This window comes from Kitasatospora sp. NPDC032150 (assembly GCF_055579945.1).
Genome location: NZ_JBVIMH010000008.1, coordinates 83,731 through 197,756 on the forward strand (window position 1 = coordinate 83,731; position 114,026 = coordinate 197,756).

Sequence of the window (114,026 nt, forward strand, 5' to 3'; positions counted from 1 at the left end):
CCCCGGGGGGGACCGCCGGGGTGGGGGGGGGGTGTTTTCTACTCTTCTTTTCCTCTCTCTGCCTGCTTGGTTCGTCTGCCAGCGGGGGGCGGTTCCCCCCCCCCCCCCCCCCCCCCCCCCCCCGGCAGCGCGGGGACCTCGGCTACATCCGCTCGGGCGCGGAAACGCCCAGCAGGGCCAGGCCGTTGGCCACCACCGTGCGCGTGGCGTCGGCCAGCCAGAGGCGGGCGCGCGTGAGGTCGGTGACCTCCTCGTCGCCCTTGGGCAGGATCTGGCAGTGGTCGTAGAACCGGTGGTACTTCCGGGCCACGTCCTCCTCCAGGTAGCGCGCGACGTGGTGCGGCTCGCGCAGCTCGCCGGCCTTGGCCAGGACGCGCGGGAAGTCGGCCAGGGCGCCCAGCAGTTCGGACTCCCACTCGGTGCTCAGCAGCTCCGGCTTGAAGTCCTCGGCCGAGCCCTTGGTGATGCCCATGCTCTCGGCCTTGCGCTGCACACCGCACATCCGGGTGTGCGCGTACTGGATGTAGAAGACCGGGTTCTCGCTGGTCTGGCTGGTCAGCAGGTTGATGTCGAGGGTGATGGTGGAGTCGGTGGAGGAGCGCGCCAGCGTGTAGCGGGCGGCGTCCACGCCGATCCAGTCGACCACGTCGTCGATCGTGATGATGTTGCCGGCCCGCTTGGACATCCGGACCTCTTCGCCGTCGCGAAGCATCTTCACGAACTGGCCGATCTTCACCTCGATGTTGCGGTTCATGTCGTCGCCCGCGCAGGCCGCGATGGCCTTGAGGCGGTTGACGTAACCGTGGTGGTCGGCGCCGAGCATGTAGACCGAGACCTCGCTGCCCCGGTCCCGCTTGCTCAGGTAGTAGGCGGCGTCGGCGGCGAAGTAGGTGGTGTCGCCGTCGGCCTTGATCAGGACGCGGTCCTTGTCGTCGCCGAAGTCCGTGGTGCGCAGCCAGATCGCGTCGTCCTGGTCGAAGACGTGGCCCTGCTCGCGCAGCCGCTCGATCGACTTGCCGACCGCGCCGGAGTCGTGCAGCGACTTCTCCGAGAACCAGACGTCGAAGTGGGTGCCGAACTCCTCCATCGAACGCTTGATCTCGGCGACCATGAGCGCCAGACCCTGCTCGCGGAAGACCTTCAACTGCTCGTCCTCGGGCAGGTCGAGCAGGCCGGGCGCGCCGTCGGTGATCGCCTTGGCGATGTCACCGATGTACTCGCCGACGTAGCCGTCGGCCGGGACGGGCCGGCCGTTGGCGGCGGCCTGCAGCGAGGCGGCGAACTTGGAGATCTGCACGCCCGCGTCGTTGAGGTAGTACTCGGTGGTGACGTCGGCGCCGGTGGCCCGGAGGATGCGCGCGAGGGAGTCGCCGACGGCCGCCCAGCGGACGCCGCCGATGTGGATCGGGCCGGTCGGGTTGGCGGAGACGAACTCTAGGTTGATCTTCAGACCCTTGAGCGCCTCGTTGCGGCCGTAGGCCTCGCCCGCCGCGACGATGGTGCGGGCCAGCTCGCCGGCGGAGGCGGCGTCCAGGGTGATGTTCAGGAAGCCCGGGCCGGCGATGTCGACCTTCGCGATGCCGGTGACCTCTCGCAGTCGGGCGGCCACCAGCTCGGCCACGGCTCGCGGCGGCTTGCCGGCCGGCTTCGCGAGCTGGAGGGCCACGTTGGTCGCGTAGTCGCCGTGGTCCCTGTTCTTGGGCCGCTCGACCGTCACGTGCTCGGGCACGGAGACGGTCAGCTCGCCGGCCTCGACGGCGGCGCTCACTGCGGCCTGGACTGCCTGGGAAAGCTCTGCGGGGGTCACGACGCCAAGCCTAGGCGAGAGGGGCGGCGCGCCCGCACCCGGTTTACCGGTTGGGACACCCGTGCCGCGCCCATCGGGCGCCCGTCCTTCACTCAGGGGAGGTCTGTTCGCTGAGGGCGGAATCCGGCGGAACCCTCGCCGAAGCCGTACGCGAAGCGGCGCCGACCCCCCGACCCGCCGGTGTCACGCAGCGCCATCAGCCGTCGCACCAGCGCCACCAAGTCCGCCGGGTCGAACGGCTTGCCGAGGTAGCCGTCCACCCCCACCGACTCCCCCCTGGCCAGATCGGCCGGGGTGCAGGCGCTGACGATCGCGATCGGCAGCCGGCTGGTCGCGGTGGACGCCCGCAGCCTGGCCGCCGTACGCAGACCGTCCAGCCGGGGCATGACCACATCCAGCGTCACCACGTCCGGCCGCACCCGGCGGACCACCTCCAGGCATTCGGCCCCGTCGGCGGCGGTCACCACCTGAAAGCCCTCGAGCTCCAGATTGACTCTGATCAGCTGGCGGATCACCTCGCTGTCATCCACCACGAGGACCCGCCCGGACGTCCCGGACACCACCTCACCGAGGGTAGCCGCGCCCGTACCCGCCCGTCCGCGCTTTTCCCGACTTGCTCCACCCCTCGGCCGCCCACACGCCACCCGCTCACGGGCCGTTCGCCACCCGCGTCGCCACCTCGAACCGAAACCCGTGCACAGAGCACTCCTTGAGCCTGGTAATGTTCTCCACGTCGCAGCGTGCAGGACGCGACACCGAGCAAGCCCCCGTAGCTCAGGGGATAGAGCACCGCCCTCCGGAGGCGGGTGCGTAGGTTCGAATCCTACCGGGGGCACTTCGCGAGAAGTGCGGCAAGGCCCAGGTGGCGGAGTTACTCCGCAGACCTGGGCCTTCGTCTTTCCCTCATCCGAACCCCGGGCGCCGAAGGCGAGTTGGAGCCGCTCCAGAGGGTTTCCCGTTGACCGTGCGGACGGGAAACGGTCAACCCGTGTGAGTGCGCAGCGCCATGGCCAGACCTGGAGCACCGGGCATCGGCGAGATCCGCCGCCGGGAACCAGGAAGGAAGCTCCCATGCGCTCTCCCGTCCGCAGGACCGTCACCGCACTCGCCGTCACCGCCGCCCTGGCCGGCCCCGGACTCACCGACGCCGTCGCGGCCCCCGCCCACCGGGCCGTCCCGATTGCCGTGCGGGCCGCCGCCGGGCCGGCCGACACCGAGCCCGCACCGAGCTGCAACGACAACAACAACACCGTCCCGTGCTGGGAGTACCAGACCTGGTACTGGACGTACGAGAACTGCAACAACGCCGGCCCCGGCCGGGTGAACTCCAGTGGCGGCCGCTACGACCACTGGGTCTGCGTGCTGACCCGCAACGGCGTCGGGGTCGGGCTCTGGCTGCACAAGGTCCGCGACTGAGCGCGGCGGCAACGCGGCGGCTCCACCGGGAGGTCCACCCCGGAGTGGAGTCGCTCCACCCGGGCCCGGTGGGACCTTCGAGGCAGCCCGCGCACGCGGGTGCGGGCAGCTCCTGGAAGGGGTTCGGCCATGGCGGACTGGGTGCGTACGGCCTTCGACGGCACGATGTGGGTCTGGCTGGGCGCGGAGGGGGTGCTGCAGATCCGGCAGCTGCTGCGGAGCGGGCGGACCAGGCAGCACGAGTGGCGGAGCCTGCTGGTGTTCGCCGGGCTGTCCGTCGCGGGTTTCGGGCTCGCCGTACCGCTCGGACGGGCGCTGCCCGCGCTGTCGTACCCGGTGGGCCCGGCCACCTCGACGGTGCTACTGGTGCTCACCTGGGCCGGGACGGGGCTGCGGCTGTGGTCGATCCACACGCTCGGCCGGTACTTCCGGGGCACCGTGCACATCCAGGAGGGCCACCGGGTGGTCGACCGGGGGCCGTACCGCCGGCTGCGGCACCCCGCCTACACCGGCGCCCTGCTGGCCTCGGCGGCGCTCACGGCCTCCTTCGGCAACGTGGCGTCCTGGCTGCTGGTGACGGTCTGCCTCGGGTCGGCCGTCGGGTACCGGATCCGGGTGGAGGAGCGGGTGCTGACCGCCGCGCTGGGCGAGGCCTACGCCTCGTACGCGGCCCGGACGAAGCGGTTGGTCCCCGGCGTCTGGTGACACCGGGGACCGACCGGCGGGGCCGTCAGGCGTTGTCGGCGGCGGCCTGGTTGTAGAGGTCCCCTATGACCTTCTCGAAGGTGGCGCTGTAGGAGATGTCGTCGGTGTCGCCGCCCTGCTGGTAGCCGCCGATGACGCCGATCACCTTGTCGGTGTCGGTGTCGATCCACGGGCCGCCGCTGGTGCCGCCCGGGAACGACGGGCAGTCGATCCGGCGCTGGTGGTCGCTCTGCTTGGTGGTGTCGTTGGTGCAGAGGATGGGCTCCTCGGTGTTGGCGGGGTAGCCGTAGAGGCGGACCCGGGCACCGAAGTCCACGTTGAGGGCGAGGTTGTTCGCCCCGACCACGTCCTCGATGGAGCGGCCGTTGTTCTGGGCGACCTGGAGGATGGCGAAGTCCTCGTCCTGGCTGCCGTTCTGGGTCCAGCCGGTGGTCTGGTAGAGCTTGGTGACCCGCCAGGTGCCGAACGGGCTCTGGCCGTTGCGGTAGCCCGGGGCGAAGTAGAGGTTGTCGGTGTTGGACGCGCAGTGCGCGGCGGTGAGCAGCAGGTTCTTGCTGCCGCTGTGCACCACGCTGGCGGTGCAGAAGTGGTTGCCGCTGGGCGCCGAGCCGCTGTAGAGCGCGCCCACCCGGGAGGACTCGTCGCTGACCGGGGCGACGCCGGTCGTCCCGGGGGCGGGGCGCAGGGACGGCAGGTCGGAAGGGTCCTTGCTGGGCGACGGCCCCGCGGCGGCGGACTCGTCGGGTGCGACCTGCACGCTCGGCGCACCGGCCGCGGAGGCGGAGGGTGTGGTGTGACCGGCGGCGACGTGGTTCGAGGCCGTGAGGTGGTGGCCGAAGGCGGTGGTCTCGGTGGTGATGGTGGTGGCGCCCGCTATGGCAGCGGCCGTACCGAGGATGAGGAGGGTGGTCAGCGCCCAGGGGCGACGGTTCATGCGCCGGCCTGTCCTTCGATGACGGCTCATCAGGTTGGTCACTCCTGCCCAGCATACGGTTCGCCACACGCTCGGATCTCAGTGCGTACCTTCGACTATGCGGTGATCAACTGGAAATCGCGTGATCCTATGCTGGGAAAGCCGTGAGAATCGGGGCCCGGCGCCGCCCGCCACAGGGGCCCGGCGGCCCGACCGGGCTCCTTTCGAAAAGATTTTTGACGTTACATCAGTCGGGTGCCGGGGCGGCCGGTCGCACCGCGCCCCGGCGGTCCTCCTCCGGGCGCGGGGAGCCGCGCGAGCGCCCCCGCGAAGGTGTCGGGGCCGGTCGCGCGGGTCCTCACGCCCGCGGGTCAGAGCGCGCTGAGCTCGGCGACCAGGTCGTCCAGGCCGAGCGAGCCCTGGGAGAGCGCCGCCATGTGCCACGCCTTGAGGTCGAACTCCTCGCCGCGCGCCTCGGCCCTGGCCTTGGCCTCGGCGCGGCCCCGCAGCCAGGCGCGCTCGCCGAGCTTGTAGCCGATCGCCTGCCCGGGCATGCCGAGGTAGCGGACCAGCTCGCTGTCCAGGAAGTCGGTGGAGAGCCCGCAGTAGCGGCCGAAGAACTCCCGGGCGTCGTCCGGCAGCATCCGCTCGCCCGGCTTGTACGGCGAGTCGGCCGGGAAGTCCAGGTCCGCGTGCATGCCGATGTCCACGATCACCCGCAGCGCGCGCATCATCTGTGCGTTCAGGTAGCCGAGGCGGTGGCCGGGGTCGGTGAGGTAGCCGAGCTCGTCCATCAGGCGCTCGGCGTACAGCGCCCAGCCCTCCAGGTTGGCGCTGACGCCGCCCAGGGTGACCTGGTAGGTGGAGAGCCGGTCGGCGACGTACGTCCACTGCGCGAGTTGCAGGTGGTGGCCGGGGACGCCCTCGTGGTACCAGGTGGAGACCAGGTCCCAGACCGGGAAGCTGTCCTTGCCCAGGGTGGGTAGCCAGGTGCGGCCCGGGCGGGAGAAGTCCAGCGAGGGCGCGGTGTAGTACGGCGCGGCGGCGCTCCCGGGCGGGGCGATCTTCGACTCGACCTTGAGCAGCGGGTCGGCCAGGTCGAAGTGCTTGCCCTGCAGGTCGTTGATCGCCTGGTCCATCAGGCCCTGGAGGTAGGCGCGGGCCTCCTCCTCGCCCTTGATCGCCGGGCCGTCGGTCTCCAGCCACTTCATGGCCTGCATCGGGGTGGCGCCCGGCAGCACCTTCTCCGCCTCCGCGCGCATCTGCGCGTCCAGGTCGTGGAACTGGCCCCAGGCCCAGGTGTACGCCTCGTCCAGGTCGAGCTCGGCGCCCGTCCAGTACCGCACCCAACGGCGGTAGCGCTCACGGCCGACGGTGTCCGGGGTCTCGGCGGCGGCCGGACCGTAGACGTCGCGCAGCCAGTCGGCCAGCTCGGTGATGGCCCCGGTCGCCGCCACGGCGGTGGCGCCCAGGGCCTCGCGCTGCGCCTCGGGGGCGCCCTGGACGAAGGCGCCGAACCAGCCGCCGGGCACCTCGCCCTCCGCCCACTCGGCGATCTGCCCGATCACCGTGGTGACCTGGCGCGGGCCGGACAGCAGACCGCGCTCGATGCCCTCGGCGAGCAGTTCGCGGTACTGCCGGACGGCCAGCGGCACCCGGGCCAGCCGGCGGCCGATGATCTCCCACTGCTCGTCGGTGTCGGTGGCCATCAGGGTGAAGGCCTCGCGCACGTTGTGCAGCGGCGAGCCGAGGTTGCGCACCGCGCGGAAGTTCTCGCCCGCGTCGTGGACGGCGAGGTCGGCGGTGAGCCGCTCGCGCAGCAGCCGGGCGCAGCGCCGCTCGGCCTCGTCCAGCTCGCCGGCGGCGCCCTCGGCCTCGTCCAGCTGAGCGAGGGTGCGGCGGGCGAGGTCCGCCAGTTCCTCCTGGCCGGCCGGGGAGAGGTCGGGCAGCCGGTCGTCCTCGGGGTTGAGCCCGAGGTACACCGCGGTCACCGGGTCGAGGTCGGCGAGCGCGTGCACATAGGCGTCGGCGATACGGCGAGGGGTGGTGCCGTCCGCGGGAGAGTTGATCAGTTCTTCAACCATTCAGCCATCTTTTCGCAGCTGGGCCGGTTTTCAAGGGTCTTTCGGAGGATGATTGACCGCTGGGGTGGAGGATGTCCGACCGCTGAAGCCTTGGAGGCAGCATCGCCTGTCGGATGGTCAGACCGGCGGCCGCGCGGAGGAGGCGACCGCGCACCGGAGCCGAACGGCGGGTGGGCCACTACGCTGGCGCGCATGGCAACCAGCTCAGCGATCACCCCCGACCCCGTGCCCGAGGCCGCCTCCCCGGCCTTCGGCACCGCGACGTCCGCGGCGGGCGAGCCCAGGGCGCGGCGCTCCGGCTACCGGAGGCTGCCGGTGCAGCAGCGGCGCGAGCAACTGATCGCGGTGGCACTGGAGTTGTTCGGCAACCGGCCGCCGGAGGAGGTCAGCCTGGACGACGTGGCGGAGGCCGCCGGGGCGTCCCGGCCGCTGGTCTACCGCTACTTCGCGGGCGGCAAGCAGCAGTTGTACGAGGCCGCGCTGCGCACCGCGGCCGAGGAGCTGACCAGCAGGCTCTCGGTGCCCGCCGAGGGCACCCCCACCGAGCGGCTGGCCGCCGTGCTGAACCGGTACTTCGGCTTCGTCGCCGAGCACCACACCGGATATGCCGCACTACTGCGCGGCGGTTCGGTGGTGGAGACGGCGCGCACCTCGGCGACCGTGGACGAGGTACGGCGCGCGGCGCTCCGGCAGACGCTGCGCTACCTCGGCGTCCGGGAGGCCGGCCCCCGGCTGACGCTGCTGGTGCGGGCGTGGATCTCGGTGGTGGAGGCGTCCGCGCTGAGCTGGCTCGACGAGGGGCGGCAGATCCCGCAGGAGTCGCTCTGCGCCTGGCTGGTGGACGAGTTCGTGGCGATGGCCGTGGCGGCGGCGGGACACGACGGGCAGACCGCCCAGGCACTGGCGGCCCTGCTGGCGCTGGAGCCGGCGGACGGCTCCGCGGCGGCCCTGGTGGCGCAGCTGGCGCAGTTGGCGCGGCCGGCGCAGTTGGCGCAGCCGGCGCGGCCGGCCGGGGCGGGCCCTCGGGCGGAGGGGTAGCCGAGGCGGTCGGTTGCGGTTCCCGACCCCCGTGCCGAGGGCGGGCGCGCCGGACGGGTCGGCTGCCGACCCTCGGGATGCGGGCGTTCGTTCGGGACTACGCGCTGCCGAGCACCTGGTGCCGGCGGCCCAGGCCCTCCACTTCGAGCTCGACCACGTCGTCCGGGCACCGGCCCGTGAGCAGCTTGACCGCGACCGCGCGCTCCAACTGCCGGTCGTACGCCCGGAAGATCGCCCCGAAGCCGCCCGGGCCGAGTTCGCCGATCAGCTCGTACCGGCCGTCCAGCACGTCCCCGGCCTTCATCGCGCCCCACCCCGACGCCCAAGTGTCGCCGAATCGAACGAAGTTCAGATCAAAGTTCGGATCGACGTTCGGATTGGCGGCGACACCCGGGCCGCAAGGCGGGCGTGATCGAATTGTTCGGACCTCGCTCCTCCAGGAGTCCGGCAGAGCGCCGTGCCGTTTGCCGTCCAGGGCTACTTCCGGCTCTCCAGCAGGTCCTTGAACTTCTCCAGGTCGGTCCGGACCGCCTCCTCGATCGCATGGACCTGGGCGAACCCCTTCGGGCCGCCGAAGGCCGTCCGCACGGCCTCCGCGTCGTACTCCAGCCGGACCTGGAGCTGGGTGTGCTCCTCGTCCAGCGGGTTCACGGCGAAGGCGCACTTCAGCTCCGGCTTGTCCACCGTCCAGTCCATGACCTTCTGGCCGCCGCGGTCGGCCAGCCTGGTCTCGAATGCCTGCTCGCCGTCACCGATCCGGACGTCGAGATGGGCTCGGCTGCTGCCGTGCGCGGCGGCGCTCTTCACACCCTCCACGAACTTCGGATACTCGTCGATGCGGTGCAGTTGTGCCCAGACCTCCTGCGCCGGGACATCGATGTTGATCTGCTCTTCCAGCCTGCTCATCGGAAGCCTCGCCTCCCGGCCCGGCCACCCGGGCCATCGGTACCTTCCAGCCTGCGCTGCCGCCCGCCGCCCGGCAACCACCAGCCCGTCGGACACCGGCCGCACCCCGGGCGGGTCGGTCCCAGGCGGGCCCGGGCGGGTCGCTCCCGGGCGGGCCCGGGCGGGTCGGTTCGGCTGCCGCCGGTCGTTCTCCCGGGCCGCCTCCCGCCTCGGCGGGGCCTCGTGCTCGTCTCCGGGCCCCTCCCCTCTCCCCGGCGGGGTACCGCAGGTGAAAGGATTGCCGCCGGCCCCTGCAAGGACGCGTGGGCCCTGGTGAGTCAGGAGGTGGGCACTAATGGCCAAGCAGGCCCCGCAGAGCGACCCGGTGCAGGACGCGCCCCGGGTGTCGCCACCCCACCGCGCCGCCGCCGGACTGCCCGCCATCGCCCACACCCTCCGCATGGCCGGTGCCCAGATGAGCCCGGCCCGCACCCTCGCCACCCTCACCAAGGTGAACCAGCCGAAGGGCTTCGACTGCCCGGGCTGCGCCTGGCCCGAGCCGGGCAAGACCCACACCGCCGAGTTCTGTGAGAACGGCGCCAAGGCCGTGGCCGAGGAGGCCACCGAACGCCGGATCACCGCCGACTTCTTCGCCGCCCATCCGGTCGCCGACCTGGCCACTCGCTCCGGCTACTGGCTCGGCCAGCAGGGCCGCCTGACCCAGCCGATGCTGCTGGACGAGGGCGCCACCCACTACGTCCCGGTGTCCTGGGACCGCGCCTTCGCCATCGTCGCCGAGGAGCTCGGGCAGCTCGACACCCCGGACGGCGCCGCCTTCTACACCTCCGGCCGGACCAGCAACGAGGCCGCCTTCGCGTACCAGCTGTTCGCCCGGCAACTGGGCACCAACAACCTGCCCGACTGCTCCAACATGTGCCACGAGTCGTCCGGTTCGGCCCTCACCGAGACCCTGGGCGTGGGCAAGGGCAGCGTCCACCTCAAGGACCTCTACCAGGCCGACCTGATCATCGTGGCCGGCCAGAACCCGGGCACCAACCACCCCCGGATGCTCTCCGCCCTGGAGCGCGCCAAGCGCGCCGGCGCGAAGGTCGTCAGCGTCAACCCGCTCCCCGAGGCCGGCCTGGAGCGGTTCAAGAACCCGCAGAACGCCCGCGGCCTGATCGGCGGGGGCACCAAGCTGACCGACCTCTTCCTGCAGATCCGCCTCGGCGGCGACCTGGCGCTCTTCCGCGCCCTCAACCGGATCCTGCTCACCACCGAGGGCGCCGTCGACCACGGCTTCGTCGCCGAACACACCCTGGGATTCGAGGAGTTCGCGGCCGAGGCGAAGAGCACCGACCGCGCCGAGGTGGAGGCGGCCACCGGTCTGCCGTACGAGCAGATCGAGGAGCTGTCCCGGCTGGTCCTGGCCTCGGAGAAGATCATCGTCTGCTGGGCGATGGGCCTGACCCAGCACAAGCACGCGGTGCCGACCATCCGCGAGGTGGTCAACTTCCTGCTGCTGCGCGGCAACGTCGGCCGCCCGGGCGCCGGGGTCTGCCCGGTGCGCGGGCACAGCAACGTGCAGGGCGACCGCACCATGGGCATCTTCGAACGGCCCGCCCAGGCCTTCCTGGACGCCCTCGGCAAGGAGTTCGGCTTCGAGCCGCCGCGCCACCACGGCCTGGACTCGGTGGACACCATCAGGGCTATGCGCGACGGCCGGGTGAAGGTCTTCTTCGCGATGGGCGGCAACTTCGTCGCCGCCACGCCCGACACCGAGGTGACCGAGGCGGCGATGCGCCGCTGCCGGCTGACCGTGCACGTCTCCACCAAGCTCAACCGCTCGCACGTGGTCACCGGCGCCCGCGCGCTGATCCTGCCCACCCTCGGCCGCACCGACAAGGACCGCACCGCCGGGGGCGACCAGTTCGTCAGCGTCGAGGACTCGATGGGCATGGTGCACTCCTCGCGCGGCGGACTGCGCCCGCCGAGCCCCGAGCTGCTCTCCGAGGTGGCGATCGTCTGCCGGCTGGCCCGCGCCGCCCTCGGACCGCAGAACCCGGTCCCCTGGGAGGAGTTCGCCGCCGACTACGACACCGTCCGGGAGCGGATCGCCCGGGTCGTGCCGGGCTTCGAGGACTTCAACACCAGGGTGCGCCGCCCCGGCGGCTTCGCCCTCCCGCACGGCCCGCGGGACAGCCGCACCTTCCCGACCTCCACCGGCAAGGCCAACTTCACCGTCAACCCGATGACCGCCCCCGAGGTCCCGGCGGGCCGGCTGCTGCTGCAGACCCTGCGCTCGCACGACCAGTACAACACCACCGTCTACGGTCTGGACGACCGCTACCGGGGCATCACCGGCGGCCGCCGGGTGGTCCTGGTGAACCCCGCCGACGCCGCCGAGCTGGGGCTGACCGAGGGCGGCTACGTCGACCTGGTGAGCGAGTGGCAGGACGGCGTGGAGCGCCGGGCCCCGCACTTCAAGGTGGTGCACTACCCGGTGGCCCGGGGCGGAGCGGCGGCGTACTACCCGGAGACCAACGTGCTGGTCCCGCTGGACTCGACGGCGGACATCAGCAACACGCCCACCTCCAAGGCCGTGGTGATCCGCTTCGAGGCCGACACCGCCCCCGACGGGGCGGCGCTGCCCGTCTGAAGGCCGGGACCGGCCGGGACCTCGCCGGCGGCGAGGTCCCGGCCGCCGTCTCAGCTCCGGTTCGAGGGGGACGGGGAGGGCGAGGCGGACCCGGATGCCGAGGGCGAGGCGGACCCCGACGCCGTGGCCGACGGCGTACCCGAAGTACCGGCCGACGGCGTGGCCGACGGACTGCCGGACGGCGTACCGCCGGGCTTCGGGGTGTCGCTCGGGGCCGGCTTCGGCAGCGTGGACGGCTTCGCGGGCTTGATCGGCGTGACCTGGTCCGCCGACGCCGCGACGTCCGGCACCTTCCAGGCCCCGCCCTGATCATCCGCCGCCGCCCCCGGGTCGGGCCGGACCGCACCGAGGATCGGCATCATCGCGACCGGCGAGATCTTCACCACCGAACCGGTGTGCGGAGCCTGCACCACCAGACCGCCGCCGATGTACATCGCGACATGGGTCGCATCGGCGTGATAGATCACCAGGTCACCGGGGCGCAGCTGGTTCAGCGGCACGTGCTGCAGCTCCGCCCACTGCTCCTGGCTGGTCCGCGGGATCGGACGGCCCGCGTGCAGCCACGCCTGCGAGGTCAGCCCGGAGCAGTCGAAGACCTCCGGCCCCTCCCCGCCCCACTTGTAGTCCTTGCCGAGCTGCGCCAGCGCGAACGCCACCGCCTCGCGCCCGGAGGCCGACGGGGTGCGCTCGCCCTTGCCGAGCACACCGGAGGCGAGGAGGGCCAGTTGCGCCTCGTCGGCCTGTTCCTTCTCCAGCTGCGCCAGCTCGTCGCGCTGCGCGCCGGTGAGCGAGCCGACCATGGCCTCGACGTCCTGCAGCCGCTTGGCCGCCTCGTTCTTGGCCTTCTCCTGCTGGGCGGCGAGCGCCTGCGCCTGCGCCTGGGCGGCCTGGGCCTGCTGCTGAAGCACGGTCAGCTCAGCCCGGTCAGCCTTCAGCTTGTCCAGGAACACCGCCTGCGAACGTCCGGCCGCCTGGAGCAGTTCGGCGATCACGACCGCCTCGTACGGGTCCTTGGCCAGCAGCAGATCGGCGAACTGGGAGACGTTGCCGTTGCGGTACTGCGCGCCCGCCAGCTGGGCGGCGAGGTCGGTGCCGGCGTCCACGGCGGCCTGCTGCCTGGTCAGCCGGACACCCAGGTCCGCGACCGCGGCCTGCTGCTTCCGGAGCCGGTCGACGCCGGTGTTGTAGGTCTCGGTGGCGGCCTCGGCCTCGGTGTACAGCTGGTGCAGCCGCTGCAGCAGCGGCAGCAGGGTGGCCTTGGCGTTCGCCAGCGGATCGGCGCCGGGCGCGACGGTGGCCGTGGGCCCGGGGTCCGGGGCCGCGTAGGCCGTCCCGGCCATCGGCAGTGCGAGCGCGGCCGCCACCAAAGCCGCCCCGCAGCGCAGCGCGGCGCGCACCCACGGCTTGGCGCCGGTCGTCCCGCTGCCGGTCGTCCCGCTGCCGGTTGCCTCGACCCGTTGCGCAGCACCCATCGGCCGGCCCTCCCCTGCCCGGCGGTGCCGGACCTCTGTTACCCACGAGTTACCGGCTGATCCTGCCATGCCCCGACGACGACAGACAGGGGCCGTGCGCGCGGTGCTGATGAATTTTCAGATTCAGTGTGAGCCCCGTCTCACCGAGACACCTCCAAATCGTCTGATCATCGACAAATGCCCACGTCAACGGCCCGTCCGTCACGCTGCGTCTGCTTTCACGCAACCCTCACGCCATTATTGGAACCACGATTCCCGACCCAGTTCACCTTCCGTTCACCAACCGTCCCTACGGTCGCCGGTGACAGCTCTGTCAGGTCGACTCCTACGACGATTGTTTGGGTATGGAACACATCACGTTCCTGGTGGCCGTTGTGATCATCACGGCGCTCGCCTTCGACTTCACCAACGGCTTCCACGACACTGCCAACGCGATGGCCACGTCCATCGCCACGGGAGCACTCAAGCCCAAGGTCGCCGTCGCCATCGCGGCCGTCCTCAACTTCGCCGGTGCGTTCCTCTCCGTGAAGGTCGCCACCACCATCTCCGGCGGCATCGTCAACGAGAAGACGGGCCTCCAGCCGTCGATCATCTTCGCGGCGCTGGTGGGCGCAATCCTCTGGAACCTGCTGACCTGGCTGAAGGGCCTGCCCTCCAGCTCCTCCCACGCGCTGTACGGCGGTCTGATCGGTGCCACCGTGGTCGGCGCCGGCATCAACGGCGTGAACTTCGCGACCGTGCTGTCCAAGATCGTCATCCCGGCCGTCGCCTCCCCGATCGTGGCCGGCCTGGCCGCCTGGGGCGCCACCAGGCTGGCGTACCTGCTGACCCGGGGCACTGACGAGAAGACCAGCGACAAGGGCTTCCGCAAGGGCCAGATGTTCTCGGCCTCGCTGATCTCGCTCGCCCACGGCACCAACGACGCCCAGAAGACCATGGGCATCATCACCCTGACCCTGGTCTCCGCCGGCGCCCTGCACAAGGGTGCGACGCCGCCGGTCTGGGTGATCGCCTGCGCCGGTGCGGCGATCGCGCTCGGCACCTACATGGGTGGCTGGCGGATCATCCGCAGCATGGGCTCGGGCCTGGCCGACATCCGTCCGCCGCAGGGCCTGTCCTCCGAGAGCGCCGCCGCCACGGTCATCCTGACCTCGTCCGCCATGGGCTACGGCCTGTCCACCACCCAGGTCTGCTCCGGCGGCATCATGGGCGCCGGTCTCGGCGGCCGCAACCCCCGGCTGAACTGGGCGATGGCCCGCCGCATGGTCTATACCTGGGGCCTGACCCTGCCCGCCGCCGCCGTCGTCTCCGGCCTCGCGGCCGTGGTCGTGGACCAGGGCACCTGGGGCATCGTCCTGATCGGCGCGGCCCTGGTGCTCGGCTCCGGCTCGATGTACCTCATCTCCCGCCGCCAGCCGGTGCACGCGGGCAACGTCAACGACGTGACCCCGGTCGGTGCCACCGAGACCGTCGAGGTCACCCCCGCCGGCCCCGTCACCACCCCGACAGCCGCCTCGACCACCGTCGCGGCCTGAGACCGGAAGGCAGTCACTCATGAGCGTCAGCATCAAGTGGGCCGCCCTGGCCCAGACCGCGGGCGTCAGCTTCGCCATCACCGTCGCCGTGGTCACGGTCTTCTCGGTCGGCGTCCTCGCCCTCTGCCGCCGCGAGGCGGCCCTGGAGACCGCCGGCACCGGCGGCGCCACCGCGGGCAAGGGCAGCCTGGCACTCGCCTCGGTCTGCTTCACCGCCTGCGCGGGCGCCGTCCTCTACGGCCTCAGCCTCATCGCCGGCTGAGCCGCGACAGCCGCGCCGAGGCGGACGGGACGGCAGCCACGCCGCACTGAGCCGGAAGCGCAAGCCGCACCTGAGTGCTGTCGGGCCGCCCGGGCGCCGTCCCGCAGAAGGGGTGCCCACACGGCCCCCGCACCGGACAGGACCGCCCGGCGCGCCAGTCCCGCCATGGCCCTCAGAGCGCGCTCACGCAGCCCCACGCCCGGCGTGCGCCGGCCACTACCTGCCCCCGCCTCAGCGGCTCAGGCCCGCCCGCACACCCCCGAAGCCCGGCGGCTTCTCAGTCCGGGCATAGGAACGGCCCGGGGCGCTGTCCGTGGCGCCCCGGGCCGTCCCTATGCCCGGCTCCGGTTCTCAGTCCTCGACGAGTTGCAGGTCCGCCCGGCGCGCGGGCGCCTCCTCCTGGCGGGTCCGCAGCGGCACCTCGCGGATCAGCAGCACCACCAGGAAGGCCACCAGCGCGAACGGCGCGGCCACCAGGAAGGCCTCCGCCACCCCGTGCCCGAAGGCGTCGGTGACCAGCGGCACCACCGGCTTGGGCAGCTTGTGCAGATCGGGGATCTCCCCGCCGCCGGCCGCGGCCGCGGGGTTGATGTGCGCGGCGATCAGGTTCTCGGTCAGGTAGTGGGTGACCCGGTTGGAGAGCAGGGCGCCGAGCGCGGTGACACCCATCGCACCGCCCATGGTCCGGAAGAAGGTGACCGCCGAGCTGGCCGCGCCGAGCTCCTGGCGCGGGACGGTGTTCTGCACCGCCAGGACCAGGTTCTGCATGGTCAGACCGAGGCCGACCCCGGTCAGCGCCATGAAGAGGGCGAGCATCGGGTAGGCGGTGTTGTCCCGGATGGTGCCCAGCAGCCCGAAGCCGGCCGCGAGCAGGAAGGTCCCGGAGACCAAGTACGCCTTCCACTTGCCGTACCTGGTGATCAGCCGCCCGGCCACGGTGGAGGAGACGGCCAGGCCGAGGATCATCGGCAGGGTCATGATCCCGGCCGCGGTCGGCGACTTCTCCCGGGCCAGCTGGAAGTACTGGCTCAGGAAGGTGGTGGCGCCGTACATCCCGATTCCGACCAGGGCGCTGGCGATCGCCGCCAGCGAGACGGTCCGGTAGCGGAACAGGCCGAGCGGGATGATCGGCTCGGCAGCCCGGCTCTCGACCAGGACGAAGAGCGCGGCCAGCGCCAGGCCGCCCGGCACCATGACGGCGGTCTGCCAGGAGATCCAGGCGTAGTTCTGGCCGGCCAGGCTGATCCAGATCATCAGCAGGCTGACGGCGCCGGCGATCAGCAGCGAGCCCAGGTAGTCGATCTTCACCTTGCGCTTGGCGACCGGCAGCTTCAGCGTCCGCTGCAGCACCAGGATGGCGATCAGCGAGAACGGGATGCCGACGTAGAAGCACCAGCGCCAGCCGAGCCAGCTGGTGTCCACGATGACACCGCCGATCAGCGGGCCGCCGATGGTGGCCAACGCGAAGACGGCGCCGAAGTAGCCGCTGTAGCGGCCGCGCTCACGCGGCGGAACCATCGCGGCCAGGCAGATCTGGCCGAGTGCCGTGACACCGCCCGCTCCGATGCCCTGCAGGACCCGGCAGGCGACCAGCTCGCCGGTGTTCTGGGAGAGGCCGGCCAGGGCGGACGACACGATGTAGATCACCAGCGCGACCTGGACCAGCAGCTTCTTGCTCACCAGGTCGGAGAGCTTGCCCCAGATCGGGGTGGAGGCGGTGAGCGAGAGCAGCGCGGCGGTGATCACCCAGGTGTACGCCGCCTGGCCGCCGTGCAGGTCGTTGAGGATCCGGGGCAGGGCGTTCGACACCACGGTCGAGGAGAGGACCGCGACGAACAGACCGAGGAGCAGACCCGACAGGGCTTCCAGGACTTGACGATGGTTCATGGATTCGGTCGGGGAAGCGCTCATCGGGATCCTCCACTGATATTCGTTGCCTTAGGCAACCATAATCCGAGATGGTTGAATTTGGCAACCTTCTTTGGGGCAAAGCAAAGCCCGCCGATCACGGCGGGCCGGATGCGAACGGAGCCGGAGCCTCAGGTTTCGAGCGGCTCGGCGGTCAGGGCGTTGAAGCGCTGCAACAGCTCGCCGAACTGCCGCACGTCGGCCGTCTCCCAGGTCCCCAGCATCGCCCGGAACTCGGCCATCCGCCGCCCCTTGGCCCGCAGGAAGCGCTCGGAACCGTCCTCGGTGAGCGAGACCAGCGAGGACCGCCGGTCCAGCGGATCGACCTCGCGCGCGACCAGGCCAAGCGCCTCGAGCACCTTGACCTGGCGACTGATGGTGGCCTTGCCCACCCCGAAGTGCACGCCGATGTCGGTCATCCGCACCCGCCCGGCGGCCTCGATGAAGGCCATCATGCTGTAGGCGACGCCCTCCAGCTGCGGATGCACCAGCCGGGACATGTCCGCCGCGCGGGCCCGACCGCGCCGGAACAGCAGCGCGACCTCGCGCTCGACCGCCTGGAACGCCTCTTCGGCGGCCGCCTCGTCACTCATGGCGACCAGTATCCCGCAGACCGCCCGAGATCCCCCCGGCCAGAGAACTGCTTCACGACATGAAGTATCATCCTCATGAAGTATCCGTTTTGACCGCGTTCTCGATCAGTAAGGGGAGAGAGTCGATGGCCGGCCCGGACCAAGGGTTCCTCACAGAACTGAAGGACGCGGTGAAGCCCCGCGCCGCGCTCATGGTGATCGCCGTACTGCTGCTCCAGCTCGGCTTCATCACCTCGTACGTCGGTGCCCTGCACCACCCGACCCCGCACCAGCTGTCGATCTCCGTCGTCGCGCCGCCGCAGGTCGGCCCCAAGCTGGTCGCCGGTCTCGAGTCGGTACCGGACGACGCGGTCAAGGCGGGCACGGTGGATAGTCCGCAGGCGGCGACCGACCTGCTCAAGGACCAGAAGATCTACGCGGCCCTGGTGTTCAACCCGAAGGGCACCGAGGACACCCTGCTGGTCGCCAGTGCCCGCAGCGCGTCCGTCGCCACCGCTGCCGAGCAGATCGTCACCGGCCTGGAGAAGACCCAGAACCGTACCGTGAAGGTCCAGGACGTGGCCCCGCTGGCGGCGGGCGACGGCCGGGGACTCTCCTCCTTCTACCTGGTCGTCGGCTGGTGCGTCGGCGGCTACCTGGTCGCCTCGATCCTCGGCATCAGCGCGGGCGCCCGGCCCGCCAACCGCCACCGGGCGCTGATCCGCCTCGGCGCCCTCGCGCTCTACTCGGTCGCGGCCGGGATCGGTGGCACGATCCTCGTCGGCTCGGTCCTGGGCGCCCTGCCGGGCTCCAGCGCGGAGCTGATCGGCCTCGGCAGCCTGGTGGTCTTCGCGACCGGGGCGATCACCATGGCCCTGCAGTCGCTGTTCGACGTCATCGGCATCGGCCTGGCAGTACTGATCTTCGTGGTGCTCGGCAACCCGAGCGCGGGCGGCGTCTACGCTCCGCCGCTGCTGCCCCCGTTCTGGCGGGCCATCGGCTCCTGGATCCCCAACGGCGCGGGCACGGACGCGACCCGTTCGATCGCCTACTTCGACAGCACCAACATCGCCGCTCCGCTGCTGGTGCTCGCCGCCTGGGCCGTGCTCGGCATCGCCGTCACGATGCTCGCGGTGCTCCGCGGTCCCCGTGGCGGCCGCGAACTGGCCAACTGACGGGCCGTAGGTCCAACGGGTCTGAGGCCCCCTCCCCCTGCACACCGCGCCGGGGGAGGGGGCCTCAGACGCGCTCGTGCTTCTGCTGCGGCCTGCGCCGTTCCCCGGCGGCCGGCGGCGACTCGGGCAGGAACACCCAGCGCTTCATCGCCCAGTACCGGAAGGCCATCGCCAGCAGCGTGCCGAGGATCATTCCACTGACGAAGTCGGCCACCTCCTGGGTGAAGGCGCTGACGTCCGGTTCGCGCAGGTCCAGCACATAGCGGGAGACGGCCAGCGGGGCGTCGTTCACCAGGATCGCCACCCCGCTGACCACGAAGAAGAGCAGGGCCTCGCGCTGCCGGCCGTTGGTCCGGAAGGACCACTGCCGGTTGAGGACGTAGGAGACGACGGTCGCGATCACGGTCGCGACGGTGAGCGCGGCCACCGGCTTGGCATGCAGCACCGTGAGCTTCAGCGCGAAGTTGACGGCCATGGTGAGCAGGAAGCAGGTGCCGCCCACCACCAGGAACTTCACCAGCTCGCGGTGCCGCACCAGGAAGGGGCGCAGCCGGGCCGGAACCAGGGCCAGGGCCCGCTGAGTAGGTGACGGCATTTCGGCAGTGTCGCACGCTGTGGTTTCGTGCCGGTACCCCGCAGACCCGCCCGGGGCATTACCGCCTGGTTGCCCTTGCGCCCGCCGGACGGGCCCGCTAACCAGCAGCCGGGCGCGATCCGCAACACCCCGGTCTCCGGGTCCGTCTCGGCACAGTAATAGGGGTACGGAGTCGACTCGCCCTGCGGACGCCCGGAGCGGACAGGCAGTCAGCATGTTTCGCCCTCACGCCGCGGCGACCAGGACCTCCGCCGGCTCCAGGGCCAGCTTGAGCACCTCGCGGACGTCGCCCACCGGGTGGACGGTGAGGCGGTCCAGCACCTCGGCCGGGACGTCGTCCAGATCGGGCTCGTTGCGCCTGGGGATGATCACCGTGGTGATACCGGCCCGGTCGGCGGCGAGCAGCTTCTGCTTCACCCCGCCGATCGGCAGCACACGGCCGGTCAGCGAGACCTCGCCCGTCATCGCCACGTCCGTCCGGACCTTGCGGCCGGAGAGCAGCGAGGCCAGTGCGGTGGTCATGGTGATCCCCGCACTGGGCCCGTCCTTGGGGATGGCTCCGGCCGGGATGTGCAGGTGGACGCCCCGGTCGCGCAGGTCGGTGACCGGCAGCTCCAGCTCGGCGCCGCGCGAGCGCAGGAAGGAGAGTGCGATGTGCGCGGACTCCTTCATCACGTCGCCCAGCTGGCCGGTCAGGGTGAGGCCGGTGCCGCCCGTCTCGGCGTCGGCCAGTGACGCCTCGATGTAGAGGACGTCGCCGCCTGCGCCCGTCACCGCGAGGCCGGTGGCCACGCCGGGGACGGCGGTACGCCGCTCGGCGGGCTCCTGGGCGGACTCGGGGATGTGGTGCGGCCGCCCGATCAGCGCCCGCAGGTCGTCAGCGCCGATGGCGGCGGGCAGCTCGCGCTCGCCCAGCTCGCTCTGCGCGGCGACCTTCCGCAGGATGCGGGCGATCGCGCGCTCCAGGTTCCGTACGCCGGCCTCCCGGGTGTACTCGCCGGCCAGCCGGCGCAGGGCGGCCTCGCCCACCGAGACCTCCTCACCGGTCAGCCCGGCCTTCTCCAGCTGCCGGGGCAGCAGGTGGTCGCGGGCGATGACGACCTTCTCGTCCTCGGTGTAGCCGTCCAGGCGGACCAGCTCCATCCGGTCCAGTAGCGGCTCGGGGATGGCCTCCAGCACGTTGGCGGTGGCCAGGAAGACCACGTCGGAGAGGTCCAGCTCCACCTCCAGGTAGTGGTCGCGGAAGGTGTGGTTCTGCGCCGGGTCGAGGACTTCGAGCAGCGCGGCCGCCGGGTCGCCCCGGTAGTCCGAGCCGACCTTGTCGATCTCGTCCAGCAGGACCACCGGGTTCATCGCCCCGGCCTCCTTGATGGCGCGCACGATACGGCCGGGGAGTGCGCCCACGTAGGTTCGCCGGTGGCCTCGGATCTCCGCCTCGTCCCGGACGCCGCCGAGTGCCACCCGGACGAACTTCCGGCCCATCGCACGGGCGACCGACTCACCGAGCGAGGTCTTTCCCACCCCGGGCGGGCCGACCAGCGCCAGCACCGCACCCCCACGGCGGCCGCCGACCAGGCCGAGCCCGTGGTCGGCCCGGCGCTTGCGCACGGCCAGGTACTCGACGATCCGGTCCTTCACGTCGGCCAGGCCCGCGTGGTCGGCGTCCAGCACCGCACGGGCGCCCGCGATGTCGTAGGAGTCCTCGCTGCGCTCGTTCCAGGGAAGTTCGAGGACGGTGTCCAGCCAGGTGCGGATCCAGGAGCCCTCGGGTGACTGGTCGCTGGCGCGCTCCAGCTTGTCCACCTCCTTGAGGGCGGCCTCGCGGACCTTCTCGGGAAGGTCGGCGGCCTCCACCCGGGCCCGGTAGTCGCCCTCCTCGTCGACCGCCTCCCCGTTCAGCTCGGCCAGCTCCTTGCGGACCGCCTCCAGCTGCCGGCGGAGCAGGAACTCCTTCTGCTGCTTGGCCACGCCCTCCTCGACGTCCTTGCGGATGGTGTCGTTGACCTCCTCCTCGGCGAGGTGGTCGCGCAGCAGCGTCAGCGCGTACTCCAGCCGGGCCAGCTGGTCCGCCTCCAGCAGCACCTTGAGCTTCTGCTCGGCGGTGGCGAAGGGCGCGTACCCGATGTTGTCGGCGAGCTCGCCCACGTCCTCCGTCTGGGCCACCCGGTCGACGATCTGCCAGGCCCCGCGCTTGCGCAGCCACTTCGTGGAGAGCGACTTGTACTCCTTGAGCAGCTCGGCGGCCCGGCCGGCCACCGGCAGCCCCGGGTCGGACTCGCGGAACGGGCTGGTCTCCACCCAGAGCGCGGCACCCGGGCCGGTCGTACCGGCACCGATCCGTACCCGGCGGACGGCGCGGACCAGGGCTGCCGGGTCGCCGTCGGCGAGCCGGCCGACCTGCTCGACGGTGGCCAGGGTGCCGACCGCCGCGTACGAGCCGTCCAGCCTGGGCACCAGCAGGACCTGCGGCTTCGCACCGCCCGCCGCACCCGCCCTGGCCGCCTCCACGGCGGCGCGCACCTCGGTGGCGGACAGGTCCAGCGGGACCACCATGCCCGGCAGCACCACTTCGTCGTCGAGCGGCAGTACGGGCAGGGTGAGCGAAGCGGACGTGGATGCCATGATCTCTCCCCAGTCAGCGAACTTGAGTTGACCTGACTAAGGATTGGCGGCACCGGGATGTTCCCGGCACCACGTTCGCCCTGAGCGAACGACTCGACTGCGCGGAAGCCCTCACAGCGGGACGCACCGAGCCGCACCGCTCAGAACACAGAGGAAACGGCCACCCCGCGACGGCACACGGCCCCGGTCGCGGCTCGTCGCACCGCCACGGCGCCGCCCGGCCGGCCAGGCCGGCCACGCACCCGCCCGACCGGGGACCTACGCCCGCGCCACCGCGGGTTGCTCGCACAGCTCCTCGCGCCCCTGGAACGCTTCGCTGCGCGGGCCGCCGCGCCGCAGCCATCGCCAGAGCGAGACACCGACCAGCAGGGCCGCCGGATGGCCGACGCCGGTGACCAGGTCCTGGTCGGCGAGGATGCCGTGCCCGATCACGGCGGCCGCCCCGGTCAGCGCCGCGAGCCGCCAGGGCGTCCGGAGCAGTCCGGCGAGCGCGCCGAGACTGGCCAGCACGCCGTAGCTGACGCCGATGTCGAGGCTGTCCAGCGCGTCGGAGCCGAGCCGGCCCAAGGCCACGGCGACCGCGACGACCAGCTGCGAAAGCAGGGTGGCCAGGATGTGCCCGGCGGCGAAGACGCCCGCCGCCCGCCACCCGCCGACCCGCCGTTCCAGCGGCGCCACGGTGACGGCGAAGGCCCATAGGTACGGCATCCAGACCGGTCCGGCCACCCACAGTGCGCTGAGGAAGAGGGGCAGCACCGTCCGGTGCAGCAGGTTGTGCCCGTCGGTGCTGGAGAACGCCTGGAGCCGGTACACCAGGGCCGGATCGGCGACATGGGAGAAGAGGGCGATGCCGAGCAGCACCAGCAGGTAGCCGAACGCGAAGGGATTGCGCCGGGGGGTGGGCACCAGCCATCGCACCAGGGCCGGCAGGTCGCTGACCGCCGGCCGTCCGAACCGCCGCTCACCTGCCACGCCAGCTCCCCGCCCGCACCCGACAGCACGCCCGCGCCCCCGCGGCGGCCAACGGCCCACCGGCCGGGCCGCCTGCGGCACCGCCCAGCGGCTCCGGCATCCCGCCTCCGCTCCAGGTCGTGTGGGCCGAGTGGCATTGTCGTGCCCACGTTACGTCGAGCTCCTGAGAGCCTGCTGGGAGGGACCTGTGAAGATCGCGTCAAACCGGGCCGGACACCCTCCCCACCTTGGTCCGTACCAGCCCTTTGTTTACGGACAAGTAGTCACTTCGCAATGAAGTGTGCCATCCGATCGAGGGCATACGCACCGTTACGGTCGATATTTTTGCCGGGTAAGGTATCGCCCCGTACCCAATCCCGGGCAGGTCTCCGGCCCCGGCCGACAGGCCGGTTGTATCCGGTTCACCTGCCGGGATGCTCGCAGTGTCCGTACGCTGCGATGAGAGCGGAGGGCTCGCAGACCCACACCTGCGGGCCTTTCCTTCCGGTGCCGACGGCGGACGGCATTTCGGGTGGACCGCGGGCCCGAACACGGCCCATGACGGAACAAGACGACTACGAGCGGAGCCCGCTGTCCCCACAGGCAGTCGGCCCGCAGCCCTGGGGGCGGTGGCGTGACCGTGACAGAAATTCAGCAGGAGAGCACCGGCACTGGCAGTCCGGTGACCACACAGCGACGGGTGCTCGTCGTCGAGGACGAGCCGACGATCGCCGAGTCGATCGCGGCCCGGCTCGGCGCCGAGGGCTTCAAGGTCGCCGTGGCCCACGACGGCCCCGGCGCGGTGGACGGCTTCCATACCTGGCAGCCGGACCTGGTGGTCCTCGACGTGATGCTGCCCGGCTTCGACGGCCTTGAGGTGTGCCGCCGGATCCAGGCCCAGCGCCCGGTGCCGGTCCTGATGCTGACCGCGCGGGACGACGAGACGGACCTGCTGGTCGGCCTCGGCGTCGGCGCGGACGACTACATGACCAAGCCGTTCTCGATGCGGGAACTGGCGGCCCGGGTCAACGTGCTGCTGCGCCGCGTGGAGCGGGCCCAGCAGGCGGCCAGGACGCCCGCGCTCGGCTCCCTGCGCTTCGGCGAGCTGGAGATCGACCACGTCCAGCGCCGGGTGCGACTGGGCAGCGGCGACGTCCACCTGACGCCGACCGAGTTCGACCTGCTCGCCTGCCTGGCCGCCCAGCCGCGCGCCGTGCTCACCCGCGAGCAGCTGCTGGCCGAGGTCTGGGACTGGACCGACGCCTCCGGCACCCGCACCGTCGACAGCCACGTGAAGGCACTGCGCCGCAAGATCGGCGCCAGCTGGATCCGCACGGTACACGGGGTCGGGTACGCCCTGGAGGCACCGCTCTCCTAGCCGAACCGGCGCTTGGGCCACCGGGGGGCCCAGGTCCGGCAGGTCGGGGGACGACGCAGGGACGACATGACCTTTCCACAGCAACGCAACGGGGCGACCCAGGCGCGGCACAACGAGGCGGACACCGCCGCACGGCCGCGCCGTGGTCTGGTGGCGCGCGCCGCCAGCCGCATCTGGACGGACATCCGCCCGCTCGACCCGGTCCGCTCCATCAAGGGCAAGCTGGCCCTGCTGGTGAGCGTGTCGGTCTTCCTGGCCACCGGTATGGCGGTGGTCGCGATCCGGTCGGAGACCCAGATCCGGATCATCATGATCTTCTCGATGATCGCCTCGCTGCTCTTCATGCAGTTCCTGGCGCACGGGCTGACCGCGCCGCTGCGCGCCATGACCGCCGCCGCCCGGGCCATGGCGAGCGGTGACTACAGCGCCCGGGTGGAGGTCTCCTCCCGGGACGAGGTCGGCGAGCTGGCCGCCACCTTCAACCGGATGGCCGCCGACCTGGAGGCCGCCGACCGGCACCGCCGCGAGCTGGTCGCCAACGTCTCGCACGAGCTGCGCACACCGATCGCCGCGCTGCGCGCCGTGCTGGAGAACGTGGTGGACGGGGTCGTCCAGCCCAATCCGAAGACCCTGGGCGCCGCCCTGGAGCAGACCGAACGCCTCGGTCGGCTGGTCACCCACCTGCTGGACCTCTCCAAGCTGGACGACGGCGTGGTGCCGCTGGACGCCCGCCCCTTCGAGGTGCGGCCCTTTCTGGACGGCGTGCTGCGCGGCGTCACCGTGGACGGAGCCACCGCCGGCGGTGCGTACGCCAGGCGCGACGACGTGACCCTGCGCCTGGACGTCAGCCCGGCCGACCTGACCGGTGTCGCCGACACCGAGCGGCTGCACCAGGTGGTCGCCAACCTGGTGGACAACGCCTGCAAGCACTCCCCCACCGGGGGCGCCGTGACGGTCCGGGCCAGGGCCGGGGAGCAGCCGGGGGCGCTGCTGCTGGAGGTCGAGGACCAGGGTCCGGGCATCCCGGTGCAGGACCGCAGCCACGTCTTCGAGCGGTTCGGCCGCAGCGGCACCGCGACCGCCCAGGGGCCGGGCAGCGACGGCGGAACCGGCCTGGGGCTGGCGATCGCCCGCTGGGCGGTGGACCTGCACGGTGGCCGGATCCAGGTGGCCGAGACGGCCGAGGGCTGCCGGATCGAGGTCGCCCTGCCCGGCACCGGAGCGGCCGAGGAGTCGGACGAACCCGCTGTGAGCTGATCGCCCCGATCTGTCACAGAACTGGGACACTAGGCGTCCGGCCGTGCGCTGCCCCGTGTGTCATCGGACAACGACCTACGGTATTGTCCGATTTTGTGGGGGTTTCAGCCCAGCGAGAAGTCGTCCGTCTACCCGCTGGCCGAGAGTTCTAACGCAGGTTTTCAGCCAAATTGCAGGTTGGTACTGTGATCTGGACGACGCCTCCCGGCTGGGGACTGCGCGATCACTGTTCGGAGGCGTAGCCTTAATCCCCGCTGTCCACCATCCCAAAAGGAAGCGGAAGAGGGCGGTTGCCCCGTGTCGCCACACCCTGAAACCCCCGTCAGCTCGGCAAGCTCCACTGGCTTCGGCCCCAACGAGTGGCTCGTCGACGAGATCTACCAGCAGTACCTCCAGGATCCCAACTCGGTCGACCGAGCCTGGTGGGACTTTTTCGCCGACTACAAGCCCGGTACCGAGGTGACTCCAGTGACCCAGGCCGCAACCCCGGCCGGCTCCGCGCCGACCATCGTTGCTGCTCCCGCCGCCCCCGCTGCCGCCGCTACGGCGCCCGCCCCCGCTGCACCGGCCGCGCCGGTCCAGCCGGCGCCCGCGCCGCTCGCCGCAGCCCCCGCCGCGCCGCCCGCGCCCAAGGCCGCCGCCCCGGCCGCGCCCGCGCCGGCCGCGGAGGGTCCCGAGCTGATCCAGCTGCGTGGCCCGGCCAAGGCCGTCGCCAGCAACATGGACGCCTCGCTGGAGGTGCCGACCGCGACCTCGGTGCGTGCGGTCCCGGCCAAGCTGCTGATCGACAACCGCATCGTCATCAACAACCACCTGCAGCGCGCTCGTGGCGGCAAGGTCTCCTTCACCCACCTGATCGGCTACGCCCTGGTCCAGGCCGTCAAGGCCAACCCGGGCATGAACTACAGCTACCAGGTGAAGGACGGCAAGGCCTACCTGGTCAAGCCCGAGCACGTGAACCTGGGCCTGGCCATCGACCTGGTCAAGCCGAACGGTGATCGCCAGCTGGTCGTCGCGGCCATCAAGAAGGCCGAGACCCTGGACTTCTTCGGCTTCTGGCAGGCCTACGAGGACATCGTCCGCCGCGCCCGCGCCAACAAGCTGACCATGGACGACTTCACCGGCGTCACGGTCTCGCTGACCAACCCCGGCGGCATCGGCACCGTCCACTCGGTCCCGCGCCTGATGCAGAACCAGGGCACCATCGTCGGTGTCGGCGCCATGGAGTACCCGGCCGAGTTCCAGGGCTCCTCCCCGGAGACGCTGGCCCGCCTGGGCGTCTCCAAGATCATGACGCTCACCTCGACCTACGACCACCGGGTCATCCAGGGTGCCGCCTCCGGTGAGTTCCTGCGCTCGATCCACCAACTGCTGCTGGGCGAGCACAACTTCTACGACGAGGTCTTCGAGTCCCTGCGGATCCCGTACGAGCCGGTCCGCTGGGCGACCGACGTCGCCGCCACCCACGAGGACGAGGTCAACAAGACCGCCCGCGTGATGGAGCTGATCCACGCCTACCGCGTGCGCGGCCACCTGATGGCGGACACCGACCCGCTGGAGTACAAGCAGCGCCGGCACCCGGACCTGGACGTGGTCTCGCACGGCCTGACCCTGTGGGACCTGGAGCGCGAGTTCGCGGTCGGCGGCTTCGGCGGCCAGAAGATGATGAAGCTCCGCGACATCCTCGGCCTGCTGCGCAACACCTACTGCCGCACCGTCGGCATCGAGTACATGCACATCCAGGACCCGAAGCAGCGCAAGTGGCTGCAGGAGCGCCTGGAGAAGCCCTACACCAAGCCCGAGCGCGAGGAGCAGCTGCGCATCCTGCGCCGGCTGAACTCGGCCGAGGCCTTCGAGACCTTCCTGCAGACCAAGTACGTCGGGCAGAAGCGTTTCTCGCTGGAGGGCGGCGAGTCGCTCATCCCGCTGCTGGACGCCACCATCGACGCCGCCGCCGAGCACCGCCTGGACGAGGCCGTCATCGGCATGGCCCACCGCGGCCGCCTGAACGTGCTGGCCAACATCGTCGGCAAGCCGTACGGCAAGATCTTCGGCGAGTTCGAGGGCAACCTCGACCCGAAGTCGATGCACGGTTCCGGCGACGTGAAGTACCACCTGGGCGCCGAGGGCACCTTCACCGGCCTGGACGGCGAGACCATCAAGGTCTCGCTCGCCGCGAACCCCTCCCACCTGGAGGCCGTGGACCCGGTCGTCGAGGGCATCGCCCGCGCCAAGCAGGACATCCTGGACCAGGGCGGCACCACCTTCCCGGTGCTGCCGATCCAGATCCACGGTGACGCGGCCTTCGCCGGCCAGGGCGTCGTCGCGGAGACCCTGAACATGTCGCAGCTGCGCGGCTACCGCACCGGCGGCACCGTGCACGTCGTGGTGAACAACCAGGTCGGCTTCACCGCCGCCCCGGCGTCCAGCCGCTCCTCGATGTACTGCACCGACGTGGCCCGCATGATCGAGGCCCCGATCTTCCACGTGAACGGCGACGACCCGGAGGCCGTGGTCCGCGTCGCGCGACTCGCCTTCGAGTTCCGCCAGGCGTTCCACAAGGACGTCGTGATCGACCTCATCTGCTACCGCCGCCGCGGTCACAACGAGGCCGACAACCCGTCGTTCACCCAGCCGCTGATGTACGACCTGATCGACAAGAAGCGCTCGGTGCGCAAGCTGTACACCGAGGGCCTGATCGGCCGTGGCGACATCACCATGGAAGAGGCGGAGCAGGCGCTCCAGGACTTCCAGGGCCAGCTGGAGAAGGTCTTCTCCGAGGTCCGCGCGGCCGCCACCGCCCCGGCTCCGGCCGCCAACGGCAAGCCGGTCGCCGACTTCCCGGTCTCCATCCAGACCGCCATCTCCGAGGAGATGGTGAAGCGGATCGCCGCCTCGCAGGTCAACCTGCCGGACTGGCTGACCGTCCACCCACGTCTGCTGCCGCAGCTGCAGCGCCGCGCCGCCTCGGTCGAGGACAACACCATCGACTGGGCGATGGGCGAGACGCTCGCCATCGGCTCGCTGCTTATGGAGGGCCACCCGGTCCGCCTGGCCGGCCAGGACAGCCGCCGCGGCACCTTCGGCCAGCGCCACGCGGTCCTGATCGACCGCAACACCGGCGAGGACTACACCCCGCTGCTGTACCTGACCGAGGACCAGGCCCGCTACACCGTCTACGACAGCCTGCTGTCGGAGTACGCCGCGATGGGCTTCGAGTACGGCTACTCGCTGACCCGGCCGAACGCGCTGGTCATGTGGGAGGCGCAGTTCGGTGACTTCGTCAACGGCGCGCAGACCATGGTGGACGAGTACATCGCCTCCGCCGAGCAGAAGTGGGGCCAGCACTCCGGCGTCACCCTGCTGCTGCCGCACGGCTACGAGGGCCAGGGCCCGGACCACTCGTCCGCCCGCCCGGAGCGCTTCCTCCAGCTGTGCGCGCAGAACAACATGACGGTCGCGATGCCGACGCTGCCGTCGAACTACTTCCACCTGCTGCGCTGGCAGGCGCACAACCCGCACCACAAGCCGCTGGTCGTCTTCACCCCGAAGTCGATGCTGCGCCTGAAGGCGGCGGCGTCGGCCACCTCGGAGTTCCTCTCCGGCTCGTTCCGCCCGGTGATCGGCGACACCACCGTGAACCCGGGACACGTGCGCAAGGTGGTCATCACCTCCGGCAAGTTCTACTACGACCTGGAGGCGGCCCGCGCCGAGCGCGGCGTCACCGACACCGCGATCGTCCGGATGGAGCGGCTCTACCCGCTGCCGGTGGCCGAGCTCCAGGAGGAGCTGGCCCGCTACGGCGACAACGTCCAGTTCATCTGGGCGCAGGAGGAGCCGGCCAACCAGGGTGCCTGGCCGTTCATCGCGATGAACCTGGTCGACCACCTGCAGGTCGTCATCGGCCGCAGCGCGGGCGGTGGCGCCCGCCTGCTCCGCGTCGCCCGCCCGGCCTCCTCGGCCCCCGCGGTCGGCTCGGCCAAGCGGCACGCCGCCGAGCAGCAGGCCCTCCTGGACGAGGTCTTCAGCCTCTGAGTCGACGGCCTCGCAAGGCACTGACGGGCCCGGTCCCCGCTCCGGCGGGGGCCGGGCCCGCGGCTATCCTGACAGCCGATCCCCATCCGGGGCGGCCATCCCCATCGGAGCGGAGCGCAGAACCGTGTACTTCACCGACCGAGGCATCGAGGAACTGGAGAACCGGCGCGGCGAGGAGGAGGTCACCTTCGAGTGGCTGGCCGCGCGGCTGCAGGAGTTCGTCGACCTCAACCCCGACTTCGAGATCCCGGTCGAGCGGCTGGCCACCTGGCTGGCCCGGCTGGACGACGAGGACGAGGACTGATCCACGCGGCATCGAGGGCCCGGAGGCAACCGCCTGCCGGGCCCTCGGCGTGTGTGCGGTCGGGGCTGCCCCTACGGGAGCGACCGCCGCCCCTACGGGAGAGACCAGGGTCGGGGCGACCTTGACTTGGCCGTTACGCGATATATCGTCTTAGACAGGTAGACGCGATACATCGCGAAACGCTCAACGGGAGGCGACAGCACCATGAACCAGTGGACGGTCAGCGAGCCGCAGCGGATCGGCTTCGACGGACAGCAGGTCGACACCCTGCACGTGCGTACCATCGGCGGCGCGGTCAACGTCGTCGCCACCGAGGGCCCGGCCCGCCTGGAGGTCACCGAGCTGGAGGGCGAACCGCTGCTGGTCAGCCTGGAGAACGGCGTCCTCACCGTGACCTACAAGGACCTCAGCTGGACCGAGTTCGGCGAGGCCGTGAAGTCGGTGCAGTCGGTCAAGTACTTCTTCGCCTCGCTGCGCCGCAAGCGTCGGGCCGTGGTCTCGCTGGCCGTCCCGGCCGGCGCCGAGGTCAAGGTCGGCACCGTCTCGGCCGACGCCACCGTCTCCGGGTTCACCGGCAAGGTCTCGGTGAACGGCGCCAGCGGTGAGACCACCCTGGTCGGCCTCACCGGCCGGACCGACGCCAACACCGTCTCCGGTGACGTGGACGCCCAGTCGGTGGCCGGCGAGTTGCGGGTCAACACCGTCTCCGGTCGGGTCACACTGGTCGCCGGCGAGGCCGAGAAGGTCCAGGCCAATTCCGTCAGCGGCGACGTCACCCTCGACCTGGACGTCGAGACCGCCGCCGACATCCGCGTCACCACCGTCAGCGGCGCGGTCGGCGTCCGGCTCCCCTCGCTCGCCGACACCCAGGTCGAGGCCGGCACCACCAGCGGCGACCTGACCAGCACCTTCGACGAACTCAAGCTCGGCGGCACCTGGGGCGCCAAGAAGCTCTCCGGCCAGCTCGGCAGCGGCAGCGGCAGGCTCCAGGTCACCACCGTCTCCGGCGCGGTGACGGTGCTCCGCCGCCCCGAGCCGGACGACCGCCCCAACCTGGTGAAGGAACTCCCCTCCGCCGGCGATCAGGAGGCATGACATGACCCCCGTCTTCGGCCACGGCCGACTCCGGCTGTACCTGCTGAAGCTCCTGGACGAGACCCCCCGCCACGGCTACGAGGTGATCCGCCTGCTGGAGGAGCGCTTCCAGGGGCTGTACGCCCCCTCGGCGGGCACCGTGTACCCCCGGCTGGCGAAGCTGGAGAAGGAGGGCCTGGTCACCCACAGCACCGAGGGCGGCCGGAAGGTCTTCCGCCTCACCGACGCCGGGCGCGCCGAACTGAGCCTGCGCCAGGACGAATTGGCCGAGCTGGAGGTGGAGATCCGGGAGTCGGTGGCCCAGCTGGCCGGAGCGATCCGCGAGGACGTCCGGGACAGTGCCAAGGACCTGCGCGAGGAGCTCTGGGGTGCTGCCCGCCAGGCACCCAGGCCGCAGGCCGAGGGCGGGGGACCATGGGACGGCGCGTGGGGCGACAAGGAGTCCTGGCAGCGGGCCAAGGAGGAGTTCGCCCAGTTCAAGGCGCAGGCCAAGGAACAGGCCAAGCGGGCCAAGGAGCAGGAGCGGGCCGCCAAGGCGAAGGCCAAGGCGGCCGAGGAGGAGGCCCGCAGGCTGCGCGAACAGGCCAGAGCGGCCAGGTCCGCCGCACAGCAGGAGGCCCTGCGGATCAAGCGCCGGGTGGAGCAGCAGGTCCGCGAGGCCACCGCCCGCGGCGACTGGTCCACCGGGCTGGCCGAGGGGCTCTCCGAACTGACCCGCAGCCTGGCCGGGTTGGCGGACGCCGCCAAGTGGGGCCATCCCGCGGCGTCCGAGGAGGAGATCCGGATCACCCGGATCGACCTGGACGAGGAGAGCGCCGGCGACGAGACCCCCGCGGACCTTCCACCGTGGACCGTGACCGACCCTTCGGCCGACCCCGCCCGGGAGTTGGAGCGCCTGCTCGACCGCTTCCGCGACCAGGTCAGGGACACCGCCCGCGACACCGGCGTGACCGCGGCCCAACTCGCCGAATCCCGGGTCGTACTGGCGGCGGCGGCACAGCGCCTGCGCGACCTGCTCCACTGAGCGCCTTCCCAGGGGCGCGGTTTCCCCGCGCCCCTGCGGAACTGCCGCGTCCCCTCGGCGGGTTACGGCGTCAGGACCAGCTTGCCGAAGACGTCGCCCTTGGCGAGGCGGGCGAAGGCGTCCCGGGCCTCGGTGAGCGGGAACACGCTGTCGATCACCGGCCGGATGCCGGTGTTGACGCAGAGCGAGAGCAACCCGGCGAGTTCGTCCTTGGTGCCCATGGTGGAGCCCGCCACGTTGAGCTCCAGGAAGAAGATCCGGTTCAGCTCGGTCGCCGGCGGGTTGTAGCCGGAGGTGGCACCGGAGATGACGATGGTGCCGCCGGGCTTGAGGGCCTTGACCGAGTGCGCCCAGGTGGCGGCGCCGACGGTCTCCATCACCGCGTCCACCCGCTCCGGCAGCCGGGCCCCGCTCTCGAACGCGGCGTCCGCGCCGAGCTCGACCGCCCGGGCCCGCTTGACCTCGTCCCGTCCGGTCACCCAGACCCTCAGCCCGGCCGCCTTGGCGAGGACCACCAGAGCGGTGGCCACCCCGCCGCCCGCGCCCTGGACCAGCACGGTGTCACCGGGCTTGACGCCCGCTTTGGTGAAGAGCATCCGGTAGGCCGTCAGCCAGGCGGTGGGCAGGCAGGCGGCCTGCTCGAAGGTGAGTTCGGCCGGCTTGGGCAGCAGGTTCCAGGTCGGTACGGCGACCCGCTGGGCGAAGGTGCCCTGGTAGCGCTCGGTCAGCAGGGAGCGCGGTTCGTCGGGGCCGACCCCGTGGCCGCTCTGACCGATCACGGAGTGGATGACCACCTCGTTGCCGTGCTCGTCCACCCCGGCGGCATCGCAGCCGAGGATCATCGGCAGCCGCTCCGCGGGCAGTCCCACGCCACGCAGTGACCACAGGTCGTGGTGGTTGAGGGTGGCGGCCTTCACCGTCACCACACTCCAGCCGGGTCGGGCCTGCGGTTCGGGGAGGTCCCCCAACTCCAGTGCGCTGAGCGGATCGTCGGGGTCGATACGTGCGGCATAGGCAGCGAACATGCCCCGGACGATAGCCGCGCCGGCCGAGGGCCGGAACCACGCGGAGGTGTGACCTCTACCGCGTGTCCCGGCCCGGCCGACCAGCCGGGGCGCTCCCACAGGCTCCGGGCCGCCGCCGCGGGCGCTACCGCCGGGCGACGCCCTCGGTGCGGGCGGCCTCGGCCACGGCCTTGGCGACCGCCGGGGCGACCCGCTCGTCGAACGGCGAGGGGATGACCTTCTGCGGCGTCAGCTCGTCGGCGACGACGGCGGCCAGCGCCTTGGCGGCGGCCAGCTTCATGCCCTCGGTGATCCGGCGGGCCCGGACCTGGAGGGCGCCGGCGAAGATGCCGGGGAAGGCCAGCACGTTGTTGATCTGGTTCGGGAAGTCGCTGCGCCCGGTGGCCACCACGGCCGCGTACTTGTGCGCGACCTCGGGGCGGATCTCCGGGTCGGGGTTGGCCATCGCGAAGACGAAGCAGCCATCGGCCATGGTGGCGACGACCTCCTCGGGCACCGTGCCGCCGGAGACCCCGATGAAGACGTCCGCGCCCGCGAGCGCCTCGGCCAGCGAGCCCTTGAGCCCGGCCTTGTTGGTCCGTGCGGCGATCTCGGCCTTGACGTCGGTGAGGTCCTCCCGGCCCTGGTGCACCACACCGCGCCGGTCGCAGACCGCCACGTCGCCGATGCCGGCCGCGACCAGCATCTTGGCGATCGCGATACCGGCCGCGCCCGCACCGGAGATGACGGCCCGCAGGTCACCGATCCGGCGGCCGGTCACCTCGGCGGCGTTCCACAGCGCGGCGGTGGTGACGATCGCGGTGCCGTGCTGGTCATCGTGGAAGACCGGGATGTCGAGGGCGTCCTGGAGCCGGCGCTCGATCTCGAAGCAGCGCGGGGCGGAGATGTCCTCCAGGTTGACGCCGCCGAAGGACGGGGCGAGCCGGACCACGGTCTCCACGATCTCGTCGACCTCGGTGCAGGCCAGCGCGATCGGGACCGCGTCCACGCCGCCGAACTGCTTGAAGAGGATCGCCTTCCCCTCCATCACCGGCAGCGAGGCCTCCGGCCCGATGTCGCCGAGGCCGAGCACCGCGGTGCCGTCGGTGACCACCGCGACCACGTTGGACTTCCAGGTGTAGTCGTCCACCAGCTCGGGCTGCTCGGCGATGGCCGTGCAGACCCGGGCCACGCCGGGGGTGTAGGCGAGGGACAGATCGTCCGCGTCACGCACCGGCACCGTGGCGCGCACCTCCATCTTGCCGCCGCGGTGCAGTGCGAAGACCGCGTCCACGGGGTCGTCGCCCGCGGCGGAGCCGCTGGTCGGACGGGCCTGGGTGTTCGGGTGGATGATCTCCGCTGCCACTATGACCTCTTCGTCATGATCGGCGAGGGCGCCCGGCCGGCGGCCGGCCGGCCCGGTACGCGTCCCGGAGTCCGGGAGAAGCGGAAACCGGGTACGCGAGGCGCACCCGGAACCGGGTCGGAGCGCGGCCGTCGGGCGCGCCCTCTGGTAAGGGTTGGTTTTCTGCGCTGTGCTTCCGCTCTGCCAGAGCGTCATCCGGCCGGGGCCGGACCCTTGAGCCTAAGTCGGACAAAGGCGTCCTACCTATGCCTTTCTGTCCTCTTCACGCACTGGTCATCACTTGATCACCACTTGACGACCGGAGGTTTCTGAAGTACCGGACGGCCGGCGGCGACACGGCGACCGAGCGCGCGCACTCGCAGGGGTGAACCCGGGCACGAAGGAAAGTCGGCGCTTGGGATCCAGAGTCGGCGTCGTCGACTTCCGGTCCTGCGCACCCCGGGCCTTCCCCCGCCCTATCGACGGAGACGGCCCGGCGGTCCGAGTTCTGTTCGGGGGTCACCCGCTAGCAGATTCTGGCACACCCCCCGTGCGTCGGGCAGGTGGGGATGGCAGGATCCCCGTTTTGAGCCACCGGTCGTCCCGGGGCTGCGGGTCGTCAGGACGCCGCAGGGCCGGGTCGATCGGCGTACCCGGGTGCCCCCGGCGGCCCAGCACTCTTTGCCCAACCGGAGGAGCCACACATGCATCGAACGTCGCCACTGACCGCGAGCCGCGCCGGGGTGACCCTGGTGGCCGGCGCCCTGCTGCTCACCGCCTGCAGCGGCGGCTCGTCCCCCAAGAACGCGGACAGCGAGGACCTGCACGGCAAGCTGCCCGCGGCGGTGAAGTCCGCCGGGGTGCTGAAGATCGGCTCGGATCTCAACTACGCCCCGGTGGAGTTCAAGGGCCAGAACGGCGACGCGACCGGGCTCGACCCGGACATCGCCGAGGCGATCGGCAAGGAGCTCGGACTGAAGGTCCAGTTCGTGGACACCGGGTTCGACAAACTGCTGCCCGCACTGCAGGCCAAGGACATCGATGCCGCGATGTCCGCGCTGAGCGACACCCGCCAGCGCCGGGACGGCACCGACGACAGCGGCAAGCGGACCGGCCCCGGGGTGGACTTCGTCGACTACTTCATCGCCGGAACGTCGATCCTGGTGCAGAAGGGCAATCCGAAGGCCATCAGGAACCTGGACGACCTGTGCGGCCACACCGTCGCACTCCAGCGCGGCACCACCCAGGCCGCGATAGCCGAGCGACAGATCAACTCCTGCGACAAGTCGAAGAAGCCGCTGACCGTGCACCAGCTGGACACCGACGACGAGGCGCTGGCCGAACTCGGCTCGGGCAAGGCGGTGGCCGACGTGAACGACTTCCCGGTCGCCGCCCACGTCTCGGCGATCGACTCCGACAAGTACCAGGTCGCCAGCGCACAGCTGCAGCCCGGTCCGTACGGCATCGCGCTGCGGAAGTCCGACACCGTGCTGCGGGACCTGATGGTCAAGGCGCTGGACCGAGTGATCCGCGGCGGCGAGTACGACAAGATCCTCGCCAAGTGGAACGTTTCGGCGGGCGCCGCCCAGAACGCGGTGATCAACGGGGGCTTCTGACGCTACGTCAGAAATTCGGGGATCCCCTCATGATGCCGGGCAGGACTGCATATCTATGCACTGGAAAACATGTGTATAGTATTTGTTCGGATAGCGGACCTGCCGAGCCCCCGTTATCCGATTTTGATCTGAATATGGGCCCGCGCCCCGACACCGAGTGGCAGGATTCCCCCAACTCGGATCGAAAAGCGCCTCCTTCGGCCCGCCGGCCGGGTGGAGGTAGCCCCCGGTCGACGGCTGGGGGAGTGCCGTTCGTCGAGCCCGCGCGATCAGATCGTCCACCTCGGCGGAGGGTGGCGAAAAAGGACCACGGCACGACTTCCACCCGACCTCTCCCACAGAGGAGTTCCCCGATGACCGCCCGCACCTCGCGCCCCCGTCTCCTGGCGACCGGCGCCGTCCTCACCGGCGCCGCCCTCGCGCTGACCGCCTGCGGCAGCAGCGGCGGCTCCTCCGGCGGCGCGGCCAACCCGAGCGCCAGCGTCAAGGCGGTCACCGCCGACCCGGCGCTGGCCTCGCTCGTCCCCGCCGACGTCAAGGCCGCCGGCAAGCTGGTGGTCGGCGCCGACGCCTCCTACGCGCCGGACGAGTTCAAGGACGACAAGGGCAACATCGTCGGCATGGACGTCGACCTGGCCAACGCGATCGCGCAGAAGCTCGGCCTGACCGCCGAGGTCCAGAACTCCGACTTCACCTCGGTCATCCCGGGCATCGACGCGAAGAAGTACCAGCTCGGCATGAGCTCCTTCACGGACACCAAGGAGCGCGAGCAGACCGTCGACATGGTCAGCTACTTCACCTCGGGCATCGCGTTCGCGGTCAAGAAGGGCAACCCGGACAAGGTCGCCGCCGATGACCTGTGCGGCAAGAAGATCGCTGTCCAGACCGGCACCACCGAGGTCGACGACATCAAGGGCAACATCGACTCCGCCTGCACCAAGGCCGGCAAGCCGGCCGTCCCGAACGACGGCGACAAGTTCGACCTGCAGACCGATGTCACCAACGCCCTGGTTTCCGGCCGCGACCAGGTCATGAGCGCCGACTCGCAGGTCATCGACTACGCCATCAAGCAGACCAACGGCCAGCTGGAGAAGCTCGGCGAGACCCGCGACAGCGCGGCGTACGGGATCGCGCTGGCCAAGGGCTCCCCGCTGACCAAGGCGGTCCAGGGTGCCGTCCAGTCGCTGATGGACGACGGCACCTACAAGCAGATCCTGCAGAAGTGGAACGTCGGGGCCGGGGCGATCGCCAAGTCCGAGATCGACGCCGCCAAGAGCTGACCCCGCCGACACGCATCCCTGAGGCCACCAACGTGAATTCTCCCGACCAGGGGACGGCGGCACCGGAACGGCACCGGACCATCAAGCCGGTCCCCGTCCGCCACCCCGGACGCTGGGCCGGAGCCGTCGTCATCGCCGTGCTCGCGGCGATGCTGCTCCACGCCCTCATCTTCAACCCGGCGTTCCAGTGGGACGTCGTCGGCAAGTACCTGTTCGACTCCGGCATCGTGCACGGGCTCGGGGTCACCCTCGAACTGACCGCGCTCTCCATGGTCATGGGCGTGGTCGGCGGGATCGTCCTCGCGGTGATGCGACTGTCGCCGAACCCGCTGCTCGCCGGTACCGCCTGGTGCTACATCTGGGTCTTCCGCGGCACCCCCGTGCTGGTCCAGCTGGTCTTCTGGAACTTCCTCGGCGCACTCTGGCCGAAGCTGTCGATCGGTATCCCGTTCGGCCCCTCGTTCTGGTCGGAATCGACCAACTCGCTGATCCCGGTGTTCACCGCGGCGCTGCTGGGCCTCGGCCTCAACGAGGCCGCCTACATGGCCGAGATCGTCCGCGGCGGCATCCAGTCGGTGGACGAGGGCCAGAGCGAGGCCGCGCACGCGCTCGGCATGAGCCGGTTCCAGACCATGCGCCGGATCGTCCTGCCGCAGGCCATGCGGGTGATCATCCCGCCGACCGGCAATGAGACCATCTCGATGCTCAAGACCACCTCGCTGGTCAGCGTGATCGCCCTGGAGGAGCTCTTCCGGGCCGGCCAGAACATCTACTCGCGCAACTTCCAGACCATTCCGTTGCTGATCACCGTCAGCCTCTGGTACCTCTTCCTGACCTCGGTGCTGACCATCGGGCAGTACTACATCGAGCGGTACTACGCCCGCGGCACCACCCGCACCCTGCCGCCGACCCCGCTGCAGCGGATCCGCAGCTCCTTCCGCGGCAGCCCGCTGCCCCCGGCCTCGCCGACGGTCGTCCCGGGCACGCCGCACAGTGGACCGGGAGGTGGTCCGTCATGACCGACCTGGAAAAGCCCCGAACGTCCGGCCGGCCGATGGTCATGGCCGAGGGCGTGCGCAAGTCCTACGGCACCCTCGAGGTGCTCAAGGGCATCGACCTGGAGGTGAAGCAGGGCGAGGTGTTCTGCCTGATCGGGCCGTCCGGCTCCGGCAAGTCGACCTTCCTGCGGTGCATCAACCACCTGGAGAAGATCAACGGCGGTCTGCTCTCGGTCGACGGCGAGCTGGTCGGCTACCGGATGAAGGGCGGCAAGCTCCACGAGCTGAAGGACCGCGAGGTCGCCCTGCAGCGGCGCGACATCGGCATGGTCTTCCAGCGGTTCAACCTCTTCCCGCACATGACCGCGCTGGAGAACGTCATCGAGGCGCCGGTGCAGGTCAAGAAGGAGAGCCGGGCCGACGCCAAGGAGCGCGCGATGGCCCTGCTGGAGCGGGTCGGGCTGGCCGACAAGGCCGGGAACTACCCGACCCAGCTCTCCGGCGGCCAGCAGCAGCGCGTCGCCATCGCCCGGGCGCTGGCGATGAAGCCCAAGCTGATGCTCTTCGACGAGCCCACCTCCGCGCTCGACCCCGAGCTGGTCGGCGACGTCCTGGACGTCATGCGCGGCCTCGCCGAGGAGGGCATGACGATGATCGTCGTCACCCATGAGATGGGCTTCGCCCGCGAGGTCGGCGACGCGCTGGTGTTCATGGACGGCGGTGTGGTGGTGGAGTCCGGCCACCCGCGCGACGTCCTCACCGACCCGCAGCACGAACGCACCAGGGCCTTCCTCTCCAAGGTGCTCTGAACCGGGCGCCGCCCCGGCGCCCGGCGGGACCGGTTCCCGCCGGGCGCCGACGCGTTCCCGCCGCAGGTAATACCCTGGACCCAGATCGCCTGTTACGGCCCAGGGAAGGACCACCGTGGAGCTCGCCTCGTACGCCGACTACGCCGTCCGGCTGGTGAACAGTGAGGAGCCGGACCGCGGCACCGACACGCTCACCTCCGTGGACGCCGTACGCGCGCTCTTCGGCTCCCCCTCGCGGGCCTCCGCGCTCGCCGACGAGAGCGACCTGCCCCGGCTGCGGGCCGTCCGCGTCCGGCTGCGCGGGGTCTTCGAGTCCGCGGCCGAGGGCGACCAGGTCCGCGCGGTGGACCTGCTGAACAGCCTGCTGGTCGAGTACCCGGTCAGCCCGCTGATCTCCGGCCACGACGACCTGAACCCGGAGGGGCAGCCGCACTGGCACCTGCACCTGGCCGACAACGCGCCCACCGCCGCCGCCAACTTCACCGCCGTCGCCTGCATGGGCCTGGCCATCCACCTCGCCGAGCTGGGCGTCGACCGGCTCGGCATCTGCCAGGCCGCGCCCTGCCGCAACGCCTACCTGGACACCTCGACCAACCGCTCGCGCCGCTACTGCTCGGACCGCTGCGCCACCCGCGCCAACGTGGCCGCCTACCGGGCCCGCAAACGCGAGGAGGCCCAGCGGGCCGCACAGGCCGTCACAGCTCGGAACTGACCGGGCGGTGGACCCCGAGGCGGTCCGCCAGCGCGCCGAACCGGGCCAGCGGACCGTACGTCAGGGCCCGCTCCAGCATCGGGGCCGGGGCCAGCCAGGCCGGCCGCGGGCGCATCCGAAGCAGTACCCGTCCGAGCACCAGCTCGTCCGGCACCGCGCCGTACTCCCGGCTGTCGGTCAGCACCAGCGGGTTGTCCGACATCAGCCACCAGCCGCCCCGGCGCCGTCCGGCCGCGCGCTTGACCACCAGCAGGTCCTGCCGCAGCGGATGCCGGAACAGCACCACGGCGCCGGGGCGGATCCGCGCACCGTAGTGGACCAGCACCTGGTCCCCGTCCCGCAGGGTGGGGCGCATCGACGGACCGGCCACGTCGACCACCCCGAACGGCAGCGGCCCGCCGCCCCTCTCCGCCCGACTGACCGTCATCCGCCATCTCCCGCTCTCTGGTGTCCCGGTGTGCCGGGTTCAGCTTCCCCCAGCTTCGGGCGGGATTCGAAGGCCGCCCGAAATCGCCCGATTGGCCCTCCTCCTTTGGCCCTAGGCCCCCGGCCCAGCCACGAAACAGGGCGGGCGGAGCGGTAGTCTCAGGCGCGGGAAGACGATCTAAGGAAGGACTCCCATGTTCTCTCGTCTGTTTGCACCGCGCGCCACCGCGCACGCCCACTGCGACCTGCCCTGCGGCGTCTACGACCCGGCCCAGGCCCGCATCGAGGCCGAGTCGGTGAAGGCGACTCAGGAGAAGTACCAGGCCAACGAGGACCCGCAGTTCCGCACCCGTGCCCTGGTCATCAAGGAGGAGCGGGCCGAGCTGGTCAAGCACCACCTCTCGGTGCTGCACACCGACTACTTCAAGGCCCCGCACTTCGAGAAGTACCCGCAGCTGCACGACCTGTTCAACCGCGCCGGCAAGGCCGCCTCGGCCGCCAAGGCGTCCACCGACCCGGCCACCGGCCAGGCACTGCTCGACCTGATCGCCGAGATCGACGCCATCTTCTGGGAGACCAAGAAGGCAGCCTGATCACCACCGGCAGCTGTCAGGGCCCGTCCGCCGACCGCGCGGCCGGGCCCTCCGGCGTCCTGGACCGACCGGCATCGGACCGCGAAAACGGCCTCCCGGCGGCGCTGGGTCCGCGAGTACCCTCACCGTATGATCCGCACCGCCGACATCAGCGACGTCCCCGTCATCCACACCATGATCCGCGAGCTGGCCGGGTACGAGAGGGCCCTGCACGAGGCGCGGGCCACCGAGGAGCAGCTGCGCGACGCCCTGTTCGGGGAGCACCCGGCCGTCTTCGGCCTGATCGCCGAGGACGACGCCAGCGGCGAGCCGGTGGGCTTCGCGCTGTGGTTCCGCAACTTCTCCACCTGGCGCGGCACCCACGGCATCTACCTGGAGGACCTGTACGTCCGCCCGGGCGCCCGCGGCGGCGGCCACGGCAAGGCGCTGCTGACCGAGCTGGCCCGGATCTGCGTGGAACGCGGCTACTCCCGTCTGGAGTGGTCCGTGCTGGACTGGAACGAGCCCTCGATCGGGTTCTACAAGTCACTGGGCGCCGTGCCGATGGACGAGTGGACGGTCTTCCGGCTGACCGACGACGCTCTCGCGGAGCTGGGCAGCTGATCCGGGCCCGTTCGCTCGTTCCCGTGACGGCAGGCCCGGATCGCGACACCGGACCGCCTCTCGCGGTAACGTCTCGGGCGGATGCGCGGCGTTCCGGCCTCTCCCGGGTGGGTATGACCGGTACGTACCGCACCACCCCTCTGGACAGTTGGGGCGAAGCAGTTGAGCCAAGCAACAGGAAGTGCCGCGGCCGCAGCGCCGCAAGCACCGCGCGTCACCCAGGAGGTGAGGGTGTCCCAGATCGACGGCGAGCCCGGAGTGAAGGACTTCGTGGAGGTCCGGCTGCCCGCAGCGGGGGCCTACCTCTCGGTGCTGCGAACGGCCACCGCCGGACTCGCGGCCCGGCTGGACTTCACCCTGGACGAGATCGAGGATCTCCGGATCGCGGTGGACGAGGCCTGCGCCATCCTGCTCCAGCAGGCGGTGCCGGGCTCGATCCTCAGTTGCGAGTTCCGGCTGGTCGGGGACTCGCTCAGGGTCACCGTCGCCGCGCCGACCACCGATGGAAAGGCGCCCGAGCGGGACACCTTCGCCTGGACGGTGCTCTCCGCGCTGGCCGGCGAGGTGGACTCCTCGGTCGGCCCGGACAACACGGTGTCGATCAGCCTGCACAAGAAGCGCGGCGGGGCGACCGCCCCGGCGTGAGAGCGGGTCGAAGGGCGCGCCGAGCGCGCCGGCGAGCAGGAGCCGGCCGTACAGCCGTACGCGCGTTTCCCCGCGCGTACGGCTCCCCCGTACCGCAGTGCGGTACAACCAATGTGAAGTGCTCCCGGAACGGAACGGGTGATCGCCGTGAGTGATCTGGACCGCACAGGTGTGGCCGGCAGCCCGGCCGCCACCGCCGACGTGGCCGTGCCGCCCCAGGCGAGCGACGCCGCCCCGTACCTCTCCCGAGGCTCCGCGGAAGACCGAACCGCGGCAGCCGACGTGCACCCGAAGGACACCCATCGGATGAGCCAGCCGACCGGCCCGACGCCGGACCAGCAGCCGGACGCCCAGCAGCCGGGCCGCGCCCAGGACGAAGGGCTCGCCCGGGACGGGTTCGGGGCCGAGGACGACCTCGCCGAGGAGCTGACGGCCGAGGAGCTGAGGGCCGCCGCCGAGGCGGTCCGCAGCGCGGTGCCCGCCCAGGACCGGCACCGGTCCGGCGCGCCCGACCGGGAGGCTGCCCGGGCGCTCTTCATCCGGCTCGCGGCGCTGCCCGAGGGGTCGCCCGAGCGGGTCGAGCTGCGCAACCAGCTGGTCCGGATGCACATCCCGCTGGTGGAGCACCTGGCCCGGCGCTTCCGCAACCGCGGCGAGCCGCTGGACGACCTCACCCAGGTCGCCACCATCGGCCTGATCAAGTCGGTGGACCGCTTCGACCACGCGCGCGGGGTGGAGTTCTCCACCTACGCCACCCCGACCATCGTCGGCGAGATCAAGCGGCACTTCCGGGACAAGGGCTGGGCGGTGCGGGTCCCGCGCCGGCTGCAGGAGCTGCGGCTCTCGCTCACCACCGCGACCAGCGAGCTCTCCCAGCGGCACGGCCGCTCCCCCACGGTGCACGAGCTGGCCGAGCACCTCGGCATCTCCGAGGAGGACGTGCTGGAGGGCCTGGAGTCCGCCAATGCGTACTCCACGCTCTCGCTGGACGTTCCGGACAGCGACGACGAGTCGCCGGCCGTGGCGGACACCCTGGGGGCGACCGACGAGGCGCTGGAGGGCGTCGAGTACCGCGAGTCGCTCAAGCCGCTGCTCGCCCAACTCCCGCCGCGCGAACAGAAGATCCTGGTGCTGCGGTTCTTCCGGAACATGACGCAGTCTCAGATCGCCGCCGAGGTGGGCATCTCCCAGATGCACGTCTCCCGACTGCTGGCCCGGACCCTGGCGCAGCTGCGGGAGAAGCTGCTGGTCGAGGAGTGACACGGGTGTACGGCCGGAGCGATGATGCCTCCGGCCGTACGCGTGCGGCGCCGCTCAGGCGGCCTTCGGGCCGTAGAGGGCCTCGGTGGCGCGCGGGTTGAGCAGGCTGACCACACCGAACAGGCCGAGGGCCGCGATCACGACCGCCAGCGCGGGCATCACGCCGCCGCCCTGCCACATGTAGTACGCGACCGGCAGGCAGATGGTGTTGGTCAGCACGGCCGGGCTGCGGCCCCAGCGCTGGAGCCTGAACAGGGCGCGCGCGGCCGCCAGCGGCAGCAGGCCCATCACCAGCAGGATCACGCCGCCGAACTCACTGCGGCTGAGCGCCGCCGAGTCGCCGAGCAGTCCCGAGACCATGTCGTAGATGCCCCAGCCGGCCAGGACGGCCCCTTCGAGCGCGGTGATGACGGCGCCCCGGAGCAGCGGGGCCGGCCGGTCCGGGGTCGGCCCGCCCGGGGCCTGCGTAGTTTCTGCGGTCACTCCAGCAGGGTAACCGCAGCCTTGCCCGTACGGCCCCGTAGGCTGATCGACATGCGCGCACTCCTGGTCGTGAACCCCAAGGCCACCACCACCAGCGGACGCACCCGTGATGTGCTGATCCACGCGCTGCGCAGCGATCTGAAGCTGGATGTCGCGGAGACCGAGTACCGGGGCCACGCCCGGGACTTGGCCCGCCAGGCGGCCGTCGAGGACGGGGTGGACCTGGTGGTGGCGCTCGGTGGCGACGGCACCGTCAACGAAGTGGTGAACGGCCTGCTGGCGAACGGCCCGTCCGACCGGCTGCCGCGCCTGGCGGTGGTGCCCGGGGGCAGCACCAACGTCTTCGCCCGCGCGCTGGGCCTGCCGAACGACCCGGTGGAGGCGACCGGCGTCCTGCTGGACGCGGTGGAGCACGGGCGGGAACGGGCGATCGGCCTGGGCAAGGCGATGACCGAGGGCGTGCCGGACCGCTGGTTCACCTTCACCGCGGGGCTCGGCTTCGACGCCGGGGTGGTCGGCCGGGTCGAGGAGCAGCGCAGGTCGGGCCGCCGGTCCACGCACACGCTGTACGTCAACCAGGCGCTCCGGCACTACATCACTGAGCGTGAGCATCGCCGGAAAGGCCCGATCCACCTGGAGATCAATGGCCGGGAACAGGTGCCGGGGTTGGTGATGGCGATAGTGTCCAACACCTCGCCATGGACTTTTCTGGGTAATCGCCCGGTGGTCCCCTCCCCCCTCGCCTCCTTCGATACCGATCTTGATGTCTTCGGCATCACTCGAATGACGGCGTTCGGCACCGCTCGAACGGTCCGTCAGATTCTGCGCTCGCACAGTCCTGCTAATGGCTCCGCGAAGCCGGTTGGCCCACACGGAAAGCACGTTGTCTCCTACCACGACGTCAAGCACTTCACCTTGGTTTCACAGGAACCGGCCCCATTTCAGGTCGATGGGGACCACCTTGGAGACAGGAGTCGCGTCAGTTTCACAGGCGTTCGGCGGGCACTGCGTGTGATTGTGTGACCAGAAGGCGGTTTCCTCCTTCTTGTCGAACGCACAAGCCCCCTTCACCCCATAGAAGTACGGGCTGTGAGCTAGGCGACACCGAAGAATCAAAAATTCCTACCCGAAGGGGGTTGTATCCCGGCCCGAGGTTTGCGAACCTCTACATGGCGATCGGGACACGTCCCAGCGACCCCGCTGGGCGGGCGTCACAGGCGACGGCTCCCTTGATCCGCCCGAACCCCACCCCAAGCACAGACCACCCAGGCCCGGGCGGGCCCTTGGTCTCTTTAGCTGTTGTGGGATTCGTGAAAGCGTTCACATTCACAAGCCCACGAGTGTGTCGGCCGGGTCACCGCCCGCTGACCGGAGGAGTTGGACATGGACTGGCGCCACCGCGCTGTCTGCCGCGAAGAGGACCCGGAGCTCTTCTTCCCGATCGGGAACACCGGCCCCGCTCTGCTGCAGATCGAGGAAGCCAAGGCCGTGTGCCGCCGCTGCCCCGTCATGGAGCAGTGCCTGCAGTGGGCGCTCGAGACCGGCCAGGACGCCGGCGTCTGGGGCGGCATGAGCGAGGACGAGCGTCGCGCCATGAAGCGCCGTGCCGCCCGCAACCGCGCCCGCACCGCCTGACGCTCCATCAGCTCGACCTGATCAACCCATGATCAAGGGCTCCGCCGCCGCGACCGTGGTCGCGCGCTCGGCCGAGCCTTCCGAAGAACGGGCCACGCCTCGGCGAGGTCCGGACCACGCCGAGCGGCCAGGCCACTTGATACCGTTCACTTAGAGCAATACTGTGGACCTGAGACGCTCACCGTGTGCAACACGCGGGCCCGGCGTCGCACCACCAAAGAGCCCCCGTTCCGGCCGACTCCCCCCGACGGCCGGAACGGGTTGAGAGGCCCTGTCGACCCACCCCCCCGGTCGACAGGGCCTCGTTGGTGTGCGGACCCCGTCTTCCTCACTCGCCTCCGCGATCCGGGAAGCCCCTCGCGAGCCGAGGGGGCCCCGCCCGATGGCGGGCAAGGAGGGCGAGCGACGAGTGTCGGCGCTGGATCAGAGCGCCCGGAGGCGAGCGAGGAAAGCACTTCGGCTACGGAACAGGGATCTCCAGGACCACCTTGGTGCCACCGCCCGGTGCCGCGACCATGTCGAAGCTGCCGCCCAGTTCATTGGTGCACAGGGTGCGGACGATCTGCAGACCGAGGTTGCCCTCCTGCTGGGGATCGAAGCCCTCGGGCATGCCCCTGCCGTCGTCCTGCACGGTGATCAGCAGGTACTCGGCCGGCCGGCCGCCCGCGTTCCAGCTGTCCGACCAGCCCTTGCCGCTCGCCGGGGCCCGGCCGCGCAGTGCGCTGACCTCCAGGTTCCCCTCGGCCTTGGTGCCGAAGGCGTGCTCCAGCGCGTTCTGCAGCAGTTCGGTGAGCACCATCGCCAGCGGGGTGGCGACCTCGGCGGGGAGGATGCCGAAGCTGCCGGTGCGCCTGGTCACCACGCGGCCGTCCTGGGACAGCTCCTTGACCATCATCAGCACCCGGTCGGCGATCTCGTCGAAGGCCACCTTCTCGTCCAGGGCCTGGGAGAGCGTCTCGTGCACGATCGCGATCGAGCCCACCCGCCGGACGGCCTCGTCCAGCGCGGCCCGCCCGGCCTCGGAGTCCATCCGGCGGGACTGGAGGCGCAGCAGTGCGGCGACCGTCTGCAGATTGTTCTTCACCCGGTGGTGGATCTCCCGGATGGTGGCGTCCTTGGTCATCAGCTCCCGGTCGCGCCGGCGCAGTTCGGTGACGTCCCGGCAGAGCACCAGCGAGCCGGTGAGCGTGCCCTTCGGCTTGAGCGGGATGGCCCGCAGGGTGACCACTCCCCCCTGGACCTCGACCTCGGTCTGCCGGGGGGCCCAGCCACTGGCCAGCTTGACCAGCGCCTCGTGCACCGCGCTGCGCGACGGCGGCACCAACTCGGCCGTGGCGGTGCCGAGATGACTGCCGACCAGGTCGGCGGTGAGGCCGAGGCGGTGGTAAGCGGAGAGCGCGTTGGGGCTGGCGTAGGTGACGATGCCCTCGGCGTCCAGCCGGATCAGGCCGTCGCCGACCCGGGGAGCGGCATCCATGTCGGTCTGCTCGGCCGGGTAGGGAAACGTTCCTGCCGCGATCATCTGGGCCAGGTCGGAGGCGCTCTGCAGATAGGTGAGCTCCAGCCGGCTGGGGGTGCGCACGGTCAGCAGGTTGGTGTTGCGGGCGATCACCCCGAGCACCCGGCCCTCGCGCCGGACCGGGATCGACTCGACCCGTACCGGGACCTCCTCGCGCCACTCCGGGTCCCCCTCGCGGACGATCCGGCCCTCGTCGAAGGCGGCGTCCAGCAGCGGGCGGCGGCCACGCGGGACCAGGTGCCCCACCATGTCGTCCTGGTAGGAGGTCGGGCCGGTGTTGGGGCGCATCTGGGCGACCGAGACGTACCGGATGCCGTCCCAGGTGGGGATCCAGAGCACCAAGTCGGCGAAGGAGAGGTCGGAGAGCAGCTGCCACTCCGAGACCAGCATGTGGAGCCACTCCACATCGGCACCGGTCAGCGTGGTGTGGCGGCGGACGAGTTCGTTCAGCGAGGGCACAGTGCGAGCGTAACCGGAGGCGGGGGTGGCGGGCCCGTGGCCAGGTGCCGGTTTCGCCGCGCGCGGGCTGCCGACGGCTGCACGGCCAGCCGCACGGAAGCCGGTCGGGGGGCCGCTCAGGCAAGTTGTCCAGACCAATTTGCGAATCGCCCTGGACAACAGAATTGGTCTAGTCCACAATGAAGGAGCACCAAGGAGCGGCCCGCCGCGCAACTGCCCTGACCGCGCGAGGCAGCTCCTCGGTCGGTCGCCCACCGTCCAAAGGCCCCGCACAGCCATCGGCCGGTCGGGGCGCCCGACGACAGCTCCGGGCTGCGGTGCCGCACGGGTTGAGGGTCCTGTGCCGGCGCCGTGGCCCGTAGTGCTTTCCGCCTCGAACCGCGGCCCTCCGCGGACGGGGGCCGGGCCGCATCACCACCCCGCTCCGAGCCCCCCGCACAGACCCGGAAGCCCCCGGCCGTCGACGGCCGGGGGCTTCCGGGTCAGCGGATCCGCGGGTCAGTGGGTCTCGGTGACCTTGGCGAGGGCGCGGGGGGCGTCCGGGTCCTGACCGCGGGCGATGGTGACCTCGTAGGCCAGCTGCTGGAGCGGGAGGATCTCCAGGATCGGCTGGACCTCCTCGGGGACGCCGGCCGGGAGCGCGAAACCGGCGGAGGCGGCGTCCACCTGGTCCTGCTGGCCGATGACGACCAGGTCGGCGCCCCGGCCGCGCAGCCGGTCGAGGACCGGCTGCAGCGCCTCGCCGCCCTTGCCGTCCGGAACGATCGCGATCACCGGGGAGACGTTGTCCACCATCGCCAGCGGACCGTGCAGCAGGTCGGCGCCGGAGAACGGCGAGGCCGGGATGTACGTGGTCTCCATCAGCTTCAGGGCCGCCTCACGGGCGGTCGGGTAGCCGTAGCCGCGCGAGGTGATGACCAGGCGCTGGGCGAAGCGGTACCGCTCGGCCAGCTTCCTGACCTCGCTCCGGCGGGCCAGGACCTGGGCGGCCAGCTCGGGCAGCACCTTGGCCGCCGAGCCGTCGCTCCCGCGCAGGCCCTCCACCAGCAGGTACAGCGCGAGCAGCTCGGCGGTGTAGGTCTTGGTGGCCGGCAGCGCCTGCTCCGGGCCCGCCAACACGTCGATGTGGAACTCGGAGACCTCGGCCAGCGGCGACGCGGCGTTGTTGGTGACCGCCAGGGTGATGGCGCCGGCCTCCCGGGCCGCCTTGGTGGAAGCCACCAGGTCGGGCGAGCCGCCGGACTGGCTGACGGTGATCACCAGCACATCGGTGAGGTCCGGCTTGGCGCCGTAGGCCGTGGTGGTGGACATCGACGTCAGACCGGCCGGCTTGCCCAGCAGGACCTCGATCAGGTACTTCGCGTACAGCGCCGCGTTGTCGGACGTGCCGCGTGCGGTCAGCAGGACGAAGCGCGGGTTGCGGGCGGCGATCTGGGCCGCGATCTCGCGGATTCCCGGTGCGCCCTCGTCGAGGATGCGCTGCAGGACGGCCGGCTGCTCGGCCATCTCCGCCGCCATGATCCGGCCGGGGACGGAAGCGGTCTGCGGGTCGGACATCTGGATGTGCCTCCGATGAGATGGTTGAACCCCGTCGGACGGACGCCTGACGGGGACCTCTTTTCGGCGGCGAGTCCGCACACTCGCTGCGAATGATTCCTCCGACGATCCTACGGGAGGGCCCGCCCCCAGCACACTCGGTGTGCCGCCCCTCCCCCGCCGCCGGACGCTTCGGAGGGACCCTCGCCGGCGTCCTGCGGCGCCGGCGGCACTGCGGCTCGCGAGGGTCAGCGGCGGCCGCGCGGCCGGCATGGAACGGTCATGGCCCGGGCCCGCCGGCGTGCAACAGCCGGCGGGCCCCGGACCATGACCGCGGATCAGACCGCCTGCCCCGTCAACACCTCGACGGCGGCCAGCCCGCAGACCCGCGCCGCACCATGGGTGGAGATGTGCAGTGCCCCCACCGGTACGGCCTGCGGCACGCCCATCTCGACCACCAGCGCGTCCGGACGGGCCGCCACCAGCCGCTCCAGGGCCGCGGACATCCAGGCGTGGCGGTGCGCGTCCCGGACCACCAGGACCAGCCGGCGGCCGGCCGCCTCGGCGAGCACCCGGGCCGCCATCTCGTCCGGCTCGGCGTCCGGGCCGAACCGGGCGGTACGGGTGCCCGGGAAGCGGGCCGCCAGCATCCCTGCCACGCCCCACGGGGTCTCGTCGCCCACCGCGACGTTGGCCTGCGGGGAGAAGGAGGCCACGTACGGGCGCTCGGTCACCGGGGCTCCGGGCGCGCCCGGAGCCCGGACCACCCGCAGGGCCCGGCGGGCGGCCCGCAGGCCGATCGCCAGGTCGGGCTCGGCCAGTTCGCCCTGGGCCTCCGTCCGGGCCCAGCCACCCAGGCGCCGGACCCGCTCGGCCGCGTCCGCCAGGCGCTCCTCGGCCAGGCGGCCGGTGCGGACCGCCGCCACGATGGCGTCGCGCAGGTGCAGCACCGTCTCCTCGTCGGCCAGACCGCCGCCGACGCAGATCGCGTCGGCCCCGGCGGTCAGCGCGAGGACGGTGCCCTCGGCGGTGCCGTAGGTGTCGGCGATGGCGCCCATCTCGATGCCGTCGGTGACGATCAGGCCCTGGTAGCCCAGCGAGCCGCGCAGCAGGTCGCCGAGCACGGCTCGGCTGAGGGTGGCGGGCAGCTCCGGGTCCAGCGCCGGGATCATGATGTGCGCGGTCATCACGGCCTTGGCACCTGCCTCGATCGCGGCCCTGAACGGGACCAGGTCGCGTGAGCTCAACAGGTCCGCGTCCACGTCCACCACGGGCAGGCCGAGGTGGGAATCGACGGCGGTGTCGCCGTGGCCGGGGAAGTGCTTGGCGCAGGCGGCCACGCCGACCGACTGCAGGCCCTCCACCCAGGCGGCGGTGTGCCGGGCGCACAGCTTCGGGTCGGCGCCGAAGGAGCGCACCCCGATCACCGGGTTGCGCGGATTGGAGTTGACGTCGGCCGACGGCGCCCAGTTGTAGTTGACGCCGCAGGCGGCCAGCGCCCGGCCCAGTTCGCGGGCGACGTCCCGGGTTAGTGCGGGATCGTCGATCGCGCCGAGGGCCAGGTTGCCCGGCCAGGACGAGCCGGAACCGGCCTCCAGCCGGGTGACGTCGCCGCCCTCCTCGTCGATGGCGACCAGCACGTCCGGGTTCTCCGAGCGCAGCGCCGCGGTCAGCGCGGCCAGCTGCCCGGGACCGGTGACGTTCCGCCCGAAAAGGGCGACCGAGCCGAGGCCGGCCGCCAGGTGGCGGCGCAGCCAGTCGGGCGGGGCGGTGCCGACGAAACCGGGCTGCAGGACCGTCAGGGCGTCGCGGTGCAGCTGGTCGCTGTCCGCGGCGGCGGGGACGAGAACGCTCATCGTTGTGTCACCCCTTCACGGCGCCGGCCGTGAGGCCGGCGGCGATGCGGCGCTGGACCAGCAGGAAGAAGATCACCACGGGGATGGCCATCATGGTCGAACCGGCCATCATCGGCGCGTACTCGGTGCCGCGGGTGGTGGTGAAGTTGCCGAGCCAGACGGTGGCGGTGGTGTTCTGCTGGCTGAGCAGCTGAAGCGCGTACAGGTACTCGTTCCACGCCTGGATGAAGCCGTAGACGGCGGTGGCGACCAGGCCGGGGGCGAGCAGCGGGAAGACCACCCTGAGGAAGGCGCCCGTGCGGGTGCAGCCGTCCACCATCGCGGACTCCTCCAGCTCCTTGGGGATGTTCACGATGAAACCGCGCAGGGTCCAGACCGTGAAGGGGAGCACGAAGGTCAGGTAGGTCAGGATGATCCCGGTCAGCTTGTTGTACTGGCCGAGGTCGTTGAGCAGCAGGAAGACCGGGATGATCATCGCGACCAGTGGCACCATCTGCACCGTCAGGATGCCCACGATGACCACCTTGCGGCCGCGGAAGGCGAACCGCGAGATCGCCAGCGCCGCCAGCAGGCCGACCACCAGGCCGATGCCCACGGTGGAGCCCGCGATGATCAGGCTGCGGGTGACCGGGCCCCAGAAGTCGGAGATCTGCAGCGCCCGGTGGAAGTTCTCCAGCGACAGCGGGAGGGGCAGGAACTTCGGAGTCGGTGAGATGGAGTCCCTGGCCGGCTTCAGCGCGGTGCTGACCATCCAGTACACCGGGAAGCCCGTCACCGCGGCGACCAGCAGGCCGATCAGGTTGTAGAGCGTACGGCCCCTGGGGCGCGGCCGCTTGGCTTCGGTCGTCACTCGACCTCTCCGATCTTCAGCATCTGCCGCATGTACACGGCGATCACGCCGAGCAGCAGCAGCACGGTGAGCAGGGCGATGGCCGAACCCATGGAGTAGTCGTTGACCACGAAGGCCCTGTCGTACGAGTACGTGGTGAGCAGCTGGTACTCGGGCTCGGGGTGGCCCCCGCGCATCAGGAAGACCTGGGGGAAGACGCCCATGTCCCAGATGACCGAGAGGGTGGCCAGCATGACGATGATCGGCCCCAGCACCGGCAGGGTGACGTAGCGGAAGACCTTGACGGCTCCGGCGCCGTCCATCCGCGCGGCCTCCTCCAGCTCCTTGGGCACCTGGGTGAGCCCGGCGTGCAGGGTGATCGCGACGAACGGCACGGCACCCCAGACCACCAGCGCCATGATGATGACGAAGCCCTGGGTGGAGTCGACGAACCAGTTGTGGTGGTCGAAATCCAGGCCGGGGACCCGGCTCAGCAGCCAGTTGGCGACACCGTAATCGGTGTCGAACATCCACTTGAAGACGGTGACCGCGACCACGATCGGCATCGCCCAGCTCGCCACCAGCGCGATGTTGATCAGCGTCTTCACCCAGCCGGAGACCCGCATCAGCAGCATCGCCAGCGCCATGCCGAGCACCATGGTGAACACCACCGCGCCCGCGGCGAACAGGACGGTGCGCAGGACGACGTCCCAGAAGGCGCCGTCGCCGAGCACGGTGGTGAAGTTCCGGAAGCCGACCCACTCGGTGGGTCGGAAGCCCCAGAGCTGGGACTGGCCGAACTTCTGGAAGGACAGGGTGGCCAGCCGCACCAGGGGGTAGCCGAGGACCACTGCCAGCACGGCCAGGGTCGGGGCGAGCAGCAGCCAGGGCGCGGCCTGGCCCCGGAAGCGGCCGCCCCGCTTCTCCGGGCGGGCCGCTCCGGATTCGGTACTGGTTGATGAGGGCCGCTGCGGCGGCACCTTCACGGTGGATGTCTCGGCACTCATCACGTGCTCCTCAGCTACGCCCGGCGCTTGCGGATTTCTCAAGTGGCCCTCACGGCCGGGGCCCGCCGGCCCCTCGGTCCGGGAGGGGCCGGCGGGCCGGGGATCGGCTGTCAGGCGTTGTTGATCACGGCGTCGATCTGGCCGTCCATGTCCTTCGCCGCCGCCTCGACGGTCTTCTTGCCCTGGGCGATGTCCTGCAGGGCGTTCTGCAGGATGTTCGCCTTCTCCACCTGCAGCCAGCCCGGCGCGGTCGGCACGAACCAGTTGTTCTCGGCGGACTGGGCCGAGGGGCCGACCTTCGGGTCGGTCTTCAGCGGGGCCAGCTGCGTCTTGTTGTTCGGCAGGTTGCCGGCCTTGATCAGGGCCTCCTGCGCCTTGGCGTCGGTGAAGAAGTCGATCCACTCCGAGGCCGCGGTCCTGGCCTTGGACTTGACCGGGACGGCCAGGTCGGAGCCGCCGATGAAGCTGCTCAGCGACTTGCCGGACGGGCCGGGCATCACGAAGGGGACCAGGCTGTCCTTGAGCTTGCCGCCGGTCTTGTCGAACTTCGGGTCGGCGGCGGAACCGCCCTCCCAGCCGGCGCCGTAGATCATGGCGGACTGGCCCAGGCCGTAGACGATGTAGCGGTCGGCGTCGTCCTTGGTCAGGTCGCCGTGCATGTACTTGCCGAGGGCGTCCTTCCAGGCGGTCAGGCCCTTGATCGCCTCCGGGCCCTCCAGGGTGGCCTTCCACTTGCCGCCGTCCTGCTCGGCGATCGCGCCGCCGGCGTCGTAGACGAAGGACATCGCGGTGTACCAGTCGCGCGAGGGCTGGTACCAGGCGGAGAACTTGTCGCCCTGCTTGGCCTGGATCCTGTCCAGGTCGGCGGTCAGCTCGGCGTAGGTCTTCGGGGTGTCGGCCACCCCGGCGTCGGCGGCGACGTCCTTGCGCCAGGTGGCGACGCGGGCGGCCGAGTAGTACGGAACGCCGTAGGTCTTGCCGTTGTAGGTGGCGGACGCCTTGAGACCGTCCAGCCAGTCACCGCTGTTCTCGAACTTCGAGGTGTCCAGCTCGGCCAGCGCGCCCTTGATCATGTACGGCAGCATCTCGGTGTTGCCCATCTCCACCACGTCCGGCACCTGGTCGGTGGCGAGCACCGAGTCCAGCTTCGGGTTCTTGTCCTTCCACGAGTAGTACTCGTGGTTGATCTTGATGCCCGGGTACTTGGCGGCCAGTCGGTCGTCGGCGGACTTCACCAGGTCCGGCCAGTTCTGCTGGGCGTCCACGGTCAGCCACACGGTGAGGCTACTGGGGGCGGCGCTGTCGCCGCCGCCCTTCTTGGCGCCCGAACCACAGGCCGCGAGGCCGACGACCATGGCTGCGACGCCTACCGCCGCGATGAGCTGACGCTTCATTACGCCATCCTCCTGAGGGATGCCCGGGATGCCCCCACGGGGGGACGACATACCGGAGCACAACGGCAGTACTGGTGTCGCAACCCATGGGAAGGGGTGGGGAATTCTCTGAGCGGTCTGCAATGGTGTAGACCAACTGCTTGGAGCTTGGCCTAGACCAATGGGTGTGTCAACGGTGGCCGTAGCAATCGGGACCACCCGTTACCAAGCCGACACCGCCCACCGTTCATCGCGTGATGAGCTCCCCGTCAGCCGGACATACGTGCAACGATGTGTGCCGTTAACGAGGCAGCGGAGTCAGGGACGACCCCGCAAGTAGCAGGAGATACGGCCGATGACCAGCGACGGGGGCAGCACTGCCCAGGTGAACGACGCCCAGGCGAAGAGCCTGCCGACGCAAGTAGCGGCCGACCCGACCGCCCGCGTCCCGAAGTACTACGGCCTCAAGCGCCATCTGCTGCAGCTGACCGAGACCCAGCCGGCCGGCACCCCGGTCCCGCCCGAGCGGGCGCTCGCCGCCCAGTTCGACACCTCCCGCACCACCGTGCGCCAGGCCCTCCAGGAACTGGTGGTCGAGGGCCGCCTGGAGCGCATCCAGGGCAAGGGCACCTTCGTCGCCAAGCCGAAGGTCGCCCAGGCGCTGCAGCTCACCTCCTACACCGAGGACATGCGGGCCCAGGGCCTGGAGCCGACCTCCCGGCTGATCGAGATCGGCTACATCGCCGCGGACGAGCACCTCGCCCCGCTGCTGGACATCAAGCCCGGCAGCCGGGTGCTGCGGATCGAGCGCCTGCGGCTGGCCAACGGCGACCCGATGGCGATCGAGGTCGCCCACCTCTCCGCCAAGCGCTTCCCCGCGCTGCGGCGCAACCTGGCCAAGCACGACTCCCTGTACGCCGCGCTGCGCGAGGTGTACGGGGTCACGGTGGCCGAGGCCGAAGAAACCATCGAGACCACGCTGGCCACCCCGCGCGAGGCCGGGCTGCTCGGCTCCGACCTCGGCCTGCCGATGCTCCAGCTCTCCCGGCACTCCTTCGACGCCGACGGCGCTCCGGTCGAGTGGGTCCGCTCCATCTACCGGGGCGACCGGTACAAGTTCATCACCCGCCTCAAGCGCCCGGAGTAGCCCTGCGGACGGGGCGGCCGGGTGCGGGGGCGGACCTCTGGTCCGCCCCCGCACCCGTTCCCACGCCCTGAAGGCTCCCCTCCTGCGTCCGCCATCCGGGATCTTCGGTCCGGGGTAGTGACACAGGTCACTGCTGGGGCTACATTTCGCTGCCGTACTGACTGCCGATCACCGGCGGTGCCGCTCGGCGGTCGCACGGCCACGTGCGCTGCGGCGCCGACGAGGTGACCCCTCATCAGCGGGAGCCGCACATGTCGTCCGAAGTACCCGAATCCGATGCCGGCGCGCCCGAAGGCGCGCTCCCCCAGGTCACCCCGGAACGGGTGCTCGCCGGAATCAGTCTGGCCGTACCGGTCGTCGCACTGCTCTGGGTCTCGTCGTACGCGAAGCTGGCACCCGCGCTCGGCGGAATGCCGTTCTTCTACTGGTACCAGATCGCCTGGATCCCGGTCTCCGCACTGTTCACCGGGACCGCCTACCTGCTGCTGAACCGCGACGAGCAGCGGCGCAGGGCCGCCCGGGGCGGTGAGCCGCGATGAGGAGCGGAGTGAACGTCCCGGCGCTCGTGGTGTTCGTGCTCTTCTTCGCGCTGGTGACGGTGCTGGGCTTCCTGGCCGCCCGCTGGCGGAAGGCCGACAATGCGCTGCACCTGGACGAGTGGGGGCTGGGCGGCCGGTCCTTCGGAACCTGGATCACCTGGTTCCTGCTCGGCGGCGACCTGTACACCGCCTACACCTTCATCGCCGTTCCCGCCGCGGTCTACGGCGCGGGCGCGGCGGGCTTCTTCGCGGTGCCGTACACGATCATCGCGTACCCGCTGGTCTTCCTCCTCCTGCCCCGACTGTGGTCGGTGGCCCGGGTGCACGGCTATGTGACCCCGGCGGACTTCGTGCGCGGGCGGTACGGCTCCAGGGCGCTGTCGGTGGCCGTCGCGCTGACCGGAATCCTGGCCACCATGCCGTACATCGCGCTGCAACTGGTCGGCATCCAGGCCGTGTTGGACACCCTCGGGATCGGCGGCGGCACCAGCGGCAACTGGTTCATGAAGGACCTGCCGCTGTTCCTGGCCTTCGCGGTCCTGGCCGCGTACACCTACTCCTCGGGCCTGCGGGCGCCGGCGCTGATCGCCTTCGTCAAGGACGCCCTGGTGTACATCGTGATCATCGTCGCGGTGATCTACATCCCGATGCGCCTCGGCGGTTACGGCCACATCTTCGACGCGGCCGCCGCCAAGTTCGACGCGGTCAACCCGGCCACCCACAAGCCGGTCGGCTCGATGGTGAGCGGCCCGGACGCCCAGTGGACGTACGCAACCCTGGCGCTCGGCTCGTCCCTCGCGCTCTTCATGTACCCGCACACCGTCACCGGTGTGCTGGCCGCCAAGTCGCGCAACACCGTGCGCCGCAACATGGCGATCCTGCCGGCCTACTCGCTGATGCTCGGCCTGCTGGCGCTGCTCGGCTTCATGGCCATCGCGGCCGGGGTGGGCAAGGGCGTCAAGGGCTACAACGCCCAGCTGGCCGTGCCGCAGCTGTTCGACAACCTGTTCCCGAGCTGGTTCACCGGCGTGGCCTTCGCCGCGATCGGCATCGGTGCGCTGGTGCCGGCGGCGATCATGTCGATCGCGGCGGCCAACCTGTTCACCCGCAACATCTACAAGGACTTCCTCCGGCCGGACGCCACGCCCGAGCAGGAGACCAGGATCGCCAAGATCGCCTCACTGCTGGTGAAGGTGGGCGCGCTGGTCTTCGTGCTGGGCATGGACAAGCAGCTCGCGATCAACCTCCAGTTGCTCGGCGGCCTGTGGATCCTGCAGACCTTCGTCTCGATCGTCGGCGGACTGTTCACCCGTTGGTTCCACCGCTGGGCGCTGCTCGCGGGCTGGGCGGCCGGCATGGTGTACGGCACCTGGAAGGCGTACGGCATCGCCTCGCCGGCCACCAAGCACTTCGGCGGCAACTCCGCGGCGATCCCGGGGATCGGCGAGATCGGCTACATCGGGTTCACCGCCTTCGTGCTCAACCTGATCGTCGCTGTCGCGCTCACCCTCGTTCTGCGGGCCGTCAAGGCCCCCGAGGGCGCCGACGAGACCAGCCCGGCGGACTACAGCGCCGAGGCCGGGGACAAGGCTCTGGAGGACGCTCCGGTGCCCGCAGCGGCGCACTGATCCGGGCAGGCGCACTCGACGCCAAATCGTGCGCCCTGTGATCGCGCCGTCACCTCCGTCAACACTGGAGTGGCGGCGCGATCTCTTCGCGGCGCGAACCGTCCTTGGACCGGCCGGCGATGGGGAGCGTGGATCGAGGAGGGGGCACATCCCCCAGCCTGGCGGCCGGGGGACCATCCCCCGGCCGAAGGCTGGGGGATGGTCGAGAGCCGAGTCTGGGCGTGCATCGTGAGGAGAGCGCAGCGGCGCTGCGCGCGACGAGGGATGTGCGTCCGAGGGCCCCTCCTGCCCGATGGCGGGCAGGAGGGAGAGAGCCATCGGCACGCGACGCCGCGGGCCCTGTTGCCGGCCGGTCATAGGCGCGACCATGGAGTGCGCGTGGCTCGCGCCTGCTCACCGAGTCACGGACACCAACGGGGAGAACCGGCCATGGCAGAACTCACCAGCGTCATCAACGGACACCGCCTCGCAGCGTCCCGGCGGCCGCTGCCCTCCGTCCTGATCGCCACCCGGCACGGCGAGAGCACCGCCAACGTCGAGTTCGGGATCGCCGCCGAGACCGGCGCGCTGACCGTCCCGATCACCAGCCGGGACGCCGACATACCGCTCTCCCCGCACGGCCGGCGCCAGGCACGCGACCTCGGGCGCTGGTGGGCCGGCCTGCCCACCGCCGACCGCCCCCGCGCCGTCTGGTGCTCCCCCTACGTACGCACCGCCGAGACCGCCCGGATCGCGCTCGACCGGGCCTGTGGCCTCGGCGCGGTGCCGGACGCTCTCGCGGTCAGGTACGACGAGCGGCTGCGGGACAGAGAACTCGGCATCCTGGAGATGCTGACCGCCGCCGCGATCGAGAAGGAGCACCCCGTCGAGGCCGCCCGCCGCCGCAAGATGGGCGAGCTCTACTACCGGCCGCCCGGTGGCGAATCGTTCCTGGACGTGGCCCTGCGGGTGCGCAGCTTCCTGCGCGACCTCTGCGAGGAGGAGGACGGGCGGCCGGTGCTGGTGGTGGCGCACGACTGCACGGTGCTGATGCTGCGCTACGTCCTGGACCGGCTCACCGAGCCCGAGTTGCTGGACCTGCGGGCGGTGAGCAACTGCTCGACCAGCCTGTGGCGCTCCCAGGCCGGCCGGCTCCACGCCGAGCACTGGAACTCGGTCGCCCACCTGACCTGACCGCCCGGGGCCGCCGGGCAGTTGCGCACTCGGCGCCGCACCGGGCCGCCGGGCCGCTCACGCGCCTCGCCGCACCCGGGGCGTCGCCCGCCGGTCAGCCCCGGCTCCGCTCATCCGGCCAACTCCCCGCGAAGGCGCGGCGATACGCCTGCGGCGTCGTCCCGAGCCAGCGGCCGAAGTGGTGCCGGAGGGTGGCCGCGTTGCCGAAGCCGCAGCGGGCGGCGACCGCGTCCACGGGCTGACTGGTGCTCTCCAGCAGGCGCTGGGCCAGCAGCAGTCGCTGGTTGGTGATCCAGCGGTGCGGGGTGGTGCCGGTCTCCTGCTGGAAGCGGCGGGCGAAGGTGCGGGGCGACATGTGGGCGCGGACGGCCAGCTGATCCACCGTCAGGCCACAGTGCAGGTGCTGGCGCAGCCAGTCCAGCAGCCCGCCGAGCGAGTCCGCGTCGCACACCGGCATCGGCCGGTCGACGAACTGCGCCTGCCCGCCGTCGCGGTGCGGGGCGACCACCATCCGCCGGGCGATCCCCCGGGCCACCTCCGCGCCCTGCAGCTTGCGGACCAGGTGCAGGCAGGCGTCGATCCCGGCGGCCGTCCCGGCGGAGGTGATCACCGGATCGTCGTCCACGTAGAGCACGTCGGGATCGACGGTGGTGCGCGGGAAGCGCCGGGCCATCTCGTCGACGTGCTTCCAGTGCGTGGTGGAGCGGCGCCCGTCCAGCAGCCCGGCGGCGCCCAGCAGGAAACTGCCGCTGCAGATGGACAACGCGCGCGCCCCGCGCTCGACTGCCGCGCGCAGTGCTTCGACGAGCGCCTCCGGGTACTCGGCGCGCCGCCCCACCGCGGTGACCACGATCAGGTCCGCCTCGGCCAGCCGCTCCGGCCCGTACGGGACCTCCAGGCCGAAGCCGGCGTGGGTGGCATGCCGCCCGGGACGGTCGGCGGCGAGGGCGAAGTCGTACACCGGCAGCCCGTCGTCGCTGCGGTCGAGCCCGAACACCTCGGAGGCGACGCCGAGTTCGAACGGGTGGACCGGCTCCAGCACCACTGTGGTGATGTTCTTCAGCATCCGCACAGGATGCCGTACGCCCTCGTCCGCCTCCGGCCTCCCGGCCCCGCGGCGGCCCTCGGCCGCCGGGCCGTGCACACCGCTCCGCATCCCCGTGCCCCTCCCTCGTCCGTCGCCCCTCCCCTGCCCGCCGTCCGGTGCCTTCCGCCCCGTGGCTCGGCCGGGCCGCCGGCCGCCGCGGCATCGGCCCGCCCCAACCCGCGAGAGGCTGGCAGGATTTCGATGCAATCGGTCGTTCCTGCCACTCGTGGCAGCGGCCCGCGCGGACGAGGGTGGAGGACATGACTCCCGAGACCCTCGCGACCTCGCTCGGCCTGATCGGCACCATCAGCGGCTTCGGACTGCTGGGCTTCCTGATCGGCCGTGAGCTGACCGGCCGCGGCCGCGGGCCCGGCCCGGGCGGCGGCTACGGTGGTCCTGACGACGGTCACGACGACCCCAACCACCCTTCCGCCCCGGTTCTTCCCGACCGCCTGTACGGCACCATGCCGGCCGCCTCCGCCTTCCCCGCCAGCGCGCCCCCGCTCCCCGCCGGCGCCCGCCCGGCGAGCCCTCCGGCCGGCGCCACGCCCCTCGCCGGCACCCGCCCGCCCGCCACCCTGGCTGCCGTGGGCCCCCTCCCGTCGGGCACACTGTCCGGATGGGCATCCTCATCCGCCGCGCCCTCGAAGAGGACCTCGAAGCCGCAGGTGAAGTCACGGTCGAGGCGTTCGTGGGCGACGGTCACACCTCGCCGGACAGCGGCTACGTCCAGCTCCTCCGGGACACCGGGCGCCGCAACGAGGAGGCCGAACTCCTCGTCGCGCTCGACCCGCACACCCGGCAGGTCCTCGGCTGTGTGACCCTCGCGGTCGGCGGCACCGAGTGGGCCGACATCGCCGAGCCGCACGAGGGCGAGATCCGGATGCTGGCGGTCGGCGCGGCGGCCCGCGGACGCGGCGCCGGGGAGGCCCTGGTCCGCGCCGCGATGGCCCGCTGCCGGGAGCTCCGGCTGGCCGGGATGGCCTTCTCGACCCGCCCGGCGATGAAGGCGGCGCACCGGATCTACGAGCGCCTGGGCTTCGTCCGGACCCCCGACCGGGACTGGACGGCGGCTCCCGGGATCGACCTGATGGTGTACTCGATCACCTTCTGAACACCCCTCCCGCACAACCACGCGGTTGGTCCGCCTGCGACACACGGCACTACATGTGGTGCCGCATCGTCGGACCGCCACAACATGTATGCTCGCTCTCGCTGTCGAAGCAGGGGAACCCGGTGTGAATCCGGGACTGCCCCGCAGCGGTGAGCGGGCGGCTCTCCAGGCCCCCGCAAGTCCGGTTACCTGCCGACGGTGTGCCACACGGCTTCCCCGCAGATGCCTTGCAGCACCGCAGTACGTCCGGGCCTCGCGGGTGGGCCAGGGGGTAGAGAGCGCGTCGGTCCCCGGTCGTGCTGCACCTCCCTGCGCTCATGTCGGTCCGGATGACCCTCATCCGACGCCGCCGCCAGGAGAGAAGCGCCTTGACCATCGCTGCCTCAGTTGCCCTGCCTTCCCAGGGTTCCGCCGCCACCGCCCAGACCGACCCCGGTGCGGCACTGCTTCGGCTCCTCACCGACCGCAGCGTGGACCTCCCCCAGGTGGACCCCGGCCACGTCGCCGCCGCCGCGCTGCGCGGCCGCCACGCCGGCTCGGACTTCGCCGAGCTGCGCGGGCTGGCCGTGGAGGCCGCCGCGTCGATGATCGCCGAGGACCCCCAGTACTCGAAGCTGGCCGCCCGCCTGCTCGCCATGGAGATCGCCGACGAGGCGATGAGCCAGGGTGCCGTGTCGTTCTCCGCCTCGATCGCCGTCGGCCACGCCGAGGGCCTGATCGGCGACGCCACCGCCGCCCTGGTCGCCAAGCACGCCGAGGCCTTCGACGCCCTGATCGACCTGTCGGGCGACGACCGCTTCGAGTACTTCGGCCTGCGCACCGTGCAGTCCCGCTACCTGCTGCGCCACCCGATCACCCGCATGGTGATCGAGACCCCGCAGCACTTCCTGCTCCGCGTGGCGGCGGGCCTCGCGGTGGGCGACAGCGAGCAGTCGGTGGCCGAGGTGGCCGAGCTCTACCGGCTGATGAGCCGCCTGGAGTACCTGACCTCCTCCCCGACGCTCTTCAACTCCGGCACCAAGCACCCGCAGATGTCCAGCTGCTACCTGCTGGACTCGCCGCTGGACAACCTGGACTCGATCTACAACCGCTACGCGCAGATCGCCCGGCTGTCCAAGCACGCCGGCGGCATCGGCCTGTCCTACTCCCGGATCCGCTCGCGCGGCAGCCTGATCCGGGGCACCAACGGCAAGTCCAACGGCATCGTGCCGTTCCTGCGCACCCTGGACTCCTCGGTCGCCGCGGTCAACCAGGGCGGCCGCCGCAAGGGCGCGGCCTGCGTCTACCTGGAGACCTGGCACGCCGACATCGAGGAGTTCCTGGAGCTCCGCGACAACACCGGCGAGGAGGCCCGCCGGACCCACAACCTCAACCTGGCGCACTGGATCCCGGACGAGTTCATGCGCCGGGTCAACGCCAACGAGGACTGGTCGCTGTTCTCCCCGGCCGACGTCCCCGAGCTGGTCGACCTGTGGGGCGAGGAGTTCGACGAGGCGTACCGCAAGGCCGAGCAGGCCGGCAAGGCGGTCCGCACCATCCCGGCGCAGACCCTGTACGCCCGGATGATGCGCACCCTGGCGCAGACCGGCAACGGCTGGATGACCTTCAAGGACGCCTCCAACCGGGCCGCCAACCAGACCGCCCTGCCGGGCCGTACGGTGCACTCCTCCAACCTCTGCACCGAGATCCTGGAGGTCACCGACGACTCCGAGACGGCCGTCTGCAACCTCGGCTCGGTCAACCTCGGCGCGCACGTCGCCGAGGGCGCGTCCGCCGGTGACCTGCTGAACGCGATGGACTGGGAGCGGCTGGACGCCACCGTGCGCACCGCCGTGACCTTCCTGGACCGGGTCATCGACATCAACTTCTACCCGACCACCGAGGCCGGCACCTCCAACTCCCGCTGGCGGCCGGTGGGTCTGGGCGTGATGGGCCTGCAGGACGTCTTCTTCAAGCTCCGCCTGGACTTCGACACCGCCGAGGCCCAGCAGCTCTCCACGCTGATCGCCGAGCGCATCATGCTCACCGCGTACGAGCGCTCCAGCGAGCTGGCCGAGCAGTTCGGCCGGCACGAGGCGTACGGCGAGACCCGCGCCGCCCGCGGCCAGCTGCACATCGACCACTACGACGTGACCCCGCAGTGGACCGAGCGCTGGGACGCCCTGCGCGCCAAGATCGCCGAGACCGGTCTGCGCAACTCCCTGCTGCTCGCCATCGCGCCGACCGCGACCATCGCGTCCATCGCCGGTGTGTACGAGTGCATCGAGCCGCAGGTCTCGAACCTGTTCAAGCGCGAGACCCTGTCCGGTGAGTTCCTCCAGGTCAACCCGTACCTGGTGCGGGAGCTGAAGGAGCTGGGCGTCTGGGACCAGCAGACCCGGGACGCGCTGCGCGACTCCAACGGCTCGGTCCAGGAGTTCAACTGGCTGCCCGCCGAGGTCCGTTCGCTCTACCGCACCGCGTGGGAGCTGCCGCAGCGTGCGCTGATCGACCTGGCCGCGGCCCGGATGCCCTACCTGGACCAGAGCCAGTCGCTGAACCTCTTCATGGCCGCGCCCACCATCGGCAAGCTCAGCTCGATGTACGCGTACGCCTGGAAGGTCGGTCTGAAGACCACCTACTACCTGCGCTCCCGCCCGGCCACCCGGATCGCCCAGGCGGCCCCCGGCGCCGCCCGCACCGCCGTCCCGGTGCCCGCCCCGACCATGACCCAGGCCGAGCAGGACGCCATCGCCTGCTCCCTGGAGAACCCCGAGTCCTGCGAGGCCTGCCAGTGATGACCGCCCACCCGTCGCCCGACCACCGCCCCTCCTCGCCGGCACAGAGCGCCGACAGCCCGTCCGACCGCAAGATGCTGCTCGACCCCGGCTTCGAGCTGACCCTGCGCCCGATGCGCTACCCGTCGTTCTACGACCGGTACCGGGACGCCATCAAGAACACCTGGACCGTCGAGGAGGTGGACCTGCACTCCGACGTCGCCGACCTCGCCAAGCTGAGCGAGGGCGAGCGGCACCTGATCGGCCGCCTGGTCGCCTTCTTCGCGACCGGTGACTCGATCGTCGCCAACAACGTGGTGCTGAGCCTCTACAAGCACATCAACTCCCCCGAGGCCCGGCTCTACCTGTCCCGGCAGCTGTTCGAGGAGGCCGTGCACGTCCAGTTCTACCTGACGCTGCTCGACACCTACCTGCCCGACCCGGACGACCGCGCGGCGGCCTTCGCCGCGGTGGAGAACATCCCCTCCATCGCGCAGAAGGCGCGGTTCTGCTTCAAGTACATGAACGCCGTCGACCACATCGAGTCGCTGCAGACCAAGGAGGACCGCCGGGCCTTCCTGCTCAACCTGATCTGCTTCGCGGCCTGCGTCGAGGGCCTGTTCTTCTACGGCGCCTTCGCCTACGTGTACTGGTTCCGCAGCCGCGGCCTGCTGCACGGCCTGGCGACCGGCACCAACTGGGTGTTCCGCGACGAGTCCATGCACATGGACTTCGCGATGTCCGTGGTGGACACCGTCCGCGAGGAGGAGCCCGACCTCTTCGACGACACGATGGCCAAGCAGGTCACCGAGATGCTGGAGGAGGCCGTCGAGGCCGAGCTCCAGTTCGCCCAGGACCTGTGCGGTGACGGCCTGCCCGGCATGAACACCGAGTCGATGCGCGAGTACCTGCAGGCCGTGGCCGACCAGCGGCTGGCCCGCCTCGGCCTGCCGGTCCGCTACGGCTCCACCAACCCCTTCGGGTTCATGGAGCTGCAGAACGTCCAGGAGCTGACCAACTTCTTCGAGCGCCGGGTCTCCGCCTACCAGGTCGCGGTCGAGGGCACGGTCTCCTTCGACGACGACTTCTAGGAGTCGGCGCCTTCCAGGGCACCAAGCGCGAAGGCCGGTACGGGAGTTCCCGTACCGGCCTTTGCGCTGCCGTCAGTTGTTCGGCACCGTCGCGTACTTGGGGGTGCCCTCGGCCATCTGCTTCAGGGCGTCCTTGCGGTCGCGCTTGGAGAGCTTGTCGATGTACAGGAAGCCGTACAGGTGGTCGGTCTCGTGCTGCAGGCAGCGGGCGAAGAAGCCGGTGCCCTCGACCCGGACCGGGTTGCCGTCCTTGTCCTGGCCCCGCACCGCGGCGTAGGCGGGACGCGGGAGTTCGGCGTAGGCGGTGGGGACCGAGAGGCAGCCCTCGTGGCCGTCGTCCAGGACCCGGCGGCGGTCGGCCGGGAACTCCTCCAGCACCGGGTTGATGACGTGGCCGATGTGACGGACGCCGTCGTCGTCCGGGCAGTCGTACACGAAGACCTTGAGGTCGACGCCGATCTGGTTGGCCGCCAGGCCGACGCCCTCGGCCGCGTACATCGAGGCGAACATGTCGTCGATCAGCGTGGACAGTTCGGCGTCGAAGGCGGTGACCTCCTGGCACTCGCGGTGCAGGACGGGGTTGCCGACCACGGTGATCGGACGGGCCTCGGCGTTGGAGAGGTCGGGCACCTCGCCGATCACCTTGGTGGCCTCGGGCTCCTCGTGCTCATGGTCGTGCTCGTGGTTGTGCTGGTCCGCCATCGTCGCTTCCGCTTCCGTGGATCACTTGGGTTTACCGCTCAAGAGTACGGCCCCGAAACCCACCCGGGGCCTTACCGCCCTTGCCCGGCACCGTCCTTGGCTCAGCAGACCTCTTCGAGATCGCGGTAGGCCCTGGTCCCCGGCGAGGCTGCGACCCAGCGGTCGAGCAGCCTGCGGACCAGCCCGGCGGGCGCGGCGATCCCGCACTCGCGCTCGGCCAGCCAGGACATCCCGCCGCTGCCACTGAGGTGGCTGAGGTGGCCGGGGTGGTCGAAGTCGCCGTCGTCGTGCGGGTCGTGGTGATGGGTGTGGCCGTCGTCGGCGGCCATCCGGCTCTCCGAACAGGCCCGGCAGAGCAGCCGCACCGAGGAGGTCCAGTCCTCGGCGGCGTAGCCGGCGTCGGCGACCAGCCGCTCCAGCGCGTCCCGGTCACCGGCGGTGGCCGCCTGGAGCAGCACCACGAAGGTCGGCACCGGCGAGGGCGCCCAGAGCTCGATCTCGTCGAACACGGGGTACGCCACTCCGGCGGCCACCCGCTCGCCGTGCGGCGCGCCGTCGTGCAGCACCACCTCGCCCCAGCGGCGGCCGGAGGACGGCAGCGGGATGGAGAGCACCTCGATCCGGGCCGGGTCCAGGCGTCTGCCCCAGACCACCTCGGACTCGCCCTCCGGGGAGAGCCGGACGGGTGTGGTGCCGAGGTCCAGCGACACCGGGCTGTCCAGCGCGTCGCCGGCGGGCAGCCGCAGGCCGTACGCCTGCCAGGCGCGCCGGGCGAGCGGCCAGTCCTGCAGGGCGGTCGCGGTGATCCCGAGGTTCCACCAGTCGGGGGCACCCTGCTCGCGGTCGAGCAGGGCCACGGCGCGCAGGCCGGCGCTGCGCGCCTGGTCCCAGTCCCGGCGGAACTTGTGCAACAGTGCGAGGTTGAACCAGGAGTCGGAGAGCCACGGCTCCAGGTCTGCCGCCATCACCAGCAGCGCCCCCGCGTCCTCGTAGCGGCCGTCACCGATCAGGGTGAAGGCCCGATCGGTCGTCTGCCGCCAGGTGGCCGACGGCCGGTGCCGTGCGCGGTGGAAGATCCTCACGTTCCGTCCCTGCCGTTGTCGTCCGCCAGTACCGCCGGTGCCCGCCCGAGGAGCCGGGCCGCCACCGGACGGAGCCTGCGCGGAGTCCGATGTCCGCCACCGCACCGGTGGACCGGACCGGTGGCCGTAGCCGGAACGCCCCCGGGAACCGGGCGGCCCCGGATCCGGTGTTCCACGCTACGACCGCATCCAACCACGGCAGGCTTCGACTGCGCTCCCCGCAGGTCCATTCAGTCAGCTTCGCCACCCCGCTACGTCATAATCGCGGGTCCGGCACAGCGGGTTCACCGCCCCGTCACCGCCGCTCTCACGCGCCCCCGGCCCCGGTGTCACGCCCTCGGCCGGCCGTCCCCGCGGCCCAGTCCGGCGAGCGCCGCCAGCACCCTCGGGTCGTACCGGTCACCGCGCTCCAGGCGCAGCAGTTCCAACGCCTCCAGCCGCCCGGCCGACTCCGGCAGGCCCCGCTGCCGGGCGAGGGTGACCAGCTCGTCGTGCGCGTTGGCGACCCGGATGATCCGGGCGGCCAGCGGCAGGGTCGGATCGTCCGAGCCGTCGGGGCGGCGGCACGGATCGGCCAGCCGGGCAACCTGCTGGGCGACCTGCCGCGGGACCCCGGTCTGCCGGATCACCTCACTGCCCAGCCGGGCGATCCGCTGCTGCTCGTCCTGCGGCAGCCGGGCGGTGGCGCCGCAGGGCACCGGCTCGACCAACGAGAGCTGCCCGATGTCGTGCATCAGCGCGGCGTACTCCAGCAGGGCCAGGTCCCGGGTGCCGAGGCCGAGCAGGCGGCCGAGCGCGCAGGCGGTGTCGGCGACCCGGCGGGCGTGGCCCGGCGGGGTGTAGCCGGCCACCTCGGTGGCACGGGCGAGGGTCTCGATGGTCTGCCCGGTGGTCGCCCGGACCGCCGCCGCCCGCCGGAAGGACGCCTGGGCGAGCAGCAGCGGGGTGCAGAACAGCGGCAGCGCCCACAGCCCCGTCTCGGCCGCCAGCAGGCTGATCAGCATGCCGGTGGCGACGATCGCCGAACCGATGCCGAGCAGCGAGCGCAGCTCGTCCCCCAGAGCGGCGGCGAACCGCAGGCCGGTCCTGGCCCGGTGCAGCCCGGCGGCCAGCACGGCGTCGAAGAGCGCGGCGAGCAGGGCGATCCCGCTGACGAACAACCCGTACGCCGGACCGGTGCAGTCGGCCCGGTCGAGGGCGCCGCTGTCGTACAGCGGCTGGAACAGGGCGGCCGCGAAGGCGACCGTGAGCAGGCGGCGGGCGACCGCGTCCACCCTCGCCGGGCCCGGCGCCCGGAACGGCGGTACGGCGCCGCTGACCATCCCGAGACCGGCGACCGCGATCACCTGCAGCACCCCGTGCGAGGTCGGCAGCCCGCGCAGCGGGCCGAGCAGCGCGTACGCCAGTGCGGCGGCGGTACCGATCGGCGCCTGCTCGCGGTCTCCCGGCAGGGTGATCCGCACCCGCTCGCCGACCGCGATCACGGCGGCGAAGGCGGCCGCGGTGACCGGATCGGCGGGCCCGTCGTACACCAGCTCGCCGAGCCCGGCCGCCAGCAGCGCGGCGGCGGTCAGCCGGACCGCCCGTACCCAGACCGCCTCGGTGCTCACCACCCCGACCACCCCGCTCCCGGACCGGCCGCGGACCGCACCGCGGCCTCCCGTACGGCTGCGCGCGGTGCCGCCGGTCGCGGTACCGGTGCGCACCGCGCCCCCGGGCGCCGTACCGCCGTGCGCCGCGCCGCCGCGCGGCCGCCTCCGGCCCGGGCAGCCGCCCTCCGGTCACCGCCGCCCGCGCGCGCCCGCGTCACCTCGCGCCGCCCGCGCGCTCCGAGCGACCCGCACGCGCCGCGCGCCCCTGCGGGGCGAGCGCCCTGGCGGGCTCCGGCACACCGAGCGGGATGTCCGGCACCTCTCCGGCCCAGCCGCCCGGCGGCGGCAGGACTGGCTCCCACCCGTGCTCCGCGACCGCCGCGATCAGCGCCCGCACCATCGCCGGGTCGAACTGGCTGCCCGCACACCGCTCCAGCTCGGCGACCGCCTCGGCGACCGGCCGGCCGCGCCGGTAGGACCGGGTGGAGGTCATCGAGTCGAAGGCGTCCGCGACCGAGATGATCCGGGCGAACTCGGGGATCCGGTCCCCGGTCAGTCCGTCCGGGTAGCCTCGCCCGTCCAGCCGCTCGTGGTGGTGCAGGATCCCGGCCCGGCCCTCCTCGCCGAGAAAGGCGATGTCCCGGATCAGCTCGTGCCCGAAGACCGGGTGCACCTCGACCGCCCGCCGCTCCTCCTCGCTCAGCGGACCGTTTCTGCGGAGCAGCTCGGTCGCCACGCCCAGCTTTCCGACGTCGTGGAGCGTGCCGGCGAAGTGCAGGGTGCGCAACCGCTCCTCCACCATGCCGAGCTGGCCGGCGATCAGCACGGCCGCCCGGCCGACCCGTTCACTGTGCCCCCTGGTGTACGCGTCCTTGATCTCCACGGCCTGCACCAGCGCCTGGACGGCGGTCTGCTGGGCCACCCGCTCCCGGTGCCCCTGGGCGAAGACCCAGGCAGAGATGGTGAACGGCAGCAGCGCGAGCACCGCCGCGAAAGCGCCGTACGGGCCCCGCCAGAGGAGCGCCACCATCAGCCCGCCGGCCCCGTGCACCAGCGCCGGCAGCACCACCGCGAGCGGACCGCGCAGCGCTGCCCCGGGCCGGGGCCGGCCGGGCGGCCGCGGTCCGACGAGCCGTCGCATCACCGTCACCAAAGCGCTGTTGATCAGGCAGAACGCCGCCACCGAGGCCAGCGAGGGAAGCAGTGCCGCCGGGACCTCGGAGCCGAACAACAGCCGTGGGCCGTCCGTCAGGTGGAAGACCACCCCGGCGGTCCAGGCCGAGACGGCGAGCTGCGCGCCGTTCCAGAGCCGGCGCGGCGCGCGGCGCCGGTCCGGGTACCCCACGAGTGCGGCGGGGAGGGCGACCAGGGCTGCGGCGGCCGGAGGCAGCATCAGGACCCCGGCGAACAGCACCGGGAAGAACGCCGGGCTGCCGGCGGGGCTCGCCCGCACCGGACGGTCGGTCCGGCGCAGCAGCACGTTCCAGAACCGGTGGTAGGGGGTGGGCAGGCCCTGCGCCAGACCGTCCCAGCAGCAGTGCAGGAAGGCCAGCAGTGCCACCCCTGACCAGTCGACCGTGCTGCCCAGCCAGCCCAGTGGGCCGTCGGCGGGCAGTGCCAGGGTCAGCAGGCAGCCGGTCGCAGCGACCGGCACCGCCGCCAGGCAGCCGACGGTGCGCCGGCACGGACGCCGGGTGTCCCGAAGTCCGGGTGCCGCCCCGCCCGCCACGGCGGCCTCTCGGTCCTCACCAGCGATCTCCGCCTCCCCGCCATGGCCGCAGTTCCCCGCCGGACCGCACGGCTTGAGGGTCCGTCAGAGGAGGATAGGGCCCCATCGGGGCGCGCGGAGGCGCGAAGACACATTGCCATGGTCGACGCACTGTCAGCTCACCCGAAAGAGTGATTCGACCGGCCGATGGTCACGGCGCGACCGCTCCGGGGCGGTACGACCGCACCGGGCGGCCGGGGGGTGACGCCTACTCGGACGTCGCGAGGGAGCTCTGCGCGTTGCTCTGCGCGCCGTGGCCCGCCTTCTCCTCGGCCGAGACCTCGACGGTGGGCGCCGAGTCACCGGAGCGCTGCCCGGCGCGGATGCTGTCGATCCGGGCCAGCACCTTGCCGCGCAGGTCGGCAGGCGTGTCGTCACAGCCGCAGGAGCGCTTGATCAGCGCCTTGATGGCCTGTTCGAGGCCGTACTTCTCCAAGCAGGGCGAGCACTCCTCGAAGTGCACCCTCAGCTTGGCGCAGTCACCCTCGGCCATCTCGTTGTCGAGGAATTCATAGAGGTGGTCGAGGACCTCGCCACACTCGGTGTCGTGCGGATCGCCGCAGCTCATGAGCCCGCGCCCTTCGCTTCCTGCCCTGCTCCGCTACCTGCCGGAACGAGCCCGCGCTCACGGGCGTAGTCCTCCAGCATGCCGCGCAACTGGCGGCGGCCCCGGTGCAGTCGGGACATCACCGTACCGATGGGTGTACCCATGATGTCCGCGATCTCCTTGTACGCAAACCCCTCGACGTCCGCGAGGTAGACCGCGATGCGGAACTCCTCCGGAATGGCCTGGAGGGCGTCCTTCACATCACTGTCCGGCAGATGGTCGAGCGCCTGGGCCTCGGCCGAGCGCAGACCGGTCGACATGTGGGACTCGGCCCGCGCCAGCTGCCAGTCCTCGATCTCCTCGGCGGCGGTGCGCTGGGGCTCGCGCTGCTTCTTGCGGTACGAGTTGATGAACGTGTTGGTGAGGATCCGGTACAGCCACGCCTTGAGGTTGGTGCCCTCACGGAACTGGTGGAACGACGCGTACGCCTTGGCGAACGCCTCCTGCAGCAGATCCTCGGCGTCGGCAGGGTTGCGGGTCATCCGCAGCGCGGCGGAGTACATCGGGTCGAGGTAGCCCAGGGCGTCGCGCTCGAAGCGCCCCCGCCGGGCCGCCTCGGTCTCGCTCTCCGACGCCCGGAAGGTGTCCTCGCCGATCGCGTCGGCCAGTTCGTCGCCCGTGAGAACCTCGCTCACCGGCAGCACCTCGCCCGACTCGGCCTCGTCCTCGGTCCCGACGACCGGACCCACCTCCTCGGCTTTGCGGGCACGGCCCACCGCGGGCCCACCCGACAGCGAGGATATCGGGCTCACCGGCTTCTCGCTCGTGGCCAGCCACTCGGACCAGACCGGCAGCGCGGCGTCCATCGCCGCCCGCTCGTCCGGCCGCTCGGGGCACGCGATCGAACCCATGTGTGCTGCCTTTCCACGCGGCTCACCTGCTGACGGTGGTGTTAACCAGAGCGCCCCGCCCGGCATTCCCGCCCGGCCCCGCGGACTTGGACCGACCGGGAATGGGGCCCGCGGCGTCGTGCGCCGGTCGGTCCCACCGACGTGCTTCCTCCCGAAGTCCGCTCAACAGACCTCGAGGATCCAGTCGCCGACCGCCCCGGTGATCAGCTCCAGCGCCTCGTCCTGGCCGTACGGCGCCCGCTTGGGCACGGCGAAGCCGTGGCTCCCGTACGGGACGGCGACCAGGCGGTGGCCCTCGGGCAGCTCCGGGAACTCCTCCGGCGTCCCGAAGGTGTCCTTCTCCCCCTGCACCACCAGGGTCGGACGGCCGGAGCCCAGCAGCTCCTCGGCCCGGCTCTTCTGCGGCTTTCCCGGCGGATGGAGCGGGAAGGCCAGCGCCAGCACCGCGGCGGCACCGGCACCGGCGGCCGTCCGGCAGGCCACCCGGGCCCCGGCACTGCGGCCGCCGGCCACCAACGGCATTCCCTCACCGGCGAGTTGGGCCATCACCGGAAGCCAGCCCGCGTCCAGTGTCCCCGGTGCGGGGGCAACCTTCCTGCCCGCGACCCGCCAGGGCTGCTCGACCAGCGCGACCGTGATGCCGCGCGCCGGCAGTCCGGCGGCCAGCGCCTGCAGATCGACCGCCTCGACCCCGCCACCCGCGCCGTGCCCGAGCGCGAGCAGCGCCCTGGGGCGGCCGGCGGCCGGGTACCGGGTGATCCTGGCCTCGCCGACGGGGGTGGTCACGAGGGTCTGCACGGCGGCTCCTGGATTTTCGGCGGATCGGCCTCGACTGTGTCAGATGGGGCTGGCTCAGAGGATCTCGGAAGAGATCGGAAGAGCTCAGAAGAGCATCGTGCCGTCGTTGCCGTTCTCGTCGAGCGGCTCGAGCAGTTCGGGCCCGTTGTTGCGGATGCTGCCGACCGCCGGGGAGACCGGGACGGCCTGCAGCGCGCCGGGGGCGGGCGGAACGAGCAGCGGCCGCAGCTCCTCGGCGTTGTCCAGGGCCGGGTCCAGCCAGGCGTCGAACGCGGACGGGTCCAGGAAGAGCGGCATCCGCTCGTGGATCGGGGCCAGCGCCGGTTCGGCGTCCGTCGTCACGATGGTGCAGGTCACCCGCCAGGCCGCCGGATCGTCGGCCGGCACCCCGCGGTCCCGCCAGAACTCGTACAACCCGGCCAGGGCCAGCACCTGGCCGTCCACCCGGCTGACGAAGAACGGCTGCTTGCGGGGCTTGCCCCGCTCGCCGGGCATGGTCTGCCACTCGTAGTAGCCGTCGACCGGCAGCAGACAGCGCCGGGAGGCGAAGGCCTGGCGGTAGGCGGGCTTCTCGTGCACGGTGTCGGAACGGGCGTTGATCATCTTCACCGCCGTCTCGGCCGACCTCGACCAGCACGGCACCAGGCCCCAGCGCAGCACCCGCAGCTGGCGGACCGGCTCGCGCTCCCCCTTGGGAGCGCGGTCCAGCACCGCGTACACCGAGTCGGTCGGCGCCACGTTCCAGCTCGGCACGATGGTCTCGGCCGGGTCCCACTGCCTGACTCCGAAGACCTCGACCAGGTCCTCGGGCTTGGTGGTGGAGGCGAAGCGTCCGCACATGCGGCCAGCTTGCCATGCGCCCCCGCTCCGCCGTGCCCCGTCCGCGAAGAGAACCGCGAAGTACCGCCCGGCCGTCCTGCCATGGGAGGCTGCCACTCGGACCAAGAGCGGCCGGGCCGAGACCGACCACGGAGGGCAGGGCATGGACAGCGCGTACGTATGGCACCTGGTGGTCGGCTCGCAGCCCGGGCCGCCGAGCTGGGTGGCCCCGGCCACGGCGGCGGTGGCGCTGCTCGCCGTACTGCTGCGACCCCTCTGGCGGTTCAGCCGCAACGTGGTGACCATCGCGCACGAGGGCGGGCACGGCCTGGCCGCGGTGCTCACCCGGCGCCGGCTGGCCGGTATCCGGCTGCACTCGGACACCTCCGGCCTGACCATCTCCTCCGGGCCGCCCACCGGCCCCGGCATGATCCTCACCGCGGCCGCCGGGTACACCGCACCGCCACTGCTCGGGCTCGGCGGCGCCGCGCTGCTCGCCGGGCAGCACATCGCCCAGCTGCTGTGGATCGGGATCGTGTTGCTGGCGGCCGTCCTGATCATGGTGCGGAACGCCTTCGGCCTGCTCTCCGTGGTCCTCACCGGCGCGGCCTTCGTACTGATCTCCTGGTACGGCGGCGGCGAGCTGCAGGCGGTCTTCGCCTATCTGGGCGTCTGGTTCCTGCTGTTCGCCGGGGTCCGCCCGGTGGCCGAGCTCCAGGCCAAGCGCCGCCGCGGCGAGGCCCCCGACTCCGACGCCGACCAGCTCGCCCGGCTCACCGGCGTCGCCGGCATCCTCTGGGTCACCCTCTTCCTGGTGATCGCCCTGTCCTGCCTCCTCGCCGGCGGCACCTGGCTGATGTCCAGCTGACCCGACCGGAGGCGCGGACCCCGCTCGGACCGGCCGCGCACGCACGGCCGGGGGCGCCGGCGGGCTCACCACGCCTCCGGCGTGTCTTCGCAGAACGCGCGTCCGCCATTCGAATAGGAACGAAGCCCTGAATTCCCGGGCCCCTAGACTTGTCCACATGACCGAAGCCCTGTGGCCCGCCCCCGTTGCGACCGGCGCCGTCGACGCGACCGTCACCATCCCCGGCTCCAAGTCGGCGACCAACCGTGCCCTGGTGCTGGCCGCCCTCGCGGACAGCCCAGGCTGGGTGCGCCGTCCGCTGCGCAGCCGTGACTCCCAGCTGATGGCCGACGGCCTGCGGGCACTCGGCGTCACCGTCGAGGAGACGGTCAACACCGCCAGCGGCGGATTCGGCGGCGGTGAGGCCTGGCGGGTCATCCCGGCCGGCCAGCTCCGCGGCCCGGCCCAGGTGGACGTCGGCAACGCCGGCACCGTGATGCGCTTCCTGCCGCCGCTCGCGGTGCTCGCCGACGGCCCGGTGCACTTCGACGGCGACCCGCGCTGCTACGAGCGGCCGCAGCACGGCGTGATCAACGCCCTGCGCGCGCTCGGTGCCAGGATCGACGACGGCGGACGCGGTGGCTTCCCGCTCACCGTGCACGGCTCCGGTGCGCTGGACGGCGGCCCGGTCGAGCTGGACGCCTCGTCCTCCTCCCAGTTCATCAGCGCCCTGCTGCTCTCCGGCGCCCGCTACAACAACGGCGTGGAGATCCGGAACATCGGCGGCAGCGTCCCCTCGCTGCCGCACATCCGGATGACTGTGGACATGGTCCGCAAGGCCGGTGCCCAGGTGGACGCGCCCGAGGACGGCGGCGAGAAGGACGTCTGGCGGGTCACCCCGGGCGCACTGATCGGCCGCGACCTGGTGGTCGAGCCGGACCTCTCCAACGCCGCGCCGTTCTTCGGCGCCGCGCTGGTCACCGGCGGTCGGGTGACGGTCCGCGACTGGCCCAGGCACACCTACCAGCCGGGCGACCAGCTGCGCGGGATCTACACCGAGATGGGCGGCAGCTGCCGCTTCACCGACGACGGCCTGGAGTTCTCCGGCACCGGCCGGATCCGCGGCATCGAGGCCGACCTGCACGACGTCGGCGAGCTCACCCCGGTGATCGCGGCGGTGGCCGCGCTGGCCGACTCCGAGTCCCACCTGTACGGCATCGCCCACCTGCGGATGCACGAGACCGACCGCCTGGCCGCGCTGGCCAAGGAGATCAACGACCTCGGCGGCGACGTCACCGAGACCGAGGACGGCCTGCGGATCCGTCCGCGCCCGCTGCACGGCGGCGTCTTCCACACCTACGAGGACCACCGGCTGGCCACCGCCGCCGCGGTGCTCGGCCTCGCGGTCGAGGGCGTCCAGGTCGAGAACGTGGCCACCACCGCCAAGACGCTGCCCGACTTCCCGCAGATGTGGGCCGATCTCCTGGGCCAGGGCTGAGGGAGTACTGCACAATGCGCCGCTACGGCAAGGACGCCGACGAGGACGACATCCGCAACCGCCCGGCCCGCCGGGGATCCCGGCCGCGGACCCGGATCCGGCCCAAGCACGAGGACGCCGCCGAGGCGATGATCCTCACCGTGGACCGGGGGCGGCTCACCTGCCTGGTGGACGCCGGGACCAAGCACGAGCGCGAGGTCGTCGCCATGAAGGCCCGCGAACTGGGCCGCAAGGGTGTGGTCGTCGGCGACACCGTCAGCGTGGTCGGCGACCTCTCCGGTGAGCCGGACACCCTGGCCCGGATCGTCCGGGTCGAGGAGCGCACCTCGGTCCTGCGGCGCACGGCGGACGACGACGACCCGTTCGAGCGGATCGTCGTCGCCAACGCCGAGCAGCTGGCCATCGTCACCGCCCTGGCCGACCCCGAGCCCCGGCCCCGGCTGATCGACCGCTGCCTGGTGGCCGCGTACGACTCCGGCATGGAGCCGCTGTTGGTCCTCACCAAGTCCGACCTGGCCTCGCCCGAACCGCTGCTGGAGTCGTACGCGCCGCTGGGCATCCGCTACGTGGTCACCCGGCGGGACGAGCTGGCCACCACCGGCGCGGAGGCCGTCCGGGAGCACCTGCGCGGGCGGTCCACCGTGTTCATCGGACACTCCGGCGTCGGCAAGACCACCCTGGTCAACGCACTGGTCCCGGAGCACCAGCGGACCACCGGCCGCGTCAACGCGGTGACCGGGCGCGGCCGGCACACCACCGTCTCCGCGCTCGCCCTGCGACTGCCCCCGCCGCCCGGTGCCAAGCCGGGCTCCAAGAAGGCGCTCAACTGCGGCTGGGTGATCGACACTCCGGGCTTCCGCTCCTTCGGCCTCTCGCACATCGATCCGTCCCGGGTGATCCACGCCTTCCCCGACCTGGAGCCCGGTACCGTCGAGTGCCCGCGGGCCTGCAGCCACGACGAACCCGACTGCGCCCTCGACACCTGGGTCACCGACGGCCACGCCGAGCCCGCCCGGCTCTACTCCCTGCGCCGCCTGCTCGCCACCCGGGAGACCCGCGAGGGCGACTAGGGCCCGACCGGCCGGCCCGGATCAGGGCGGACCGGGGCGCGCGGGCCTCCCCGCGCCCCCGGTGCGGCTTCGGAGGTGTCGGACGGCCCAGGCGTGGCGATCATAGGAAGGTCAGTCCTCGACGCGGCAGGGAGTCAGCTCGATGGCATGGGCCTTGGTGATCATCGCCGGTCTGCTGGAGACCGGGTTCGCGGTCAACCTCAAGCTGAGCGACGGCTTCACCAAGCTCTGGCCCACCATCGGCTTCGCCTGCTTCGCCCTCGGCAGCTTCGGCCTGCTGACCCTCTCCCTCAAGTCCCTCCCGGTGGGCAGCGCCTACGCGGTCTGGACCGGCATCGGCGCGGCCGGCACCGCGGTCTACGGCATGATCTGGCTGAACGAGGCCACCACCGGGCTCAAGCTGCTCTCGATCACCATGGTCATCGCGGGCGTGGTCGGCCTCCAGCTCAGCGGCACCGGTCACTGACCGTTTCGCCCAGCGAGCCGCTCCGGCGCCACCGCCACGGCCTCGGTAGTGTTCGAGCATGGCCGACTACCACGATGACCTCCGCCTTGCCCACGTCCTCGCCGACTCGGCCGACTCCGTCACCATGGAGCGCTTCAAGGCGCTGGACCTCAAGATCGAGACCAAGCCCGACCTCACCCCGGTGAGCGACGCCGACAAGGCCGCCGAGGACCTGATCCGCGGCGTCCTCCAGCGGGCCCGGCCGCGCGACGCGGTGCTCGGCGAGGAGTTCGGCCTGCAGGGCTCGGGCCCCCGCCGCTGGGTGGTCGACCCGATCGACGGCACCAAGAACTACGTCCGCGGCGTGCCGGTCTGGGCCACCCTGATCGCACTGCTCGAGGAGGGCCCGGACGGCGAGCAGCAGCCGGTGGTCGGCCTGGTCTCCGCCCCGGCGCTGGGCCGCCGTTGGTGGGCGGCGAAGGGCCTGGGCGCCTACTCCGGACGCAGCCTGGCGAAGGCGACCCGGATCGAGGTCTCCAAGGTGTCCCGGATCGAGGACTCCTCGCTCTCCTACTCCTCCCTCACCGGCTGGGAGGACCGCGGCCGGCTGGACGCCTTCCTCGGCCTCTCCCGCTCCTGCTGGCGGACCCGCGCGTTCGGTGACTTCTGGTCGTACATGATGGTCGCCGAGGGCGCGGTGGACCTGGCGGCCGAACCGGAGCTGAGCCTGTGGGACATGGCGGCACCGTGCGTGATCGTCCAGGAGGCGGGCGGCCGGTTCACCGGCCTGGACGGGGTGGACGGCCCGAACGGCGCCGACGCGGTGGCCTCCAACGGACTGCTGCACGAGGAGACGCTGCGCCGGCTGGGCGTCTGAGGCACGGAGCGCGGATGGATGCGGGCCCTGGAACCGGTACGGAGCCGGTTCCAGGGCCCGCGGCCTGGGTGGTGGCCGGTTACTTCTGCTTGCGCAGCTCCCGCACCGCGTCCTCCAGGCGCCGGCCGTAGTCGGCGTCGGCCTTGCGGAAGTTGTCGATCGCCCGCTCGACGATGTCGTCGCGGTCGGCCGAGACCTTGGCGATGAAGCCGGCCAGGTTGGCGATCAGGCGCTGCTTCTCGTCCTCGGAGAACAGCCGGTAGAGGTTGCCGGCCTGGACGAAGTCGTTGTCCTCGGCGTGCGAGGGGGCCACGTGGTTGCCGGTGGCACCGGTGACCGGGATGGCGGACCAGAGCGGCCGGCCGGTCTCGACCGGGCCGCCGAAGCTGTTCGGCTCGTAGTTCTTCTGGCGGCCGTGGCGGCCGTCGTAGAGGTAGCCGTCCCGGCTGTTGGTGCGCGCCTCGGTGGCGTGCGGGCGGTTCACCGGCAGGTGGTCGGCGTTGATGCCGACGCGGTAGCGGTGGGCGTCCGCGTAGGCGAACAGGCGGCCCTGGAGCATCTTGTCGGGGGACGGCCCGATGCCGGGCACGAAGTGCGCCGGGGAGAAGATCGACTGCTCGACCTCGGCGAAGACGTTCTCCGGGTTGCGGTTGAGCTCCAGCTTGCCGATCTCGATCGGCGGGTAGTCCGTGTGCGGCCAGACCTTGGTCAGGTCGAACGGGTTGAAGCGGTAGGCGGCGGCGTCGGCGGCCGGCATGATCTGCACCTGGACCGTCCAGGTCGGGAACTCGCCGCGCTCGATCGCCTCGCGCAGGTCGCGCTGGTGACTGTCCGGGTCGTCGCCGGCGAGCTTGTTGGCCTCGTCCTGGGTGAGGTTCCTGATGCCCTGGTCGGTCTTGAAGTGGTACTTGACCCAGAAGTACTCGCCGGCCTCGTTCTGCCACTGGTAGGTGTGCGAGCCGTAGCCGTTCATGTGGCGGTAGGAGGCCGGGATGCCGCGGTCACCGAAGAGCCAGGTCACCTGGTGGGTCGACTCGGGCGACAGGCCCCAGAAGTCCCAGACGTTGTCCGCCTCCTGCGAGCCGGTGTACGGGTCGCGCTTCTGGGTGTGGATGAAGTCGGGGAACTTGATGGCGTCCTTGATGAAGAACACCGGGGTGTTGTTGCCGACGAGGTCGTAGTTGCCGTCCTCGGTGTAGAACTTCAGCGCGAAACCGCGTGGGTCGCGGACCGCGTCGGCCGAGCCGAGGTTGCCCGCCACGGTGGAGAAGCGCAGGAAGGTCTCGGTCTGCTTGCCGACCTCGGACAGGAACCTGGCCCGGGTGTAGGCGGTGAGGTCGGCGGTCACGGTGAAGGTGCCGTAGGCGGCGGCGCCGCGGGCGTGCACCACGCGCTCCGGAATGCGCTCCCGGTTGAAGTGCGCGAGCTTCTCGAACAGCAGTTGGTCCTGGATCAGCGCCGGGCCGCCTATACCGGCGGTCTCCGTGTTCTGGTTGTCCGCGACGGGGGCACCGGCCTCCGTGGTGAGGGTGGGCCGCAGCTCGTCCTGGGTCGTCATGTCAGTGCCTCCGAAGTCATCCGGTCGTGACAGGACTCGATCCTAGCTTGGACTTTGTCTAAGTCAACACTGGAACCAACTCCGGAACGTGGCTTACCCTGTGTCCATGAGTGACCTGCTGGAACGACTTCGCGGACGTGGGTGGCGCCTGACCTCGCAGCGGCGCGTCGTGGCCGAGGTCCTCGATGGTGACCATGTGCACCTGACCGCTGACGAGGTGCACGCCCGTGCGGCGGAACGGCTCCCCGAGATCAGCCGCGCCACCGTCTACAACACCCTCGGCGAGTTGGTGAGCCTCGGCGAGGTGCTCGAGGTCAGCACCGACGGGCGCGCCAAGCGGTACGACCCCAACGCGCACCATGCCCACCAGCACCTGATCTGCTCCGGCTGCGGTGCAATCCGCGACGTCCACCCCCAGGGCGATCCGATCGCCGCCCTGCCCGACGCCGAGCGCTTCGGCTTCGTCATCTCGGGCGCCGAGGTCACCTACCGGGGCCTCTGCCCGGACTGCGCGAGACGCTAGTTCCTCCCACCGCGTGCACACGGCGGAGCACCCCCCTGCCGCACCGCGGCGCCGAAGGCGCCACGACCGGACGCGGACACCCCACGGTGCGCGCGGCTCCCCGCGCCCCCGTCGGCTCTCCCGCGCCGCTAAGCCACTCAAGCGCTGAGCTCCGAGTGCAGCGCGCCGAGCAGCCGGGCCGCCCGCTCCGCGACCTCCGCCGGCCCGTACTCCGTCGCCCGGCGGCAGTAGCTCTCCGCCTGCAGCGGCTCGCCCCGTCGCAGCGCGAGCAGCGCCAGTCGCAGCGCCGCCCGCCCGTGCCCGGCGTCGGCGGCCCGGGTGTACCAGATCATCGCCTCGGCCTCGCTGTCCTGCCGGGCCAGCAGCAGCCCCAGGTTGAAGGCCGCACTCCGGCTGCCCGCCTCCGCAGCCCGTCGGTACCAGCTCTCGGCGATCTCCAGCGCGCCGCGCTCCGCGGCCCGTACGCCCATCCGCACCTGCGCCCGCCGGTGCCCGGCGTCGGCGGCCACCGCGTACCAGTGCTCGGCCTCCGCGTCCGCGTCGCCGCGCCGGTCCAGCAGCGACGCCAGCCGGAACGCGCCCTCGGCCGAGCCGCCCGTCGCCGCCTGCCGGTAGCGCTCCAGTGCGGCGGCCAGGTTGCCCCGCTGCTCCTGGGCCACCGCCAGCTGCAGCGCGGCCTCGCCGTGCCCCTCCGCGGCGGCGCGCGCGTACCACTCCTGCGCCTGCTGCTGCTCCCCGCGCCCGGCGTGCAGGACGCCCAGGTTGAAGGCGCCGTCCACACTGCCCGCCTCGGCGGCCTTGGAGAACCAGGGCTCGGCCCCGGACTCGTCGCCGCGCTGGAGCAGCACCACGGCCAGCGCGTTGCACGCCTCCCGGTGTCCGGCGTACGCGGCCCGCCGGTACCACTGCTCGGCCTGCGCCTCGCGGCCGGCACTCGTGCAGAGGAGCCCGAGGTTGAAGGCGCCGTTGTGGTCGCCCGCGTCCATCGCGACCCGGTACCAGCGCTCGGCCTCGGTGGCCTCGCCCCGGCTCGCGTGCAGCGCGCCGAGCGCGTTGGCGGCCATGCCGTCGCCCGCCTCGGCGGCCTGCTGCCACCACTCGGCGGCGGCGCTCGGGTCCCCGGCGTCGCGCAGCAGGAAGCCCAGCGCGCAGGCCGCCCTGGCCTCGCCGTTCTGCGCGCCCTGCCGGTACCAGCGGGCGGCCTCGTCGGCGCAGGACGGGTCCTGGTCGGCCCGCTCCTCCAGCAGCACGCCCAGCCGCAGCGCGGCGCGGGCGTGGCTGCGGGCGGCGGCGGTGCGGTACCAGGTCTCGGCGGTCTCCTTGTCCCCGGCCGCCTCGCGCATCCGGGCCAGCCGGTACGCGGCCTCGCGGTGGCCCGCGTCGGCGGCGACCCGGAACCAGCGCTCGGCCCGGACGTCCCGCCGATGCTCCATCAGGTCGCCCAGCGCGTACGCCCCGAGCGGGTGTCCCTGCTCGGCGGCGAAGTGCAGCCAGTACTCGGCCGCCTCCTCCTCGCCCTGGTCGCGCAACTGCAGGCCGAGCGCGTGCGCGGCCGGCGCACTGCCGGCGACCGCGGCCTGCCGCCACCACTGGGCGGCCTCGGCACGGTGACCGCGCTGGTGCAGCAGCACGCCGAGGTTGTTGGCGGCCGCACGCAGCCCGGCGGCCGCGGCACTGCGCAGGTACGGCTCGGCGTCCTCCAGGTCGCCTCGGCGCAGCAGCAGCGCGCCGAGCTGGCTGGCCGCGTTGGCGTCTCCGTCGTCGGCGGCCTGCCGGTGCCTGGACTCCAGTGCGGCCTGCTCGCGGGCGGCCAGCGCGGACTCGAAGCTGGTCTCCTCCGTGTCGTCCGGCTCGGCGTCGGACGCGGCGGGGTAGGGGCCGATGGCGTCGAGGAGTTGCCGGGCGGAGACGTGCACCAGCCGCTCCGGCCCCGAGCCGGTGACCTGTTCCGGCCCGCCGGTCAGGCTGCTGGTGCGCTGGGTGGGCAGGGCCCGCTGGGTGTCCTCGGGGCCGATCGCCCACGCCTCGGTGTCGGCGTCAGTGGGCGGCATGCCCGCTCCGGCGCCGGGTGCCGGGGCGGCACCCTTGGCCGGGGTGGGCCGCGCTCCCGAATCGTTCCTGCCGATCAGCTTCATGCCGACTCCCGCTCCCCCAGAGTGCTGCGGCATCCTCCCCCAGCCTTCGGCCGGGGGGACCCCCTGGGGTGCACCGGACCGGACGGTTCGTCAACCGTCCCCCCACTTCCCCCATGTGGTCCATCGTCGCATCACCCGCAACCCGCGTACACCTGCTCCGGCCGTTTTGGCGGAGCGGGCCGAAGCCCGGCGAGATTGCTTCGGCGCTTTGTCGATTTCCCGACACTTGAGCCCCACAAACCCCGGTCACGCATAGTACCGGAGCGGCTCGACGCGCCGGGCGGACATGCAGCAGGCCCGGCAGACGAATCTGCCGGGCCTGCTTGCTACTGAGTAGCGGGGACAGGATTTGAACCTGCGACCTCTGGGTTATGAGCCCAGCGAGCTACCGAGCTGCTCCACCCCGCGTCGGTGGTTAAACCATAGCACGGTGGCGGGGTAGCCCAGAAATCGCTTACCGCGGGAAGGCCGCAGCTCAGGGACTACTGGGGGGGCGAGGCCGACGGCGTAGGCGTGGACGCCGGCGGGGCCGGGGCGGGCGTCGCCGGGGCCGGGGTGGCCCCGCCGCTCCTCTGCTGGGCGGCGGCGGCCGCGTTGAGCGCGTCCTGAAGGGCCTTCTGGTCCTGGCCGTACCTGGTCCAGTCACCGTTCTTCAGCGCGTCCTGGCCGTCGCTGAACGCCTTCTGGGCGTCCTGCAGCGCCTTGTCCAGCTCCGGGTTGGCCCCGGCGCCGGTGCTCGGCGGGGCGGTCGGGGTGGTGCCCGGAGCCGTCGGGCTGGTGGGCGCGGTCGGGGTGGCCGGTGTGCCGCCCGCCGCGCTGCCCAGCACCTTCGCCAGGGCCTCGGCCAGGCTGTTCTCCAACGCGACGTTGCTGGTGCCGTTGCCGTACACCGCCAGCACCTTCTGCAGCACCGGAACCTTGGCGCTGCGGCCCACCAGGTAGACCGGCTCGATGTTGAGGAAGTCGCCGCCGACCGGAAGCGTCAGCAGGTTGCCGTACTCGATGTCGGAGTCGCTGCCGGTCTTCAGCAGGGTGAGCTTGTTGGCGACCGCCTGGTCGGAGTTGAACCTCGCCTGGGTCAGCTTCGGCCCGAGCGCCCCGGCGCCGGTCGGCACCTTGAGGATCCTGATCTTCCCGTAGTCCGGCCCGGGATCCGCGTCGACGGCCATGAAGGCGGCCAGGTTGTCCCGGCCGCCGGGCACGAAGCTGCTGGTGAGCGAGAAGCTCGCACTCTGCTGGTCGGGCATCCGCACCGTCAGGTAGTACGGCGGCTGGACCTCGCCGGTGTTGGTGGTCGGGTCGGCCGGCACCTGCCAGATGTCGGTACCGTTGAAGAACGCGGTGGCGTCGGTCATGTGGTACATGCCGAGCATGTCGCGCTGCACCTTGAACATGTCCTGCGGGTAGCGCAGGTGCGGCAGCAGCGCGCTCGGGATGTCGGACCGGGCCTTGACGGTGCCCGGGAACGCCTTCATCCAGGTCTTCAGCACCGGGTCGGCACCGTCCCACTGATAGAGCGTCACCTCGCCGGTGTAGGCGTCCACCGTCGCCTTCACCGAGTTGCGGATGTAGTTGACCTTGTTGACGGCGGTGAGGGTCCGGCCGCGCTGATCGGTCAGCGAGTCCTTGGTGACGTCGCCCAGGGTGGTCCTGGAGGAGAACGGGTAACCGTCCGAGGTGGTGTAGCCGTCCAGCACCCAGAGCAGCTTCTTGCCCACGACCACCGGGTACGGGTCGGCGTCGATGGAGAGCCAGGGGGCGACCTTCTCGACCCGCTCCTTGGGGGTGCGGTCGTAGATCACCCGGGCGCCGTCGGTGATCGCCCCGGAGTAGAGGATCTGCGGCTCGGTGAACTTCACCGCGTACGCGGCCCGGGTCAGCACGTTGTCCAGCGAGACGCCGCTGCCGCCGGCGTACCGGTAGGTCGGGTCGGGCCCGGAATCCGAGGTGTAGTCGATCTCGTCGTTGCTGCCGCCGACGATCGAGTACTCCGGGCTCTTCTCGCCGTAGTAGACCCGCTGCTGGTAGTCGCCGAACGAACCGGTGGTCGGCAGTGCGGACTCGGTGTAGACCGGGTTGCCGTCCTTGTCGACCTGGTTGCCCTTGGCGGCCACCACGCCGTAGCCGTGGGTGTACTTGAAGTGGTCGTTGATCCAGTTGCGCTGCTGCACGCCGTTCAGGTCGAGCTCGCGCACGCCCAGCACGGTGTCCTGCTGGCCGTACCGGTCGACGTCCAGGGTCTTGGGGAAGGCGTAGTACTTCCGCAGCGCCTGGTTCTGCTGGAAGGTCGGCGCGACCACGTTGGGGTCCAGCAGGCGGACGTCCGCGATGGTCTGGGCGTCCGGCTTGAGCGCGTCGGCACCGGTCGAGCCCTTGGGCTCGTACTGCTTGGTCTGGCTGTCCGCGATGCCGTACGCCTGCCGGGTGGCGTCGATGTTCTTCTGGATGTACGGCGTCTCCTTGGCCTGCTCGTTCGGCTTGACCTGGAACTGCTGCACGATCGCCGGGTAGAGCCCGCCGATCAGCACCGCCGAGAGCGCCATCAGTCCGAAGCCGATCAGGGCCGGCGCCCAGGTGCGGCGGATCGGCGTCAGGAAGAACAGCAGCGCGCAGATGATCGCGACGAAGAACAGGATGGTCTTGGCCGGCAGATAGGCGTTGGCGTCCACGTAGCGCAGGCCGGTCCAACCGTCCACGCCCTTGTACGCGCCGGACTTCACCGCCAGCGCGTACCGGTCCAGCCAGTACGCGACCGCCTTGAGCAGCACGAACACCCCCAGCAGCACCGCCAGGTGGCCCTTCGCGCCCGCACTCGCCCGCCGTCCCGGGCCCTGCAGGCGCAGCCCGCCGTACAGGTAGTGCACCAGGACCGCGGCCAGCAGCGAGACGATCACCGTACTGAACGCGAAGCCGAGCAGGAACTCGTACCAGGGCAGCGAGAAGGCGTAGAAGGCGACGTCCAGGTGGAACTGGGGGTCCTTCTCCCCGAACGGCGTCTGGTTGGTCCACTGCAGCCAGGTGCGCCACTGGCCGGCCGCCGCCGCACCCGCGATCAGGCCGACCACCAGCGAGATCGCCGGCAGCAGCCAGCGCTTGTGCGGGGCCACGCCCATCCGGTAGCGGTCCAGGCTCTGCTGCTCCACCGACATCGCCGAGAGCGGCGGCCGCAGCCGGTACGCCAGCCAGAGGTTGAAGCCGACGACCACGGCCATGACCAGGCCGAAGACCGCGAACAGCGCGGCCTTGGTCCACAGCCGGGTGCCGAAGACCGAGGAGTAGCCGAGGGACCTGAACCAGAGCCAGTCCGTCCACACCCCGGCGAACACCACGAACGCCGCGATCAGGGCCGTGAGCACGGCGGCGGTGAGCAGCAGAACTCGGGCCCGGCGTGAGGGTGGGCCGGCTCCGGGTCGGAAGCCCGGTCCTGGCCGGTCCGGCATCTGGAACACCAAGGTGGCACCTCTGCTGTGTCGGGAGTGAGCTGACTCGGGGGGTGGGGGGAGCGGCGCGGTCCCTTATGCAACTTAGTCGGTGATTACCTGAGTTCCCACGGCCCGTACGCCGGTTCCGCTCGGGGCCCGGGACCGGCGCATGTGAGGATTGGGGCATGTCCGATGCAAGCCACACCCTGTCCGGCGACGGCCGTCCGCCGGCCGCCACCCCGCTCACCCGTGCCGCCCTGGAGATCGACGAGTACGCCGCATCGCTCGGCTGGGACCTCCCGGCCCGGCTGTTCGCCCTGGTCGACGGTGAGCGGCTGAAGAAGGCCAACCCGGCGCTGGCCAAGCAGCTGGGCCTCGCCGACCAGGAGGACCCCGGCCTGACCCCGGTCGAGCAGGACGAGCTGCCCGCCGGAATGGAGCTGGACAAGTTCCTCGCCACCATCGCCTGGCCCGAGGCGGTGGCCGGCTGCGCGCTGGTGGTCGAGCGGCTGATGCTGCCGCCGGGCGCCGAGCAGTCCAGGCCCAAGAACGCCACCGAGGCCCAGCTGGCCGAGTGGGTGGCCGACCACCCGGAGCGCCAGGAGGTGCGGATCACCGCCGCCGTGCTGCGCGACGGCAAGAAGGAGATCGCCCTGCGGCTGCGCTCCAAGGACGCCGCCCGCGAGGTGCTGACCGGCCCCGACCTGGTCCCGGGCCTGACCGAAGCGCTACTGGCGACCTTCGCCTGACGGCTACTTGCCGCAGGACGGCAGTGCCGAGGTCTGGCCGGACCTGATCTCGTCGAGCGCCTTCAGGGCGTCGGCCAGCGTGTTCACCTTGATCAGCCGCAGGCCGCCGGGCGTGTTCCTGGCGGCCTCGGCGCAGTTGTCGGCCGGGGTGAAGAAGTACTCGGCGCCCTTGTTCCGGGCGGCGATCACCTTCATCGAGATGCCGCCGATCGGGCCGACCTTGCCGTCGTCGCTGATGGTGCCGGTGCCGGCGACGAACTTGCCGCCGGTCAGGTCGGTGGGGCTGAGCTTGTCGATGATGCCGAGCGAGAACATCAGTCCGGCACTCGGACCGCCGACGTCCTGCAACCCGATGTCGATCTTGAACGGGTAGGTGTGGACCACCCCGGGGCCGATCCCGACGATCGCCCGACCGGAGCCGTCCGTCGCCCTGGCGGTGGTGACGGTGACCTTCTGCTCGTCCGCCGGGTTCGGCTCGGCGCTGTCCTTGCCGTGCGGGACCACCGTGAACTCCACCGCCTCGCCGGGCTTGCGCTTGGTCACCTGCTTGGCGACCTCGGTCACCGCCGTGATCGGCGTGCCGTCCACCGCGACGATCTGGTCGCCCGCGTGCAGCTTGCCCTCGGACGGGCTGCCGGCCACCACCGAGTTGACCACCACCTCGGTGCCCACCGGGATCCCCAGCTGGGTGAGCGCGGCGGTCTTGGCGCTGTCCTCGGAGGAGGCGAACTCCTCCGCGTTCTGCTGCTGGGCCTGCTGGTCGCTCTGCCCCTCCGGGTAGACGTTCTCGTGCGGCACCACCAGCACGTCGTCACGCAGCCAGCCGACCACCATCGAGACCAGGCTGGGCTGGTACCTCGCCCCGGTCACCTGGACCGTGGTCATGTTGAGGTGCCCGCTGACCGGGTAGGTCTGGTGCCCGGTGATGCTGATCACCGGCTGGTCGGTACCGTCCTGCGTCCCGAGCGTGTTGTAGGTCGGCCCCGGGCTCATCTCGGTGTACGGCACCTTCATCAGCACCGAAACACAGAGCAGTGCTATGAGCATGAGGGTCGCGGCGAGCATCGTCGCAGAGCGGCGTGGCATGGCTCGACAGTACGGGACGGGGCTGACGGAGCGCGCCCCGGGCTACTGCCCGTGGCCCTTCGAGGCCGCCACCGTGCTGCGTTCCATCGCGGCCCGGAAGCGCTGGTGCTCCGCCAGCGAGGCCGGGTCACCGGTCGCCCGAGGCGTACGGGCGGCCCAGCCGGCCCAGATCATGGCGGCAACCGCCGCGACAACGGGGATCATCAACCAGGCGAGCGCAGCCATGTCCGTACTCCCAGCTCGTCGTGTCTATGAGCAGATTAACCAACCTGGCGGACAACGGCGGCGGCGCCATCCGGGTTACGGGCCGACATTCCCCGTCATCACCCGGAGGGACCCCGCCGACCCCCGGGTGGCCGATCGGGAGCCCCGGGTGGCCGATCGGGTGAACCACCCGGCGGGCACGGCCTCCGACGGCTCCGCCCGGGCCTCGCCCGCGCACGCACCACCGGGCGGCACCGGCCGACGCGAACCGGTACGGACGGCAGCCGCGGCCGGCGGGTGCCCGGGCGGCCGCGGCTAGCAGGAGCCCGCGCCCACCCACTCCTCCTCGCCGTCCGTGAAGACCTGGTGCTTCCAGATCGGCACCTCGTGCTTGAGATCGTCGATCAGCCGCCGGGCCGCCGCGAAGGCCTCGCCGCGGTGCGGGCAGGAGACCGCGACGATCACAGCCTTGTCGGTGATCCCCAGCCGGCCGACCCGGTGCACCGCCGCCAGCGCACGTACCGGGAACTCGGCGACGATCTTCTCGGCGATCCGGCGCATCTCCCGCTCCGCGGTGGGGTGGGCGCTGTACTCCAGTGCGGCGACCGACTTGCCCCCGTCGTGGTCCCGCACCGTCCCCACGAAGACCGTGGTGCCGCCGGCCGCGTCGTCGCCCACGGCCTCGTAGACCTCGTCCAGCGAGAGCGGGGTCTCGCGGACGGCCAGCAGGCGGATGGGGTCGCGGTGGTTCTCGGTCATGGCCACATGATCCCTCATCCGGGGCGGGCTCCAGCAAGGGGCTTTCGCATCACGATCGGAGAATTTCGCATTCCGGTAATCCCTATGAGGTTCCGATGGGACCGCCACCTGACCGGTGCGCGGTCCACGCGACAGCCGTCGAGCACACGCGGCGGAGCGCACCCGTGCGCTCCGCCCCACCGGGCCGCGGCCTCCCGCGCCCCGGAGTCCCCGACCACACCGGCCCGGAAGCCGCGACTCAGATCCGCCGGCGCTTGCGCGCCCGCCGGACCAGGGCGGCCGTACCGACCAGGGCAACCGTCGCACCGGCCGCGCCCAGGCTGGTTGCCGCCTCCTTGCCGCCCAGCCGCCGGCCCGCGACCGCGTGCTTGCCCGAGACCTGTTCCAGCAGCTCGGCCAGCACCTGCTCGTTGCTGAACGCCGGCCGCCAGCCCGCCTCGTGCAGCCGGCTGCCGGAGACCACCCAGGGGTACATGGTGTACGCGAGATCGCCCGCCGGAGCCGGGGTCAGCCCGAGCCGGTGCAGCCGTGCCGCCGTGCCGAGCGCCAGCGAGGCCGGCAGCTCCATCCGCCGGATGCCCGACAGCTCCTCGACGTCCTCCTGCTCCAGCCAGCCGTCGCAGCCGACCGTCACCTCGCCCTCGACCAGGCCCAGCGCCGCGTACTCCAGTGCCGAGGCCAGGTCGTCCAGGTGGCAGAACTGCCAGCACGGCCGCGAACCGGCCACCACCAGCAGCCTGGGCGCCTCGAAATGCCTGGTCAGCACCGTGTCCACCCCGGGCCCGACGACCACGGCCGGGCGCAGCACCGTCACCTGCAGGCCCGGGTGGGCACGCGGCGCCCGGCGGGCGAGGCGCTCGATCTCCAGCAGGTCGCCGACCAGCGAGGCCTCCTCGGTGGCCCGCAGCTCGGAGTCCTCCGCCAACGGCACCTCGTTGTCCGGCAGCGCGCCGTAGACCATCGCCGAGGTGCAGAGCACCACCCGGCCGACCCCGGCGGCCGCGGCCGCGGTGACCACGGTCTGGGCGCCGCGCACGTTGTACGCGCTGCGCGCCCGCGGGTCGGACTCCATGCCGAGGTCCATCGCCAGGTGGACCACCACGTCCACGCCGGCCAGCCGCTCGGCCACCGCCGGGTCCCGGACGTCCAGTACCCGCCAGTGCACGCCGGGCACCTCACCGCGCCGATCGTCCAGCGCCAGCACCCTGCGGATGTGCGGCGAGGCCACGAGCCGCGCCGCGACCCGCTCGCCGAGCACGCCGGCGGCACCGGTGACGGCCACGGTGAGTGGCCGCCCGCCGTAGGCTGGAGACGGCGAACCTGCGGCAGCCGGGCCGTCCTCCCCTCCGGTCAGCCCAGAGCGAACGTCCGAAGGCGGGGAACTCACCGGCCATCCTCCACGGTTAGCTTATGTGCGTACGTACGAGTGTCACGTACCGTCCATCCTGCCCGAGGCGCGGGCCAGGCAGTGCACCCGGCACGGTCCGGGTCGCCGAGCCGCAGCTCTGCATCCCGCCTCGGGCCCGCACTTCCCGCCACACCACCCGCGTGACGGCCGACCAGATCGAGGACCCCGTGAGCGACCTCCCCTTCGGATTCGCCGTTCCGCCCGAGGAGCCCGAGGACGGCAAGGGCAAGCCCGACAAGGACGAGCGCGGGCAGGACAAGCCCGAGCAGGGCAAGTCGGACGACGCGGCCAAGGGCGCCGGGTCCGGCCCGACGCCGCAGCAGCCGTTCGGGTTCGCCGGCGCCAACCCGCTGAGCGCGCTCTTCGGCATGAGCGGCATGGGAGGCCCGGGCGCTCCCGGTGGTCCGGGCGGGGCCGACAACCCCTTCGGCGCGATGTTCGGCGGCCTCAACCCGGGTGACCTGGGCGCCGCCTTCCAGCAGCTCGGCCAGATGCTCTCGTTCGACGGCGGCCCGGTGAACTGGGAGCTGGCCAAGGACATCGCCCGGCAGACCGTGGTCGCCGAGCCCGCCGAGGGCAAGAGCAAGGACCGTTCGGTCGGCGCCGCCGAGCGCTCGGCCGTCGAGGAGGCCGTCCGCCTCGCCGACCTCTGGCTGGACTCGGTCACCGAGTTCCCCTCCGGTGCCGGTACCGCCGTCGCCTGGAGCCGGGCCGAGTGGATCGAGGCCACCCTGCCGGTCTGGAAGGACCTGGTCGACCCGGTCGCCGAGCGGGTCGCGGGCGCCATGGGCGGCGTGCTGCCCGAGGAGATGCAGGCCATGGCCGGGCCGCTGATGGGCATGATGCGCTCGATGGGCGGCGCGATGTTCGGCACCCAGATCGGGCAGGCGCTCGGTGCGCTGGCCGCCGAGGTGGTCGGCTCCACCGATGTCGGTCTGCCGCTCGCCCCGGCCGGCAAGGCCGCGCTGCTGCCGCAGAACGTCGCCGAGTTCGGCGAGGGCCTGAGCGTCCCCGCCGAGGAGGTCCGGCTCTACCTGGCCCTGCGCGAGGCCGCCCACCAGCGGCTCTTCGCCCACGTCCCGTGGCTGCGGGCGCACCTGTTCGGCGCCGTCGAGGCGTACGCGCGCGGCATCAAGGTGGACGCCTCCCGGATGGAGGAGTTGGTCGGCCAGCTCGACCCGGGCAACCCCGAGGCGCTCCAGGAGGCGCTGGCCGGCGGTCTGCTCCAGCCCGAGGACACCCCCGAGCAGAAGGCCGCGCTGGCCCGGCTCGAGACAGCCCTCGCCCTGGTCGAGGGCTGGGTGGACGCGGTGGTGCACGCCGCCGCCGAACCGCACCTGCCGCAGGCCGGCGCGCTGCGCGAGACGGTGCGCCGCCGCCGGGCCGCCGGTGGCCCGGCCGAGCAGACCTTCGCCACCCTGGTCGGTCTGGAGCTCCGCCCGCGCCGCCTGCGCGACGCCTCCCGGCTGTGGGCCTCGCTGGCCGACGCCCGTGGCATCGAGGGCCGGGACGCCCTCTGGGGGCACCCCGACATGCTGCCCACCGCCGCCGACCTGGACGACCCGGACGGCTTCGTGCACCAGGGCACCGGTGACGCCCTCGAGGGCGGCATCGACTTCGACGCGCTCAACAAGCTGCTCGGCGAGGCCGCGGCCGGCGGGCACGGCACGCCGGGTGCGAAGGCGCCGGGCGAGAAGGCCGACGAGAAGGCCGACGAGGAGTCGGACGAGAACGGCACGGACGAGGGCGGGGCCAAGGCATGACCGTGATCGACCCGAACGGCACCGGCCTACACGCCGACGCCGTCCGCGCCCTGTCCGCCTGGTCGGTGGCCGACGCCGACCAGGAGCAGCTCCGCCGGGACTACCTGGGCCACCTGGCCGAGCAGCCCGAGGGCCTCTACCGGAGCTGCCTGCCCGCGCACATCACCGCCAGCGCCGTGGTGGTGGACCCGGCCGCCGGGCGGGTGCTGCTCACCCTGCACCCCAAGGTCGGCATCTGGCTGCAGATGGGCGGCCACTGCGAGCCGGGCGACGCCACCCTCGCCGCCGCCGCGCTGCGCGAGGCCACCGAGGAGTCGGGCATCGAGGGGCTCGAACTGCTCTCCGTCGACGGGACGCCGACACCGGTCAAGCTCGACCGGCACCTGGTCCGCTGCGCCGGCAAGGACCAGCCGGAGAACACCCACCTCGACGTGCAGTACGTGGCGCTCGCCCCGGTCGGCGCCCAGGCGCTGATCAGCGAGGAGTCGCTGGACCTGCGCTGGTTCGACTACGACCGCCTGCCCGAGCTGACCGACGTCTCCGTCCGCGAACTGGTCGCCCTGGCCCGTGAGCTGACCGGCTGAGCGGGTCCGGGGCCGGGTGGCCCCGCCGACCGGCTGACGCCCGGGGGCGGACCCCCGGGCGTCAGTCGCAGGATTCGGGCGCCTCGTCCGCGGCCGGGGCACGGCCACCGCGCGCGCCGGGGATGTGCGGCAGCCGGGCGGCGGAGGCGACCCCCTCCAGGTAGCCGCGGGCCCGCTCGGTGCGCGGGTACGCCTCCAGCAGTGCCCAGAACGCCGGGCCGTGGTCGGGCACCAACAGGTGCGCCAGCTCGTGCAGCAGTACGTAGTCCACCACGTAGCCGGGCATGCCCTGGAGCCGGTGGGACAGCCTGATGGTGCGCTCGCTGGGGGTGCAGGAGCCCCAGCGGGAGTTCTGGTTGGTCACCCAGCGGACCTGCTCGGGCTCGGCCCTGCCGTCCAGATAGGCCGCCGAGAGCTCCTGGGCCCGTGTCTGGAGGGCATCGTCCCCGAGCGTGCGGCGGCGCTCCTGGGCGGCCAGTTTCTCGAGCATCTGCGCCACCCAGCGCTGCTCCTCCGCGTGCGACATCCGGGCGGGGATCAGCACCACCGTCCGGTCGCCCTCGCGGTAGGCGGAGACCGTACGGCTGCGGCGGGCGCTGCGCCGCACCTCGACCTCGGACCGGTCGGGAACCTGGACGTCCCGGCCCGGGGCGCCCTCGCGGGCGGACGGGACCTCGCGGACCGAGGCGGAATCGGGATGCGCGGCGGCGCCGGAGAGCGGGGATGCGCCGGGTGCGGGGCACGCACGGCCGCTCGGCGTCGCCACTCCCGGCCCGGGGGCTGCACGGGCACGCCTGGGCGACACCGAAGGCTGGGAGTCCCTTTCGGCTGCCATGACACCCGACGTTACCCGGTGTCACCGACAGAAGTCCGCTGCCGTGGCCGAAGTGTCCGTTTGGTCGAGCGGGGACGGAACTCCGGATCGGCCGGGCCCGAAAGTTGTCCACAGGCTGTGCGGAACGATGGTCGGATCATCGTCCAGCGCCTGTGGACAACCGGCGCCGGGCCGGCGGCTCGATCGGGCATCCTGCCGTCGTGAACACCCGGACAGCACCCGCGCCGACCTCGCACCAACCGCCCTGCACCGACCCCGCACCGCTGTCCTCGTCCCGACCCGCACCGCCGCACCGCACCGCACCGCGCCGGAGGACCACCATGAACCCCCTCTCCAGGCCCATGCTCAAGCCCGCACTCTCCCGCGCCTGGCGGGACAGAGACACCCTCCAGTTCGGCACCGTCCATCGGCACGCCCGCCTGGTCGAGCAGGTCGACCAGCCCGTCGCCGCCTTCCTGGACCTGATCGACGGCACCCGGGAGCACGGCGCCCTGCTGGCCTCCGGTGAGCGGCTCGGTCTCGGCAGCGGGGTGGCCGAGCAGCTGCTCGCCTCGCTGGCGCAGAACGGCCTGCTGGACGACGCGGAGGCCACCGCCGGGACCCTGGCCGGATATCCGCGCCCGCAGCAGGACCTGCTAGGCCCCGACCTGGCCTCGCTCTCCCTGGTCCACCCCGCGCCCGGCGAGGCCCCGGCCGTGCTCCGGGGGCGCAGCCGGGCCCGGGTGGAGGTGCGCGGCGCCGGCCGGGTGGGGGCGGCGGTCGCCGCCGCCCTCGCCGCGGGCGGGGTCGGTTCGGTCACCGTGCTGGACCGGGGACGCGTCACGGCCCAGGACTGCTCCCCCGCCGGCCACCCGCCGACCGAGATCGGCCGGCTGCGCACCACCGCCGCCCGGGAGGTGGTGCACCGGGCCGCTGGCTCCCCGGACGGGGAGCGGCACCGCCGCGGCTCCCGGACGCCGGACGCGGACGCGCCGCCGATGTTGGTCGTACTGGCCCCTCGGGACGGCAGCGGCGCCTTCACCGGCACGGCGGCCGAGGCCCACCGGCTGATGCGCGCGGGCGTCCCGCATCTGTACGTCGGCGTACTGGAGCACCTGGGCGTCGTCGGGCCGCTGGTCCTGCCGGGCGCCTCGGCCTGCGGCAGCTGCGCCACGCTGGCCCGGCGGGACGAGGACGAGTCCTGGCCCAGGCTTCTCGCCCAGCTCGGTGACGAGGGCCCGGGGCGGCCTCGGACGCCCGCCTGCGACAGCGCGCTCGCCACCGCGGTGGCCGGGCTCGCGGCCCTGCACGTCCAGCTGTACCTGGACGGCGGGAGCCCGCCGAGCATCGACGGCTGGTACGAGGTCTCGGCTGCCGACGGCATGGCCCGGCGGCTTCGGCTGCCCAGCCACCCGGACTGCGGCTGCCTCTGGCAGTCGGCGCCCCGGCTCCGGCCGGCCACCGGGGAGTCGATGCATCCGGCCTGATACGCGCCCCCGACAACCGGGGCACGCCCTCCGCGCGCCCCGACCTCGCCAAGTCACCGGCCGTTCACGTGATCATCAGCGCGAACAGCGCTTTCGTTCAATGGACTCGATCCCATGGGACCGTTCGACCGAACAGCTCCGGCGAGCGGGCACAATGGCGTAGTGACCACCATCCTCCGGTCTGTTGTGACCGACGGGGACAACTGACTGGGAGGCCCCCGGGTGAGCGATCTTCCCCGCAAGGCAGTGACCCGTACGGCTCGGCTCGCCGCCCTCCCCCTCGGGATAGCCGGACGCGCCACCCTGGGCCTCGGCAAGCGCATCGGCGGACGTTCGGCGGAGGTGGTCACCGCCGAGCTCCAGCAGGCCACCGCCGACCAACTCTTCAAGGTCCTGGGGGAGTTGAAGGGCGGCGCAATGAAGTTCGGGCAGGTGCTCTCGGTCTTCGAGGCCGCACTGCCCGAGGAGGTCGCCGGACCGTACCGGGCGGCCTTGACGAAGCTTCAGGACGCCGCACCGCCGATGCCCGCCGCCTCCGTGCACGCCGCACTGGCCGAACGACTCGGCAAGGACTGGCGGGAGAACTTCCTGAGCTTCGACGACAAGCCGGCCGCCGCCGCCTCGATCGGCCAGGTGCACCGGGCCGTCTGGCACGACGGACGCGAGGTCGCGGTCAAGGTGCAGTACCCGGGCGCGGGTGAGGCACTCCTCTCCGACCTCGCCCAACTCGGCCGGGTCGCCTGGCTGCTGGGCCCGCTGATCCCCGGGCTCGACATCAAGCCGCTGATCTCCGAGCTGCGCGAGCGGGTCTCCGAGGAACTCGACTACGAGCTGGAGGCCGAGGCCCAGCGCCGCCACGCCGAGGAGTTCGCCGACGACCCGGACATCACGGTGCCCGGAGTGGTGGCCCAGACCGACCAGGTGCTGGTCACCGAGTGGCTGGACGGCATCCCGCTCGCCGAAGTGATCGCCAACGGCACCCAGCGCGAGCGCGATCGGGCCGGTCAGTTGCTCGCCCGCTTCCTGTTCGCCGGCCCTTCCCGGACCGGCCTGCTGCACGCCGACCCGCACCCCGGCAACTTCCGCCTCATCAAGGACGGCCGGGCGGCCTCCGACTGGCGCCTGGGCGTGCTCGACTTCGGCACCGTGGACCGGCTGCCCGAGGGCCTGCCCGCCCCGATCGGGGACTCACTGCGGATGGCCCTGGCCGGGGACGCCGCCGGAGTTCTGGAGATGCTCCGCGAGGAGGGCTTCGTCAAGCCGTCGATCGAGCTGGATCCGGACGCGGTCCTGGAGTACCTGCTGCCGATCATCGAGCCGGCCACCGTGGACACCTTCCACTTCACCCGTAGCTGGATGCGCGCTCAGGCGGCCCGGATCGCCGATCCCCGCTCGCCCGCCTACAACCTCGGCAAGCAGCTCAATCTGCCGCCCGCGTATCTACTCATCCACCGGGTCACCCTCAGCACCATCGGGGTGCTCTGCCAGCTGAGCGCCAAGGCTCCGTTCCGGGCCGAGATGCTGGAGTGGCTCCCCGGCTTCGCCGAGGAGAGCGCCGCGGAGGAGGAGCTGGCGGAGGCCCTGGAAGAGAGCTGACGCCCGGCCAGCGTCCCGGATGCGGCGATGGCCGCTCCCCTGCGAGCAGGGGAGCGGCCATCGCCGTACGGGGTGCGGTTGTCAAACCGCAGGGCGCGGAGGCCGGTTACATCACCGCGACCGCGAGCGCCTTGCGGGCGCGCAGCGAAGCGCGCTCGGCCCGGCGCTTCAGCTTCGCGGCCCGCGCGACGCGGACGGCCAGACGTTGGTGCTCGGCCTCTTGCAAGCGCTCTTGCATATGGGCCCGTGCCAGGGATTCCTGGAGAAGATGCATTTCGCGTGTCCTGTTCTGGATCTGAAGTTCAGTGCTCTGCTCGGCGCGGACGGCGGAGTCGATGGCGGCGGGGGTCATGTGGTGGTCCTGCTCGTGGTACTTGCTCGGGAAGGGACGGGAGGCTTCTGCGTCCGCCTTGGCGGCGGCGACGCGGATGGAGTGCCGAAGCACGCTGTCCAGCGGGGGCTGCTCTCCCCGGCGGACGGCTGCCGCGGACTTCGCGGGGTTCATGCCACGACCTCGTTCTTGCGCGGACGGCCCCGGGGCCGCTTGCGGGCGACGACCACGCCCTGCACGAAGAGCTCGCCACCCCAGACGCCCCAGGGCTCACGCCGCTCCAGCGCACCGGCCAGGCAGGCCTCCTTCACGGGGCAGGTGCCGCAGAGCGACTTGGCGTACTCGACGTCCGCCGGCGTCTCCGCGAAGAAGACCTCGGGGTCGAAGGCACGACACGGGATGGGCTGTCCGAGCGCCTCGGCGTCGTCGAGCGCGGTGAGCTGCATGAGGGAAACCTCCGGAGGGTCAGCCTGGTCGGCCTTGGTGTTGTCTGTCGGTACGGACGGGAGTGGCGGTGTGATGACCGTGGACACTGTGGGTGTTCCTCGTCTTCTCTCTGTGGTTCCGATCCGGACCTACTGGTGGGGTTGGATCGGAGGCCCCGAGGGGCCAGGGTGGGTCTGACGTACCGGACAAACAGAAGGGCCGCGGATCCCGGTGTACGGGTTTCCGCGGCCCTGGAGTGCCGACCTGAGGATGGCTCAGGTTCGTTCTCTCCAGGGTCCAGGCCCGCGGAAGGCCCGCATCCGGGTGGCCATGGCGCCGGCAAAGGCGGCCGTGGCCTGGTTAATCTGCTGCTGCTCCTGCTTCTGGGCTGCTCCGGCACCGATGACCTGGGCATAGACGCCATGCTTGACGGCGGCTACGACGGCCTTCGATGCCTGGAGCGGTCGCTCGACACGGGACAGACCCGCCTCGACGGACGTGGCATCAGTGTTGCCAACGCCACTGACAGTGGCGCCGCCGAGAACGGCGGTATCGGCGACAGAGAGACCGGTGGCGTCGAGACCCAGACCGCGTTCGGCAAGGACGACCACGCCACGCAGCTGCGCGGCGGAGGCCGGGGTGCAGAAGGCGTCGAACTGCGAGAGGGCGCGCCAGGGCATGGCGACGACGGTCTGGCCAGTCAGTTTGGTGATCATCTTGGTTCCCACTGTCATCGCCTCCTCTCGGCGTCTCGCGGTGCCCAGTCCCCCGGGCTCCGATGTTCGAATGTCTGTCAGGTGTGGCTCAGATACTGCAAGTTCAGCTTCAGCAAAGCTCAGGCATGGCTGATGGTGCGCAGGGGAAAGCTGTTTCAGGAGTGACCCCGTACAGCTCGCGGTCTCGACCCCTTGACCGCTCCGGCAGGCTATTGCGCTCCCAGCACGACGCGCAAACTATTTTTTCGGCGAGTTCCGAGGCGGGTTCCGGAGCGGTCTTCCGAGCGGCTAGGCCGGCTCGTCCGACTCCCCCGAGTCTCCCCCCGTGATCTCCCCCTGCTGGTCTCCCTCGGACTCGTCCTCGGGTACCTCCCCAGCACACAACGACAGCACGGCAGCCCCGTACTTGTCCAGTTTCATCGCGCCGACACCCGAGATCCGGGCCAGCTCGCCGGTACTGGTGGGGACATCCTCGGCGATCGCCATCAGAGTGGCGTCGGTGAACACCACATAGGCCGGGGCGCCCTGCTCCTTCGCCTTCCGGGCCCGCCAGTCGCGCAGCCGCTCGTACAGGGCCTCGTCCATCGAGGAGGGGCAGTCCTCGCAGCGGCGCAGCTTGCGCTCCACCGCGTCGGTCAGGGTGCGGTCGCAGACCCGGCACTTGACCGGGCCGCGCGAGCGGCGGGCGGCCGGACGCTCGGCGCCGTACTCCACCCCACCGCGGCCGCCCCGCGAGCGCCCGCCGGGAGCGCCCGAGCCCGGCCGCAGGCCGTCCAGGAAGCGGGTGGGCTTGCGGCTCGCCCGGCCACCCGGGGAGCGGGAGAGCGCCCAGGACAGTGTCAGGTGCACCCTGGCCCGGGTGACCCCGACGTAGAGCAGCCGGCGTTCCTCCTCGATCTGCTCGTCGGTCTTGGCGTAGATGATCGGCAGGGTGCCCTCGGAGAGGCCGACCAGGAAAACCGCGTCCCACTCCAGGCCCTTGGCGGCGTGCAGCGAGGCCAGGGTGACGCCCTCGACGGCGGGGGCGTGCTGGGCCGCGGCGCGGGCGTCCAACTCGGTGACGTAGGCGGCGAGGTCGCAGGGCTCGCCCGCGCCGCGGCGGGCGGCCTCGAACTCCTCGGCGAGCCGGACCAAGGCGGCCAGCGACTCCCAGCGCTCGCGGACGGTGCCCGATCCGGCCGGGGGCACCGGGGTGAAGCCCCGGCTGGCCAGCACCGCGCGGACCTGCCCTGCGAGGTCGGGCGCATCGGCGGTCAGCGGGTCGGCCCCGGCGCGGGCGGCACCGCGCAGCAGCATCACCGCGTCCCTCACCTCGGGGCGCTCGAAGAACCTCTCGGCGCCCTTGAGCTGGTAGGAGATGCCAAGGTCGGCCAGTGCCTGCTCGTAGACCTCGGACTGGCCGTTGGTGCGGAACAGGACGGCGATCTCGCTCGCCCGCACGCCCTGGGCGAGCAGCTTCTCGACCGTGTGCGCGGTGGCCTCGGCCTCGGTCGGCTCGTCCGGGTACTCGACGTAGACCGGCTCGGGACCGGCCTCGCGCTGGGAGACCAGCTCCAGGCGGTGCCGCGCGGCCTGGCCCCCGGCCTGGGCGAGCAGGCCGTTGGCCAGGTGGACCACCTGCGGGGTGGAGCGGTAGTCGCGGACCAGCTTGACCACCGTGGCCTCGGGGTGCCGGTTGCGGAAGTTCAGCAGGTAGTCGGGGGTGGCCCCGGTGAAGGAGTAGATGGTCTGGCTGGCGTCGCCGACGACGCAGAGGCTGGCGCCCCCGGCCGTCCACTGGTCGAGCAGGCGCTGCTGGAGCGGGGAGACGTCCTGGTACTCGTCCACGGTGAGGTGGCGGTACTGGGCGCGGACCCGATCGGCGATCTCCGGCCGGTCCTCCAGGATCGCGGCGGTGAGCAGCAGCACGTCCTCGAAGTCGATCACGCCGCGGTCGCGCTTGGCCTGCTCGTAGGTGGCGTAGACCCGGGCGATCTCGGCCGGGTCGCGCGGGGCCTCGCGGCCGGTCTTGACCACGGCGGCCGGGTAGTCGTCCGGCACGATCTGGGTGACCTTGGCCCACTCGATCTCGGCGGTGAGGTCGCGCAGCTCGGTGCGCTGCACCCGCAGGCCGCTGCGGCCGGCCGCCTCGGCGACCAGCTGGACCTTGCGCTCGAGCAGCCTGGGCACTTCACCGCCGATCGCCCGCGGCCAGAAGTACTGGAGCTGGCGCAGCGCGGCGGCGTGGAAGGTGCGGGCCTGCACGCCCTCGGCACCGAGCTGCCGCAGCCGCCCGCGCATCTCGCCCGCGGCACGGGCGGTGAAGGTGACCGCGAGCACCTGCTGCGGCTGGTAGGCGCCGCTGCGCACGCCGTAGGCGATCCGGTGGGTGATGGCCCTGGTCTTGCCCGTCCCGGCGCCCGCCAGGACGCACACGGGCCCGTGCAGGGCCGTGGCCACCGCCCGCTGCTCGGGGTCGAGCCCGGCCAACACGGCGTCGGCGCCGAGCGCCGCCCCACCGGCGGCGCGGAGGGTGTCGTACGGGCCGGAGGCGCCCAGGAGCTCTTGCTGCATGCCGTCCATCCTCGCAGGGTCGGCCGACATTCCGTTTCGGGTTGTCCACAGGCCCCGCAAGATGGTCGGATGATCGCCCCACAAACCGGCGCGCGTGCTACGTCACACGCCGGGCGCACGAGGAATGCCGAAAGCACTCCGTATGTTCTCGTCGCAGAACGCACGCCCCCTTCCCTAAGGAGCCCATCGCCATGTCCGGCAGCGTCACGATGTACAGCACGACCTGGTGCGGGTACTGCAACCGCCTCAAGAGCCAGCTGGACCGCGAGGGCATCGGCTACACCGAGATCAACATCGAGGAGGACCCGACCTCGGCGTCCTTCGTCGAGTCGGTGAACAACGGCAACCAGACCGTGCCGACCGTGCTCGTGCGGCCGGTCGGCGGCGGCGAGCAGGTCGTGATGACCAACCCGAGCCTGCTTCAGGTCAAGAAGGCCTTGGCCGCCTGACCGGGAATCAGCTCGGCGGCGGCCTCGGCCGACTCCGGCCCGGGGCCGCCGCCCGCCTGGGGCACCGGCCTGGCACCCAGCTCGCCGAGGCCGTACACCAGCCGGCAGCGGTCCGCCGAGTAGCGTGACTCGACCACCCGGACCGGGCCGCGCCGGTCGTACGTGACCCGGGTCTGCACCAGCAGCGGCACACCGGGACCGCCCTGGAACCAGGCCGACTCCTCCGGCCCCGGCATCCGGGAGACCAGGTGGTCCACCGCGCCGATCTCGGTACGGCCCAGCGCGGCCAGCACCGACTCGTCGCCGCCCGGCACCGGGTCCGGCTCCATCAGCGGCGTGCCGGCGGCCAGCCCCGCCCGGTAGTGGCTCTCCTCGATCGAGTACGGCTCACGGTCCATCAGCCGCAGCTGACGGCGGACCACCACCGCCTCGCCCGGCCGCATCCCGAGCCGCTCGGCGACGTCCACCCGGGCCCGGACGATCAGCATCTCGAAGTCCACCGTCAACCGGCGGCCCGCCGCCTTCGCCTCCTTCGGGTAGACCTCGGAGGGTGCGGTCAGGCAGTCCGGCAGACCGGGGGCCGGCGCCGGGCCGAACGCCCGGTGGTCCAGCACCGGGTGCTCCTTGAGGAAGGTCCCCTTGCCCTGGAGGCGGACCAGCCTGCCCTCGTTGACCAGCACGTCGACCGCGAGGCGGACGGTGTTGCGGGCCACGCCGTACTGCTGCTCCAGCTCTCCCTCGACTGGGAGCGGGACGTCGCTCGGCCACTCCCCGGCCGCGATGCGGCGGCGCAGATCGGCGGCCAGGCGCTGGTACTTCGGTGATTGGGCACTGCCCCTTGGGATTGTCACCCCAGTGAATGTAGCGAGAGGGCTTGCGCCATTTCAGCGGAACCGGCCAATACCGGCCGGGATCGAGGATTCAGGCATTGATCCGGACCGGAACGGTTGCAGACGGGCGGTGACACCTCCGCCGAATCCGGTGCCGCATTCCGACCGGCGCACCGGGGGTGGATCCGCGCCCCTGCCGGTACCGCGCACCGGCACAACGCGCACCCGCCCGATCGGCAACGCGCCGCCCCGGTCGGCCCACGGCGGCCGCCTGGCCGGCCGGGAAGATCCCCGAGCATCGCCCGGACCCGTTCCGGACAACCCCGACAATCACGGTCGGAAGTCATCGAATCCAGCCAAGGAATCGATCAAATTAATCCGACAATAAAGCCCGAAGGGGCGTGCAGAGACTTTCTGCACGCCCCTTTTTCGATCCTGCGGGCCGACGACTGCCGATGAGTCGTCTAGGACAGCGGCTCGCCGTACCAGAGTTCGACCAGATGACGCGCGATCGAAATTCCGGACGGCGGTAGGATCTCGCCCGCGGCCATCTGGGCCCGCAGCTCCTCGCGGGAGAACCAGCGCGCCTCGGCCAGCTCCTCGCCGTCGACCGTGATCGCGGTGCCGTCCGGCGCGGCCTTGCCCAGGAAGCCCAGCATCAGGCTGGCTGGGAACGGCCAGGGCTGGCTGGCCACGTACCGGACCTCGGCGACCTTGACCCCGGACTCCTCTTGGACCTCCCGGGCCACCGCCTGCTCGATCGACTCACCCGGCTCGACGAAACCGGCCAGCGTGGACCAGCGGCCCTCCGGCCAGATCGCCTGCCGGCCGAGCAGGCAGCGGTCCTGCTCGTCGGTGATCAGCATGATCACCGCCGGGTCGGTGCGCGGGTAGTGCTCGGCGGCGCAGGAGGTGCACCGGCGTACGTGCCCGGCGCCCGCCTTCTCGGTCGCATGGCCGCAGCGGGAGCAGAAGCTGTGCAGCCGGTGCCAGTGCTCCAGCGCGACCGCGTGCACCAGCAGCCCGGCGTCGCGGTCCGAGAGCAGCGCTCCGACCTCGCGCAGCCCGGCCGGGCGGGCGTCGCCGTCCAGCCGGCCGGGCAGGCTCTCGCCGGCCAGCGCGAAGTACGAGACGCCGTCCTCGTCGGTACCGAGGAAGTACCGGTCGCCCCCCTGCGGCGCCTGGAAGGAAGGCAGCAGCACCAGTTCGGTGCCCAGCTCGGTGTCGACCACGAAGACCTCGCCGCCGGAGATCGGCAGCACCTTGGTGCTCGGGTGACTCCAGGCCGCCGCCAGCCACGGCTCGTCGAACCGGTGCTGTGCAGCCCGGTCCACGCCGGCGCGAGCCAGGGCGAGAGGCTTGGTATCAGGCACGGTGCTCAACTCGGTCCATCCCCGTTCTGGTTGTCAACTGCACGTGGTGATCGGCGCTCACGCCTGACGGAAGTTCTCGGCCAGGTCGTCCCAGAGGTAGGCGGCGGTCTCGACGCCCTTGGTCAGCAGGTCCAGCTCGACCTTCTCGTTGATCGAGTGCCAGCCGTCCGAGGGCACCGAGATGCCCACGAAGAGCACCGGCGCGCCGAGCACGTCCTGCAGGTCGGCGGCCGGGCCCGACCCGCCCTCGCGGGTGAAGAGGATCTTCTTCTCGAAGGCCCGCCCCATCGCCCGGGCCGCGGACTGCAGCGCCGGGTGGTCCAGCGGCGTCAGGCAGGGCCGGGTGGCGCCCGGGAAGACCAGCTCGTAGCGGATGCCCTCGGGCACCTGCGCGGCCACCCAGGAGCGGACGGCCTCGTGCACCTTCTCGACCTCCTGGCCCGCGACCAGCCGGAAGGAGAGCTTGAGGTGCGCCTCGGCCGGCACGATGGTCTTGCCGCCGGGGCCGGTGTAGCCGCCCCAGATGCCGTTGACCTCGGCGGTCGGCCGGGCCCAGACCCGCTCAAGGGTGGTGTAGCCCGCCTCGCCCTGGGTGCCGTACGACTTGGCGACCTTCAACCACTGCGCCTCGTCGAAGGGCAGCTCGGCGAAGAGCTCGCGCTCCCGCTCGGTCAGCTCGACGACGCCGTCGTAGAAGCCCGGGATCGCGACCCGGCGGTCGGCGTCGTGCAGGCCCGCGGCGAGCGAGGCGGCGACGTCGGCCGGGTTGGGGACGGCACCGCCGAAGGAGCCGGAGTGGATGTCGCTGTCCGGACCGTAGAGGTCGATCTGGGCGTCGGCCAGGCCGCGCATGCCCGTGCACAGGGTCGGGGTGTCCTCGGCCCACATGCCGGTGTCCGAGATGATCACCACATCGGCGGCCAGGCGCTCGGCCTCGCGGCGGACCAGGTTCGCGAAGTTCGGCGAACCGGACTCCTCCTCGCCCTCGATCAGCAGCTTGAGGTTGACGGCGGGGGCGGTACGGCCGGTGGCCGCCAGGTGCGCCCGGACACCCAGGGTGTGGAAGAAGACCTGTCCCTTGTCATCCGCCGCGCCACGGGCGAACAGCTGCCGGCCGACGATCGTCGGCTCGAAGGGCTCGGTCGCCCAGCCGTCCTCCTTGGCCGCGGGCTGCACGTCGTGGTGGCCGTACACCAGCACGGTGGGGGCGGACGGATCCCCGGACGGCCACTGAGCGAACACGGCCGGCAGCCCGTCGGTCTCCCAGACCTCCGCCACCGGGAACCCCGTCTCGGCCAGCTTCGCGGCCAGCCACTCGGCGGAGCGGCGGACCTCACCGGCCCGGCCCGGGTCGGCGGAGACGGACGGGATGCTCAGCCACTCGGAGAGGTCCTGCAGGAAGGCGGCCTGGTGCTGGTCAATGTAGGAGCGGACGGCGCTGTCCGGGGTTTTCGTCATACGGACGACTTTAGTTCGCCCGTGTGGGTGTCTGCCCGTGCCGTCCGCGCACCGGGCCCGTAACCTCCGTCACGCATCGGCCCTGGCCACCCCGGCCCGACCCGCTCGGCAACACGGACGGTCCCCTCCGCTTCGGCGCGTCCGGTGAGTCCGCTGCGGCTGATCAGGTCCGGCTGTGACGGCCGCCGGCCCGTCGGGGCCTCGGCGGGCGGAAGCTCTGGGCTCGTCCCCTCCGGGCGGCGCCGCGCCAGCCGCCTCTCGCAGTGGTCCAGCCAGCGGATCTCGGCCTCGGTCCGGAAGATCAGCTGCTCCAGCACCAGCAGCCGGCCCAGGTCCTCCCGACGATCCGCATCGCCGTCCAGCGCCGGATCCCTGAGCCGGGTGTAGTCCTGGAGCGCCTTCGTGCTGTGTCGGCGCTGCCCCTGGATGACGGCCGAGACGTCGACCCCCGGCACGGTGACCGCCATCGCCAGCTTGATCGCGAGTTCGTCGCGCGGCGGGTCGTTCCTGGGCACCGGCGTCTCGAACCAGTTGCGCAGTTCCGCGCGGCCGGCCTCGGTGACGGCGTGGAACAGGCGCCCCTCCGCGTCCGCACCCTGCGGCGCGACCAATCCGTCCCGCTCCAGGCGGCCCAGGGTGGTGTAGACCTGCCCGACGTTCAGCGGCCAGGTGGCGCCCGTGCGGGCCTCGAACTCGACCCGGAGCTGGTAGCCGTAGCGCGGCCCCTGGTCGAGCAGGGCGAGCAGGACGTGGCGGATGGACATGCCCGGTATGTGTACCGGGTATGCCCTGCCCACTCAAGCGCAGCCGGTACCGTCGTACGGTGAGCCAGCTGCGCATCGCCACCTTCAACCTGTTGCACGGTCAGCCCCTGGCCGCCGACGGCAGCCCGCTGCCCTATCCGTCCGAGGCCGCCGACCCGCTGCTCGAGGCCATCGCCGGACTGGACGCGGACGTGCTCGCCCTCCAGGAGGTCGACCGCTACCAGATGCGCTCCGGCCTGGTCGACCAGGCCGCCACCGCCGCCAAGGCGATGGGCGCCGCCGACTGGCGCTTCGCCGCCGCGCTGCACGGACGCCCGGCCCCGGTGGCCGGCTGGGTGCCCGACCCGTCCGTCCCCGGCCTCCAGGTGTACGGGCCCGGCGACATCGACACCGCCACCGACCTGCCCTCGTACGGCACGGCGCTGCTCACCCGGCTGCCGGTGCGGCACTGGCGGGCGCGCAGGTTCGCGCCCGCGCCGTTCGGACTGCCGCTGCGGGTCGCCGGGCGGCGCGGGTTGACGCCCGTACCGGACGAGCCGCGCGCCGCGGTGGCCGCCGTGCTGGAGGGCGAGCGGGGGCCGTTCACGGTGGTCGCCACCCATCTGTCCTTCGTGCCCGGCTGGAACATGGCCCAACTCGCGGGCATCCGGCGGTGGATCGCCGACCTGCCGAAGCCGTACCTGGTGCTCGGCGACTTCAACCTGATCGGCGCGATGCCCCGGACGGTGCTCGGCGGGGCCAGCGCACTGGATCTGAAGACCGCGCGGCAGTGGAGGTCGGAGCGGCCGCGACGGCGTGATCTGCGGGCGGCCCGCCGCCTGCGGGCGGCGCAGGCGATGCAACCGGGGGCGCGCCGGCGGCGGGTACGGGAGCCGCGGCCGCGCCTCCAGGGCTGGTACGACCTGGCGAGGACCCCGACCTACCCCTCGCACAACCCGGCCGTCCAGTTCGACCACGTCCTGGCGATCGGCGTCCCCCGCACCGCCGTCGGGCCGGCCTCGGCCCCCCGGGCGGCGGTCTCCGACCACCGGCCCCTGGTCGTCGAGGTCACGCTCTGAGGGTCCGTCCGCCCGCACCCGTCAGGCCGGGGCGGCCGCCTGGTGGCCCGGCTGGTGCGGGAGGTGATGGACGGTCGGCTCGTACTGCAGCAGGAGCATCGCCGCGTCGTCCCCCAGGGTGCGGCCGACGTGGCGCACGACGTCGTCGTGGATCCGGTCCAGGATCTCGACCGGGTCGCCGGAGGCGACCTGCGGAAGGCGTTCCGCGAGCGGGTAGAAGACGCCCCGGTGGTCGCGGGCCTCGATCACGCCGTCGGTGAAGAGCAGCACCCGGTCCCCGGGGTGCACCCGCACCCGGTGCACCGGCGGCCGGACGTCGGCCGGATCGAGCACCCCGAGCGGCGGCACGCTCTCCGCCGACTCCAGCGCCCTTACCGGCTCATCGGCCCGAAGTAGCAGTGGTGCCGGGTGGCCGCAGTTGACGATCTCCGCGACGCCGTCCGGGCCGACTCCGATCAGGACCAGGGTGACGAACTCCTCCTCGACCCCGGGGTGGTCGTTCTCGTGCAGGGCCCGGTCCAGGCTGACGGCCAGCCAGCCGGCCACCTTGGCCAGCTCGGGCTCCTGGTGGGCGGCCTCGCGGAACGCGCCGAGCACGGCGGCCGCCGTCTCCACCGCGTTGAGCCCCTTGCCCCGGACGTCGCCGACCACGGCCCGGACACCGTGCCGGGTGTTGACCACCTCGTAGAGGTCGCCGCCGATCCGGGCGTGGGCCGCCGCGGCCGCGTAGTGGACGGCGGCCCGCACGCTGCCGACCCGGTCGGGGACCGGACGCAGCAGTACCCGCCTGGCGATCTCGGCCACCACCTGGGCGTCGGCGAGGGCCTTCTCCTGCCGCAGCCGCAGGGTCGCGCTGACCCAGCCGATGCCGGCGACCAGTGCGATGGCGAAGACGGTGGCGGTGTGCACGGACTGGCCGAGCACATCGTTGTAGAGCGCCATCACGAAGGCCGCGAGCTCGGTGAACAGGCCGATCACCAGCGGGTACCACGTGCGTCTGCTGACCACGGCGGCCAGTGCGGGGACCGCGGTGATGGCCGGTTCGACCGTCACCGAGGAGTTGCTGAAGTAGTCGAGGGAGACCACCAGCAGCATGCCGATGAACGGCAGCGCCAGGGCGGTCTTCGGCCAGGTGCCGGTGACGGCTCCTGGAACGGCTCCCGGGACCGGCCCCGCGAGCCGCTCTCTGATCCATCCGGTCGCGCTCAACTTCGGTCTCTCCAGCGGAAGGTGGCCGGTGCCAGGGGACACCTGCGGTGATGACAGAGGGTCAGGGACTTCGTCCTCGTCGGCGGCCGGAGCACTGGGGTTGACCGGTTACCGACCTCACAATAGGCGTGAAAAGTGCACAGCGCACAGGTTTCGTGCGATCCTGTGACGACTTGGATGCTCTGCGTGACTCATTCTTCACTATTCCCGATCAGGAGCTCGGTCAACTCTTTTCGGCCGGGAAGTCCTGACGGTCTTACGACACGACCGCTGCGGACATAGAGGAACGAAGCCGTGACCTGCTCGGGCTCGACCCCCATCTGCTCCGCCCAGGCCAGCCGGTAGATGGCGAGCTGCAGCGGATCGGCCGTCTGGTCCCGGTGCGTCTTCCAGTCCACCACCTCGTACCGCGACACGCCCGGTGACCCTGTGCCACCGTCACGCTCCCGGTACACCGCGTCGATCCGGCCGCGCACCACCCGCCCCGCGAGCACCAGCTGGAACGGAGCTTCGACCCGGTACGGCGTCCGGTCCGCGTACGGGCTGCGCAGGAAGGCCTCCTTGAGCCGCTCGAGGTCGCGCTCGTCCTCGATCCCGTCGTCGTCCACGCCGGGCAGGGCGCCGGGTTCGATCAGCATGAGCGGCTCGATCCGGGACTGCACCCAGGCGTGGAACCGGGTGCCCCGGCGGGCGGCGGGCTGCGGCGGCCGGGGCATCGGGCGGGCCAACTCGCGGGCGAAGCCGTCCGGATCGGCAGCCAGGCGCATCAACTGGGAGGCCGACATCGAGGCCGGCAGCGGCACCTCGCGCACCGCGCGCCGGGAACGCTCCAACTCCCCCAGCAGCACGGTCAGATCACGGTCCCAGGAGGCCACCTGACGCTCCGCCTCGGGGCTCAACTTCTCGGGCTCGGGGGCGACTTCGCCGGCCAGACGGCGGTGCACCAGCTCGGCGACCCGGCGCCGGGCGGCCTGTGCGGCCTCATCCAGCGGCAGCGGCCACGGGGTCTCCACCGAGATGGCCAGCGCCGGATTCTCGGCATCAGGCAGCGGCGGCTCGGCCCACCGCTCGACCTCGCCGCAGCCCGGCTTCTCGCAGTGCGCCTTCAACTCCAGCAGGAAGCCCGACGGCCCGCGCCGCCGCTTCTGGCTGGGACCCCACCAGTGGCCCGAGGCGAGCAGCAGCGCGCGGGGCCGGGTGAACGCGACGTAGCCGAGCCGCAGTTCCTCGACGGCGGAGTGCTCGGCCATCGCCTTCTTGAAGATCCCGATCTCCTTGGGCGCCCACTTCCCGACCGAGGGCAGGGTGGCCGCGTCACCGCGCAGGGCGTGCGGAAGCACCTTCTTGGTGCTGGTCCAGCGTTCGCGCCCCTTGCTGCTCGGGAACGCGTCCTTCACCAGTCCGGGGACGGCGACCACGTCCCACTCCAGGCCCTTGGACTTGTGCGCGGTGAGCACCTTCACGGTGTCCTCACCGCCGGGCAGGCTGCTGTCCAGGCCGCGTTCGTACTCCTGGGAGGCCCGCAGGAAGGCCAGGAAGGCGGTCAGGCCCGGGTCGCCGTCCAGGTCCGCGAAGGAGGCGGCCACGTCCAGGAAGCCGTGCAGGGTCTCCCGGCGGCGCGCGGCCAGGGCGTGCGGGGAGGCGGCGAGCTCCACCTCGAGGCCGGTCACCGCCAGGACCCGGTGCAGCACGTCCATCAGCGGCTCGGCCAGCGTCCGGCGCAGCTCGCGGATCTCCTGAGCGAGCCGGGCGAAGCGCACCCTGGCCTCGGCGGAGAACGGCAGCTCGTCCGGCTGCTCGGCCTCCAGGAAGGTCTCCAGCGCGTCGGCCAGCGAGACCACCTCGGTCGGGTCGGTCTCGGCCACCGCGACGCTCAGCGCGTCCAGGCCCTCCGGGCGGGCGGTGCGGACGAGTTCGGCGGCCCGGCGGCCGAGCAGGGCGAGGTCGCGCGGGCCGATCCGCCAGCGCGGGCCGATCAGCAGCCGCACCAGCGCGGCGTTGGCCGTGGGGTCCTGCAGCACCTCGCAGACCGCGACCAGGTCGGCCACCTCGGGCAGCTGCAGCAGCCCACCGAGCCCGACCACCTCCACCGGCACCTCCCGGGCCACCAGTGCCGCGTGGATGTCCGCGAAGGACGCGCCGCTCCGGCAGAGCACGGCGATCCGCCCGGGCGCGGTGCCGGTGGCGACCAGGTGGGCGATGGAGTCGGCCAGCCAGTCGATCTCCTCGGCGTGGGTGGGCAGCAGGGCGCAGCGCACGAACCCGCTCTGCTCCTCCCCCGGCGCGGGGCGCAGCGCCTCGACGCCCCGGTGCATCGCGCGCAGCGGCGCGGCCAGCTCGTTGGCGAAGGCGAGCAGCCGCCCGCCGCTGCGGCGGTTCTCGCTGAGCGCGTACCGGGTGGCGGGGCTGCCGTCGTGGCGCGGGAAGTGGGCGGGGAAGTCGTCCAGGTTGGCGACGGACGCACCGCGCCAGCCGTAGATCGCCTGGCAGGGGTCGCCGACCGCGGTGACCGGGTGCCCACAGGCGGTGCGCGACTTGCCGAACAGGCCGGAGAGCATCAGCCGCTGGGCCACCGAGGTGTCCTGGTACTCGTCCAGCAGCACCACCCTGAACTGCGCCCGGAGCAGCTCGCCGACCTCGGGGCGCTGCTGCGCGAGCCGGGCGGAGGCGGCTATCTGGTCGCCGAAGTCCATCAGCCCGAGGGCCTGCTTGCGGCGGCGGTACTCCTCGACCAGCTGCAGCAGTTCCAGCCGGGCCCGGGCGGTCTGTGGGACGGCGCGCAGGTCGTCGTTGCTGAGCCTGGCGGTGGCGAGCTCGTCCAGCAGGTCCTGGTCGAAGGCGCGCAGCCCGGCGGGCTCGACCAGGTGCTCGGCCAGCTCGCCGTCGAGCGCGATCAGGTCGGCGACGAGCCCCGAGAAGGCGCCGGTCAGCGCCGGGTAGGGGCCGCGCGCGGAACGCAGCACCTTGGCGGCCAACTGGAAGCGGGTGGCGTCGGCGAGCAGACGGACGTCCGGCTCGATGCCGAGCCGCAGGCCGTGCTCCTTCAGCAGCCGGCCGGCGAAGGCGTGGTAGGTGGAGATCTCCGGCTCGCCCAGCACCTCCTCGTCGGCGTCCAGCACCCGGGCCCGGCGCAGCGCGTCCCGGACGCGTTCGGCCAGCTCGCCCGCCGCCTTGTTGGTGAAGGTGAGTCCCAGCACCTCCTCGGGCCGGACCGCACCCGAGCCGACCAGCCACACCACCCGGGCGGCCATCACCGTGGTCTTCCCCGACCCGGCCCCGGCCACGATCACGGCGGGCTCCAGAGGCGCGCCGATCGCCGCCATCTGCTCCCGGTTGAACGGGATGCCAAGCAGTTCCTTCAGCTGTTCTGGGTCACTGAGCACGGCACGCACGCACTCCAAGCTAACCGGTACCTCCGACAAACCGGTGTGCCTGCCGGAACGCGCGGTTTCCCGCGCCCCTGTCGATCGCCCGCCTGCCCCGAGGAGTCCCTGGCTCCGCCGGTCTCACTCGATCAGCTGGCGCCCGTCGCGCTGGGCCGAGCAGCTGCTGCGGAAGGCGCAGCGGGTGCAGCCGTCACTCGCCGTCGGCACGAAGCGCTCGGCGAGCACCCGTCCCGCCGCGTCCGCGAGCAGGTTCTCGATCCACGGCTCGCCGTCCGGCGCCCCCTGCTGCTGGACCTTGGGGGCCTCGGGGGCACCCTTGGCTGGCTCCCGCAGGTGTACCAGCTCGGCCCCGCCGGAGGTGGCGCCGGACTCGAACCCGGGCAGGTCGGCGAGCGCTCCGCCCCGGACGGCGAGCTGGTAGACGGCCAGCTGCTTGTGTTCGGGCAGCGACTTCTCGGTGGGGATCTGCTTGCCGGTCTTGAAGTCCACCACGTACGCGCGGCCGGCCGCGTCCCGCTCGACCCGGTCCATCGAGCCCCGGATCCGTACGTCGATCCCGCCGACCGGCAGGGTGAGGTCGAAGCCGTGCTCGGTGGCCACGGTGGTGCGGCCGCGTTCCAGGACGTGCCAGTGCAGGAAGCGTTCCAGGGCGGCGCGCGCCTGCTCCTTCTCCTGCTGGGACTTCCACGGCGCGTCGAAGGCCAGCGCGTCCCAGACCGTGTCCAGGCGCTCCATCAGCACCGCCAGGTCGGCCGGGGTGCGCCCCGAGCCGACCTCATCGGCCAGGGCGTGCACCACGTTGCCGAACCCCTGGGCGGCCGTGGTGGTCCCGGCGGCCTTGACGTCCTTGTCCAGGAACCACTGGAGCGCGCAGCTCTCCAACTGCTCCAGCCCGCTGCCGGAGAGCCGGACCGGTTCGGCCGCCTCCCGCAGCGGTTCGGCGGACTCGGAGCGGTCCAGCAGGCCCCACCAGCGGTCCGGGTGGGCGGCCGGGACCAGCGGCACCCCGTCCTCGTCCGCGGCGGCGGCCAGCACGGCCAGCCGCTCGGCGGCGGCCCGGCGCAGCCCGGGCTCCCGCGCCGGGTCGACGGTGACCGCCCGCAGCTCGGCGACCAGCGCGGACACGGACAGCGGGCGGCGCGGCCGGTGGGGCACGTCCTCGACGGCGACCTGCGGGGTGCGACTGCGCACCCGCCCGGTCCTCGGGTCGGTCTCCTCCCGGTACAGCTCGCGCAGGAAGCGGGAGGGTTCGTCGCCGTCCTCGGCGGGTGCCTTGACGGCGGTCACGACCAGCCGCTCCTTCGCCCGGGTCGCAGCGACGTAGAAGAGCCGGCGCTCCTCGCCGAGCAGGGCCGCCGGGGAGAGCGGTTCGGCGAGGCCGTCCCGGCCGATCCGGTCGGCCTCCAGCAGCGAGCCGCGGCGGCGCAGGTCCGGCCAGAGGCCGTCCTGGACCCCGGCGACCACGACCAGCCGCCACTCCAGTCCCTTGGACCGGTGGGCGGTCATCAGCCGCACCGCGTCCGGCCGGACGGTCCGGACGGTCAGGGTGTCGGCGGCGATGTCCTGGGCCTCCAGTTCGGCCAGGAAGTCCAGCGCGCCCCGGTGGCCCGCGACCTGTTCCTCGGCGCGGGCGGCGGTCTCGAACAGCGCGCACAGCGCGTCCAGGTCGCGGTCTGCGTTGCGGCCCGCCGCGCCGCCGCGCAGCGCGGCCCGCTCCAGCCGCTCGCGCCAGCGGCGGCCACCCTCCCACAGCTCCCACAGCGCCTCCTCGGCGCCGCCGCCACCGGCCAGCAGTTCCCGCACCTTGCGCAGCAGCGTGCCGAGGTCGCGGGCCCGTCGCGCGTACGCCGGGTCCATCGCGACCAGCCGCTCGGGCTCGGCCAGCGCTTCTCGGATCAGCTCCTCGGCGGAGCGTACGGCCCCGGGCCGCCCGCCCGCGTCCCCGTCGGTGTCCGCCGCCCGCAGCGCCTGCCGCTCCTCCTCGCGCAGGGCACGGCCCAGGCGCCGCAGGTCGGAGCCGTCCAGGCCGCCGAGCGGGCCGGTGAGCAGGGCGTGGGTGGTCTCGGCGGTGCACTCGTCCGCCGGGCGGGCGCAGACCCGCAGGGCGAGCAGCAGCGGGGCCACGGCCGGTTCGTCGCGCAGCGGCAGGTCGTCGCCGTCGATCTCCAGCGGGACCCCGGCCGCGCCGAGCGCCCGCCGTACGCCGGGTATGGAGCGCGCCCCGGCCCGGACCAGGACCGCCATCTCGCCCCACGGTATGCCGTCCTCCAGATGGGCGCGGCGCAGCAGATCGGCGATGCTGTCGAGTTCCGCCCCGGGGGTCGGGTAGGTGTACACCTCGACCCGGCCGCCCTCGCGGGAGGGCAGCAGCGCCCGGTGCTGGGCGAGCTTGTCCGCGGGCAGCCGGCCCATCGGCATCCGGCGGGTCAGCTCCCGGGTGGCGGCGAGCAGCACGGCGCCCGAGCGGCGGGACACTCGCAGCACCCTGACCTCGGCGGGGTGGCCGTCGGCCCGCGGGAAGGACTCGGGGAAGTCGAGGATGCCGTTGATGTCGGCACCGCGGAAGGCGTAGATCGACTGGTCCGGGTCGCCCACCGCGACCAGGTCCCGGCCGTCGCCCGCCAGCTGCCGCAGCAGCCGGACCTGGGAGGGGTCGGTGTCCTGGTACTCGTCCACGAAGACGACCTCGTACCGCTCGCGCAGCGACTTGCGCACCTCGGGCCGCTCGGCGAGCAGGACCGCGCGGTGCACCAGCTCGGCGTAGTCGAGCACGCCTCGCAGGTCCAGGACGTCCAGGTAGTCGGCGAGGAAGTGCGCGGCGGCGGCCCAGTCCGGACGCTGCACCCCGTCCGCGAAGCGGCTCAGCTCCGCCTCGCCGAGGCCGAGTTCGCGGCTGCGGGCGAGCACGGCCCGGACCTCGTCGGCGAAGCCGCGGGTGGTCAGGCAGGCGCGCAGGTCCAGCGGCCAGCTGATCCCTCCGACGCCCAGCCTGGCGTCCTCGGCATGGCCCGCCAGCAACTCGCGGACCATCACGTCCTGCTCCGGGCCGGAGAGCAGCCGCAGCGGCTCGGCGTACGCCTGAGGGTCCTGGTGGGAGCGGAGCAGCGCGTAGCAGAAGGAGTGGAAGGTGGTGGCCTGCGGGGCGAGAGCGCCGTTGCCGAGGCGACCGGTCATCCGGTCGCGCAGCTCCATCGCGGCCTTGCGGCTGAAGGTGAGGACCAGGATCTTCTCGGGGTCGGTGCCTCGCTCGATCCGCCGGACCACCGACTCCACCAGGGTCGTGGTCTTGCCCGTCCCCGGGCCGGCCAGCACCAGCAGCGGGCCGCCCGGGTGCTCGGCCACGGCTCGCTGGTACTCGTCCAGTACGGGCGGGGCGGGCTGGGCGAGGGGGCTGCGCACCAAGCGGAAAGGGGAGGTCACGAACATCCTGGGCAGATCGGACAGCGGGCGGGCCGCTCCGGCCCATGACCAACGAGCCTACGGTCCCCGGCCCGCAACCACGCAACGCCCCGGGGGCGCGGGGATCCGCGCGCGCAACCGGAAGCCGCCGGGTTCGTACTCCCGTGATCGGCTACCGTCCGTCCCAGCGGGCGCGGCGGAGGTCGACCCGCATCTCGCCGCCGACGGTGCGCAGCGGGGTGCCCTCCTCGCGGTAGTGGCCCAGCGCACGGTGCTCGTGTCCGGGCAGCGGCCGCCCGTCCGCCCGGATCACCCGCCACCAGGGCACCGCTCCGCCGTACAGTGCCATTACCCGCCCGACCTGCCGGGGCCCGCCCTGGCCGAGGTACTCGGCGACGTCGCCGTACGTCATCACCCGGCCCGCCGGGATGCGCTCGGTAAGGTCGAGGACCGACTCGGCGAAGGGCGGCAGACCACCCGCGTTCGTACTCTCCGTCATCGGGGTGATTCTTCCCCATCCGACCGATCGGAGGAATGCCACTCGCGCGGAGCCCGCCGCGCCCGATACTGCCCCTGTCCAGCGGTACCCCGCCGGGCATGCCACCATCTTCGGGGCGGTGAGTGGTGATACGAGGACAAGACCAGATGACCGGGACGGCAGGCGTGGACGTGGACAGGGGCTCCGAAGGACCCACCACCGGCCACTCCCGCGCAGCTTCGGGGAAGGTCCCGTCGCGACGACCGGCACCACAGAGACGGGTGTCGTTGATCAAGGGGGAGAAGCACGTGCGGGAGGGCGAGCCGAGGCGCAGCAT

The 114,026-nt window shown here is 71.9% G+C and carries 96 protein-coding genes, 2 tRNA genes and 1 riboswitch (1 of these 99 running past the window's edge); of the genes, 46 read left to right on the top strand and 52 right to left on the bottom strand.

What is annotated here, in order from left to right; translation table 11 throughout:
* Positions 1–142: 142 nt before the first annotated feature.
* Positions 143–1,807 carry an arginine--tRNA ligase gene (gene argS, locus ACZ5ON_RS12220; RefSeq protein WP_465589636.1) on the bottom strand — a complete coding sequence of 555 codons (1,665 nt, stop codon included), beginning with the start codon at positions 1,805–1,807 and terminating at the stop codon, positions 143–145.
* 92 nt (positions 1,808–1,899) lie between these two features.
* The gene (locus ACZ5ON_RS12225) at positions 1,900–2,367 is read right to left on the bottom strand and encodes a response regulator (protein ID WP_465590047.1); all 468 of its coding nucleotides are present in this window, start codon (positions 2,365–2,367) and stop codon (positions 1,900–1,902) included.
* 203 nt (positions 2,368–2,570) lie between these two features.
* Between ACZ5ON_RS12225 and ACZ5ON_RS12230 the strand changes: the two genes are divergently transcribed.
* The 3 genes from ACZ5ON_RS12230 to ACZ5ON_RS12240 all read left to right on the top strand — a co-directional run bounded on the left by ACZ5ON_RS12230 (position 2,571) and on the right by ACZ5ON_RS12240 (position 3,928).
* A tRNA-Arg gene (locus ACZ5ON_RS12230) sits at positions 2,571–2,642 on the top strand.
* A gap of 236 nt (positions 2,643–2,878) precedes the next feature.
* On the top strand, positions 2,879–3,223 hold the full coding sequence (locus ACZ5ON_RS12235; RefSeq protein ID WP_465589639.1) for a hypothetical protein: 345 nt from the start codon (positions 2,879–2,881) through the stop codon (positions 3,221–3,223).
* Between the two features lie 129 nt (positions 3,224–3,352).
* Complete coding sequence (locus ACZ5ON_RS12240) at positions 3,353–3,928, top strand: methyltransferase family protein (RefSeq protein ID WP_465589642.1); 576 nt, start codon at positions 3,353–3,355, stop codon at positions 3,926–3,928.
* Positions 3,929–3,953: 25 nt separating this feature from the next.
* Here ACZ5ON_RS12240 and ACZ5ON_RS12245 read toward each other — a convergent pair whose 3' ends face one another.
* Positions 3,954–4,862: a trypsin-like serine peptidase gene (locus ACZ5ON_RS12245; RefSeq protein ID WP_465589645.1), complete on the bottom strand. Its 909-nt coding sequence runs from the start codon at positions 4,860–4,862 to the stop codon at positions 3,954–3,956.
* Between the two features lie 350 nt (positions 4,863–5,212).
* Positions 5,213–6,925 carry a DUF885 domain-containing protein gene (locus tag ACZ5ON_RS12250; RefSeq protein ID WP_465589648.1) on the bottom strand — a complete coding sequence of 571 codons (1,713 nt, stop codon included), beginning with the start codon at positions 6,923–6,925 and terminating at the stop codon, positions 5,213–5,215.
* A gap of 192 nt (positions 6,926–7,117) precedes the next feature.
* On the opposite strand from ACZ5ON_RS12250, the gene ACZ5ON_RS12255 reads away from it, so the two are divergent.
* Positions 7,118–7,963, top strand: a complete 846-nt coding sequence (locus tag ACZ5ON_RS12255) for a TetR/AcrR family transcriptional regulator (protein ID WP_465589651.1) — start codon at positions 7,118–7,120, stop codon at positions 7,961–7,963.
* A gap of 97 nt (positions 7,964–8,060) precedes the next feature.
* Here ACZ5ON_RS12255 and ACZ5ON_RS12260 read toward each other — a convergent pair whose 3' ends face one another.
* Positions 8,061–8,267 (bottom strand): hypothetical protein, encoded by a 207-nt coding sequence (locus ACZ5ON_RS12260; RefSeq protein ID WP_465589654.1) that lies wholly within the window; start codon positions 8,265–8,267, stop codon positions 8,061–8,063.
* A 173-nt stretch (positions 8,268–8,440) separates the two neighbouring features.
* Entirely contained in the window at positions 8,441–8,869 is a 429-nt protein-coding gene (locus tag ACZ5ON_RS12265) for an SRPBCC family protein (protein WP_465589657.1), read from the bottom strand.
* 334 nt (positions 8,870–9,203) lie between these two features.
* Between ACZ5ON_RS12265 and ACZ5ON_RS12270 the strand changes: the two genes are divergently transcribed.
* The gene (locus ACZ5ON_RS12270) at positions 9,204–11,507 is read left to right on the top strand and encodes an FdhF/YdeP family oxidoreductase (RefSeq protein WP_465589660.1); all 2,304 of its coding nucleotides are present in this window, start codon (positions 9,204–9,206) and stop codon (positions 11,505–11,507) included.
* A 50-nt stretch (positions 11,508–11,557) separates the two neighbouring features.
* On the opposite strand, the gene ACZ5ON_RS12275 is transcribed toward ACZ5ON_RS12270, so the two are convergent.
* Positions 11,558–12,979, bottom strand: a complete 1,422-nt coding sequence (locus tag ACZ5ON_RS12275) for a C40 family peptidase (RefSeq protein ID WP_465589663.1) — start codon at positions 12,977–12,979, stop codon at positions 11,558–11,560.
* Positions 12,980–13,323: 344 nt separating this feature from the next.
* On the opposite strand from ACZ5ON_RS12275, the gene ACZ5ON_RS12280 reads away from it, so the two are divergent.
* Positions 13,324–14,514 carry an inorganic phosphate transporter gene (locus ACZ5ON_RS12280; protein ID WP_465589666.1) on the top strand — a complete coding sequence of 397 codons (1,191 nt, stop codon included), beginning with the start codon at positions 13,324–13,326 and terminating at the stop codon, positions 14,512–14,514.
* A 19-nt stretch (positions 14,515–14,533) separates the two neighbouring features.
* On the top strand, positions 14,534–14,776 hold the full coding sequence (locus tag ACZ5ON_RS12285) for a hypothetical protein (RefSeq protein WP_465589669.1): 243 nt from the start codon (positions 14,534–14,536) through the stop codon (positions 14,774–14,776).
* A 351-nt stretch (positions 14,777–15,127) separates the two neighbouring features.
* Here the strand turns inward: ACZ5ON_RS12285 and ACZ5ON_RS12290 are convergent, their stop codons facing one another.
* Together ACZ5ON_RS12290 and ACZ5ON_RS12295 are read right to left on the bottom strand one after the other, a co-directional pair.
* Positions 15,128–16,663 (bottom strand): MDR family MFS transporter, encoded by a 1,536-nt coding sequence (locus ACZ5ON_RS12290; RefSeq protein WP_465589672.1) that lies wholly within the window; start codon positions 16,661–16,663, stop codon positions 15,128–15,130.
* 152 nt (positions 16,664–16,815) lie between these two features.
* Positions 16,816–17,277: a MarR family winged helix-turn-helix transcriptional regulator gene (locus ACZ5ON_RS12295; RefSeq protein ID WP_465589675.1), complete on the bottom strand. Its 462-nt coding sequence runs from the start codon at positions 17,275–17,277 to the stop codon at positions 16,816–16,818.
* 125 nt (positions 17,278–17,402) lie between these two features.
* Here ACZ5ON_RS12295 and ACZ5ON_RS12300 point away from each other — a divergent pair, with 125 nt between their 5' ends.
* Positions 17,403–18,431 (top strand): DUF3533 domain-containing protein, encoded by a 1,029-nt coding sequence (locus tag ACZ5ON_RS12300; RefSeq protein ID WP_465589678.1) that lies wholly within the window; start codon positions 17,403–17,405, stop codon positions 18,429–18,431.
* 64 nt (positions 18,432–18,495) lie between these two features.
* Here ACZ5ON_RS12300 and ACZ5ON_RS12305 read toward each other — a convergent pair whose 3' ends face one another.
* The 3 genes from ACZ5ON_RS12305 to ACZ5ON_RS12315 all read right to left on the bottom strand — a co-directional run bounded on the left by ACZ5ON_RS12305 (position 18,496) and on the right by ACZ5ON_RS12315 (position 22,620).
* Complete coding sequence (locus ACZ5ON_RS12305; protein ID WP_465589681.1) at positions 18,496–19,026, bottom strand: GtrA family protein; 531 nt, start codon at positions 19,024–19,026, stop codon at positions 18,496–18,498.
* Between the two features lie 225 nt (positions 19,027–19,251).
* Complete coding sequence (gene lon / locus ACZ5ON_RS12310) at positions 19,252–21,648, bottom strand: endopeptidase La (RefSeq protein ID WP_465589684.1); 2,397 nt, start codon at positions 21,646–21,648, stop codon at positions 19,252–19,254.
* Between the two features lie 258 nt (positions 21,649–21,906).
* Positions 21,907–22,620, bottom strand: a complete 714-nt coding sequence (locus ACZ5ON_RS12315; protein ID WP_465589687.1) for a rhomboid-like protein — start codon at positions 22,618–22,620, stop codon at positions 21,907–21,909.
* Between the two features lie 619 nt (positions 22,621–23,239).
* Between ACZ5ON_RS12315 and ACZ5ON_RS12320 the strand changes: the two genes are divergently transcribed.
* The 6 genes from ACZ5ON_RS12320 (at position 23,240) to ACZ5ON_RS12345 (ending at position 31,692) form a co-directional block, all read left to right on the top strand.
* Positions 23,240–23,977, top strand: coding sequence for a response regulator transcription factor (locus ACZ5ON_RS12320; RefSeq protein WP_280695361.1), 738 nt, complete (start codon positions 23,240–23,242; stop codon positions 23,975–23,977).
* A 66-nt stretch (positions 23,978–24,043) separates the two neighbouring features.
* The gene (locus ACZ5ON_RS12325) at positions 24,044–25,234 is read left to right on the top strand and encodes a sensor histidine kinase (protein ID WP_465589692.1); all 1,191 of its coding nucleotides are present in this window, start codon (positions 24,044–24,046) and stop codon (positions 25,232–25,234) included.
* A 297-nt stretch (positions 25,235–25,531) separates the two neighbouring features.
* Positions 25,532–29,269 (top strand): multifunctional oxoglutarate decarboxylase/oxoglutarate dehydrogenase thiamine pyrophosphate-binding subunit/dihydrolipoyllysine-residue succinyltransferase subunit, encoded by a 3,738-nt coding sequence (locus tag ACZ5ON_RS12330; RefSeq protein WP_465589695.1) that lies wholly within the window; start codon positions 25,532–25,534, stop codon positions 29,267–29,269.
* A 124-nt stretch (positions 29,270–29,393) separates the two neighbouring features.
* Complete coding sequence (locus ACZ5ON_RS12335) at positions 29,394–29,573, top strand: DUF6104 family protein (protein ID WP_465589697.1); 180 nt, start codon at positions 29,394–29,396, stop codon at positions 29,571–29,573.
* A gap of 204 nt (positions 29,574–29,777) precedes the next feature.
* Entirely contained in the window at positions 29,778–30,668 is an 891-nt protein-coding gene (locus tag ACZ5ON_RS12340) for a DUF4097 family beta strand repeat-containing protein (RefSeq protein WP_465589699.1), read from the top strand.
* 1 nt (position 30,669) lies between these two features.
* Entirely contained in the window at positions 30,670–31,692 is a 1,023-nt protein-coding gene (locus tag ACZ5ON_RS12345) for a PadR family transcriptional regulator (protein ID WP_465589700.1), read from the top strand.
* Positions 31,693–31,754: 62 nt separating this feature from the next.
* On the opposite strand, the gene ACZ5ON_RS12350 is transcribed toward ACZ5ON_RS12345, so the two are convergent.
* Together ACZ5ON_RS12350 and ACZ5ON_RS12355 are read right to left on the bottom strand one after the other, a co-directional pair.
* Positions 31,755–32,717, bottom strand: a complete 963-nt coding sequence (locus ACZ5ON_RS12350) for a zinc-binding dehydrogenase (protein ID WP_465589702.1) — start codon at positions 32,715–32,717, stop codon at positions 31,755–31,757.
* Positions 32,718–32,841: 124 nt separating this feature from the next.
* Entirely contained in the window at positions 32,842–34,062 is a 1,221-nt protein-coding gene (locus ACZ5ON_RS12355) for an NAD(P)-dependent malic enzyme (protein ID WP_465589705.1), read from the bottom strand.
* Between the two features lie 683 nt (positions 34,063–34,745).
* On the opposite strand from ACZ5ON_RS12355, the gene ACZ5ON_RS12360 reads away from it, so the two are divergent.
* The 5 genes from ACZ5ON_RS12360 (at position 34,746) to ACZ5ON_RS12380 (ending at position 39,456) form a co-directional block, all read left to right on the top strand.
* Positions 34,746–35,657 (top strand): ABC transporter substrate-binding protein, encoded by a 912-nt coding sequence (locus ACZ5ON_RS12360; protein ID WP_465589708.1) that lies wholly within the window; start codon positions 34,746–34,748, stop codon positions 35,655–35,657.
* A gap of 353 nt (positions 35,658–36,010) precedes the next feature.
* On the top strand, positions 36,011–36,937 hold the full coding sequence (locus tag ACZ5ON_RS12365) for an ABC transporter substrate-binding protein (protein ID WP_465589711.1): 927 nt from the start codon (positions 36,011–36,013) through the stop codon (positions 36,935–36,937).
* A 32-nt stretch (positions 36,938–36,969) separates the two neighbouring features.
* Positions 36,970–37,956, top strand: coding sequence for an amino acid ABC transporter permease (locus ACZ5ON_RS12370; RefSeq protein WP_465589714.1), 987 nt, complete (start codon positions 36,970–36,972; stop codon positions 37,954–37,956).
* A complete protein-coding gene (locus tag ACZ5ON_RS12375; protein ID WP_465589717.1) occupies positions 37,953–38,744 on the top strand; it encodes an amino acid ABC transporter ATP-binding protein in 792 nt (263 codons plus the stop codon). The genes ACZ5ON_RS12370 and ACZ5ON_RS12375 overlap by 4 nt, the downstream gene beginning before the upstream one ends.
* Positions 38,745–38,859: 115 nt before the next feature.
* On the top strand, positions 38,860–39,456 hold the full coding sequence (locus ACZ5ON_RS12380) for a CGNR zinc finger domain-containing protein (RefSeq protein ID WP_465589720.1): 597 nt from the start codon (positions 38,860–38,862) through the stop codon (positions 39,454–39,456).
* Here ACZ5ON_RS12380 and sodX read toward each other — a convergent pair.
* Complete coding sequence (sodX, locus tag ACZ5ON_RS12385; RefSeq protein WP_465589723.1) at positions 39,440–39,883, bottom strand: nickel-type superoxide dismutase maturation protease; 444 nt, start codon at positions 39,881–39,883, stop codon at positions 39,440–39,442. The two genes, ACZ5ON_RS12380 and sodX, sit on opposite strands and share 17 nt — an antisense overlap.
* Positions 39,884–40,076: 193 nt before the next feature.
* On the opposite strand from sodX, the gene sodN reads away from it, so the two are divergent.
* From sodN to ACZ5ON_RS12405, 4 genes are all read left to right on the top strand, one after another.
* Positions 40,077–40,475: a superoxide dismutase, Ni gene (gene sodN / locus ACZ5ON_RS12390; protein WP_465589726.1), complete on the top strand. Its 399-nt coding sequence runs from the start codon at positions 40,077–40,079 to the stop codon at positions 40,473–40,475.
* Positions 40,476–40,604: 129 nt separating this feature from the next.
* Positions 40,605–41,078 (top strand): GNAT family N-acetyltransferase, encoded by a 474-nt coding sequence (locus ACZ5ON_RS12395; RefSeq protein ID WP_465589729.1) that lies wholly within the window; start codon positions 40,605–40,607, stop codon positions 41,076–41,078.
* A 231-nt stretch (positions 41,079–41,309) separates the two neighbouring features.
* Positions 41,310–41,723, top strand: coding sequence for an ATP-binding protein (locus tag ACZ5ON_RS12400; protein WP_344638297.1), 414 nt, complete (start codon positions 41,310–41,312; stop codon positions 41,721–41,723).
* 147 nt (positions 41,724–41,870) lie between these two features.
* Complete coding sequence (locus tag ACZ5ON_RS12405; protein WP_465589732.1) at positions 41,871–42,983, top strand: RNA polymerase sigma factor SigF; 1,113 nt, start codon at positions 41,871–41,873, stop codon at positions 42,981–42,983.
* A gap of 54 nt (positions 42,984–43,037) precedes the next feature.
* Here ACZ5ON_RS12405 and ACZ5ON_RS12410 read toward each other — a convergent pair whose 3' ends face one another.
* Positions 43,038–43,466, bottom strand: a complete 429-nt coding sequence (locus tag ACZ5ON_RS12410) for a hypothetical protein (protein ID WP_465589735.1) — start codon at positions 43,464–43,466, stop codon at positions 43,038–43,040.
* Positions 43,467–43,517: 51 nt separating this feature from the next.
* Between ACZ5ON_RS12410 and ACZ5ON_RS12415 the strand changes: the two genes are divergently transcribed.
* On the top strand, positions 43,518–44,489 hold the full coding sequence (locus ACZ5ON_RS12415; protein WP_465589738.1) for a diacylglycerol/lipid kinase family protein: 972 nt from the start codon (positions 43,518–43,520) through the stop codon (positions 44,487–44,489).
* A gap of 360 nt (positions 44,490–44,849) precedes the next feature.
* Positions 44,850–45,101 carry a WhiB family transcriptional regulator gene (locus tag ACZ5ON_RS12420; protein ID WP_014138019.1) on the top strand — a complete coding sequence of 84 codons (252 nt, stop codon included), beginning with the start codon at positions 44,850–44,852 and terminating at the stop codon, positions 45,099–45,101.
* Positions 45,102–45,561: 460 nt separating this feature from the next.
* On the opposite strand, the gene ACZ5ON_RS12425 is transcribed toward ACZ5ON_RS12420, so the two are convergent.
* The 6 genes from ACZ5ON_RS12425 to ACZ5ON_RS12450 form a co-directional block, all read right to left on the bottom strand.
* Complete coding sequence (locus tag ACZ5ON_RS12425) at positions 45,562–47,079, bottom strand: histidine kinase N-terminal domain-containing protein (RefSeq protein ID WP_465589741.1); 1,518 nt, start codon at positions 47,077–47,079, stop codon at positions 45,562–45,564.
* A gap of 498 nt (positions 47,080–47,577) precedes the next feature.
* Entirely contained in the window at positions 47,578–48,636 is a 1,059-nt protein-coding gene (locus tag ACZ5ON_RS12430; protein WP_465589744.1) for an SIS domain-containing protein, read from the bottom strand.
* Positions 48,637–48,953: 317 nt separating this feature from the next.
* Positions 48,954–50,471, bottom strand: coding sequence for a glycoside hydrolase family 3 protein (locus tag ACZ5ON_RS12435; protein ID WP_465589747.1), 1,518 nt, complete (start codon positions 50,469–50,471; stop codon positions 48,954–48,956).
* Between the two features lie 7 nt (positions 50,472–50,478).
* Positions 50,479–51,321 (bottom strand): carbohydrate ABC transporter permease, encoded by an 843-nt coding sequence (locus tag ACZ5ON_RS12440; protein ID WP_465589750.1) that lies wholly within the window; start codon positions 51,319–51,321, stop codon positions 50,479–50,481.
* Positions 51,318–52,307 carry a carbohydrate ABC transporter permease gene (locus ACZ5ON_RS12445; RefSeq protein WP_465589753.1) on the bottom strand — a complete coding sequence of 330 codons (990 nt, stop codon included), beginning with the start codon at positions 52,305–52,307 and terminating at the stop codon, positions 51,318–51,320. The genes ACZ5ON_RS12440 and ACZ5ON_RS12445 overlap by 4 nt, the downstream gene beginning before the upstream one ends.
* A 110-nt stretch (positions 52,308–52,417) precedes the next feature.
* The gene (locus ACZ5ON_RS12450; RefSeq protein WP_465589756.1) at positions 52,418–53,701 is read right to left on the bottom strand and encodes an extracellular solute-binding protein; all 1,284 of its coding nucleotides are present in this window, start codon (positions 53,699–53,701) and stop codon (positions 52,418–52,420) included.
* Between the two features lie 334 nt (positions 53,702–54,035).
* On the opposite strand from ACZ5ON_RS12450, the gene ACZ5ON_RS12455 reads away from it, so the two are divergent.
* From ACZ5ON_RS12455 to ACZ5ON_RS12470, 4 genes are all read left to right on the top strand, one after another.
* Positions 54,036–54,827, top strand: coding sequence for a GntR family transcriptional regulator (locus ACZ5ON_RS12455; RefSeq protein ID WP_465589760.1), 792 nt, complete (start codon positions 54,036–54,038; stop codon positions 54,825–54,827).
* A 251-nt stretch (positions 54,828–55,078) separates the two neighbouring features.
* Positions 55,079–55,366: a DUF3311 domain-containing protein gene (locus tag ACZ5ON_RS12460; RefSeq protein ID WP_465589763.1), complete on the top strand. Its 288-nt coding sequence runs from the start codon at positions 55,079–55,081 to the stop codon at positions 55,364–55,366.
* Positions 55,363–56,994 (top strand): monocarboxylate uptake permease MctP, encoded by a 1,632-nt coding sequence (gene mctP, locus ACZ5ON_RS12465; protein ID WP_465589766.1) that lies wholly within the window; start codon positions 55,363–55,365, stop codon positions 56,992–56,994. The genes ACZ5ON_RS12460 and mctP overlap by 4 nt, the downstream gene beginning before the upstream one ends.
* A gap of 429 nt (positions 56,995–57,423) precedes the next feature.
* Positions 57,424–58,167, top strand: coding sequence for a histidine phosphatase family protein (locus ACZ5ON_RS12470; protein ID WP_465589769.1), 744 nt, complete (start codon positions 57,424–57,426; stop codon positions 58,165–58,167).
* A gap of 94 nt (positions 58,168–58,261) precedes the next feature.
* Here ACZ5ON_RS12470 and ACZ5ON_RS12475 read toward each other — a convergent pair whose 3' ends face one another.
* Complete coding sequence (locus ACZ5ON_RS12475) at positions 58,262–59,233, bottom strand: helix-turn-helix domain-containing protein (RefSeq protein ID WP_465589774.1); 972 nt, start codon at positions 59,231–59,233, stop codon at positions 58,262–58,264.
* A 640-nt stretch (positions 59,234–59,873) separates the two neighbouring features.
* On the opposite strand from ACZ5ON_RS12475, the gene ACZ5ON_RS12480 reads away from it, so the two are divergent.
* From ACZ5ON_RS12480 to ACZ5ON_RS12490, 3 genes are all read left to right on the top strand, one after another.
* A complete protein-coding gene (locus ACZ5ON_RS12480) occupies positions 59,874–60,368 on the top strand; it encodes a GNAT family N-acetyltransferase (RefSeq protein WP_465589777.1) in 495 nt (164 codons plus the stop codon).
* 53 nt (positions 60,369–60,421) lie between these two features.
* Positions 60,422–60,579: riboswitch (cobalamin riboswitch) on the top strand.
* A gap of 157 nt (positions 60,580–60,736) precedes the next feature.
* On the top strand, positions 60,737–63,145 hold the full coding sequence (locus ACZ5ON_RS12485) for a ribonucleoside-diphosphate reductase subunit alpha (protein WP_465589780.1): 2,409 nt from the start codon (positions 60,737–60,739) through the stop codon (positions 63,143–63,145).
* Positions 63,145–64,215 (top strand): ribonucleotide-diphosphate reductase subunit beta, encoded by a 1,071-nt coding sequence (locus ACZ5ON_RS12490; protein ID WP_465589783.1) that lies wholly within the window; start codon positions 63,145–63,147, stop codon positions 64,213–64,215. Before ACZ5ON_RS12485 ends, ACZ5ON_RS12490 begins: the two co-directional genes overlap by 1 nt.
* A gap of 72 nt (positions 64,216–64,287) precedes the next feature.
* Here ACZ5ON_RS12490 and def read toward each other — a convergent pair whose 3' ends face one another.
* The 8 genes from def to ACZ5ON_RS12530 all read right to left on the bottom strand — a co-directional run bounded on the left by def (position 64,288) and on the right by ACZ5ON_RS12530 (position 72,455).
* Positions 64,288–64,917 carry a peptide deformylase gene (def, locus tag ACZ5ON_RS12495; RefSeq protein ID WP_465589786.1) on the bottom strand — a complete coding sequence of 210 codons (630 nt, stop codon included), beginning with the start codon at positions 64,915–64,917 and terminating at the stop codon, positions 64,288–64,290.
* A gap of 101 nt (positions 64,918–65,018) precedes the next feature.
* Positions 65,019–65,999 carry a tetratricopeptide repeat protein gene (locus ACZ5ON_RS12500; protein ID WP_344638314.1) on the bottom strand — a complete coding sequence of 327 codons (981 nt, stop codon included), beginning with the start codon at positions 65,997–65,999 and terminating at the stop codon, positions 65,019–65,021.
* 329 nt (positions 66,000–66,328) lie between these two features.
* Positions 66,329–67,612: an HD-GYP domain-containing protein gene (locus ACZ5ON_RS12505; protein ID WP_465589790.1), complete on the bottom strand. Its 1,284-nt coding sequence runs from the start codon at positions 67,610–67,612 to the stop codon at positions 66,329–66,331.
* Between the two features lie 193 nt (positions 67,613–67,805).
* On the bottom strand, positions 67,806–69,245 hold the full coding sequence (locus tag ACZ5ON_RS12510; RefSeq protein ID WP_465589793.1) for an HD-GYP domain-containing protein: 1,440 nt from the start codon (positions 69,243–69,245) through the stop codon (positions 67,806–67,808).
* A gap of 322 nt (positions 69,246–69,567) precedes the next feature.
* Entirely contained in the window at positions 69,568–69,927 is a 360-nt protein-coding gene (rsrA, locus tag ACZ5ON_RS12515; protein WP_465589796.1) for a mycothiol system anti-sigma-R factor, read from the bottom strand.
* Positions 69,924–70,574, bottom strand: coding sequence for a sigma-70 family RNA polymerase sigma factor (locus ACZ5ON_RS12520; RefSeq protein ID WP_465590050.1), 651 nt, complete (start codon positions 70,572–70,574; stop codon positions 69,924–69,926). Before ACZ5ON_RS12520 ends, rsrA begins: the two co-directional genes overlap by 4 nt.
* Positions 70,575–70,979: 405 nt before the next feature.
* Complete coding sequence (locus ACZ5ON_RS12525) at positions 70,980–71,615, bottom strand: alpha/beta hydrolase family protein (protein ID WP_465589799.1); 636 nt, start codon at positions 71,613–71,615, stop codon at positions 70,980–70,982.
* Between the two features lie 84 nt (positions 71,616–71,699).
* Complete coding sequence (locus tag ACZ5ON_RS12530; RefSeq protein ID WP_465589802.1) at positions 71,700–72,455, bottom strand: SOS response-associated peptidase; 756 nt, start codon at positions 72,453–72,455, stop codon at positions 71,700–71,702.
* A 142-nt stretch (positions 72,456–72,597) separates the two neighbouring features.
* Here ACZ5ON_RS12530 and ACZ5ON_RS12535 point away from each other — a divergent pair, with 142 nt between their 5' ends.
* The 5 genes from ACZ5ON_RS12535 (at position 72,598) to hisN (ending at position 77,171) form a co-directional block, all read left to right on the top strand.
* Entirely contained in the window at positions 72,598–73,302 is a 705-nt protein-coding gene (locus ACZ5ON_RS12535; RefSeq protein ID WP_465589804.1) for a M50 family metallopeptidase, read from the top strand.
* Between the two features lie 157 nt (positions 73,303–73,459).
* Entirely contained in the window at positions 73,460–74,779 is a 1,320-nt protein-coding gene (gene aroA / locus ACZ5ON_RS12540) for a 3-phosphoshikimate 1-carboxyvinyltransferase (RefSeq protein WP_465589806.1), read from the top strand.
* Positions 74,780–74,793: 14 nt separating this feature from the next.
* Positions 74,794–75,849: a ribosome small subunit-dependent GTPase A gene (rsgA, locus tag ACZ5ON_RS12545; protein WP_465589809.1), complete on the top strand. Its 1,056-nt coding sequence runs from the start codon at positions 74,794–74,796 to the stop codon at positions 75,847–75,849.
* A gap of 142 nt (positions 75,850–75,991) precedes the next feature.
* Positions 75,992–76,315 (top strand): DMT family transporter, encoded by a 324-nt coding sequence (locus ACZ5ON_RS12550; RefSeq protein ID WP_465589812.1) that lies wholly within the window; start codon positions 75,992–75,994, stop codon positions 76,313–76,315.
* 58 nt (positions 76,316–76,373) lie between these two features.
* On the top strand, positions 76,374–77,171 hold the full coding sequence (hisN, locus tag ACZ5ON_RS12555) for a histidinol-phosphatase (protein WP_465589815.1): 798 nt from the start codon (positions 76,374–76,376) through the stop codon (positions 77,169–77,171).
* 79 nt (positions 77,172–77,250) lie between these two features.
* Here the strand turns inward: hisN and ACZ5ON_RS12560 are convergent, their stop codons facing one another.
* On the bottom strand, positions 77,251–78,729 hold the full coding sequence (locus tag ACZ5ON_RS12560; protein WP_465589818.1) for a catalase: 1,479 nt from the start codon (positions 78,727–78,729) through the stop codon (positions 77,251–77,253).
* A gap of 106 nt (positions 78,730–78,835) precedes the next feature.
* Between ACZ5ON_RS12560 and ACZ5ON_RS12565 the strand changes: the two genes are divergently transcribed.
* Positions 78,836–79,252 carry a Fur family transcriptional regulator gene (locus tag ACZ5ON_RS12565; RefSeq protein WP_465589821.1) on the top strand — a complete coding sequence of 139 codons (417 nt, stop codon included), beginning with the start codon at positions 78,836–78,838 and terminating at the stop codon, positions 79,250–79,252.
* 137 nt (positions 79,253–79,389) lie between these two features.
* Here the strand turns inward: ACZ5ON_RS12565 and ACZ5ON_RS12570 are convergent, their stop codons facing one another.
* From ACZ5ON_RS12570 to ACZ5ON_RS12580, 3 genes are all read right to left on the bottom strand, one after another.
* A complete protein-coding gene (locus ACZ5ON_RS12570) occupies positions 79,390–81,387 on the bottom strand; it encodes a tetratricopeptide repeat protein (protein WP_465589824.1) in 1,998 nt (665 codons plus the stop codon).
* Between the two features lie 334 nt (positions 81,388–81,721).
* Positions 81,722–81,795, bottom strand: a tRNA-Met gene (locus tag ACZ5ON_RS12575).
* A 74-nt stretch (positions 81,796–81,869) separates the two neighbouring features.
* Positions 81,870–84,827 (bottom strand): UPF0182 family membrane protein, encoded by a 2,958-nt coding sequence (locus tag ACZ5ON_RS12580; protein WP_465590053.1) that lies wholly within the window; start codon positions 84,825–84,827, stop codon positions 81,870–81,872.
* Positions 84,828–84,994: 167 nt separating this feature from the next.
* Here ACZ5ON_RS12580 and ACZ5ON_RS12585 point away from each other — a divergent pair, with 167 nt between their 5' ends.
* Positions 84,995–85,558, top strand: a complete 564-nt coding sequence (locus tag ACZ5ON_RS12585; RefSeq protein WP_465589827.1) for a PPA1309 family protein — start codon at positions 84,995–84,997, stop codon at positions 85,556–85,558.
* A 3-nt stretch (positions 85,559–85,561) separates the two neighbouring features.
* On the opposite strand, the gene ACZ5ON_RS12590 is transcribed toward ACZ5ON_RS12585, so the two are convergent.
* From ACZ5ON_RS12590 to ACZ5ON_RS12605, 4 genes are all read right to left on the bottom strand, one after another.
* Positions 85,562–86,644, bottom strand: a complete 1,083-nt coding sequence (locus tag ACZ5ON_RS12590) for a YlbL family protein (protein WP_465589830.1) — start codon at positions 86,642–86,644, stop codon at positions 85,562–85,564.
* Positions 86,645–86,686: 42 nt separating this feature from the next.
* Positions 86,687–86,869, bottom strand: a complete 183-nt coding sequence (locus ACZ5ON_RS12595) for a hypothetical protein (RefSeq protein WP_344638330.1) — start codon at positions 86,867–86,869, stop codon at positions 86,687–86,689.
* 294 nt (positions 86,870–87,163) lie between these two features.
* Positions 87,164–87,607 (bottom strand): molybdenum cofactor biosynthesis protein MoaE, encoded by a 444-nt coding sequence (locus ACZ5ON_RS12600; RefSeq protein WP_427395426.1) that lies wholly within the window; start codon positions 87,605–87,607, stop codon positions 87,164–87,166.
* A gap of 238 nt (positions 87,608–87,845) precedes the next feature.
* Positions 87,846–88,994 (bottom strand): NAD-dependent epimerase/dehydratase family protein, encoded by a 1,149-nt coding sequence (locus ACZ5ON_RS12605; protein WP_465589835.1) that lies wholly within the window; start codon positions 88,992–88,994, stop codon positions 87,846–87,848.
* Positions 88,995–89,182: 188 nt separating this feature from the next.
* Between ACZ5ON_RS12605 and ACZ5ON_RS12610 the strand changes: the two genes are divergently transcribed.
* Together ACZ5ON_RS12610 and ACZ5ON_RS12615 are read left to right on the top strand one after the other, a co-directional pair.
* Positions 89,183–90,778: a zinc-dependent metalloprotease gene (locus tag ACZ5ON_RS12610; protein ID WP_465590056.1), complete on the top strand. Its 1,596-nt coding sequence runs from the start codon at positions 89,183–89,185 to the stop codon at positions 90,776–90,778.
* Entirely contained in the window at positions 90,775–91,362 is a 588-nt protein-coding gene (locus ACZ5ON_RS12615; RefSeq protein WP_465589838.1) for an NUDIX hydrolase, read from the top strand. The genes ACZ5ON_RS12610 and ACZ5ON_RS12615 overlap by 4 nt, the downstream gene beginning before the upstream one ends.
* 61 nt (positions 91,363–91,423) lie before the next feature.
* Here ACZ5ON_RS12615 and ACZ5ON_RS12620 read toward each other — a convergent pair whose 3' ends face one another.
* A complete protein-coding gene (locus ACZ5ON_RS12620; RefSeq protein WP_465590059.1) occupies positions 91,424–92,128 on the bottom strand; it encodes a M48 metallopeptidase family protein in 705 nt (234 codons plus the stop codon).
* 269 nt (positions 92,129–92,397) lie between these two features.
* Between ACZ5ON_RS12620 and ACZ5ON_RS12625 the strand changes: the two genes are divergently transcribed.
* Entirely contained in the window at positions 92,398–93,663 is a 1,266-nt protein-coding gene (locus tag ACZ5ON_RS12625) for a ThiF family adenylyltransferase (RefSeq protein WP_465589841.1), read from the top strand.
* Between the two features lie 222 nt (positions 93,664–93,885).
* The gene (locus ACZ5ON_RS12630; protein WP_465589844.1) at positions 93,886–95,259 is read left to right on the top strand and encodes an ABC1 kinase family protein; all 1,374 of its coding nucleotides are present in this window, start codon (positions 93,886–93,888) and stop codon (positions 95,257–95,259) included.
* A 106-nt stretch (positions 95,260–95,365) separates the two neighbouring features.
* On the opposite strand, the gene ACZ5ON_RS12635 is transcribed toward ACZ5ON_RS12630, so the two are convergent.
* The 4 genes from ACZ5ON_RS12635 to ACZ5ON_RS12650 all read right to left on the bottom strand — a co-directional run bounded on the left by ACZ5ON_RS12635 (position 95,366) and on the right by ACZ5ON_RS12650 (position 99,294).
* Positions 95,366–95,611, bottom strand: coding sequence for a hypothetical protein (locus tag ACZ5ON_RS12635; protein WP_344638402.1), 246 nt, complete (start codon positions 95,609–95,611; stop codon positions 95,366–95,368).
* 149 nt (positions 95,612–95,760) lie between these two features.
* The gene (locus ACZ5ON_RS12640) at positions 95,761–96,123 is read right to left on the bottom strand and encodes a WhiB family transcriptional regulator (RefSeq protein ID WP_344638337.1); all 363 of its coding nucleotides are present in this window, start codon (positions 96,121–96,123) and stop codon (positions 95,761–95,763) included.
* Positions 96,124–96,291: 168 nt separating this feature from the next.
* Positions 96,292–96,744: a hypothetical protein gene (locus tag ACZ5ON_RS12645; RefSeq protein WP_465589847.1), complete on the bottom strand. Its 453-nt coding sequence runs from the start codon at positions 96,742–96,744 to the stop codon at positions 96,292–96,294.
* Positions 96,745–97,020: 276 nt separating this feature from the next.
* The gene (locus ACZ5ON_RS12650) at positions 97,021–99,294 is read right to left on the bottom strand and encodes an ATP-dependent DNA helicase UvrD2 (RefSeq protein WP_465589850.1); all 2,274 of its coding nucleotides are present in this window, start codon (positions 99,292–99,294) and stop codon (positions 97,021–97,023) included.
* Between the two features lie 182 nt (positions 99,295–99,476).
* Here ACZ5ON_RS12650 and ACZ5ON_RS12655 point away from each other — a divergent pair, with 182 nt between their 5' ends.
* The gene (locus ACZ5ON_RS12655) at positions 99,477–99,734 is read left to right on the top strand and encodes a mycoredoxin (protein ID WP_344638340.1); all 258 of its coding nucleotides are present in this window, start codon (positions 99,477–99,479) and stop codon (positions 99,732–99,734) included.
* Here ACZ5ON_RS12655 and ACZ5ON_RS12660 read toward each other — a convergent pair.
* The 4 genes from ACZ5ON_RS12660 to ACZ5ON_RS12675 form a co-directional block, all read right to left on the bottom strand.
* The gene (locus tag ACZ5ON_RS12660) at positions 99,707–100,585 is read right to left on the bottom strand and encodes a GntR family transcriptional regulator (protein WP_465589853.1); all 879 of its coding nucleotides are present in this window, start codon (positions 100,583–100,585) and stop codon (positions 99,707–99,709) included. The genes ACZ5ON_RS12655 and ACZ5ON_RS12660 overlap by 28 nt on opposite strands.
* Before the next feature lie 443 nt (positions 100,586–101,028).
* Complete coding sequence (gene nudC, locus ACZ5ON_RS12665) at positions 101,029–101,946, bottom strand: NAD(+) diphosphatase (protein WP_465589858.1); 918 nt, start codon at positions 101,944–101,946, stop codon at positions 101,029–101,031.
* A 48-nt stretch (positions 101,947–101,994) separates the two neighbouring features.
* A complete protein-coding gene (locus ACZ5ON_RS12670) occupies positions 101,995–103,395 on the bottom strand; it encodes a dipeptidase (RefSeq protein ID WP_465589861.1) in 1,401 nt (466 codons plus the stop codon).
* Positions 103,392–104,159: a PadR family transcriptional regulator gene (locus ACZ5ON_RS12675; protein ID WP_465589864.1), complete on the bottom strand. Its 768-nt coding sequence runs from the start codon at positions 104,157–104,159 to the stop codon at positions 103,392–103,394. Before ACZ5ON_RS12675 ends, ACZ5ON_RS12670 begins: the two co-directional genes overlap by 4 nt.
* Before the next feature lie 59 nt (positions 104,160–104,218).
* On the opposite strand from ACZ5ON_RS12675, the gene ACZ5ON_RS12680 reads away from it, so the two are divergent.
* Entirely contained in the window at positions 104,219–105,217 is a 999-nt protein-coding gene (locus tag ACZ5ON_RS12680; protein WP_465589867.1) for an endonuclease/exonuclease/phosphatase family protein, read from the top strand.
* A 21-nt stretch (positions 105,218–105,238) separates the two neighbouring features.
* On the opposite strand, the gene ACZ5ON_RS12685 is transcribed toward ACZ5ON_RS12680, so the two are convergent.
* The 4 genes from ACZ5ON_RS12685 to ACZ5ON_RS12700 form a co-directional block, all read right to left on the bottom strand.
* Complete coding sequence (locus ACZ5ON_RS12685) at positions 105,239–106,426, bottom strand: PP2C family protein-serine/threonine phosphatase (RefSeq protein ID WP_465589870.1); 1,188 nt, start codon at positions 106,424–106,426, stop codon at positions 105,239–105,241.
* Between the two features lie 191 nt (positions 106,427–106,617).
* Positions 106,618–109,818, bottom strand: a complete 3,201-nt coding sequence (locus ACZ5ON_RS12690) for a UvrD-helicase domain-containing protein (RefSeq protein WP_465589873.1) — start codon at positions 109,816–109,818, stop codon at positions 106,618–106,620.
* 114 nt (positions 109,819–109,932) lie between these two features.
* Positions 109,933–113,238, bottom strand: a complete 3,306-nt coding sequence (locus ACZ5ON_RS12695) for an ATP-dependent helicase (RefSeq protein ID WP_465589876.1) — start codon at positions 113,236–113,238, stop codon at positions 109,933–109,935.
* 145 nt (positions 113,239–113,383) lie between these two features.
* Positions 113,384–113,710 (bottom strand): MGMT family protein, encoded by a 327-nt coding sequence (locus ACZ5ON_RS12700; protein WP_344638349.1) that lies wholly within the window; start codon positions 113,708–113,710, stop codon positions 113,384–113,386.
* 146 nt (positions 113,711–113,856) lie between these two features.
* On the opposite strand from ACZ5ON_RS12700, the gene ACZ5ON_RS12705 reads away from it, so the two are divergent.
* Positions 113,857–114,026: the 5' end (the start) of a flippase-like domain-containing protein gene (locus ACZ5ON_RS12705; RefSeq protein WP_465589880.1), read on the top strand. It continues 2,467 nt past the right edge of the window; the window shows 170 of its 2,637 coding nt (coding positions 1–170); the start codon lies at positions 113,857–113,859; the stop codon falls past the right edge of the window.

What these genes read in the sequence shown, in the direction of transcription:
- ACZ5ON_RS12290 (WP_465589672.1), bottom strand. Translation starts at nt 16,663, where the DNA reads ATGAACCATCGTCAAGTCCTGGAAGCCCTGTCGGGTCTGCTCCTCGGT.
- ACZ5ON_RS12595 (WP_344638330.1), bottom strand. Translation starts at nt 86,869, where the DNA reads ATGGCTGCGCTCGCCTGGTTGATGATCCCCGTTGTCGCGGCGGTTGCC.
- ACZ5ON_RS12480 (WP_465589777.1), top strand. Translation starts at nt 59,874, where the DNA reads ATGGGCATCCTCATCCGCCGCGCCCTCGAAGAGGACCTCGAAGCCGCA.
- ACZ5ON_RS12560 (WP_465589818.1), bottom strand. Translation starts at nt 78,729, where the DNA reads ATGACGACCCAGGACGAGCTGCGGCCCACCCTCACCACGGAGGCCGGT.
- ACZ5ON_RS12270 (WP_465589660.1), top strand. Translation starts at nt 9,204, where the DNA reads ATGGCCAAGCAGGCCCCGCAGAGCGACCCGGTGCAGGACGCGCCCCGG.
- ACZ5ON_RS12455 (WP_465589760.1), top strand. Translation starts at nt 54,036, where the DNA reads ATGACCAGCGACGGGGGCAGCACTGCCCAGGTGAACGACGCCCAGGCG.
- ACZ5ON_RS12250 (WP_465589648.1), bottom strand. Translation starts at nt 6,925, where the DNA reads ATGGTTGAAGAACTGATCAACTCTCCCGCGGACGGCACCACCCCTCGC.
- ACZ5ON_RS12255 (WP_465589651.1), top strand. Translation starts at nt 7,118, where the DNA reads ATGGCAACCAGCTCAGCGATCACCCCCGACCCCGTGCCCGAGGCCGCC.
- ACZ5ON_RS12265 (WP_465589657.1), bottom strand. Translation starts at nt 8,869, where the DNA reads ATGAGCAGGCTGGAAGAGCAGATCAACATCGATGTCCCGGCGCAGGAG.
- aroA (WP_465589806.1), top strand. Translation starts at nt 73,460, where the DNA reads ATGACCGAAGCCCTGTGGCCCGCCCCCGTTGCGACCGGCGCCGTCGAC.
- ACZ5ON_RS12395 (WP_465589729.1), top strand. Translation starts at nt 40,605, where the DNA reads ATGATCCGCACCGCCGACATCAGCGACGTCCCCGTCATCCACACCATG.
- ACZ5ON_RS12305 (WP_465589681.1), bottom strand. Translation starts at nt 19,026, where the DNA reads ATGCCGTCACCTACTCAGCGGGCCCTGGCCCTGGTTCCGGCCCGGCTG.
- ACZ5ON_RS12695 (WP_465589876.1), bottom strand. Translation starts at nt 113,238, where the DNA reads ATGTTCGTGACCTCCCCTTTCCGCTTGGTGCGCAGCCCCCTCGCCCAG.
- hisN (WP_465589815.1), top strand. Translation starts at nt 76,374, where the DNA reads ATGGCCGACTACCACGATGACCTCCGCCTTGCCCACGTCCTCGCCGAC.
- ACZ5ON_RS12340 (WP_465589699.1), top strand. Translation starts at nt 29,778, where the DNA reads ATGAACCAGTGGACGGTCAGCGAGCCGCAGCGGATCGGCTTCGACGGA.
- ACZ5ON_RS12435 (WP_465589747.1), bottom strand. Translation starts at nt 50,471, where the DNA reads ATGAGCGTTCTCGTCCCCGCCGCCGCGGACAGCGACCAGCTGCACCGC.
- ACZ5ON_RS12535 (WP_465589804.1), top strand. Translation starts at nt 72,598, where the DNA reads ATGGACAGCGCGTACGTATGGCACCTGGTGGTCGGCTCGCAGCCCGGG.
- ACZ5ON_RS12675 (WP_465589864.1), bottom strand. Translation starts at nt 104,159, where the DNA reads ATGTCCATCCGCCACGTCCTGCTCGCCCTGCTCGACCAGGGGCCGCGC.
- ACZ5ON_RS12360 (WP_465589708.1), top strand. Translation starts at nt 34,746, where the DNA reads ATGCATCGAACGTCGCCACTGACCGCGAGCCGCGCCGGGGTGACCCTG.
- ACZ5ON_RS12490 (WP_465589783.1), top strand. Translation starts at nt 63,145, where the DNA reads ATGACCGCCCACCCGTCGCCCGACCACCGCCCCTCCTCGCCGGCACAG.
- ACZ5ON_RS12550 (WP_465589812.1), top strand. Translation starts at nt 75,992, where the DNA reads ATGGCATGGGCCTTGGTGATCATCGCCGGTCTGCTGGAGACCGGGTTC.
- ACZ5ON_RS12650 (WP_465589850.1), bottom strand. Translation starts at nt 99,294, where the DNA reads ATGGACGGCATGCAGCAAGAGCTCCTGGGCGCCTCCGGCCCGTACGAC.
- ACZ5ON_RS12245 (WP_465589645.1), bottom strand. Translation starts at nt 4,862, where the DNA reads ATGAACCGTCGCCCCTGGGCGCTGACCACCCTCCTCATCCTCGGTACG.
- ACZ5ON_RS12450 (WP_465589756.1), bottom strand. Translation starts at nt 53,701, where the DNA reads ATGAAGCGTCAGCTCATCGCGGCGGTAGGCGTCGCAGCCATGGTCGTC.
- ACZ5ON_RS12275 (WP_465589663.1), bottom strand. Translation starts at nt 12,979, where the DNA reads ATGGGTGCTGCGCAACGGGTCGAGGCAACCGGCAGCGGGACGACCGGC.
- sodN (WP_465589726.1), top strand. Translation starts at nt 40,077, where the DNA reads ATGTTCTCTCGTCTGTTTGCACCGCGCGCCACCGCGCACGCCCACTGC.
- ACZ5ON_RS12700 (WP_344638349.1), bottom strand. Translation starts at nt 113,710, where the DNA reads ATGACGGAGAGTACGAACGCGGGTGGTCTGCCGCCCTTCGCCGAGTCG.
- sodX (WP_465589723.1), bottom strand. Translation starts at nt 39,883, where the DNA reads ATGACGGTCAGTCGGGCGGAGAGGGGCGGCGGGCCGCTGCCGTTCGGG.
- ACZ5ON_RS12565 (WP_465589821.1), top strand. Translation starts at nt 78,836, where the DNA reads ATGAGTGACCTGCTGGAACGACTTCGCGGACGTGGGTGGCGCCTGACC.
- mctP (WP_465589766.1), top strand. Translation starts at nt 55,363, where the DNA reads ATGAGGAGCGGAGTGAACGTCCCGGCGCTCGTGGTGTTCGTGCTCTTC.
- ACZ5ON_RS12585 (WP_465589827.1), top strand. Translation starts at nt 84,995, where the DNA reads ATGTCCGATGCAAGCCACACCCTGTCCGGCGACGGCCGTCCGCCGGCC.
- ACZ5ON_RS12295 (WP_465589675.1), bottom strand. Translation starts at nt 17,277, where the DNA reads ATGAGTGACGAGGCGGCCGCCGAAGAGGCGTTCCAGGCGGTCGAGCGC.
- def (WP_465589786.1), bottom strand. Translation starts at nt 64,917, where the DNA reads ATGGCGGACCAGCACAACCACGAGCACGACCATGAGCACGAGGAGCCC.
- ACZ5ON_RS12365 (WP_465589711.1), top strand. Translation starts at nt 36,011, where the DNA reads ATGACCGCCCGCACCTCGCGCCCCCGTCTCCTGGCGACCGGCGCCGTC.
- ACZ5ON_RS12655 (WP_344638340.1), top strand. Translation starts at nt 99,477, where the DNA reads ATGTCCGGCAGCGTCACGATGTACAGCACGACCTGGTGCGGGTACTGC.
- ACZ5ON_RS12240 (WP_465589642.1), top strand. Translation starts at nt 3,353, where the DNA reads ATGGCGGACTGGGTGCGTACGGCCTTCGACGGCACGATGTGGGTCTGG.
- ACZ5ON_RS12325 (WP_465589692.1), top strand. Translation starts at nt 24,044, where the DNA reads ATGACCTTTCCACAGCAACGCAACGGGGCGACCCAGGCGCGGCACAAC.
- rsrA (WP_465589796.1), bottom strand. Translation starts at nt 69,927, where the DNA reads ATGAGCTGCGGCGATCCGCACGACACCGAGTGTGGCGAGGTCCTCGAC.
- ACZ5ON_RS12280 (WP_465589666.1), top strand. Translation starts at nt 13,324, where the DNA reads ATGGAACACATCACGTTCCTGGTGGCCGTTGTGATCATCACGGCGCTC.
- rsgA (WP_465589809.1), top strand. Translation starts at nt 74,794, where the DNA reads ATGCGCCGCTACGGCAAGGACGCCGACGAGGACGACATCCGCAACCGC.
- ACZ5ON_RS12300 (WP_465589678.1), top strand. Translation starts at nt 17,403, where the DNA reads ATGGCCGGCCCGGACCAAGGGTTCCTCACAGAACTGAAGGACGCGGTG.
- ACZ5ON_RS12345 (WP_465589700.1), top strand. Translation starts at nt 30,670, where the DNA reads ATGACCCCCGTCTTCGGCCACGGCCGACTCCGGCTGTACCTGCTGAAG.
- ACZ5ON_RS12375 (WP_465589717.1), top strand. Translation starts at nt 37,953, where the DNA reads ATGACCGACCTGGAAAAGCCCCGAACGTCCGGCCGGCCGATGGTCATG.
- ACZ5ON_RS12670 (WP_465589861.1), bottom strand. Translation starts at nt 103,395, where the DNA reads ATGACGAAAACCCCGGACAGCGCCGTCCGCTCCTACATTGACCAGCAC.
- lon (WP_465589684.1), bottom strand. Translation starts at nt 21,648, where the DNA reads ATGGCATCCACGTCCGCTTCGCTCACCCTGCCCGTACTGCCGCTCGAC.
- ACZ5ON_RS12235 (WP_465589639.1), top strand. Translation starts at nt 2,879, where the DNA reads ATGCGCTCTCCCGTCCGCAGGACCGTCACCGCACTCGCCGTCACCGCC.
- ACZ5ON_RS12260 (WP_465589654.1), bottom strand. Translation starts at nt 8,267, where the DNA reads ATGAAGGCCGGGGACGTGCTGGACGGCCGGTACGAGCTGATCGGCGAA.
- ACZ5ON_RS12470 (WP_465589769.1), top strand. Translation starts at nt 57,424, where the DNA reads ATGGCAGAACTCACCAGCGTCATCAACGGACACCGCCTCGCAGCGTCC.
- ACZ5ON_RS12530 (WP_465589802.1), bottom strand. Translation starts at nt 72,455, where the DNA reads ATGTGCGGACGCTTCGCCTCCACCACCAAGCCCGAGGACCTGGTCGAG.
- ACZ5ON_RS12460 (WP_465589763.1), top strand. Translation starts at nt 55,079, where the DNA reads ATGTCGTCCGAAGTACCCGAATCCGATGCCGGCGCGCCCGAAGGCGCG.
- ACZ5ON_RS12570 (WP_465589824.1), bottom strand. Translation starts at nt 81,387, where the DNA reads ATGAAGCTGATCGGCAGGAACGATTCGGGAGCGCGGCCCACCCCGGCC.
- ACZ5ON_RS12635 (WP_344638402.1), bottom strand. Translation starts at nt 95,611, where the DNA reads ATGACCCCCGCCGCCATCGACTCCGCCGTCCGCGCCGAGCAGAGCACT.
- ACZ5ON_RS12600 (WP_427395426.1), bottom strand. Translation starts at nt 87,607, where the DNA reads ATGACCGAGAACCACCGCGACCCCATCCGCCTGCTGGCCGTCCGCGAG.
- ACZ5ON_RS12350 (WP_465589702.1), bottom strand. Translation starts at nt 32,717, where the DNA reads ATGTTCGCTGCCTATGCCGCACGTATCGACCCCGACGATCCGCTCAGC.
- ACZ5ON_RS12420 (WP_014138019.1), top strand. Translation starts at nt 44,850, where the DNA reads ATGGACTGGCGCCACCGCGCTGTCTGCCGCGAAGAGGACCCGGAGCTC.
- ACZ5ON_RS12580 (WP_465590053.1), bottom strand. Translation starts at nt 84,827, where the DNA reads ATGCCGGACCGGCCAGGACCGGGCTTCCGACCCGGAGCCGGCCCACCC.
- ACZ5ON_RS12445 (WP_465589753.1), bottom strand. Translation starts at nt 52,307, where the DNA reads ATGAGTGCCGAGACATCCACCGTGAAGGTGCCGCCGCAGCGGCCCTCA.
- ACZ5ON_RS12430 (WP_465589744.1), bottom strand. Translation starts at nt 48,636, where the DNA reads ATGTCCGACCCGCAGACCGCTTCCGTCCCCGGCCGGATCATGGCGGCG.
- ACZ5ON_RS12285 (WP_465589669.1), top strand. Translation starts at nt 14,534, where the DNA reads ATGAGCGTCAGCATCAAGTGGGCCGCCCTGGCCCAGACCGCGGGCGTC.
- ACZ5ON_RS12615 (WP_465589838.1), top strand. Translation starts at nt 90,775, where the DNA reads ATGACCGTGATCGACCCGAACGGCACCGGCCTACACGCCGACGCCGTC.
- ACZ5ON_RS12415 (WP_465589738.1), top strand. Translation starts at nt 43,518, where the DNA reads ATGCGCGCACTCCTGGTCGTGAACCCCAAGGCCACCACCACCAGCGGA.
- ACZ5ON_RS12475 (WP_465589774.1), bottom strand. Translation starts at nt 59,233, where the DNA reads ATGCTGAAGAACATCACCACAGTGGTGCTGGAGCCGGTCCACCCGTTC.
- ACZ5ON_RS12590 (WP_465589830.1), bottom strand. Translation starts at nt 86,644, where the DNA reads ATGCCACGCCGCTCTGCGACGATGCTCGCCGCGACCCTCATGCTCATA.